90 protein-coding genes and 1 tRNA gene (1 of these 91 running past the window's edge) are annotated in these 115343 nt (G+C 75.1%); 54 read left to right on the top strand and 37 right to left on the bottom strand.

Annotation, left to right across the window (positions count from 1 at the left end):
- Positions 1 to 759, top strand: partial view of a serine hydrolase gene (locus ACFC1F_RS03690; protein ID WP_376155396.1) — the 3' portion only. 69 nt of this gene lie to the left of the window's left edge; the window shows 759 of its 828 coding nt (coding positions 70-828); the start codon falls outside the window, past its left edge; its stop codon occupies positions 757 to 759.
- Here ACFC1F_RS03690 and ACFC1F_RS03685 read toward each other — a convergent pair.
- The 7 genes from ACFC1F_RS03685 to ACFC1F_RS03655 all read right to left on the bottom strand — a co-directional run bounded on the left by ACFC1F_RS03685 (position 666) and on the right by ACFC1F_RS03655 (position 8510).
- Positions 666 to 1739 carry an aminotransferase class I/II-fold pyridoxal phosphate-dependent enzyme gene (locus tag ACFC1F_RS03685; protein ID WP_376155394.1) on the bottom strand — a complete coding sequence of 358 codons (1074 nt, stop codon included), beginning with the start codon at positions 1737 to 1739 and terminating at the stop codon, positions 666 to 668. The genes ACFC1F_RS03690 and ACFC1F_RS03685 overlap by 94 nt on opposite strands.
- A 119-nt stretch (positions 1740 to 1858) precedes the next feature.
- Entirely contained in the window at positions 1859 to 2992 is a 1134-nt protein-coding gene (locus ACFC1F_RS03680; RefSeq protein ID WP_376155393.1) for an FAD-dependent monooxygenase, read from the bottom strand.
- A 37-nt stretch (positions 2993 to 3029) separates the two neighbouring features.
- A complete protein-coding gene (locus ACFC1F_RS03675; protein ID WP_376155392.1) occupies positions 3030 to 3677 on the bottom strand; it encodes an ATP/GTP-binding protein in 648 nt (215 codons plus the stop codon).
- Positions 3678 to 3680: 3 nt separating this feature from the next.
- A complete protein-coding gene (locus ACFC1F_RS03670) occupies positions 3681 to 4103 on the bottom strand; it encodes a DUF742 domain-containing protein (protein WP_374105937.1) in 423 nt (140 codons plus the stop codon).
- Positions 4104 to 4110: 7 nt separating this feature from the next.
- The gene (locus tag ACFC1F_RS03665; RefSeq protein ID WP_376155390.1) at positions 4111 to 4542 is read right to left on the bottom strand and encodes a roadblock/LC7 domain-containing protein; all 432 of its coding nucleotides are present in this window, start codon (positions 4540 to 4542) and stop codon (positions 4111 to 4113) included.
- Complete coding sequence (locus tag ACFC1F_RS03660; RefSeq protein WP_376155414.1) at positions 4539 to 7430, bottom strand: nitrate- and nitrite sensing domain-containing protein; 2892 nt, start codon at positions 7428 to 7430, stop codon at positions 4539 to 4541. Before ACFC1F_RS03660 ends, ACFC1F_RS03665 begins: the two co-directional genes overlap by 4 nt.
- Before the next feature lie 384 nt (positions 7431 to 7814).
- Positions 7815 to 8510: a FadR/GntR family transcriptional regulator gene (locus ACFC1F_RS03655; RefSeq protein WP_376155413.1), complete on the bottom strand. Its 696-nt coding sequence runs from the start codon at positions 8508 to 8510 to the stop codon at positions 7815 to 7817.
- A gap of 256 nt (positions 8511 to 8766) precedes the next feature.
- Here ACFC1F_RS03655 and ACFC1F_RS03650 point away from each other — a divergent pair, with 256 nt between their 5' ends.
- The 3 genes from ACFC1F_RS03650 (at position 8767) to ACFC1F_RS03640 (ending at position 11166) form a co-directional block, all read left to right on the top strand.
- Positions 8767 to 10437: a 2-isopropylmalate synthase gene (locus ACFC1F_RS03650; RefSeq protein ID WP_376155412.1), complete on the top strand. Its 1671-nt coding sequence runs from the start codon at positions 8767 to 8769 to the stop codon at positions 10435 to 10437.
- On the top strand, positions 10434 to 10916 hold the full coding sequence (locus tag ACFC1F_RS03645) for a YbaK/EbsC family protein (RefSeq protein WP_376155388.1): 483 nt from the start codon (positions 10434 to 10436) through the stop codon (positions 10914 to 10916). Before ACFC1F_RS03650 ends, ACFC1F_RS03645 begins: the two co-directional genes overlap by 4 nt.
- Before the next feature lie 178 nt (positions 10917 to 11094).
- Positions 11095 to 11166, top strand: a tRNA-Glu gene (locus tag ACFC1F_RS03640).
- A gap of 164 nt (positions 11167 to 11330) precedes the next feature.
- On the opposite strand, the gene ACFC1F_RS03635 is transcribed toward ACFC1F_RS03640, so the two are convergent.
- Positions 11331 to 12734, bottom strand: coding sequence for an MFS transporter (locus ACFC1F_RS03635; protein ID WP_376155387.1), 1404 nt, complete (start codon positions 12732 to 12734; stop codon positions 11331 to 11333).
- Between the two features lie 105 nt (positions 12735 to 12839).
- Here ACFC1F_RS03635 and ACFC1F_RS03630 point away from each other — a divergent pair, with 105 nt between their 5' ends.
- Positions 12840 to 13463, top strand: a complete 624-nt coding sequence (locus ACFC1F_RS03630; protein WP_376155410.1) for a helix-turn-helix domain-containing protein — start codon at positions 12840 to 12842, stop codon at positions 13461 to 13463.
- A 94-nt stretch (positions 13464 to 13557) separates the two neighbouring features.
- Here ACFC1F_RS03630 and ACFC1F_RS03625 read toward each other — a convergent pair whose 3' ends face one another.
- Entirely contained in the window at positions 13558 to 14082 is a 525-nt protein-coding gene (locus ACFC1F_RS03625) for a GNAT family N-acetyltransferase (RefSeq protein ID WP_376155385.1), read from the bottom strand.
- A gap of 424 nt (positions 14083 to 14506) precedes the next feature.
- The gene (locus ACFC1F_RS03620) at positions 14507 to 15418 is read right to left on the bottom strand and encodes a ribosome-inactivating family protein (RefSeq protein ID WP_376155383.1); all 912 of its coding nucleotides are present in this window, start codon (positions 15416 to 15418) and stop codon (positions 14507 to 14509) included.
- Between the two features lie 311 nt (positions 15419 to 15729).
- Here ACFC1F_RS03620 and ACFC1F_RS03615 point away from each other — a divergent pair, with 311 nt between their 5' ends.
- Positions 15730 to 15924 carry a hypothetical protein gene (locus ACFC1F_RS03615; RefSeq protein WP_376155381.1) on the top strand — a complete coding sequence of 65 codons (195 nt, stop codon included), beginning with the start codon at positions 15730 to 15732 and terminating at the stop codon, positions 15922 to 15924.
- A 102-nt stretch (positions 15925 to 16026) separates the two neighbouring features.
- On the opposite strand, the gene ACFC1F_RS03610 is transcribed toward ACFC1F_RS03615, so the two are convergent.
- Positions 16027 to 17019, bottom strand: coding sequence for a DUF5937 family protein (locus tag ACFC1F_RS03610; protein ID WP_376155379.1), 993 nt, complete (start codon positions 17017 to 17019; stop codon positions 16027 to 16029).
- Between the two features lie 331 nt (positions 17020 to 17350).
- On the opposite strand from ACFC1F_RS03610, the gene ACFC1F_RS03605 reads away from it, so the two are divergent.
- A complete protein-coding gene (locus ACFC1F_RS03605) occupies positions 17351 to 18532 on the top strand; it encodes an MFS transporter (RefSeq protein WP_376155377.1) in 1182 nt (393 codons plus the stop codon).
- A 352-nt stretch (positions 18533 to 18884) separates the two neighbouring features.
- Complete coding sequence (locus tag ACFC1F_RS03600; protein WP_376155375.1) at positions 18885 to 19613, top strand: hypothetical protein; 729 nt, start codon at positions 18885 to 18887, stop codon at positions 19611 to 19613.
- A gap of 35 nt (positions 19614 to 19648) precedes the next feature.
- Here the strand turns inward: ACFC1F_RS03600 and ACFC1F_RS03595 are convergent, their stop codons facing one another.
- Positions 19649 to 20101, bottom strand: coding sequence for a protein phosphatase (locus ACFC1F_RS03595; protein WP_209409718.1), 453 nt, complete (start codon positions 20099 to 20101; stop codon positions 19649 to 19651).
- Between the two features lie 102 nt (positions 20102 to 20203).
- Here ACFC1F_RS03595 and ACFC1F_RS03590 point away from each other — a divergent pair, with 102 nt between their 5' ends.
- From ACFC1F_RS03590 to ACFC1F_RS03560, 7 genes are all read left to right on the top strand, one after another.
- Positions 20204 to 21682 (top strand): glycosyltransferase family 39 protein, encoded by a 1479-nt coding sequence (locus ACFC1F_RS03590; RefSeq protein WP_376155373.1) that lies wholly within the window; start codon positions 20204 to 20206, stop codon positions 21680 to 21682.
- A gap of 131 nt (positions 21683 to 21813) precedes the next feature.
- A complete protein-coding gene (locus tag ACFC1F_RS03585) occupies positions 21814 to 22389 on the top strand; it encodes an RICIN domain-containing protein (protein ID WP_376155371.1) in 576 nt (191 codons plus the stop codon).
- A 145-nt stretch (positions 22390 to 22534) separates the two neighbouring features.
- Positions 22535 to 23473 (top strand): ABC transporter ATP-binding protein, encoded by a 939-nt coding sequence (locus ACFC1F_RS03580; protein WP_245203976.1) that lies wholly within the window; start codon positions 22535 to 22537, stop codon positions 23471 to 23473.
- Positions 23470 to 24324 (top strand): ABC transporter permease, encoded by an 855-nt coding sequence (locus tag ACFC1F_RS03575; protein ID WP_376155369.1) that lies wholly within the window; start codon positions 23470 to 23472, stop codon positions 24322 to 24324. The genes ACFC1F_RS03580 and ACFC1F_RS03575 overlap by 4 nt, the downstream gene beginning before the upstream one ends.
- A gap of 142 nt (positions 24325 to 24466) precedes the next feature.
- Complete coding sequence (locus ACFC1F_RS03570) at positions 24467 to 25756, top strand: sensor histidine kinase (protein WP_376155409.1); 1290 nt, start codon at positions 24467 to 24469, stop codon at positions 25754 to 25756.
- Positions 25746 to 26432 carry a response regulator transcription factor gene (locus ACFC1F_RS03565; RefSeq protein ID WP_245203975.1) on the top strand — a complete coding sequence of 229 codons (687 nt, stop codon included), beginning with the start codon at positions 25746 to 25748 and terminating at the stop codon, positions 26430 to 26432. Before ACFC1F_RS03570 ends, ACFC1F_RS03565 begins: the two co-directional genes overlap by 11 nt.
- A 180-nt stretch (positions 26433 to 26612) precedes the next feature.
- Positions 26613 to 27428, top strand: a complete 816-nt coding sequence (locus tag ACFC1F_RS03560) for an SDR family NAD(P)-dependent oxidoreductase (RefSeq protein ID WP_376155366.1) — start codon at positions 26613 to 26615, stop codon at positions 27426 to 27428.
- On the opposite strand, the gene ACFC1F_RS03555 is transcribed toward ACFC1F_RS03560, so the two are convergent.
- Complete coding sequence (locus tag ACFC1F_RS03555; protein ID WP_376155364.1) at positions 27382 to 28329, bottom strand: NAD(P)-dependent oxidoreductase; 948 nt, start codon at positions 28327 to 28329, stop codon at positions 27382 to 27384. The two genes, ACFC1F_RS03560 and ACFC1F_RS03555, sit on opposite strands and share 47 nt — an antisense overlap.
- Before the next feature lie 41 nt (positions 28330 to 28370).
- On the opposite strand from ACFC1F_RS03555, the gene ACFC1F_RS03550 reads away from it, so the two are divergent.
- Positions 28371 to 28817 (top strand): MerR family transcriptional regulator, encoded by a 447-nt coding sequence (locus tag ACFC1F_RS03550; RefSeq protein ID WP_376155363.1) that lies wholly within the window; start codon positions 28371 to 28373, stop codon positions 28815 to 28817.
- On the opposite strand, the gene ACFC1F_RS03545 is transcribed toward ACFC1F_RS03550, so the two are convergent.
- The 4 genes from ACFC1F_RS03545 to ACFC1F_RS03530 are packed head-to-tail and all read right to left on the bottom strand — an operon-like array spanning position 28762 to position 32797.
- Positions 28762 to 29442: an ABC transporter ATP-binding protein gene (locus ACFC1F_RS03545; protein ID WP_376155362.1), complete on the bottom strand. Its 681-nt coding sequence runs from the start codon at positions 29440 to 29442 to the stop codon at positions 28762 to 28764. The two genes, ACFC1F_RS03550 and ACFC1F_RS03545, sit on opposite strands and share 56 nt — an antisense overlap.
- Entirely contained in the window at positions 29439 to 30203 is a 765-nt protein-coding gene (locus ACFC1F_RS03540; RefSeq protein WP_376155360.1) for an ABC transporter ATP-binding protein, read from the bottom strand. The genes ACFC1F_RS03545 and ACFC1F_RS03540 overlap by 4 nt, the downstream gene beginning before the upstream one ends.
- Positions 30200 to 32173 carry an ABC transporter permease gene (locus ACFC1F_RS03535; protein WP_376155359.1) on the bottom strand — a complete coding sequence of 658 codons (1974 nt, stop codon included), beginning with the start codon at positions 32171 to 32173 and terminating at the stop codon, positions 30200 to 30202. The genes ACFC1F_RS03540 and ACFC1F_RS03535 overlap by 4 nt, the downstream gene beginning before the upstream one ends.
- 15 nt (positions 32174 to 32188) lie before the next feature.
- On the bottom strand, positions 32189 to 32797 hold the full coding sequence (locus ACFC1F_RS03530) for a hypothetical protein (protein WP_376155408.1): 609 nt from the start codon (positions 32795 to 32797) through the stop codon (positions 32189 to 32191).
- 316 nt (positions 32798 to 33113) lie between these two features.
- On the opposite strand from ACFC1F_RS03530, the gene ACFC1F_RS03525 reads away from it, so the two are divergent.
- Entirely contained in the window at positions 33114 to 33728 is a 615-nt protein-coding gene (locus tag ACFC1F_RS03525) for a hypothetical protein (protein WP_376155357.1), read from the top strand.
- Positions 33719 to 35146, top strand: coding sequence for an ABC transporter substrate-binding protein (locus ACFC1F_RS03520; protein ID WP_376155356.1), 1428 nt, complete (start codon positions 33719 to 33721; stop codon positions 35144 to 35146). Before ACFC1F_RS03525 ends, ACFC1F_RS03520 begins: the two co-directional genes overlap by 10 nt.
- A 126-nt stretch (positions 35147 to 35272) precedes the next feature.
- Here the strand turns inward: ACFC1F_RS03520 and ACFC1F_RS03515 are convergent, their stop codons facing one another.
- From ACFC1F_RS03515 to ACFC1F_RS03500, 4 genes are all read right to left on the bottom strand, one after another.
- Positions 35273 to 36442 carry a PP2C family protein-serine/threonine phosphatase gene (locus tag ACFC1F_RS03515; RefSeq protein ID WP_376155355.1) on the bottom strand — a complete coding sequence of 390 codons (1170 nt, stop codon included), beginning with the start codon at positions 36440 to 36442 and terminating at the stop codon, positions 35273 to 35275.
- A gap of 111 nt (positions 36443 to 36553) precedes the next feature.
- Entirely contained in the window at positions 36554 to 36976 is a 423-nt protein-coding gene (locus ACFC1F_RS03510) for a MarR family winged helix-turn-helix transcriptional regulator (protein WP_376155354.1), read from the bottom strand.
- Positions 36977 to 37097: 121 nt separating this feature from the next.
- Positions 37098 to 38357 (bottom strand): M48 family metallopeptidase, encoded by a 1260-nt coding sequence (locus tag ACFC1F_RS03505; RefSeq protein WP_376155352.1) that lies wholly within the window; start codon positions 38355 to 38357, stop codon positions 37098 to 37100.
- Positions 38358 to 38410: 53 nt separating this feature from the next.
- Entirely contained in the window at positions 38411 to 39256 is an 846-nt protein-coding gene (locus tag ACFC1F_RS03500) for a universal stress protein (RefSeq protein WP_376155350.1), read from the bottom strand.
- A gap of 281 nt (positions 39257 to 39537) precedes the next feature.
- Here ACFC1F_RS03500 and ACFC1F_RS03495 point away from each other — a divergent pair, with 281 nt between their 5' ends.
- Complete coding sequence (locus tag ACFC1F_RS03495; protein ID WP_376155348.1) at positions 39538 to 40683, top strand: CapA family protein; 1146 nt, start codon at positions 39538 to 39540, stop codon at positions 40681 to 40683.
- Between the two features lie 301 nt (positions 40684 to 40984).
- Positions 40985 to 41380 carry a peptidoglycan-binding protein gene (locus tag ACFC1F_RS03490; protein WP_376155346.1) on the top strand — a complete coding sequence of 132 codons (396 nt, stop codon included), beginning with the start codon at positions 40985 to 40987 and terminating at the stop codon, positions 41378 to 41380.
- Positions 41381 to 41604: 224 nt separating this feature from the next.
- Here the strand turns inward: ACFC1F_RS03490 and ACFC1F_RS03485 are convergent, their stop codons facing one another.
- Positions 41605 to 42009: a hypothetical protein gene (locus tag ACFC1F_RS03485; protein ID WP_376155344.1), complete on the bottom strand. Its 405-nt coding sequence runs from the start codon at positions 42007 to 42009 to the stop codon at positions 41605 to 41607.
- A gap of 367 nt (positions 42010 to 42376) precedes the next feature.
- On the opposite strand from ACFC1F_RS03485, the gene ACFC1F_RS03480 reads away from it, so the two are divergent.
- The 9 genes from ACFC1F_RS03480 to ACFC1F_RS03440 all read left to right on the top strand — a co-directional run bounded on the left by ACFC1F_RS03480 (position 42377) and on the right by ACFC1F_RS03440 (position 52066).
- Positions 42377 to 42625: an acyl carrier protein gene (locus tag ACFC1F_RS03480; protein WP_148641959.1), complete on the top strand. Its 249-nt coding sequence runs from the start codon at positions 42377 to 42379 to the stop codon at positions 42623 to 42625.
- A gap of 4 nt (positions 42626 to 42629) precedes the next feature.
- On the top strand, positions 42630 to 43928 hold the full coding sequence (locus ACFC1F_RS03475) for a hypothetical protein (RefSeq protein ID WP_376155342.1): 1299 nt from the start codon (positions 42630 to 42632) through the stop codon (positions 43926 to 43928).
- Positions 43925 to 45214 carry an ATP-grasp domain-containing protein gene (locus ACFC1F_RS03470; protein WP_376155341.1) on the top strand — a complete coding sequence of 430 codons (1290 nt, stop codon included), beginning with the start codon at positions 43925 to 43927 and terminating at the stop codon, positions 45212 to 45214. Before ACFC1F_RS03475 ends, ACFC1F_RS03470 begins: the two co-directional genes overlap by 4 nt.
- A 79-nt stretch (positions 45215 to 45293) precedes the next feature.
- The gene (locus tag ACFC1F_RS03465; RefSeq protein WP_376155339.1) at positions 45294 to 46376 is read left to right on the top strand and encodes an aldo/keto reductase family protein; all 1083 of its coding nucleotides are present in this window, start codon (positions 45294 to 45296) and stop codon (positions 46374 to 46376) included.
- A gap of 379 nt (positions 46377 to 46755) precedes the next feature.
- A complete protein-coding gene (locus tag ACFC1F_RS03460; RefSeq protein WP_376155338.1) occupies positions 46756 to 47436 on the top strand; it encodes an LmbU family transcriptional regulator in 681 nt (226 codons plus the stop codon).
- A gap of 240 nt (positions 47437 to 47676) precedes the next feature.
- Positions 47677 to 48726, top strand: a complete 1050-nt coding sequence (locus tag ACFC1F_RS03455; protein ID WP_209409686.1) for a hypothetical protein — start codon at positions 47677 to 47679, stop codon at positions 48724 to 48726.
- A 30-nt stretch (positions 48727 to 48756) separates the two neighbouring features.
- Complete coding sequence (locus ACFC1F_RS03450) at positions 48757 to 50622, top strand: 1-deoxy-D-xylulose-5-phosphate synthase (protein WP_376155336.1); 1866 nt, start codon at positions 48757 to 48759, stop codon at positions 50620 to 50622.
- 69 nt (positions 50623 to 50691) lie between these two features.
- Positions 50692 to 51732, top strand: a complete 1041-nt coding sequence (locus tag ACFC1F_RS03445) for a zinc-dependent dehydrogenase (RefSeq protein ID WP_209409682.1) — start codon at positions 50692 to 50694, stop codon at positions 51730 to 51732.
- A 196-nt stretch (positions 51733 to 51928) separates the two neighbouring features.
- Positions 51929 to 52066 (top strand): hypothetical protein, encoded by a 138-nt coding sequence (locus tag ACFC1F_RS03440; RefSeq protein ID WP_153882763.1) that lies wholly within the window; start codon positions 51929 to 51931, stop codon positions 52064 to 52066.
- 12 nt (positions 52067 to 52078) lie between these two features.
- Here ACFC1F_RS03440 and ACFC1F_RS03435 read toward each other — a convergent pair whose 3' ends face one another.
- From ACFC1F_RS03435 to ACFC1F_RS03425, 3 genes are all read right to left on the bottom strand, one after another.
- Positions 52079 to 52777 carry a siderophore-interacting protein gene (locus ACFC1F_RS03435; protein WP_376155334.1) on the bottom strand — a complete coding sequence of 233 codons (699 nt, stop codon included), beginning with the start codon at positions 52775 to 52777 and terminating at the stop codon, positions 52079 to 52081.
- A gap of 66 nt (positions 52778 to 52843) precedes the next feature.
- Complete coding sequence (locus ACFC1F_RS03430) at positions 52844 to 53515, bottom strand: TetR/AcrR family transcriptional regulator (protein ID WP_376155332.1); 672 nt, start codon at positions 53513 to 53515, stop codon at positions 52844 to 52846.
- 4 nt (positions 53516 to 53519) lie between these two features.
- Complete coding sequence (locus tag ACFC1F_RS03425; RefSeq protein ID WP_376155330.1) at positions 53520 to 54788, bottom strand: MFS transporter; 1269 nt, start codon at positions 54786 to 54788, stop codon at positions 53520 to 53522.
- A gap of 370 nt (positions 54789 to 55158) precedes the next feature.
- On the opposite strand from ACFC1F_RS03425, the gene ACFC1F_RS03420 reads away from it, so the two are divergent.
- From ACFC1F_RS03420 to ACFC1F_RS03395, 6 genes are all read left to right on the top strand, one after another.
- Positions 55159 to 55938 (top strand): 2,3-dihydro-2,3-dihydroxybenzoate dehydrogenase, encoded by a 780-nt coding sequence (locus ACFC1F_RS03420; RefSeq protein ID WP_376155406.1) that lies wholly within the window; start codon positions 55159 to 55161, stop codon positions 55936 to 55938.
- A gap of 241 nt (positions 55939 to 56179) precedes the next feature.
- Positions 56180 to 57382, top strand: coding sequence for an isochorismate synthase DhbC (gene dhbC / locus ACFC1F_RS03415; protein ID WP_376155405.1), 1203 nt, complete (start codon positions 56180 to 56182; stop codon positions 57380 to 57382).
- A complete protein-coding gene (locus ACFC1F_RS03410; RefSeq protein ID WP_376155328.1) occupies positions 57379 to 59136 on the top strand; it encodes a (2,3-dihydroxybenzoyl)adenylate synthase in 1758 nt (585 codons plus the stop codon). Before dhbC ends, ACFC1F_RS03410 begins: the two co-directional genes overlap by 4 nt.
- 12 nt (positions 59137 to 59148) lie before the next feature.
- The gene (locus ACFC1F_RS03405) at positions 59149 to 59781 is read left to right on the top strand and encodes an isochorismatase family protein (protein ID WP_148641947.1); all 633 of its coding nucleotides are present in this window, start codon (positions 59149 to 59151) and stop codon (positions 59779 to 59781) included.
- A gap of 5 nt (positions 59782 to 59786) precedes the next feature.
- Positions 59787 to 60011, top strand: a complete 225-nt coding sequence (locus ACFC1F_RS03400; protein WP_148641946.1) for a phosphopantetheine-binding protein — start codon at positions 59787 to 59789, stop codon at positions 60009 to 60011.
- Positions 60011 to 60913, top strand: coding sequence for an AMP-binding protein (locus ACFC1F_RS03395; protein ID WP_376155326.1), 903 nt, complete (start codon positions 60011 to 60013; stop codon positions 60911 to 60913). The genes ACFC1F_RS03400 and ACFC1F_RS03395 overlap by 1 nt, the downstream gene beginning before the upstream one ends.
- Before the next feature lie 52 nt (positions 60914 to 60965).
- On the opposite strand, the gene ACFC1F_RS03390 is transcribed toward ACFC1F_RS03395, so the two are convergent.
- A complete protein-coding gene (locus ACFC1F_RS03390) occupies positions 60966 to 62234 on the bottom strand; it encodes a M20 family metallopeptidase (protein ID WP_376155324.1) in 1269 nt (422 codons plus the stop codon).
- 120 nt (positions 62235 to 62354) lie between these two features.
- Between ACFC1F_RS03390 and ACFC1F_RS03385 the strand changes: the two genes are divergently transcribed.
- From ACFC1F_RS03385 to ACFC1F_RS03370, 4 genes are all read left to right on the top strand, one after another.
- On the top strand, positions 62355 to 69719 hold the full coding sequence (locus tag ACFC1F_RS03385; protein WP_376155322.1) for an amino acid adenylation domain-containing protein: 7365 nt from the start codon (positions 62355 to 62357) through the stop codon (positions 69717 to 69719).
- Complete coding sequence (locus ACFC1F_RS03380; RefSeq protein WP_148641942.1) at positions 69712 to 69909, top strand: MbtH family protein; 198 nt, start codon at positions 69712 to 69714, stop codon at positions 69907 to 69909. The genes ACFC1F_RS03385 and ACFC1F_RS03380 overlap by 8 nt, the downstream gene beginning before the upstream one ends.
- Positions 69906 to 71342, top strand: coding sequence for a DHA2 family efflux MFS transporter permease subunit (locus ACFC1F_RS03375; protein WP_376155321.1), 1437 nt, complete (start codon positions 69906 to 69908; stop codon positions 71340 to 71342). The genes ACFC1F_RS03380 and ACFC1F_RS03375 overlap by 4 nt, the downstream gene beginning before the upstream one ends.
- A gap of 92 nt (positions 71343 to 71434) precedes the next feature.
- Positions 71435 to 72649: a hypothetical protein gene (locus tag ACFC1F_RS03370; RefSeq protein ID WP_376155319.1), complete on the top strand. Its 1215-nt coding sequence runs from the start codon at positions 71435 to 71437 to the stop codon at positions 72647 to 72649.
- A 101-nt stretch (positions 72650 to 72750) separates the two neighbouring features.
- On the opposite strand, the gene ACFC1F_RS03365 is transcribed toward ACFC1F_RS03370, so the two are convergent.
- From ACFC1F_RS03365 to fhuB, 4 genes are all read right to left on the bottom strand, one after another.
- Positions 72751 to 73707, bottom strand: a complete 957-nt coding sequence (locus tag ACFC1F_RS03365; protein ID WP_376155317.1) for a GNAT family N-acetyltransferase — start codon at positions 73705 to 73707, stop codon at positions 72751 to 72753.
- Between the two features lie 210 nt (positions 73708 to 73917).
- The gene (locus tag ACFC1F_RS03360) at positions 73918 to 74250 is read right to left on the bottom strand and encodes a hypothetical protein (RefSeq protein WP_209409640.1); all 333 of its coding nucleotides are present in this window, start codon (positions 74248 to 74250) and stop codon (positions 73918 to 73920) included.
- Between the two features lie 183 nt (positions 74251 to 74433).
- Positions 74434 to 75642 carry an enterochelin esterase gene (gene fes / locus ACFC1F_RS03355; RefSeq protein WP_376155316.1) on the bottom strand — a complete coding sequence of 403 codons (1209 nt, stop codon included), beginning with the start codon at positions 75640 to 75642 and terminating at the stop codon, positions 74434 to 74436.
- Positions 75643 to 75662: 20 nt separating this feature from the next.
- A complete protein-coding gene (gene fhuB / locus ACFC1F_RS03350) occupies positions 75663 to 77828 on the bottom strand; it encodes a Fe(3+)-hydroxamate ABC transporter permease FhuB (RefSeq protein WP_376155315.1) in 2166 nt (721 codons plus the stop codon).
- A gap of 254 nt (positions 77829 to 78082) precedes the next feature.
- Here fhuB and ACFC1F_RS03345 point away from each other — a divergent pair, with 254 nt between their 5' ends.
- From ACFC1F_RS03345 to ACFC1F_RS03335, 3 genes are all read left to right on the top strand, one after another.
- Entirely contained in the window at positions 78083 to 79138 is a 1056-nt protein-coding gene (locus ACFC1F_RS03345; RefSeq protein ID WP_376155314.1) for an ABC transporter substrate-binding protein, read from the top strand.
- Positions 79139 to 79289: 151 nt separating this feature from the next.
- Positions 79290 to 80144 (top strand): ABC transporter ATP-binding protein, encoded by an 855-nt coding sequence (locus ACFC1F_RS03340; RefSeq protein ID WP_376155312.1) that lies wholly within the window; start codon positions 79290 to 79292, stop codon positions 80142 to 80144.
- A gap of 153 nt (positions 80145 to 80297) precedes the next feature.
- Positions 80298 to 81437, top strand: coding sequence for a PQQ-dependent sugar dehydrogenase (locus ACFC1F_RS03335; protein ID WP_376155310.1), 1140 nt, complete (start codon positions 80298 to 80300; stop codon positions 81435 to 81437).
- A gap of 16 nt (positions 81438 to 81453) precedes the next feature.
- Here the strand turns inward: ACFC1F_RS03335 and ACFC1F_RS03330 are convergent, their stop codons facing one another.
- Positions 81454 to 85530: an AAA domain-containing protein gene (locus ACFC1F_RS03330; protein ID WP_376155308.1), complete on the bottom strand. Its 4077-nt coding sequence runs from the start codon at positions 85528 to 85530 to the stop codon at positions 81454 to 81456.
- A gap of 217 nt (positions 85531 to 85747) precedes the next feature.
- Here ACFC1F_RS03330 and ACFC1F_RS03325 point away from each other — a divergent pair, with 217 nt between their 5' ends.
- The 8 genes from ACFC1F_RS03325 to ACFC1F_RS03290 all read left to right on the top strand — a co-directional run bounded on the left by ACFC1F_RS03325 (position 85748) and on the right by ACFC1F_RS03290 (position 104120).
- Positions 85748 to 86608: a DUF4132 domain-containing protein gene (locus tag ACFC1F_RS03325; RefSeq protein WP_209409609.1), complete on the top strand. Its 861-nt coding sequence runs from the start codon at positions 85748 to 85750 to the stop codon at positions 86606 to 86608.
- Complete coding sequence (locus ACFC1F_RS03320) at positions 86605 to 91827, top strand: hypothetical protein (protein WP_376155306.1); 5223 nt, start codon at positions 86605 to 86607, stop codon at positions 91825 to 91827. The genes ACFC1F_RS03325 and ACFC1F_RS03320 overlap by 4 nt, the downstream gene beginning before the upstream one ends.
- Positions 91824 to 93026 carry an AAA family ATPase gene (locus tag ACFC1F_RS03315; protein ID WP_209409607.1) on the top strand — a complete coding sequence of 401 codons (1203 nt, stop codon included), beginning with the start codon at positions 91824 to 91826 and terminating at the stop codon, positions 93024 to 93026. The genes ACFC1F_RS03320 and ACFC1F_RS03315 overlap by 4 nt, the downstream gene beginning before the upstream one ends.
- A 4-nt stretch (positions 93027 to 93030) precedes the next feature.
- Positions 93031 to 96984 carry a DUF5682 family protein gene (locus ACFC1F_RS03310; protein ID WP_376155305.1) on the top strand — a complete coding sequence of 1318 codons (3954 nt, stop codon included), beginning with the start codon at positions 93031 to 93033 and terminating at the stop codon, positions 96982 to 96984.
- A complete protein-coding gene (locus tag ACFC1F_RS03305; RefSeq protein WP_376155303.1) occupies positions 96981 to 99062 on the top strand; it encodes a hypothetical protein in 2082 nt (693 codons plus the stop codon). Before ACFC1F_RS03310 ends, ACFC1F_RS03305 begins: the two co-directional genes overlap by 4 nt.
- 149 nt (positions 99063 to 99211) lie before the next feature.
- Positions 99212 to 99679, top strand: a complete 468-nt coding sequence (locus ACFC1F_RS03300) for a MarR family winged helix-turn-helix transcriptional regulator (protein ID WP_376155301.1) — start codon at positions 99212 to 99214, stop codon at positions 99677 to 99679.
- Between the two features lie 259 nt (positions 99680 to 99938).
- Positions 99939 to 101483, top strand: coding sequence for a lipase maturation factor family protein (locus ACFC1F_RS03295; RefSeq protein ID WP_376155404.1), 1545 nt, complete (start codon positions 99939 to 99941; stop codon positions 101481 to 101483).
- A 207-nt stretch (positions 101484 to 101690) separates the two neighbouring features.
- A complete protein-coding gene (locus ACFC1F_RS03290; RefSeq protein WP_376155299.1) occupies positions 101691 to 104120 on the top strand; it encodes a hypothetical protein in 2430 nt (809 codons plus the stop codon).
- 243 nt (positions 104121 to 104363) lie between these two features.
- Here ACFC1F_RS03290 and ACFC1F_RS03285 read toward each other — a convergent pair whose 3' ends face one another.
- From ACFC1F_RS03285 to ACFC1F_RS03275, 3 genes are all read right to left on the bottom strand, one after another.
- On the bottom strand, positions 104364 to 105086 hold the full coding sequence (locus ACFC1F_RS03285) for a hypothetical protein (protein ID WP_376155298.1): 723 nt from the start codon (positions 105084 to 105086) through the stop codon (positions 104364 to 104366).
- 168 nt (positions 105087 to 105254) lie between these two features.
- Entirely contained in the window at positions 105255 to 106277 is a 1023-nt protein-coding gene (locus ACFC1F_RS03280) for a transglycosylase SLT domain-containing protein (protein WP_376155296.1), read from the bottom strand.
- A gap of 108 nt (positions 106278 to 106385) precedes the next feature.
- Complete coding sequence (locus ACFC1F_RS03275) at positions 106386 to 107174, bottom strand: helical backbone metal receptor (RefSeq protein ID WP_376155294.1); 789 nt, start codon at positions 107172 to 107174, stop codon at positions 106386 to 106388.
- A 207-nt stretch (positions 107175 to 107381) separates the two neighbouring features.
- Between ACFC1F_RS03275 and ACFC1F_RS03270 the strand changes: the two genes are divergently transcribed.
- The 4 genes from ACFC1F_RS03270 to ACFC1F_RS03255 all read left to right on the top strand — a co-directional run bounded on the left by ACFC1F_RS03270 (position 107382) and on the right by ACFC1F_RS03255 (position 111075).
- Complete coding sequence (locus ACFC1F_RS03270) at positions 107382 to 107792, top strand: hypothetical protein (RefSeq protein ID WP_376155292.1); 411 nt, start codon at positions 107382 to 107384, stop codon at positions 107790 to 107792.
- Between the two features lie 221 nt (positions 107793 to 108013).
- Positions 108014 to 109102: an ABC transporter substrate-binding protein gene (locus ACFC1F_RS03265; protein ID WP_376155290.1), complete on the top strand. Its 1089-nt coding sequence runs from the start codon at positions 108014 to 108016 to the stop codon at positions 109100 to 109102.
- 111 nt (positions 109103 to 109213) lie between these two features.
- A complete protein-coding gene (locus ACFC1F_RS03260; RefSeq protein ID WP_376155402.1) occupies positions 109214 to 110257 on the top strand; it encodes a FecCD family ABC transporter permease in 1044 nt (347 codons plus the stop codon).
- Positions 110254 to 111075: an ABC transporter ATP-binding protein gene (locus ACFC1F_RS03255; protein ID WP_376155289.1), complete on the top strand. Its 822-nt coding sequence runs from the start codon at positions 110254 to 110256 to the stop codon at positions 111073 to 111075. The genes ACFC1F_RS03260 and ACFC1F_RS03255 overlap by 4 nt, the downstream gene beginning before the upstream one ends.
- Here ACFC1F_RS03255 and ACFC1F_RS03250 read toward each other — a convergent pair.
- The 3 genes from ACFC1F_RS03250 to ACFC1F_RS03240 all read right to left on the bottom strand — a co-directional run bounded on the left by ACFC1F_RS03250 (position 111060) and on the right by ACFC1F_RS03240 (position 115088).
- On the bottom strand, positions 111060 to 112217 hold the full coding sequence (locus tag ACFC1F_RS03250) for an L-tyrosine/L-tryptophan isonitrile synthase family protein (protein ID WP_376155287.1): 1158 nt from the start codon (positions 112215 to 112217) through the stop codon (positions 111060 to 111062). The two genes, ACFC1F_RS03255 and ACFC1F_RS03250, sit on opposite strands and share 16 nt — an antisense overlap.
- A 103-nt stretch (positions 112218 to 112320) precedes the next feature.
- Positions 112321 to 113658, bottom strand: coding sequence for a cytochrome P450 (locus ACFC1F_RS03245; RefSeq protein ID WP_376155286.1), 1338 nt, complete (start codon positions 113656 to 113658; stop codon positions 112321 to 112323).
- A 47-nt stretch (positions 113659 to 113705) separates the two neighbouring features.
- A complete protein-coding gene (locus ACFC1F_RS03240) occupies positions 113706 to 115088 on the bottom strand; it encodes an MFS transporter (RefSeq protein WP_376155284.1) in 1383 nt (460 codons plus the stop codon).
- Positions 115089 to 115343: the final 255 nt, after the last annotated feature.

Below are 115343 nucleotides of genomic sequence, written 5' to 3'. Positions count from 1 at the left end.
GACGCGGCGAGCACGATGAAGGTGGCCGTGCTCGCGGCGCTGTACCGGAGTGGGGCGGATCTCGACGCCGAGGTGCCGGTGGTCAACCGGTTCGAGTCGGTGGCGGGCGGGGAGTTCGCCAACGACCCCGGCTGGGACAGCGACCCGCAGCCCTGGGCGCTGCTCGGCGGCACGGCCCCGCTGCGCACCCTCGCCGAGCGGATGATCACGCACTCCTCCAACCTCGCGACCAACCTCTGCCTCGCGCGGGCCGGGCACGAGGCGGTGGCCGACGTCTGGCGGCGGGCGGGCGCGACCCGCAGCGCCAGCCCGCGCGGGATCGAGGACTACGCGGCGCGCGACGCGGGCGTGCACAATCGGGTGAGCGCCCGCGACCTGGTCCGTCTCCTCCAGTCCCTCGCGGACGAGCCGGAGCTGCTGGCCCTGCTGGAGCGCAACGCCTTCCGGGTGGACCTGGCGGCGGGGCTGCCGCCGGGCACCCGGATCGCCTTCAAGAACGGCTGGGTCCCCGGGGCGCGGCACAGCGTCGGCCTGGTGAGCCCCGAGGACTGCCCGCCGTACCTGCTGGCGGTCTGCTACACCGGCCCGCTGGCCTCGGGCGAGGACGAGGCGGACCCGGCGGCCCGGCTGCTGGCAAGGGTCTCGGCGGCGGTCTGGGAGCGCCGTCACGACATCGCGAGCGCCTCCAGCCCGTCCAGTGCGGCCTCGTTGAGCAGGTTGATGCGGACGAAGCCGGGGTGGCCGGGGAGTTCGAAGTAGCGGCCGTCCAGGGCGAGCAGGCGGTCGGCGGGGGCGCTGGGGCGGGCGAACAGGAAGTAGCCGGTCTCGATGGCGGCCTGGGCGGTCAATGCCGTGCCGGACGACAGGCGTCGGTGGTTGGCGCGGATGTGGCCGACCAACTGGTGGTTGCCCTCGGCGCGCATCAGGTCGGCGGCGCGGTGGGCGAAGAGGCGGTCGGCCACGGTGACGTCGCCGTGCAGGTTGAGGTGGAGTTCGGCGAGCGGTTCGCGGAGCGGCTCGGGGACCAGCAGGTGTGCGCAGCGGTAGCCGTGGATGGACAGGTACTTGGTGGGGCAGACCATCCGCACGGTGAGGCCGGAGGGCAGGGCGGCGGACTCCTCGCGCCGGCCGCCGTCCCAGCGCAGGTACTGGAAGGTGCCGTCCACGAACACGAGTGAGCCGGTGGCGAGTTGCCAGTCGGCGATGCGCTTCAGGACCTGGGCGGGGACACGCCGCCCGGTGTACCAGACGGGGTCGGTGAGCAGCAGGACGGTCCGCTCGTCGGGCAGGCCCGGCTCGAACCCGGCCTCGTGGGCGTGGTCCTCGGCGACGGCGACCGGGTCGATGCCGAACTGCCGGAAGAAGTAGGCGAACTTGTAGTAGAGGGGCGGGAGGTAGTGGACCCGGGTGTGGCCGGCCAGCCTGAGCCAGGTGCAGAAGGTGCCGATCAGGCTGCTGGAGCCGCCGGCCGGGACGACCTGGCCGGGCGAGCAGGGCTCGTCGTCGTAACTCTCGTGGAGCAGGGCGATCTTGGCACGCAGCGCATGGTCCTCGTCGATCGCCGAGTAGCGGGTGACGTCGCCGAGGCGGTAGGGCGGGGTGTGGGCGAGGTCGCCGAGGTAGTCGGCGACGTAGGGGTGGCCGCCGTTGTAGTCGGAGACGAAGAGGCGTCCGTCCGGCCGCCGGCGGGCCCGTTCCACGGCCTCGTGCAGATCGAGCATCCGGAACAGCGACGACATCCCGTACCCCTCAAGCCGGCCCCGCTACTTGTCGGACGGTCGTCAAGTCTGTCCGCCGCCCTGCGCGGGCACAAGCCCGCGCAGGGCCGTCGGAGTGACGGCGGAGCGGCGGTGCGGCGTCAGTACGGCTGGACCAGGACGTGCGCGGCGCCCGGGATGCCGACCTTCAGCAGCTCGTCCTCCTCCGGGGTGGTCGGGGTGCCGGTCTCCTGCTTGAGGACGGCGCGGGACAGCGCCTGCACCCACATCGCACGCGGCCGGCGGCGCTCCTCCCAGGCGGCCAGCGCGGTGGCGACGTCCTCGGCGTCGTCCAGCGACTTCGCGAGGACGAGCGCGTCCTCGACCGCCATCGCCGCGCCCTGGGCAAGGTGCGGGGTGGAGGCGTGCGCGGCGTCGCCGGCCAGCACCACCCGGCCGACGTGCCAGGGCTTCTCCACCGTGACCTGGGAGATCCGTGAGTAGACCACCGCGGACGGGTCGGCGACCTGCGCCAGCGCCTCGGCGATCGGGCCGCCGAAGCCGCCGAGCCGCTCGGCGAGCTGCTCGTGGGCGTGCTCCCGGTCCGGGCGGAAGTCCTCGGCCTCGGCGAACACCGAGCCCAGGTACATGAGTTCGTCGGTGATCGGAGTGAGCAGCGCCTTGGCCCTGAGGTTGCCGGCGGACATCACCACGCCCTGCACCTCGGGCAGGCGCGGCAGCGTGACCCGCCAGTTGGCGAAGCCGGTGTACTCGGGCGCGTACGTGTCGCCGTACAGCCGCCGGCGCAGCGGCGAGCCGATGCCGTCGAAGCCGACCACCAGGTCGTAGCGGCCGCTGTGACCGTCGGAGAGGGTGACGTCCACGCCCTCGCCGTCGTCGTCGAGTCCGGTGATCGTGGCGGAGAAGCGGAGCGACGCGCCGGCCTCGGTGGCGGCGGCGGAGAGCACCCCGGCCAGGGCGGGCCGCGGGATGCCGTTGTTGGAGGGCGCGTCGCCCATCCGGGGCTGCGGGATCCTCGCGAGGGTGGCGCCGGCCGGGTCGCAGATGGTCAGCACGTCCCACTCGAAGCCGGCGGCCAGGCAGGCGTCCAGCACGCCGATCTCGCGCATCACGTGGAGGGCGTTGGACGGCTGGATGATGCCGACGCCGAGCGCCTCCAGCCCGTCGCGCAGCTCGGCGACGTCGACCTGGTGGCCCCGCCGGGCGAGGGCGGTGGCCAGGGTCAGGCCGCCGATCCCGCCGCCGTGGACCAGGACGCGCAGGGGTGGGGTCATGACGGATCTCCAAACAGGGGGAGTGGGAGGACGGGGCTCAGCCGACGGGCGCGGGCGGGACGGCGGCGAGGTCCATCAGGTGGTCGACGAGGGCCAGCAGGAGGTCCCGTCCGTAGAAGCGGTCGCGCACGTCGCCGAGGAGCATCGGCACCTGCGGGTCGAGGTCCAGGGCGGCCCGGATCTCGTCCGGCGTGCGGGTGTTCCGGCCGTGGAAGCAGTTGATCGCGACCACGAACGGGATGCCCCGGCTCTCGAAGAAGTCGATCGAGGCGAAGCTGGTCTCCAGCCGGCGGGTGTCGGCGACGACGATCCCGCCGAGCGCGCCGTTCACCAGGTCGTTCCACATGAACCAGAAGCGTTCCTGGCCGGGCGTGCCGAACAGGTAGACCACCAGCTCGGGGCTGACGGTGATCCGGCCGAAGTCCAGGGCGACGGTGGTGGTGTCCTTGCTGTCGACGCCGGCGAGGTCGTCCACGCCGACGCTGGCGCGGGTGAGGTACTCCTCGGTGCGCAGCGGCGCGATCTCGCTGACCGAGCCGACCAGCGTGGTCTTGCCGACGCCGAAGCCGCCCGCGATGAGGATCTTCACGGCGGCGGGGGCGTCGGCCGCGCCGGTGGTGCCGGCCCTGTCGGCAGTGCCGGCGGTGTCGGGGGCGGAGGGGGGAAGGGGTGCGGTCGGTGCCATGGTTCAGAGTCTCCGGAGTCCTTCGCGTACGGCCGTGAGCAGACCGAGGTCCGCGCCCCCGCCGGCCCGGGCCACCGAGAGCGGGGCGCGGGCCAGCAGCAGGCCCTGGGAGACCAGGTCGCCCAGGAGGATCTTGGTGACCGAGACCGGCAGGTCCAGCGCGGCCGCCACCTCGGCGACGGCGGCCGGGCGCCGGCAGCGGTCCAGGATCGTCCGGTGCTCGGGCTGGAGCCCGCGCGAGCCGGCACGGGAGCCCCGGGCCAGGGCCGTGCGGGCCTCGTCCTCGACGGTGGTGAGCACCGTGATCAGGGTGAGGTCGTCGCGCTCGGGCGCGGTGCGGCCCCGGGTGATGGTGTACGGGCGCACCATCGAGTCCGAGCCGTCCTCCTCGTCCTCGTCGGGCAGCTCGCTCCAGTGCGGGGTCACCGGGGCATCAACCCCGGTTCCTGGCCGCGAAGGCGTCGAACTCGCTGCGGACCGGGGTGGTCAGTTTCTGGCCGACCTGCTGCACCAGGGTGTGCATGGCCACCGACATCACCTCGGCGTCCACCTCCTGGGAGGCGACCACGGCCAGGTGGGTGCCCTGGGCGGCGGCGATGACGAAAAGCCAGACCTCGGACAGCTCGACGATGACCTGGTGCACCGGGCCGCCGTCGAAGAGCTGGCCGACGCCGCGGGCCAGGCTCTGCTGGCCGGTGGCGACGGCGGCCAGGCGTTCGGCGTCGGCGCGCTCGATGGAGCGGGAGTGGCTGACGACCAGGCCGTCGTCGGAGAGCAGGACGGCGTTCCTGGTCCCGGGCACCGAGTCGACGAGTCCGTCGAGTAGCCAGTCCAGGTCCTGGTGGGTGGCGATCGTACGGTTCATGACTGCTCATCCGTCCTTGTGGTTCGGGGGTCCGCGGCGGGGGGTGCCCATGGGGAGGGGGCGGGCGCGGGGGTCGGGGGGCCGGCGGGTTCGGTGGGGCCGGTGGGGGGAACCGGGTGGGTTCCGTGGTCGGGGGTCCGGTCCGTGGTCCGGTCGGGGATGACGCCGGGCGTCCGATCGGGGGTCCGGTCGGTGGTCCGGTCGGGGAGGTGGTGCTCGCCGGAGTCGTGACCGCGGCCGTGGCCGCGCGCCGCGCGGGACTGCCGCTGGAAGGCGCCGATCGCCGCCCCCGAACGCCGTGCCGGGCGCTGGAACGGGCCGGCCGCGTCGGGCTGGCGCCCGGTGGAGGCGTCGCCGACCGGGGCGGGGCCGTCCGGGCCGGGCGTGTGCCCGGTCCGGGCCGGCGGGAGGCGCAGCTCGGCGGCCAGGCTGGCCTGGCGGATCCGCTGCGGCAGCGGCGGCTGCCCGCCGCCGGGCTCGCCGAGCGGCACCGAGGACGTGTACTCGCGCCGCTCCCGCCGCTCGGCCAGCCGGTAGTGGTCGGCCGGCCGGTACTGCTCGTCCGCGTACGGGGCCTCGGCGGGGGTCACCTTGGCGTACGCGATGTCCGGGTAGGCGGGGTTGTCGTACCCGGGGGCCGGGGCGGGCCCGGCCGGGGCGGACGCCGGGGTCCCGTCGGGCGGGGTGTCGTACGCGGGACGGTCGCCGTACCCGGCGGCGTACGCCGTGTCGCACGCCGGGCCGTCCGTCGGGGAGCCGTGCTCGACCGGCTGCGCGGACTCCGCCGGCTGCTCCAGCGGCTGGACGTACTCGACGTGCGCGAACGCCTCGACCGGCGCCGCCCCCGCAGCCGGCGGGACCAGCAGGATCTCCGGCGGCTCGGCGCCGGCCGGTCCGGGCGCCGCATCGCCGCCGTCCGCCTCCGGGGCGGGCGTCACGGCCGGCACCGTCGTGCGGGGGCGCCGGGTGAGCGGGATCGGCGTGGCCGGGGTCGCGTCCGGAAGGCCCGCGTCGCCGTCGATGACCAGCTCGGCGGGGACGAGCACGACGACCCGTGTCCCGCCGAAGGCCGACGGCCGGAACTCGATCCGCAGGCCGGTGCCGGCGGCCAGCCGGGACACCACGTGGAAGCCGAGGCGGATGTCGTCCGCCCGGGCCAGCACGTCCGTCCGGGGCGGACGGCTCATCAGCTCGTTGGCGGCGTCGTACTGGGCCGGGTCCATGCCGAGCCCGCGGTCCTCGATCTCGACCGCCAGCCCGCGGCCGACCATGGCGGCCCGCACCTCGACCGGTGTCGGCGGCTTGGAGAAGTTCGCCGCGTTCTCCATCAGCTCGGCGAGCACGTGTGCGACCGGGCCGACGGCGCGCTCGGAGAGCCACGGGTGGCCCTCGACGTCCAGCATGATCCGCCGGTAGTCCTGCACCTCGCCCTGGGCGGAGCGGAGCACGTCCAGCAGCGGGACGGGCTTGCGCCAGCGCCGCTGCGGCTGGCCGCCGGCCAGGATGACGAGGCTCTCCTCGTAGCGGCGCAGGCGGGCGGTGAGGTGGTCGAGGTCGAACAGGCCCTCCAGCACCTCCGGGTCCTCGTGCTTGCGCTCCAGCTCGTCCAGCTTCTTCAGCTGCCGGCCGATCAGCAGCTGGGTGCGGCGGGCGATGCGCTGGAGCAGCCGCTCGAAGCCGCGGTGCTGCTCGGCCTGCCGGACGGCGGTCGCCAGCGCGGACGCGCGGGCCATGTTGAGCGCCTGGCCGAGGCGGGCCAGTTCGTCGGTGCCGTTGCCGTGGTCGCCCGCGGTGACCGCCCGGGTCTCGGCCTCGACGTCGACCTGCTCGCCCTGGGCGAGGCGCTCGACGACCTCGGGCAGGGTGCGCTCCAGCTCCTGCGCCTGGGTGTGCAGTTCCTCGATCCGGCGGCGCAGCGAGCGGGTCAGCCGCCAGCTGGTGACGATCACCGCGACGACTGCGATCAGGCCGATCACGGTGGTCAGTGCGAAGCTGGTGAGCAGCGAGAGGAACGAGGCCTTGCCGACCTCGACGATGCCGCTGGTCCGGGTCTCGATGACCTTCACCAGCTGCGGGTTGAGCTGGTCGACGGCCTGCCGCCACTGGTCCTGGGCGGCCGGCAGCCTGACGGTGCCGCCGGTGTCCGCGGTGACGGGCCTGGTCAGCGACTGCTCGACGGCGGACTTGGCCTGCCACGCCGGGCTGTTCATCAGGTCGTGCCAGGCCGCGGCCTCGTCGGCCGGGACGTAGGGGACGACCTGGACGGTGAAGAGGTGGTCCTGGGCGCCGATGGCCTGTTGGACCTGCTGGAAGTCGCCGGTGGCGAGCTTCCCGGACGGCCAGCCGCGGGCCAGGATGGCGTCCTCCCGGGCCAGCATCTCCTTGGCCCAGAAGGCGTTCACCAGGGTCTTGGAGATCCAGGTGACCTCGCCGTTGTCCACGTGGCTCAGTGCGGTGAACAGCCGCAGGTCGACGGCGATCAGGTCGGTGTAGTAGCTGAACACGGCCTGCTGGTCGACGGCGCCGCGGTCGACGGCGGACCGCTGCTCGGCCAGTCTGCCCAGGGCCTGCCGTGCCTCGGCGACCGCGCTGCGCACCTCGGCGGGTGCGTTGCCGGCGGTCTCGCCGGAGAGTGCCTGGAACTGGCGCACGGCGTCGTCGGTGGCCTGGCGCTGACGGCGCAGTGCCTCGGTGACGCTGCCGGGCCGGGCGAGCGACTCGGCGCTGAGCCGGCGCTCCTCCTGGAGGTTGTAGTAGACGATGTTGGACGGCTGCCCGGCCTTCTGGGCCAGCAGGCCCTGGTCGGCCTGGCGGTTGAAGTCCGCGAAGGTCTGGCCGCTGGTGACCGCCCAGAGGACCGCGAGGGCGACACCGGGGACGACGGCCAGAACGAGCAGTGCCGTCCGCAGGGACAGGCGTGGCCGCCTGCGGGGGGTCTTCGGCGTCGGGGGCCGCCGATTCGCACGCGCGCGCAGAGCTGACTCCTAGGGGAAGGCGGTCGGCCTGGTGGGCCGGACCGTCCGGGCACGGGCTTTTGACGAGGCGATACTAGTCATACCGTGTAATAGGAGTGAAAACCCGTTCGCTCTCTGGACGGGATGCACACACAGCCTTAACACAATGTCATTCGCGGGTTCATGATTGGTGGGCGAAGGACCGTTGTCATACGGGATGACCTGCAATGACGCGTTATCAGGGCAGATGGGCGGCGGTCGGCAGGGCACCCCGGGGGCGTCCGGGGGGATCGTGTGAGAAGTGTGTGCCGGTGCTGCTCAGCCCGCGAGCAACCGCGCCCGGGTCGATTCCAGTTCGTCCGCCAGCACCTGCCCGGCGCCCTCCGCATCACCCCGGCGGACCGCCTCCACCAGCTCCGCGTGCGCCGCGTAGCCGTGCCCCGGGTCGCCCTTGCGCAGCTCCAGCAGGGCCACCAGCTCGACCAGGCGCTCCCTCAGGACCGGGACGAACTCCGCGAAGAGGTCGGACAGCACGGGGTTGCCGGCGGCCGCCACCACCGCACTGTGCAGCGCGATGTCGGCGTCCACGAAGACCGCGTCCGCCGCCCCGCCGGCCTCCCGGCGTGCGGTCAGCGCCCGGTCCAGCGCGGCCAGGTCGGCCTCGCCGCGCCGGACGGCGGCCAGCCGCGCGGCCTGCACCTCGACCATCGTCCGAACCTCGTACAGGTGCGCCAGCTCCGCCCTGCGCAGCCGTGCCGGCCAGTCCCCGCCCGGCCGGTCCGCCGTCACGAAGACGCCCGCGCCCTGGCGGCTGCGCACCATCCCGGCGCCGACCAGCGCGCGCAGCGCCTCCCGGACCGTCGACCGGCCGACGCCCAACTCCCGGGCCAGCGCCACCTCGCCCGGCAGTCTGCCGCCGACCGGCCACTGCCCGGCGGTGATCTGCTCCGCGATCCGCCGGGCGGCCTGGTCGACCAGGGGGGAGGGACGGAGGGGGCCGCCGAGCGAGGACATCGCGTTCACCTGACAGGTTGTCTGAGGAGTTGGTCGGCGGCTACCGTACCCGGCATGAAGCCGTGGAGTCTCCTTCTTGGTGGCCGCAGCGGGGTCTGACCGGACCGGCACCCCGCTGCGGGGCGCCGTGCTGCCGGTTCGTCCTCCGGTACCGACCTCGCGAAGGACCTTCACCGTGCGATTTCCCACGCTCCGCACCCCCGCCGGCCCCGTCCCGGCCGCCGCGCCCGCCTGGAACCCGCAGCGCGGCAGCGCCATGCCGCACCACCGCTACCGGCCCGCCCACGAGCGGGTCCACCTGCCTGCCGGAGAGCCGCGGGACTGGCCCTCGCGCCGGATCGAGCAGGCTCCGCTCTGGGTCCCCGTCGACCTGCGCGACGGCAACCAGGCGCTGGCCGAGCCGATGGACCCGGCGCGCAAGCAACGGATGTTCGACCTCTTCCTGGCCATGGGCTTCAAGGAGATCGAGGTCGGCTACCCCTCCGCCAGCCGCACCGACTTCGACTTCGTCCGCCGGCTGGCCACCACCCCCGGCGCCGTCCCCGAGGACGTCACCGTCGTCGTCTTCACCGCCGCCCGCGAGGACCTGATCGACCGCACCTTCGAATCCGTCGAAGGCCTGCCCAAGGTCGTCGTCCACCTCTACACCGCCACCGCCCCGGCCTGGCGCGACGTCGTCCTCGGCCGCGACCGGGACGAGGTCCGGGCCCTGGTCACCGCCGCCGCCGGGCACATGGCCCGGCGGGCCGGCGACCGCCCCGGCCTGCGCTTCGAGTTCTCGCCCGAGGTGTTCAACCTGACCGAGCCGGACTTCGTCCTGGACGTCTGCAACGGCGTCACCGCGCTCTGGGACGCGAGCCCCGACCGCCCGGTCATCCACAACCTGCCCGCCACCGTCGAGATCGCCACCCCCAACGTCTACGCCGACCAGATCGAGTACATGCACCGCCACCTCGCCCGGCGCGAGGCGGTGATCCTCTCCGTCCACCCGCACAACGACCGCGGCACCGGCGTCGCCTGCGCCGAACTCGCCGTCCTGGCCGGCGCCCAGCGGGTCGAGGGCTGCCTGTTCGGCAACGGCGAGCGGACCGGCAACGTCGACCTGGTGACGCTGGCCCTCAACCTGCACACCCAGGGCGTCGACCCGATGATCGACTTCTCCGACATCGACGAGATCCGCCGGACCGTCGAGCACTGCAACCGCCTCCCCGTCCACGAGCGCCACCCCTACGTCGGGGACCTCGTCCACACCGCCTTCTCCGGCACCCACCAGGACGCCATCAAGAAGGGGTTCGCCCACCACGCCAAGACGGCGGCCGACCTGGGCGTGCCGGCGGCGCAGGCGCCCTGGGCCGTCCCCTACCTGCCGATCGACCCGGCGGACCTGGGGCGCGACTACGAGGCCGTGATCCGGGTGAACAGCCAGTCCGGCAAGGGCGGCATCGCCTACCTGCTGCAGACCGGGCGCGGGCTCGACCTGCCGCGCCGCCTCCAGATCGAGTTCTCCCGGGTGGTGCAGGAGTCGGCCGACGACAGCGGGCGCGAGGTGACCGCCGACGAGCTGTACGTGCTGTTCCGCGCCACCTACCTGGACGCCGCGCTGCAGGTCGCGTGGCGCACCGGGGAGGAGGACGGCCGGCACTGGGCGGAGGTCGGCCCGCACCGGGGCGAGGGCAACGGCCCGCTGGACGCCGTCACCGCCGCCCTGCGCGCCGGCGGAACCGCCGTCGACATCCTCGGCTTCACCGAGCACGCCGTCCGCACCGGCCCCGACAGCGACGCCGTCGCGTACGTCGAGGCGCGGGTCGGGGGAGAGGTGGTCTGGGGCGTCGGGCGGGACTCCTCCGTCCTCACCGCCGGCGTACGGGCCGTGCTGAGCGCCGCCGGCCGCGCGACGGCGAACGGGCAGGAGAGGATGTCGGTATGACGCCCGCACTCCCCACCCGGAGCCAGGCCGTGGCCGACGCCCTCGCGGCGGCCGGCCTGCCCGGTGAGATCCGTGTCCTGCCCGACTCCGCCCGCACCGCCGCGGAGGCCGCCGCCGCGCTCGGCTGCGAGGTCGGCGCCATCGCCAACAGCCTGGTCTTCAGCTGCGACGACGCGCCCCTGCTGGTCATGACCAGCGGCGCCCACCGCGTCGACACGGCCCACCTGGCCCGGGAGCTGGGCACCGGCCCGATCACCCGCGCGTCCGCGGCCCAGGTCCGCGAGGCCACCGGCCAGGCCATCGGCGGCGTCGCCCCGGTCGGCCACCCGGCCCCGCTGCGCACCGTCGTGGACACGGCGCTGGCCGGGTACGAGCTGCTCTGGGCCGCGGCCGGACACCCGCACACCGTGGTGCCGATGACGTACGAGGAGCTGCTGAGGCTGACCGGCGGCACGCCGTCGGCGGTGGCGGCGGAGTGAGCGCGCGGCGCCCGCCCGGCCGGGTCCGGGCGGGCGCCGCCGCCTGAGGTGCGGGGCCGGTCCCGGGCCGGCAGCGGCCGCGGCGGCAGGGCCGATTTCACCTCCGGATCATCCGCTGATAAGTTCTTCCACGTCAGCAGGACGAGATCGCGAAAGTGATCGAGACCCGGGCTGTCAGGCGTCGGTGGTGCAGCGGTAGCACGCCCACTTTCAGTGGGAGGGGTTCGTTCAATTCGGGCCCGGCGCTCCAACTCGTAGGGGCGGAAGTCGTTTTCGACTTCCGCCCCTTTCGGTTTTCCCGGGGCGGTGGCGAGGCCGGTGCGGCGTGTGGCGTGTGGCGCGTGGCCGTGTGGCCGTGTGGTGCGGTCCGTGGGGGCGGCCGGCGTCCGGGGGCTACCGGCCGGCGTCCGGGGGCTACCGGCCGGCGGTCGGGCGGGGGCCCGGCCCTGAGGCCCGGGCCACCGCGAAGAGGAACAGTCCGCAGGCCGTCACGAGCAGCCAGCCGGGACGCGACGCGCCGGCGAGTCCGTCGGGGTCGACGCCGGCCACCAGCCCCCCGGCGACGGCGATGCCGACCGCCGAGCCGACCTGGCGCGCGGTCGAGGTGATGGCCCCGGCCACGCCGGCCCGGGACGGCGGCAGGCCGGCGACCGCGGTGTTGGTGATCGGCGCGTTGGCGAAGCCGAAGCCGACCCCGATCAGCAGGTAGGCGAGCAGGAGCAGCAGGACGCTGGTGTCCCGGCCGAGCTCCACCAGGCAGAGACCGCCGGCGGCGGTGAACCCGCCCGCCAGGAGGAGCGGACGTCGCGGTCCGAGACGCCCCACCAGGGCACCCGACCAGGGCGCGCACAGGGCGGCCCCGAGCGCCATCGGCAGAGTGGCCGCCCCGGTCGCCAGCGGCGTCCAGCCCCGGGCGTGCTGGAGGTAGAGCGTGTTGAGCAGCAGGCTCGTGTTCAGCGCGACGAACACGGCCACGGCGCCCAGGACGGCCGTGGCGAACGGCGCCCGCCGGAAGAGCCCGAGGTCCATCAGGGGATCGCTGCTGCGCCGCTCGACCCGGGCGAACCCGGCCGCCGCAGCCACGACCAGGGCGTAGCCGGCCAGCGCCAGGGGCGAGCTCCAGCCGATCCGCGGGCCCTCGATGAGGACGGCGACCGCGGCGCACAGAGCAAGGGTGAGGAGCAGCTGGCCGGGAAGGTCGAGCGGCCTGGCGCGCTGCCCGCGCGACTCCGGCACGAACACCGCGACCAGGACGAGGGCCCCGATCACGACCGGTGCGTTGATCCAGAACACCGATCGCCAGCCGAACGCCGCGATCAGCGCCCCGCCGGTGACCGGGCCCGCCGCCATGCTGAGCCCGAAGACCGAGGCCCAGACGCCGATCGCCCGGGCCCGCTCCTGCGGATCGGGCATCGCGTTGACCACGATCGCCAGGGCCACCGGGCTCAGCATCGAGGCCCCGACCCCCTGGGCGGCCCGCGCCGCGACGAGGAACCCCAGCGACGGGGCCACCGCGCAGGCGAGCGAGGAGAGGCCGAAGACGACCAGCCCGGTCCGGAACACGCGACGGCGTCCGAAGCGGTCCGCGAGGGCGCCGGAGGCGATCAGGAGACTGGCCAGGACCACGGTGTAGGAGTCCACGACCCACTCCAGGCTGCGGGTGTCCACGCCCAGGCCGCGTCCGATCTCGGGCAGACCGACGTTGACGATCGTGGTGTCCAGGCCCACGAGGAACATGCTCAGCGCGCAGACGGCCAGTACCGTCCACCGCCGGCGGGCGCTCAATGCGGGTTGAGCAGCCAGAATTGCTGTGGTCACGGGCCCACCTTCCGTTCGGCATCGCTTGCGGCCCCATGCTCGGACCGGGGACCGGTGCCGGCCCAGGGTCTTTGCGAAGACTGCAAAATGGTCCCCATGAACCGCATGGACCGGATGAACCCGGTGGGCGCCTCGCACGCCTCGCACGGCCCGGACGACGGGGTCGCGGAGATCCTCGAAAGCATCGGGCCGCGGCTGCGGGCCCTGCGGCGCGACCGCGGCCTCACCCTCGAAGCGCTCGCGGAGGAGAGCGGGATCTCCGTGAGCACGCTGTCGCGCCTGGAGTCCGGCAAACGGCGCCCGACACTCGACCTGCTCATCCCGCTCGCGCGGACCCACCGCGTCGCACTGGACCAGCTGGTGGCGGCGCCCGCCACCGGCGACCCGCGCGTCCACCTGAAGCCGCAGCGCAGGAAGCGCGGCAGTGTCCTGGTGCCGCTGACGCAGTACCCCGGCCGCGTCCAGGTCTTCAAGCAGGTGCTCGGGCACCGCGAACCGGAGCTGGTGACCCACGCCGGCTACGAATGGCTCTACGTGCTCGCCGGTGAACTCCGGCTCATCCTCGGCGAGCGCGAGGTCATCCTCCGTCCGGGCGAGGTGGCCGAGTTCGACACCGGCGAACCGCACTGGTTCGGCCCCGCCGGCGCGGACGCGGTGGAGATCCTGCACCTCTTCGGCCCCCACGGCGACCAGGCCGTCGTCCGCACCGGCCCGTCGGCGACGCCGTGATCCCGCGCCGTGACGGGCCCCATCGACGGGGCCGCAGCCGGGCGGCTGCGACCCCGTCATCAATGACGTGGCGTCAGGTCCACCACCTCCGCGCTTACATACCGAACGCCGCCGCCCAGCGGGCCGTGCCGGACGGCAGCGGGTCGCCCTCGTTCAGGCTGAGCGCCATCCACGCCTCGTCGGGCACGTCCATGGTGAGCTCCATGCCGTGCGCGGAGGCGCGGACGAAGCCGAACCGCGGGTAGTACGTCGGGTGCCCGAGCAGGAACACGAAGCGCTCACCCGCCGCGCGGGCGGCATCGAGCGCGGCGAGGACGGTGGCAGAGCCGGCGCCCGAACGCTGGTGGTCCGGGTGCACGGAGACCGGCCCCATGGCGAGAGCGGGGACGTCGCCGATGTACGCCCGGGAGAGGACGACATGGGCGACGGGCGTGCCGGCCGGGTCGGCGGCCTGCGTGGCGACGAAGGAGAGGCCGTCGATCCAGCCCTCGTCGGCGCGCAACGCGGCGAGGAGGTCGGCCTCGTGTGCCCGGCCGAAGGCGGCGAGGGTCAGGGCCTGGACGGTCGGGACGTCCGAGGGGGTCTCGGTACGGGTGAGCCAGGAAGAGGTCGAGGACATGGTGAACCCTTGGATGAAGGGCCCCGGCGCAACGCGGAAAGTACGGTCAGACCAGGGCCCGGGAGATGAGGACGGGCATCCGGGCGCTGCGCAGCACAGGCGCAGCGGTCATCACCGCGGCCACAATCTCACCTTCCCCGTCTCTCTCGGCATCCTGGTCAAGCACGGACGAGGCGACCGTAGCAGGGCGGGGGCTTCAACGCTCCTGATTTATTCGCCCGGATGCACCGGGGGCCGCTCGCCGGGTGGTGGACGGCCGAGGCGGAAGGTGGTGCGTCAGAGGGAGGCGGCGAACTCCACGAACGCCTGCGCCCAGCGGGCTTCCCGTGCGCGCCGCCGGCGACCACAACGGCAGGTGGGCGGCCACCCACAGGGGTGTGGCCGCCCACCTGCCGTTGGCGGTTCGTCATCCACGGGGAAGCGACTACCTGGGACGCGACCCGCTGTAGAGGTCCATGTAGGACACGTACTGCATCAGCTGCTGCAACGTGTAGAACGTACGGGCGAAGACCCCTTCGCCGACCGTGACGGGCGGGGTGCCGGCGTTGTTCATGACCCGGTACACCCAGTTCGAGAGCGTGTCCCAGTTCCTCTCCAGGTTGACGTTCTCCGTGCCGATCTGGGCGACGCCGTGGTCACGGATGTTGCCGCGGATGTTGTCGAAGATCCTTCCGAAGCGCGCCGCCTCCGAGGTGGCCTGGATCATCATGACGAGGGAGTCCGCCAGGACGGCGCGCCCGCTGCCGCTGTTCTGGAGCGCGGCGATCTGACGCACCTGCTGCAGGGCGTTGTCGAGCCGCGGCCCGTTGATCTGCTGGTTCTGCCGGCTGCCGCCGCCGGGCAGGCCGTTGTAGTTGCTGGTCCAGGGGAGGGTGCTCGCCTGGACCCCCAGCACCCGGTTGAAGCGCTCCCTCGGCGCGTCACCGTCGTTGAAGACCCAGTGCGTTCCCCCGACCTGGTAGAAGCCGGCCACGTAGAGGTTGTGCGGCCAGAAGTAGATCGCTCCGAGGTAGGCGCCGCCCCGGTTCAGGCTGATCTGGATGAGCTGGTCGTTGTCCGCCACGACGGTCTCGTCCAGGTCGGTCCTGAACCAGTCGTGGCTGCTGAGCGAGTGGAGCTGGGAGATCACGTCCCAATACCGCTGGTGCGCCGACGCACCGCCGCCGTTCAGGTCGCTGATGTCCCAGTTGATGGTGCTGAGGCGGTTGTTGGTGTCGGCGTGCGCCGAAGGCGGCGTCATACCCATGAGCCCGACCGCCAGGGCCAGGGCCACCAGTGCGCCGACCAGCCGCCGGCGCACTCGTACCAGTGCGCCGGATCCGTTCATTGTGAGCATGCGGGAGTTCCTCGATGGTGAGACGACGGGTCGTCAGCGCGCCGGCCCGGCCACTGGTTTCCGCACGTGGCGAGCATCCATGACGCGCTGTCGGCACGCTAATCGGCCGCACGATCCACTGATGTGCCGCCGGGGCCGTGGCTCTTGATCTGCAGCGCACTCCCCGCCCTGCCATCGCCGACCGGCCTGCCCGGTCCCACCACCGCGCAGGAAGTCGGCCGGGCGGGAAGGTGCGTATGCTGCTCGAAATCCGGTCCTGTCCTTCGGTCGGGAGGATCGCCGGCACCAACTGTGAGGCAGGGGTGGGAAACATGGTGGGACTGGTCCTGGTCGGCATCCTGGCGGCCGTCGTCGGCGGCTGCGTCTGCGTGGTCTGGGCGGACCGCGGCGGGCCCCGCTGGGCGCGTGTCGTGGCCCGGGTGACCGTCGGCGCGGGCAGGATGCTGCGGCGCTACCAGAAGCAGGAGAGCCGCAGCGTCGGCCGGTCCTCGGACGACGGCTTGTAGGCCCACTGTCCTTGGGTCCACGGCTCGCAGGTCCGCGGCTCGCAGGTCACGGCTCGCAGGTCACGGCTCGCAGGTCCGCGGCTCGGGGTCGCACCCTGCTCCTCAGTCCTCCCTCCCGCCCCGTTCGGCAGCCGTGAGCAGCACCTCGGCGGCCTCGGTGCGGGTGTACAGCACGTACCGGCCGGCGCGGTGGGCGTCGACCAGGCCGGCGGCGCGCAGGGCGGTCAGGTGCTGGGAGACGCCGCCCGGGGTGATGCCGGTGCGCCGGGCCAGGTCGGTGGTGGAGGCCGGGAGGTCGAGCTCGGCGAGCAGGTGCGCCCTGGTCCGGCCGAGCACCGCGGCGAGGGGCTGGGCCACCGCCGTGCGCCGTTCCCACAGGGTGGCGATGCCGCGCGGCGGGTACCGCAGGGTGGGCTGCCAGGCGGGGGCGGTGACGGAGAAGACGCGGGGCCAGGCGAACACCGACGGCACGAGCAGCAGGCCGTGCCCGCCGAGCCGCAGGGAGCCGCCGGGGGAGCGGTGCCGGATGCGCAGTGTTTCGCTGTCCCAGGCGACGGCCGGGTCGAGGTCGTTGAGCAGCCGGTCGGCGCCGCCCTCGGCCAGCAGCCTGGCCCGGTGGAGTACGTCGCCCTCCAGCAGCGAGCGCATCCGCGGCCAGTACGGCGCGAGCGCGATCTCCCAGAAGGCCTCGACGATTTCGGCGAGCTGCGCCAGGCCGCCGTGCGGGTCGGCGAGCAGTGCGTCGATCCGCGCGGACCGTGGCGCCCGCTTCCCGCCGAGGCCGGCGCGGACCCGTTCCGCCGGGGTCGCCCGGAGCGCGGCCAGCTCGACCGTCAGGTCGGACAGCGGAGTCGTCGGCGGGGGAGCGATGAAGATCGGGATCGCCCGGGGCGGGGCGGGGACGAGGTCGGCGAGCAGGCCCCAGTCCAGCCCGGCGGCGGCCAGTCGCGGGCGTACCTGGTCGCTCCACGGCCGGTACAGAGGGTGCGCGTCCGGGTTCCTGAGGATCCGGACGCTCGCCACGACCTCCCAGAGCGGGGACAGGGCGAACCTGGTCCGCGCCAGGTCGCGGGCGGTGAACTCCAACTCCAGCACGGCGCATCCCCGTCATTCGCTCGGCCTCTTGCTTTTAGCTCAGCCTAAATTCATGGTCCGGGTCCGGGGACGGCGCGAGGCTCGCCGCATGACCACGACTCACCCCGGTGCGACTCACCCCGACAAGGCACACCCCGGCGCGACTCACCCCGACAAGGCACACCCCGGTGCGACTCACCCCGACAAGGCACACCCCGGCACGACTCACCCCGACAAGGCACACCCCGGCACGACTCACCCCGGTGCGACCCGGCCGCCCGCGGCCCGGCCCGCGACCAGCCGTCCGCTTCTCCGCGATCCCGACTTCCGACTGCTGCTCGGTGCGACGGGGGTGAGCAGACTCGGCAGCGCGGTCGGCCAGCTCGCGCTCCCGCTGGTCGCCGTGCTGGCGCTGGACAGCTCGGCGGGGCAGGTCGGTCTGCTGTCGACGATGGGCACCCTGGCGTTCGTGCTGATCGGTCTGCCCGCCGGGGCCTGGGTCGACCGGCTGCGCAAGCGGCCCGTGATGGTGGCCGCCGACCTCGTCCGGGTGGTGCTGGTCGCCTCGGTGCCGGTCGCCTGGGCGTTCGGCGCACTCACCATCCAGCAGCTCTGCCTGGTCGCCCTGCTGACGGGTGCGGCCACCGTCTTCTTCGACGTCGCCGCGCTGAGTCATCTGCCGGACCTCGTCGGCCGGGACCACCTCGCCCGGGCCAACGCGTACCTGGTGACGGTCGACGCCGCGACCCAGGTCGGGGGCCGGGGCGCGGGCGGCTTCCTGGTGGCACTGGTCTCCGCGCCCCTCGCGCTCGCCGTCGACGCCGTCAGCTACCTCTGGTCGGCGGTCTGCCTGCTGCGCCTCCGCCGGCCGGAGCCGCAGCCGCAGCCGGCGCCCGAGGAGGCGGACCGCCGGCGGCTGGCCCGGGAGATCCGGGAGGGCCTGCGCTTCGTCTTCGGCCACCCCTCGCTGCGGGCCGTCGCCCTGGCGGGTGGCTGCACCAACCTGTCCATCCAGCTCTGCCAGACCGTGCTCCCCGTCCTGTTCGTCCGTGAGCTCCGGCTCCCCGACGCCGCGATCGGCCTGTTCTTCGCCGCCGGCGGGATCGGTGTCTTCCTCGGCTCGCTGTCGGCCCGCCACCTGGCCCGCCGCCTCGGCGCCGGGCGGGTGCTCTGGTCGATGGGTCTGGCGGTCGCACCGCTCGGTGTCGCGGTGGCGCTGGTCGACCGGGGCCCGGCGCTCTGGCTCGCCGCCGCCGGCTGGCTGGTCACCACCTTCAAGGTCGGCATCGACAACGTCCTCAAGGTCAGCTATCGCCAGAGCGTCACCCCCGACCGGCTGCTCGGCCGGATGAACGCCACGATGCGCTTCGTCCTCACCGGCTCCCTCGCGGCCGGGGCGGCACTGGCCGGCCTGCTCGGCGAGCTGTTCTCCACCCGTGCCGCCCTCTGGGCGGGCGCCGTGGGCCTCGCCCTCGTCTGGGTACCGGTCTACTTCTCGCCCCTGCGGACACTGCGCGAGCTGCCGGGCCTCTGAGCCGCGGCCGTCTGTGCCGGTGGCCTGCGCGCCGTCCTGCCGTTCTGACGCCCTGTTGCCCTGCGGCCCTGCGGCCCTGCGGCCCTGCGGCCCTGCGGCCCTGCGGCCCTGCGGTCCTGCGGTCCTGTCGCCCTGCACAGGAAGTCGGCCGGTCCGACTTTCTGTGCGGGGCGGGCTTCGCCCTTGTGCGGGTGCTGGTTTGCTTCTCGCCCTTGCGGGCGCTGCGCGTACTGCCGGGCCTGTGAGCTGCCGGCGGCTTGCGCGCCGACCTGCATGAGAGGTCGGCCGGTCCGACTTCCTGTGCGGGGCGGGTGCCGAGGTCCCCGCTCGGCGGTGTGCGTAGGCTTCCGACATGCCCGGTCTGCTGCCCTCGGTTCCCCGCCTTCCGGGGCCGTTCGTGCCCGCCGCTCCCAACGTCGCCACCCCGTTGGGCGTGCTGGAGTTCGGCGCGGTCGTCGACCGCCGGCCGGTGCCGCGGCAGCCGACCAGCGTCCACCGGCTGCCCGGCGGCGCCCTGATCCACCGCTGGGAGTGCGACTCCGTCGAACTGGAGCTGCTGCTCTGCCCGTTCGAGGCATCCGCCACCGACTTCACCGTCCCGGTCGACGCCTGCTGGGGCGCCGTCTGGCAGGTGTACGCGCGCACCGCGCTGCGCCGCGTCGAGCTCTCGGCGGCCTTCCGCGCCGTGCCGGCGGACGTGGAGAGCGGCTACGACGGCACGCAGGCCGTGGCCGCCGTCAGCCTGGAGAACGCCGGCACCGTCCTCACCCTGAGCGGCTCCGACGAGGAGGACATCTGTGCCCGTGCCGAGGCCGGCGACTCCGTGCCCCGCCGCTGGGCCGCCCACCTCGACGACGTCTACCGCCGCTCGCCCAGCCTCACCTGGGGCGTCGAGTACGTGGACGGCCACCGCGGCCTGACCTGGACCCTCCCGCCCTTCGAACCGGGCGAGCACGCCGTCCTGCACGCCGCCACGAGCTGGCGCACCCCGCAGCCCGACGACCCCGAGGACGACATGTCCACCTGGTGGGCCGCCATGGTCCAGCCGTCGTACCTCCTGGCCGCGGCGTCGGCCCGGTAGCCGCCCCCCGGGCCCGTCCGTGAAACGCGCGCCCGTTACCCGAACCGCCCCACGAACCGGCGCTGCCACGGCGTCTCCACCGCGTGCCGGTCGTAGTGCTCCCGGACGTACGCCACCGCCTCGCCGGCCGGCACACCGTCCAGGACCGCCAGGCAGGCGAGGGCCGTGCCCGTCCGGCCGCGGCCGCCGGCGCAGGCGAGCTCGACCCGTTCGGCGGTCGACCGCTCCCACGCCTCCCGCAGGGCCGCGGCGGCCTCGGTGCGGTCGGCGGGCAGCCTGAAGTCCGGCCAGCGGAGCCACCTGGTCTCCCAGGGGAAGGCCGCGGGCCGCCGGCCCAACAGGTAGAAGCCGACATCGGGCCCCGGGCCCGGCGGCACCGGCCGGAGCAGGCCGCGCCCCCGCACCAGCCGGCCGGAGGGGAGTCGCATCACTCCGGCGGCGGTCGGATCCCAGGGCGCCCCGGAGGCTCGGTCGACAGAGACGGTCATGGGGCGAGCCTACGACGCTGCGGCAGGCCCCTTCCTCCACGGCCGCACGGCTGCGACACTCGCCCCATGGGCGTTCGGGGGGATGCGCCGGAGCAACCGGCCATGGTCGTAAGGCCGTTCGCGGCCAAGCAGGTCACCGCGGTCGCCGCCGCGGTTGCCGCGCTGCTGCTCCTGCTCGCGGGCCGCTACGGATTCCACCGCGACGAGCTGTACTTCCTGACCGCCGGCGAGCACCTGGCCTGGGGCTATGTCGACCAGCCGCCGCTGACCCCGCTGCTCGGGCGGGCGTCGACGGCGGTGTTCGGCGACAGCCTGACCGGGCTACGGGTGGTCCCGGCGCTGATCTGCGCGGCGAGCATCGCCCTGATGGCACTGCTGGCACGGGAGTTGGGCGCCGGACGACAAGGTCAGCTGCTCGCCGCCTGCTGCGCGGCCTGCTCGGCGTTCGTCCTCGCCGTCGGTCATCTGCTGAACACCAGCACCTTCGACCTGCTCGCCTGGCTGGCCGTCTGCCTGCCGGCACTGCGCCTGCTGCGGACCGGCGACGGCCGCTGGTGGGTGGCGCTCGGCGCGGCCACCGGGGTCGCGCTGCTCAACAAGGACCTCGTCGTGCTGCTCGCCGTCGCCCTCGTCCCCGCCGTGCTCGCGGTCGGGCCCCGGCACGTGCTGCGGAGTCGGTGGCCGGTGGCCGGACTGGCGGTCGCGCTGGTCGTCGCGCTGCCGAACCTGTGGTGGCAGGCCGCGCACGGCTGGCCCGAGCTGACCGTGGCCGGTGGGATCAGCGACAGGGACGGGGCCGGCAACCGACTGATGTTCGTGCCGATGCAGATCCTCTACCTGTCCCCGGTCCTGGTGCCGGTCTGGGTGGCGGGGTTCCGGCGGCTGCTCCGGGACCGGGCCGTGCACTGGGCCAGGCCCTTCGCCGTCGCCTACCCGGTGATCTGCGTCGCGGTGATCGCCGTCGGAGGCAAGCCGTACTACGCGTTCCCGTTGCTGCTGGTGCTGGTCGCCGCGGGCTGCGAGCCGCTGGCGCAGCGGGTGGCGGCGCGGCCACGTCGTGGCCGGGTGCGGTTCGCGGCGTGGCTGGCGTTCGCGGCCGCGGTGAACGTCGTGATCACCCTGCCGGTGCTGCCGGCTCAGCTGGTCCCGGTGGTGAACGGGATCGACGCGGAGCAGGGCGAGCAGATCGGCTGGCCCGAACTGGCCGAGGCCGCCGCCGGAGGCTGGTCCGCGATTCCGGCCGACCGGAGGGGCCGGGCGGTGATCTTCACCTCGAACTACGGCGAGGCGGGCGCGCTGGCCCGGTACGGCCCGCGCCACGGACTGCCGGCCCCCTACTCCGGGCACATGAGCCTCGCCGACTGGGGCCCGCCGCCGGACACCTCCGACGGCCCGGTCCTGCTGCTCCACCCGGACGGGTCCGCGGGCGTGGAGCGGTACTTCACGGGCTGTCGGGTGGTCGCCCGCGTCGACAACGGCCACGGAGTGGCGAACCAGGAGCAGCACGCCCCCGTCCTGCTGTGCACCGGCACCACCAGGCCGTGGTCCGCCCTCTGGCCGGAGCTGCGGCACTACTCCTAGGGCCGGCCGGGGATCGGCCAAGTCGGCCGGGGGAATCGGACACTCCGTCACCCCCGGTCGGCCATGTCATGGCCAAGTCATTTGTGTGGATGGTGAACTGACGCCCCGATCCCTCACACAGCGGAGGAACGATGAAGCGATTCACGCGGGTGGCGGCCGTGGCAGCGGCGGTGCTGGCAGCCGTGGCGGTCAGTTCGGTTCCGGCCCAGGCCGCCAACCCCGGGGTGCTGTACAACCTGGCCTCAGGTTGGTGCGCCGACCTGCCCAACTACGGCGCGGAGTACAACACCAAGGTGTACGAGTACACGTGCGACGGGTCAAGCAACGACAATCAGCAGTGGAGTTTCGACTACGACGGCAATGTCTACCGCGGCATGTCGGCCTTCACGATCCGCAACATCAAGAGCGGCCAGTGCATGGACGTGCCGGACTACGGGGTGGTGGACCCGGGCACCCAGGTCGGGATGTACACCTGCTCCCCGGGCGGCGGGGACAACCAGGAGTGGGTCTTCCAGCCGTCCTCGGACTACTCCGGCTACGGGGTGCTGATGAACGTGAAGACCCTGATGGCCACCACTCCGACGCTGTGCCTGGACGTCGCCAACTGGGGCGGCGAGCGCAACGGCCTGCCGCTGACCGTCTACAACTGCTACGGAGCCGGTTGGGCTTACGGCGGCACCGACGACCACCTCTGGACGCTGTACTAGAAGCAACGCCGTTCGTCCTGACGATCGGCTGAGCGCGGCCGAGGGGAGCCCCGGCGCCCGTATCAACCGATCGGTTGATACGGGCGCCCCGGGTCGAGCGGATCGGCGGATGCCGCCCGTCCCGGCCGCTCGCGAAGCTGGACCCATGAAACCTTCCGGCAGTCCAGCGCCGCCCGCCTCGGGCCCCGTCATCGAGGTGACCGGCCTTCAGAAGTCCTACGCGGGGCGCCCGGTGGTCGACGGCGTCTCCTTCTCCGTCGCCGAGGGCGAGATCTTCGGTCTGCTCGGCCCCAACGGTGCCGGCAAGACCACCGTGGTCGAGTGCGTGGCCGGGCTGCGCGTTCCCGACGGCGGCACCGTGCGCGTGGCCGGGCTCGACCCGCGGGCCGACCGCGCGGCGACCACCCGGGTCCTCGGCGTCCAGCTCCAGGAGAGCGAGCTCCAGCCCAAGCTGACCGTCCGCGAGGCCCTGGAGCTGTACGCCGCCTGCTACCCCGACCCCGCCGACTGGCGGTCGCTGGCCGGGCGGCTGAACCTCACCTCCCGGCTGTCCACCCGGTTCGCGGACCTCAGCGGCGGGCAGAAGCAGCGGCTGTTCATCGCGCTGGCGCTGATCGGCCGGCCGCGCGTGGTCGTCCTGGACGAGCTGACCACCGGGCTCGACCCGCAGGCCCGGCGCGCCACCTGGGAGCTGGTCGAGTCGGTCCGGGAGGGCGGGGTCACCGTCCTGCTGGTCACCCACTTCATGGAGGAGGCGCAGCGCCTCTGCGACCGCATCGCCGTCGTCGACCGGGGGCGGATCGTCGCGCTGGACACCCCGGCCGGGCTGATCGGCCGCTCGGCCGGGGCCAGGGTCGTCTCCTTCCGGCCCTCGGTGCCGCCGGCCGAGGCCGACCTCGCCGCGCTGCCCGGGCTCGTCTCCGTCGTCTCCGAGGAGGGCCGGCTCACGCTGGCCGGGACCGACGAGACCGTCGACGCCGTCCTCACCCTGCTCGCCCGCAACCGCATCACCGCCCATGAACTGCGCGTCACCGACGCCACCCTGGAGGACGCGTTCATCGACCTGACCGGAGCCGAGTCATGACCGCCGCCCGCACGCCGTCCACGCCGTCAACGTCAACGTCCACGTCCGGGGCGGCCGGGTCGTCCGGGGCGTCCGCGCCGTCCGCGCCGTCCGCCCGGGCCGTCCGCCGGCGCGGTCCGGCCGCCGCGGTCCTCGCCGCCGAGGCGCGGCTCTTCCTGCGGGAGCCGGCCGGCGTCTTCTGGATCCTGGTGTTCCCCACCCTGCTGCTCGTGATCCTCGGTTCGATCCCCGCCTTCCGCGAGGTCAAGGAGTCGCTCGGCGGCATCAGGACGGTCGACGCCTACGGGCAGGTGTCCGTGCTCATCGCGCTGCTCACGGCCGCCGTGGCGGCCATGCCACCGGTGATCACCGGCTACCGGGAGCGCGGCATCCTGCGCCGGATGTCGACCACCCCGGTCCGCCCGGCCGCGCTGCTCGGCGCGCAGATCGTCCTGCACGGCGCCGCCGCGTTGGTGTCCGCCGCGCTGTCGCTGGCGGTGGGCCGGATCGTCTTCGACGTGGCGCTGCCGCGGCAGCCGCTCGGCTACCTGCTCGCCCTGGTGCTCGCCGCTCTCGGCGCGCTGGCCCTCGGCGCGGTGATCTCCGCGCTCTCCCGGACCTCGAAGATCGCCAACGGGGTCGGCACCGCGGTCTACTTCCCGATGATGTTCTGCGTGGGCACCTGGGTGCCGGTGCAGGCGATGCCGGACGCGCTCGCCCGGGTGGTCGGCTGGACGCCGTTCGGCGCCGCCGCCGAGGCGTTCGGCGAGGCGTCGGCGGGGTCCTGGCCGGGCTTCGGGCACCTGGGCGTGCTCGCGGTCTGGGTGGTGGCGCTGCTGGCGGCGGCCGCCCGCTGGTTCCGGTGGGAGTGACCCCGTGGTGATCGGCCTCGTGCAGACTGGGCGGGTGACCATTGCGTACGGGGGGGCCGGCGGGGACGCGGCCGACGGGGGCGGGCCCGGCGGGATCGCCGTCGGGGGCGGTGCGCCCGGCAGCGACCGGGGCGGGAGCGACGTGGCGCGGACGGGGGCCGAGAACGCCGCGAGGGCCGGCACCGCCGTCGAGCGGCGGTGGGCGGTGTTCCACCGCTGGGGATCGTTCGCCCTGCTCGGCGCCGGCCTGCTGTTCTCGGCGGCCACCTCCCGGCTGATCGGGATGGACGGGCCCCGGTGGGCGGCCGTCGGGGCGCTCGCCGCCGCGGCCGTCGTGCTGCAACTGTGGTGGCTCGCGGCGGCCCGCGACCGCCCCGGCCCGTCCGCCTACAGCGCCGCGTACTACGGGGTCCGCTGGGCACTGGCCTTCGCGCTGACCTGGCTGAACCCGTTCTTCGCCACCTATGCGACCGCCGGCTACTACGACGCGGAGCGGCTCCTGCCGCGGCGCCTGCGCTGGCCCGGCATGGTCGCCACCGCGGTGACCCTGGCGGGCTCCCAGTCCGGCGGGTTCCCGCCGCGCGGCACGACCGGGATGGTCGTCTTCGGCGGGCTGCTCACCGTGCACCTCGTGCTGCTGGTGGTGCTCAGCCGGGTCGCCGCCCAGGAGGCCGAACGGGCCCGCGCCCAGGCCACCGCCATCGAGGAGCTGGCCCGGGCCAACGCCGCGCTCCAGCAGGCGCTGGCGGAGAACGCCGCCCTGCACGCCCAACTGCTCGTCCAGGCGCGGGAGGCCGGGGTCGCCGACGAGCGCACCCGGATGGCGGCCGAGATCCACGACACGATCGCACAGGGGCTGGCCGGCATCGTCACCCAGCTCCAGGCCGGTGCCACCGCCCCCGACCCGGCCGCCGCCCGCGGCCACCTCGACCGGGCCGCCGACCTCGCCCGGCACAGCCTCGGTGAGGCCCGCCGCTCCGTCCGCAACCTCTCGCCGGCGGCGCTGGAGCACGACACGCTGCCGGGGGCGCTGCGCAAGACGGTCGCCGAGTGGCGCGAACGGACGGGGGTGCAGGCCGAGTTCACCGTCACCGGCACGGTGGAGGAGCTGCACGGCGAGATCGCCGCCACCCTGCTGCGGATCGGCCAGGAGGCGCTCGCCAACGCCGCCCGGCACGCGCAGGCGACCCGTCTCGGGCTCACCCTCTCCTTCATCGACGACGAGGTCGTCCTCGACGTGCGGGACGACGGCCGGGGCTTCGACCCGCTCGCCCTGCCCACCGCCTCCGCCCGCGCCGGCACCGGCGGCTTCGGCCTGTCCGGCATGCGGGCCCGGGCCGAGCGCATCGCCGGCTCGGTCACCATCGAGTCCGAACCCGGCTTCGGGACGGCGGTCTCGGCTCGCGTACCGTTGGTGCGCCATGAGCGATGACGTGATCACCCTGCTCCTCGTCGACGACCACCCCGTCGTGCGCGACGGCCTGCGCGGCATGTTCGCCGCCGACCCCGGGTTCCGCGTGCTGGGCGAGGCGTCGAGCGGCCCCGAGGCCGTGGCCCGGGTCGCCGCGCTCGACCCCGACGTCGTCCTGATGGACCTGCGGATGCCGGGCGGCGGCGGGGTCGAGGCCATCACCGCCCTCACGGACCGGGGTGCGCGGGCCCGCGTCCTCGTCCTCACCACGTACGACACGGACGCCGACACCCTCCCCGCCATCGAGGCCGGCGCCACCGGCTACCTGCTGAAGGACGCACCGCGCGACGAGCTGTTCACCGCGGTGCGCGCCGCGGCCGAGGGGCGCACCGTGCTCTCCCCGGCGGTCGCCTCCCGGCTGGTCGCCGCGGTGCGCACCCCGGCGGCCCGCGGCGGGGCGGCCCACGGGGAGGACGGCCCCCGCGGGGAGGGTCCGGAGGAGACGCCGCTGTCGACGCGCGAGCGCGAGGTGCTGGCCCTGGTGGCCAAGGGCACCTCGAACCGGGAGATCGCCCGGGTGCTGTTCATCAGCGAGGCGACCGTGAAGACCCACCTCACGCACATCTACGCCAAGCTGGGTGCGGCCGACCGGGCCGCCGCCGTGGCCCAGGCGTACGAGCGGCGCATCCTCGGGTAGGGCCCGTCCGTCGTGGCGCCACCGGCGCGCCCGTGCCGAACCGCCCTGCCGAACCGCCTTCGCCGACCCGTCTCTGCCGCACCGGGACCGCCACCGCGACCACCTCCGCCGCCACTTCCGCGGACCGGTGAACCGTTGCGCACCACGGTTTCTGACGGATGGTCGGTAGAGTCCGGTGCCATGACCGAGGTGAGCGGCGAACCGCGTGACGGATCCCCTGGCGACGGACTCCCGGGAGGCGGCCGGCTGGCCGGCAAGGTGTGCGTGGTGACGGGCGCGGCCAGCGGCATCGGCCGCGCGGTGGCCGAGCGCTTCGCCCGGGAGGGCGCGTCGGTCGTCGCCACCGACATCGACGCCGTCGGCCTGCGCCGGCTGGCGGAGCAACTCCCGCAGGCCGTCGTCACGGTGGTCGGCGACGTCTCCCGCGACGACGACGCCCGCCGGATGATCGCCGCCGCCGTCGACCGGCATGGTCGCCTCGACGTCCTGGTGGCCAACGCGGGCGTGCTGCCGCTGATGGAGATCACCGAGGCGAGCGCCGAGGAGTGGGACCAGGTGATGGCCGTCGACGGCCGCGGCATGTTCCTCACCTGCAAGTACGCGATCGAGGCGATGGCGGCCCCGCGGGGCCGGGGCGGCGCGATCGTCTGTGTCTCCTCCATCTCCGGCGAGGCCGGCCAGCGCGGCCAGGCCGTCTACGGGCCCGCCAAGTTCGTCGCCTCCGGCCTCACCAAGCACCTCGCCGTCGAGTGGGCCGACCGCGGCATCCGGGTCAACGCCGTCGCCCCCGGCACCATCACCACCGAGCGCGTGCGCCGCCTCCGGGACGAGCCGGGCGGTTCCGAGTACCTCGCGGCGATCGAGCGGCTCCACCCGATGGGCCGCCTCGGCGCGCCCGCCGAAGTGGCCGCCGCCGTCGTGTTCCTGGCATCCGACGACGCCTCCTTCGTCACCGGCGCCGTCCTCCCGGTCGACGGGGGCTACCTGGCGCAGTAGGCCGTCGGGCGCCCAGCACCTCGATCAGCACCGAGACGCCCTCCGGGCCGCGGCCCGCGGCGAGGGCCCGCTCGGTGACGGCGAGGGCGGCGTCCAGGACGGCGGTGTCCAGGCCGCGGGCGCGGGCGGTGCCCGCGACGTGGGCGAGGCCGGCCGCGGCGGAGGTGACGCTGCTGAGGTCGCCGGGGTGGTGGCCCTCGTCGGCGCGGCGGGCCCAGTCGTCGATGAGGGCCGGCAGGATGCGCGGCAACCCGTGGGCGTACGGGGCGAGTTCGGCGGCAGCGATGCCCTCGGCGCGGGCCAGGGCGAGGGCGTGCAGGTAGCCGTGCGCGGTGGTCCAGAAGAAGTCCAGCAGCGCCGCGTCGTACGCCGCCGCCCGGCCGGGGTCGGCGCCCAGGTGGGTGACGGTGCCGGCGAGAGCGGCCAGCGCGGGCCGGTGCACGTGGAACGGCTCCTCCTCGCCGGAGCAGACGATCACGCCGCCCGGCTGCCCGATGGTCGGGGTGGGGGTGAGGATCGCGGCGTTGAGCAGCCGGACGCCTTGTCCGGCGGCCCGGGCGGCGGTCTCCCGGGCCTGTCCGGGGGCGACGGAGGTGGTGTTGACCACGGTCCGGCCCCGCAGGGCCTCGCCGGCGGCGTCGAGGACGGCCCGGGCGGCGTCGTGGTCGCGGACGCAGAGCAGCGTGAGAGGGCTCGCGCTCGCGGCCCCGGCGGCGCTCACGGCGGCTTCGGCGCCCCCGGCGAGCAGGTCGGCGTCCCGGCCGGGGGTGCGGTTCCAGACGGTGACCGGATGGCCGGCCGTGAGCAGCGCGGAGGCCAGCGCGCGGCCCATCGGGCCGAGGCCGAGCACGGTAACGGGGGTGCGGGAAGGGCTGGTTGCGGAAGATCGGAAGTCTGTCACGGCGGTTAAGCTAGACCTTCACGTCGACGTGAGGGTCAAGCGTGGGAACGGGCGCCGAGGGGGCCGTGGTGCGGATCGGGGAACTGGCCGGGCGGACCGGGGTGAGCACCCGTGCGCTGCGCTACTACGAGGAGCAGGGCCTGCTCAGCCCCGAACGCCGCCCCAGCGGCTACCGCGAGTACGGCGAGCACGACGTCCGCACCGTCCACGGCATCCGCACCCTGCTCGCAGCGGGCCTCAGCAGCACGGTGATCGCCGGGATCCTGCCCGGCCTGCCCGCCCCCGGCGAGCGCCGCCCCGGCCCGACCTGCCCCGAACTCCTCGCCGGCCTCGCCGCCGAGGACGCCCGGATCGCCGGGACCATCAGCGAACTCGAGTCCGCACGCCGCCTGTTGGGCGACATCATGGCCGCCGCGGCGCCGGGCGAACTGATCACCACGCCCCGGCCGGACGCCCCCTCAGCTCGGAAGGCTCCCCGGAGAAGCTGACCTCGCCCCGGTGCAGCACGTGGACGACCGCCGCCCCGGCCAGGCTGCGGGGGAGCGACTGCGCGGTCAGCACGACCGTCCGGTCCCCGGCGGCGGCCGTGCCGAGCAGGTGGGCGTGGAGCCGGGCCGTGACGGCGGGCGCGAGGCCCCGGTCCGGCTCGTCGAGCAGGAGCAGGCGCGGGCGTGCGGTCAGCGCCCGGGCGACGGCGACCAGTTGCCGCTGGCCGCCGGAGAGCGTCCCGGCCGGGCGGGGCAGCAGGGCGGACAGCTCGGGCAGGAGCGCGAGCACCTCGTCCGCCCCGGAGGGGTCGGAGCCGCCGAGCCCGAGGTGCTCGGCCACCGTCAGCGAGGCGAACACCGCCCGCTCCGCCGGCACCAGTGCCAGCCCGAGCCGGACCCGCCGGTGCGCGTCGAGCGCGGTGACGTCCCGCCCCTGCCAGAGCACCCGCCCGGCGGTGAGGCGGACCACCCCGGCGAGCGCGTGCAACGCGCTGGTGCGGCCGGAGCCGTTGCGGCCGAGCAGGACGGTGACCGCGCCGGCCGGGAAGGCGAGGTCCACCCCGTGCAGCGCCTCCAGCGGCCCGTACCGGACGCGGGCCGAGCGCAGGGCGGCTTCGACGCTCACGGGCCGGCCCCCGTCGGTGCCGCCGCCCCGCCCCACAACCGCTCCACCCGGGCGTCGGCGAGTACGGCGCGGGCCGGACCGCACGTCACCACCCGGCCGCCGGCCATCGCGTACACGGTGTCGGCCAGCTCCCCGACCAGGTCCGGGTCGTGCTCGACCAGCAGCAGCGCCATGCCCCGGCCGGCCAGGCCGCGCAGGACGGAGACCAGCCGGGCGGTCTGCGCCGCGTCCAGACCGGCCGACGGCTCGTCCAGGAGCAGCACGCGCGGGTCGCCGGCCAGGGCGCGGGCCAGCTCCACCAGGCGCAGCACCCCGGTCGGCTGGTCGCCGGCCGGCTGCGCCGCGACGCTCCCGAGCCCGAACAGGGCGAGGGCCCGCGCCGTCGCCCCGTCCACCGTGCGCGGGTCCGGCCGGCGGCCGCGCCGCTGCTCGGCGCCGATCCGGACGTTGTCCGCGACCGGGAGGGTCGGGAAGACGGCGATCTGCTGGAACGTCCGGGCCAGCCCGAGCCGGACCCGGGCGTACGCGGGCAGCCGGGTGACGTCACGGCCGCCGAGCAGCACCCGGCCGGCGTCCGGGCGGACCGTCCCGGCCAGGCAGTCGAAGAGCGTGCTCTTGCCGGCACCGTTCGGTCCGATCAGTGCGGTGATCCGCCCCGGCGGCGCGGCCAGGTCCACCCCGGCCACCGCCTCGATCCCGCCGTACCGGCGGACCACGCCCCGCGCGGTCAGCCGGGCCCGGCCGGCGTCCGTACGGTTCACGGCCGGGCCTCCCCCGGGGCGTCGCCGCGCCGGGCGGCGATCAGGGCGCGGAGCCGTCGGCCCGCCGGGGTGAGCCGGGCGGGCGGCAGCGCCGCGGCGGCCTCCGCCGGGCGGCGGCGCGGCAGACGGGCCGCCATGCCCGCGAGGCCACCCGGCAGGCGGCCGATCGCCGCCGCGAGGACGCCGACCGCGACCGCCGACACCCCCGCCACCGTGCCCGAGTCCAGGCCGATCAGCAGGGCGGCGGCGAGCACCGCCCCGAGCGCGCTGTCCGCGCCGGCCACCACCACGGCCGCGAACCACAGCAGCCCGAGCACCGGGTCGAACGAGGCCGCGTCGAAGGCCCGCCCGGCCAGGCCCATCAGCGCGCCGCCGAGCGCGGCCAGCGCCGCCCCGGCCACGAAGGCGAACAGCTTCAGCCCGGGCACGTCCACCCCCGCCGCCACCGCGCCCTGCTCGTGGTCGCGCATCGCGGTCAGGGCCCGGCCCAGCCGCCCCCGGTGCAGTGCGTGCACCACCACCAGGCCCAGCCCGAGCAGCAGCAGTTCGGCGAGGTAGAAGGCCCGGTCGCCGGCCAGGAAGGCGGGCCGGTCGAGAGTCAGCCCGGTGGTCGCGTACGGCTGCTGGAAGACGAAGCGGCTCATCGCCGTCCCGACCGCGAAGGTGACGAGGGCGAGCGCCAACCCGCGCCGCCGGATCGCCGGCCAGCCGGTGAGCAGACCGAGCGGCGCGGTCGCCAGGACCGCGAGCAGCAGCGCGGGCGCGGCGGGCAGCGGCGGCACGCCCGGGATCCGTCCGGACATCAGCAGCGCCGTCCCCAGCGCGCCGAGCCCCGCGTACCCGGCCTGGCCGAGCGAGATCTGCCCGCCGTACCCGGTCACCACCACGATGGACAGCAGGACCAGGGCCAGCGCGGGCACCAGCAGCGCGCTGCGCAGGTCGTTGCCGCGGAAGCCGAGCGGCAGCAGGAGCAGCACCAGGCAGGCCGCCCGGGCCGCCCGCCCCCCGCCGGCCGGCCCGGGCGCGGTGAGCGGGGCACGGTCGGGCTGCCCGCCCGTGATCCGGGGGCCGGCCAGCAGTGCGGCGGCCAGCAGCGCCACCACGAACAGGTTGGCCTGCACCGCCTGCACCAGCGGCAGCAGCTGGCCGGGCGGGCGCAGCCGGGTCATCTCGGCCTGCGCGATCCCGAGGCCGAGGCCGGTCGCCACCGCCACCGGGATGGACCGCAGCCGGGCGGCCACCGCGACCGCCATCGTCTCCATCACCAGCAGCGGCAGCCCGTACGGGTCGAGCAGCAGGTAGGGCGCCAGCGCGACACCGACCAGGCCGGCGGTGAACGAGCCGAACGCCCAGCCGGCCGCCGAGACCCGGTCGGCGTCCACCCCGGCCAGCCGGGCGAGCCGGCGGTCGTCGACGACCGCGCGCAGCTGGAGGCCGAACCGGGTGAAGCGGGTGGTCGCGGCCACCGTCACGGAGAGCACCAGGATGGCGGCGAGCTGCGCCACGGTGTCCGGCCGCAGGGTGTGTCCGCCGGGCAGCACGATCGGAGCACCGCCGAACGGGGACGGCGCGCCGCTCAGCGGGGCGGCGCCCCAGAGCAGCACCACCACCCCGATGAGCAGGACGAAGACGCCGACCCCGGCGACCACGGTCTCGGCCGTCCCGGCGCCGCGCCGCTGCAACGGCCGGTACACCAGGGCGTCCAGCACCACCCCGAGGGCGGGCGCGACCAGCAGCAGGCAGCACGCGACGGCCGGCCAGACCGGCCAGTGCCGCACCACGACGAGGTCGCGCAGCAGGTAGGCGACGAGCATGGCCTGCGCGCCCTGGGCGAGGTTGAGCACGCCGGTGGCGCGGTGGCAGACGACCAGGCCGATGCCGCTCAGGGCGGCGGCGCAGCCGACGGTCAGTCCGGCGAGCGCGAGGTCGACGGTGAGGCCGAGGGAGTCGGGGGTGAGGACGTCCGGCACGGGGACCTCCGCCGCTCAGCCGGCCGGTGGGGCGGCGTCGCCCGGGCCGGCGGGGCCGGCGGGGCCCTCGGGCGGGTCGGCCCCGCCGGGCGGCCCGGGTTCGCAGAGCCGGCAGGGGGCGAGCCCGCGCGCCCGGACGGCGGCGGCGTCCACCGGTACGGCCCGGGGTTTGCCGGTCACCAGCGGGCAGTGCGGCCGGTGGTAGAGGGTGCCCTCGGGGACGGCCAGCGTGACGCCGGCGGTCTCCGCGTCGCCCGCGGCGTCAGCGTCGCCCGCGTCGCCCGTGTCGTCGGCGTCGCCTGCGTCGCTCGCGGCGCCCGTGCCGTCGGCGTCGTCACCGGGGGAGTTGTCGCCGGGGGAGCCGTCGCCGGGCCCGTCGTCGGGCTCGACCAGCAGGGCGTAGAGCCGCTCGACCCGCAGGTGCGTCAGGTCGGCGGAGCGGTCGGACGGCCCCGGGGAGCGGCCGGAGGAGCGCAGGGCGACCAGGACGACGCCCGCCACGATCAGCGCCGCGCCCGGGATGGTGGACGAGGCCAGGTAGGGGATCTGCTGCTCGGCGAACTGCTCGCCGGACACCCCGTACCAACCCAGCACGCAGAGGGCGGCCCCCGCGGCCGCGATGATCCAGCCGGTCCACTCGCGCCACTCGCTCCACCCGCGCGCGCCGCGGACCGTCCGCACCGCCCGCGCGGCGGGGCGCCGCGGGCCGGCGGCGGGAGGGCCGCCCGCCCCCTGAGCGGCGGTACGGGAGCTTTCGCCCCCGGATTGCGATTCGTCCATGGATCCGCCTTGATGGTGTCACTTGCGACATTTCCAGGATCGGCCTGGAACAGCATCCGGACATCGGCGGAGCGGGCCGCGCGGCGCATCCGGGCGGCGCGGCCGACGCGGTCGGGGCTTCGGCGCCGACGACGTGACCGCCGCAGTCGAGAGGAACACCATGCACGTGAGGCAGAGCGGCACCCGCGACACCCGCGGCACGCGTCGGGGCGGCGGCCCGGTCCTGCGGTCGGCGAGCGCGCTGCTCGCGTTGCTGCTGGTGGGCACGGTGGCCGCGTGCAGCAGCAGCAAGTCCACCTCGACGGCCTCGGGGTCGGCATCCGTGTCCGCCTCGGCGTCGGCCAGTGCCAGTGCCAGTGCGAGCGCCAGCGCCAGTGCCAGCGCGAGCCCCGGCGGGACCGCGCCCGCCGACCCGGCGACCGCGAAGAACCAGGTCACCGCGAACTGGGAGAAGTTCTTCGACCCCAGCACCCCGATCCCGGAGAAGGCCAGTCTGCTCCAGAACGGTGACGTGCTGCTCCCCGCCCTCCAGGGCTTCTCCCAGGACCCGCGGGTCGGCCAGGTGAAGGCCAGGGTGACCGACGTGGCGTTCACCTCGCCGACCGATGCCACCGTCACCTACGAGCTCTCGCTCCAGGGCACCGTGGTCGAGCCGAGTGCCACCGGCCAGGCCGTGCTGGAGAACGGCACCTGGAAGGTCTCCCGCTCGACCCTGTGCGGCCTGCTCACCCAGGCGGGCGCGGGCAGCGGAACCCCGATCCCCGGATGCAGCTGACGGCGCCGCCCTCCCGCCGGGCCGCCGGCGGACCCGTCCGCCGACGGCCCGCGCGCCGCGCCCGCGTCCGTGTCCGCGCCCTGGCGCTGTCGCTCGTGCCGCTGCTCGTGCTGCTGCCCGTCGCCGCCTGCGGGACCCGGCTTCCGGACAGCGCGTTCGGCCCCCGCCCCACCCCGGGCGGGGGCGGTACGACGGGCGGCAATCCGGCCTCCGACACCGGTGTCACCGCCACCGAGATCCGGGTCGGCATCGTCACCTCGCTGACCAGCCCGGTCGGCAGCGAGGTGTTCAGCGGCCCCCGCTACGGCGCGCTGGCCTTCTTCCAGGCCCTGAACGACCGCGGCGGCCTGCACGGGCGCACCGTCAAGCCGGTCACCTGCGACGACGGCGGCAGCGGCATCGGCAACCAGGACTGCGTGCACCGGCTGATCGACCAGTCGCACGTCTTCGCCTTCGTCTCCGGCAGCGTGCTGGACTACGCGGGCGCCCCGTACGTGAGCGGGAAGGCCGTGCCGGACGTCGGCGGCCAGCCGATCGGCACGGCGTACGACCGCTGGCCGCACCTCTACGAGATCTACGGCAACAGCGCCCCGCGCGACGGGAACGCCGTCGGCTGGAACGGGACGCTCTACCAGACCACCGAGGTGTACCGGTTCTTCAAGGAGCGGCTGGGCGCACGCAGCGCCGCGGTGGTCGCCTACAACCAGGCCGACTCGGCCCGCTACGCCGCCCAGCTGAGGGAGGGCCTGGAGGCGGAGGGCTACCGGGTCCTGACGCAGACGGTCGACTTCGCGCTGCCGAACTTCCAGGCGGTCGCCGCCGCCGTCCGCGCCGACGGCTCGCAGCTGCTGTTCGACGCCATGGACACCCGCGGCAACGCGGCCCTGTGCCAGGCGCTGGACGAGGCGGGGGTGGAGGTCGAGGCGAAGGTGACCAACGTCCAGAACTGGTCCGAGACCGTCCGCACCGACTACCAGTCGTCACCCGGTTGCCGCAACGTGCTCTGGGCGACCTCGTCCAGCCTCAACTACGAGGACGTGGACCACCCGGCGGTGGCGGACTTCCGCGCCGCGATGGCCCGGTACTACCCCGACCGCGCGCCGCTGCTCTCGGCCTGGGAGCTGGAGGGCTGGGCGGGTGCGCAGTGGCTCACCGACGCGATGGACTCCTGCGGCGCGGAGCTCACGCGGGCCTGCGTCGGGGGCTTCATGAACCGTGCCGAGCCCTACGACGCGCACGGCCTGATCCTGCCCGCCTCCTTCGTGCCGCAGCCGCCGCCGTCGGGCCTGACCCGTGCCTGTCTGAACGCGGCCCGCTGGCAGGACGCGGCGGAGGGGGGAAGGGGCGGCTGGGTCACCCAGGTGGCGTCCATGACCACCAACTGCTTCGACGTGCCGCAGCTGCCGTACCGGCCGTGACCCCGGCCGCGTGACCCAGCCCGTGACCCCGCCCGTGACCCCGGTGACGCCGTCCGGGTGACGCCGTCCGGGCGTGACCCGCCCGGGGCGGCGCCCGCCCCGGGGCCGCGCTCGGGCGGGGTGTGCTCAGGCGAGCCGCTCCACCACGACGATCGCCGCGTCGTCGTCCAGCCGGCCGCCGACGTGGGCGAGCAGGTCGCGGCGCAGGTGGCCCAGCAGGGCGGTCGGACGGTCGTCCCGCCAGGCGGTGACGCGCTCGGTGAGCGGGTAGAAGCGCCGCTCGGCGTCGCGGGCCTCGATCACGCCGTCGGTGTAGATCAGCAGCCGGTCGCCGGGGACGAACGGGAACACCTCCACCTCGTACGCGGTCGGGGCCAGCTCGCCGAGACCGAGCGGGGGAGCGGGGTGGCGGGCGCCGAGCGTGGTGATGCCGTCGGCGTGCAGCAGCAGCGGGGGCGGGTGGCCGCAGTCGATCAGCCGCAGGACGGAGCCGTCGTCCGGGATGTCCAGGATCACGGCGGTGATGAACGACTCGCTGCTGTCGTCCGTGGCCGGCCCGTCCCCCTCCGGGCCCGGGACGGCGCCCGCCACCGCCCGGCGCAGCCGGTTCTGCTCGCCGAGCTGGGCGAGGTCCCAGCAGACGCTGCCGTCCAGGTAGGTGGCGAGTTCCGGCAGCTCGGCGTGGAGGTGGGCGGCCGCCCGGAACGCACCGAGCAGCAGGGCGGCGTCGCCGAGCGAGGAGAGGCCCTTGCCCCGGACGTCGCCGACCAGCAGGCGGGTGCCGGTCGCGGTGCGGGCCGCGGCGTAGAGGTCCCCGCCGACCTGCGCCTCGGCCTCGGCGGCCAGGTAGACGGAGGCGAGGTGGAGCGGCCCGATCCGGTCCGGCAGCGGGCGCAGCAGGACGCGCTGGGCCGCCTCGGAGACCGAGCGGACCTGGGCCAGCTCCCGTTCGTGCCGGTCGCGCAGCACCCGCAGGCCGACGATCAGCGCCGAGACGGCGACCTGCGCGCCGAGCTGGGTCTCGTGGTTGGCGGTGTAGAGGCCGTCGCGCTGGATCCCGATGAAGGTCAGCGCGGCGAGTGCGAGCAGGGCGATGACCGTGGTGGCCCGGGCGCCCGCGAAGGAGGCGGTGAGCGCGGGGGCGACGATCAGCAGCGGGCCCAGGTGGATGTCGGGCGGGGCGAGGATGTCCACGACGGTGATCGCCAGGATCAGCGCGAGCGCCAGCACCGTCAGAGCGCGGCGGCCGGGCCGCCACGACCGGCGGCCGTCACCGGGACGCTGCCGAAGTGGCACCTCTCCTCTGTACACCGTCCGGGCTGTGCACCGCACGTCGGCGGGCCGCCGTCCGGGGCGTGGTCCGGGTCAGCCGGTGCCCGGCGCCGGCGCGCCCGGGTGCGCCGGCGCTCAGTCCTGGGCGCCGTAGCGGGCGAGGTAGTCGGCGAACCGCGCGACGTCCTCGTCCGACCAGTCGGTGAAGCGGGCGGTGAAGGAGGCCCGGCGCTGCTCGTTGGCCTCGCGCAGCAGGGTGAGGCCGGCCGCGGTGGCGCGCAGGATCTGGCCGCGCTGGTCGTCCGGGTCGGCCTCGCGGCGGAGCAGGCCGAGCTTCTCCAGCGCGGTGACCTGGCGGCTCACGGTGGACTTGTCCAGCATGAAGTGCATCGCGACGTCGGCGGCCCGGCAGCCGCCGCGCTCGTTGATCAGGTCGAGGATGCTGTAGGTGACCAGGGAGAGGTCCGGGTGCAGCTGGCTGGCCTTGTGCCGGGCGCGCCGGGCGAAGGCGGTCAGCTCGCGCTGGATGGTGTCGATCGACGTATCGCGGCCGGGCACGGCGGACCTACCTCCTCGGGAGAATTTGTTGCACTATACAACGATTTTGGCTCCTTGCGTGCCCTGGCCGGCCGTGTCGCCCGGCTGCGTCGCCCGGCCGTGGGCCGGTCGGACGTGCCGGTCAGCCGGTCCGGGTCCCGTCGGGCGCCGAGGCCTGCCAGGCGCGGGCGGCCGCGATCCGGCGGGTCGCGCTCGGGTGAGTGGCGAACAGTAGCTCAAGCGCCCGCGGCGGGTCGACGTCGGAGACGTTGACCAAAGCCAGTCTGCGCTGCATCGCGACGAACTGCTCGGCGTCCGAGGTGAGTTCGAGCGCGTGCCGGTCCGCCCGGGCCTCGATCCGGCGGCTCGTCGCGCACTGCACCGGGCCCGACAGTGCGCCCAGCAGCGAAGCGCAGGCCGCCAGCAGCGGCAGGGCGCGCGGATCGGCGACGTCCGCCACCCCGGCCGCCGACAGCAGCGGGCCCCAGCCCGTCAGCAGGCCGAGCAGGGCGACCACCACGGCCGCCCCCAGCGCGCCCAGCAGCGTGCCGGTCAGCACGTCCCGGTGCTTGACGTGCCCCAGCTCGTGCGCCACCACCAGCTCCACCTCGCGGGGCTCCGCGGTCGACAGCAGCGTGTCGTAGGCGACGATCCGACGGGTCGCGCCCAGCCCGGACACGTACGCGTTCAGCGCCGTCGTCCGTCGCGACGCGTCCGCCACCAGGACGTCCCGCACCCGGACACCGTCCTGGTCGGCGAGCGCCAGCAGCGCGCTGCGCAGCGGGCCGGGCGGCATCGGCGTGAAGCGGTTGAACACCGGCTCCACCAGCAGCGGGTAGAGGAACGAGAGCGCCGCCGTGAGCAGCGCCGCGGCGCCCGCCGCCGGCAGCCACCAGTGGTCCGGCGACCACGCGGTGAGCGCGAACAGCCCGAGGGCGACGGGGAGGGCCAGTACCAGGGTGAGCGCCAGCCCGCGCAGCGCGTCCACCGCCCAGCCGACCCAGCCCTGGGTCACCAGCCCGTACCGGGCGCGCGCCGAGCGGACGCCCGCGCCGAACGGCAGCTGCACCGCCTGCCCGAGCACCACCAGCGCGGCCGCTCCGGCCAGCACCTCCGCCGTCCGCGAGCCGCCGAACCAGCCGCCCACCGCGGTCACCAGCCCCGCCCCGGCGGGCGTCAGCCCGAGCGCGAGCGCCAGCGCCAGGCCGGCCAGCCGCCCGCCGAGCGCCCACGGCACCTGCGCACGGCGCAGCGCGCGGCCGCGGGCGCGCTCGGCGGGGGTGAAGTCGGAGGCGGGGCCGGGTGTGGGTCCGGGCCCGGAAGCTGGGCCGGGGCTGGGGGTGCCGTGCGGTTCGCGGGAGGGTGCTGGGGTGCCCGGGGCCGGGCCGGCAGAGTCGGTCATCTGCGTGTCTGTCATCCGTCTTCTGGCGTCCGTCGTCCGTCCTTCGAATTCTGTCAGCCGCCGGCCCGCTCCGCCGGGCCCGTGGCGGAACGGGTGCCGGCGCGGAGCAACTGGTGGCCCAGGTCGACCAGGGCCCGGCCGACCGCGAAGTCGTCGCCGACCGCCGGCGCCGGGTCGTCGACCGGGTTGCGCCGGGCCAGCGCGTCGCTGTGCAGCACACTGCCGTCGGCGTCGAGCACGGCGTGCACCCGGGTGGTGTCCCCGTCCTCGACCACGTGCAGGCTCAGCTGCCAGTCCTTGGTGCGGACCGTCGCCTCCCCGCGGCCCTCCCCGCGGCCCTCCCCGCGGCTCTCCCCGCGGCTCTCCCCGCCGCTCTCCACGGTGGCCACGGCCCGGGCCGTGTGCGGCGGCGCGGACGCCGTGCCGTCCGCGCGGACGATCACCACCGGACAGACTCCGTGCACGGCGCAGCGGGCGCTCACCGAGCCGAGCAGCGTCCGGGTGAAGGAGCCGCGCCCCCGGCTGCCGAGCACCAGCAGGTCCGCCCCCTCGGCGGCCCCCAGCAGCACCTCGGCCGCGTGCCCGAGCACCAGGCTCTCCCGGATCTCCACCGGCCGGTCGCGGCCCACCACCTCGTTCACCTCGGCGGTGAGCGTGCGGAGCGCCGACCGCTCGAAGCCGCCGTCCGTCATCGGCGCGAACCAGCCGTACAGCGACGGGTACTCCCAGGCGGCCACGGCGTGCACGTGGGCACCGGTCAGCCCCGCCTGCCCGACCGCCCAGCGCAGCGCCGCCTTCGAGGGCGCCGAGCCGTCGATCCCGACCACGATCCGCCCGTGGGTGGAGCCGTCCGGGGCGGCGCCCGCCGTGGTGCCCGGTGTGATCCCTGCGCCCTCCATCACCCACCGCCTCACGGTCCCGGGGCCCCGCACGCGCGGACGGCCGCCGTACCCTCCACGCTGCGCGCCGCAGGGCCGGACGCGCCAGGGACGGGACGGCCGCATCGGGGAGGGCGATTGGGCCGGGTGGTCCTGCGACGGTCCGGCCTGCGGCGGTCCGGCCCGCGCGTCCGGTCCGGGGGGCTCGCCGTTCGACGAACAAGGTGTGGAGGCAGGGCGAAGGACGCGCGGGGGAGTGGCGTAGGCTGACCGCTCTTGAATCGACCCCGGGGGGATCTCACATGCGCCGTGTCGCGGCCGCCGTCGCACTGCTGCTCGGGCTGATACCCGTGGCCGCCTGCGGACCGGACGACCCGGCGCCGGCCAAGGCCACGCCCGCCGCCGACGCGGCCGGGCCGACGGCCGACGGTTCCGCTGCCGCGAGCGGCACTGCGGCGCCGGCCCCGTCCGGCAGCGCCGCCGCGCCCCGGCCCGACGGCAGCATTACGGTGGCCTTTGCCGGCGACGTCCACTTCGAGGGCCGGACGGAGGCCCGGCTCGCCGTGAAGGCGCCCGAGCAGGCGCTCGGCCCGATCTCCAGGGCCCTCTCCGACGCGGACCTCGCCGTCCTCAACCTGGAGACCGCGATCACCGACCGCGGCGCCCCCGAGTCGAAGACCTACACCTTCCGCACCTCGCCCAAGGCGCTCACCGCGCTCAAGGACTCCGGCGTCGACGTCGTCTCGATGGCCAACAACCACGCCGTCGACTTCGGCCCGGACGGCCTCGCCGACACCCTCGCCGCCAAGGACGCCTCGCCGATCCCGGTCGTCGGCGTCGGGCACAACGCCAAGGAGGCGTACGCCCCGTACGTCACCACCGTCCGCGGCGTGAAGGTCGCGGTGGTCGCCGCCAGCCAGGTCGAGGACATCACCAACCAGAAGTGGCGGGCCGGTGCCAACAAGCCGGGCATCGCCTCGGCGCTGGACGCCCCCGCGCTGGTCAAGGCGGTGGAGGCGGCGAAGCAGCAGGCGCCCGTCGTCATCGTCTACCTGCACTGGGGCGACGAGGGCAAGGCCTGTCCGACCGGCCCCCAGAGCGCCATCGCCAAGAAGCTCGCGGCGGCCGGTGCCACCGCGGTGGTCGGCACGCACGCGCACACCATGCTCGGCTCGGGCATGCTCGGCAACACCTACGTCGGGTACGGCTTCGGCAACTTCCTCTGGTACGGCACGTCCAACTACGCGTTCTCCAACGAGACCGGCGTCACGACGCTGACCCTCACCTCGGCCGGCAAGGTCACCGGCGAGGTGTTCACCCCGGCCACCGTCGACGGCCAGGGCGTGCCCGTTCCGCAGAGCGGGGCCGCCGCGGAGGCGGCGCTCAAGCGGAGGGACGGCCTCCGCGGTTGTACCGGCCTGGCACCCGCCCCCGGGCCCGCTCGCTGAGTTCGTCGGTACCCGTTCCTCCTCGGCCGGCGGGCGAGTGGATCGGCAGGTGGGCAGGCAGGCGCGGCCTCGGCAGGCCGATTCGTCCTCACGTGTCTCCACCAAAGGTTGAGACGCCCTGTCAATGCCCAGGTCACAGCGGTGAGACGGACCCACGAGGGGGTTGGGACGGGCACGCGCCTCGCATGTCCGGTTCCGAAGATCACTTCGCTGGATACGCTGCGTCGGCGGCACCGGGGAGCGCCCCGTCCGGCCGTTCGTCAGCGACTCGCCCTGTACCGAACCCTCGGAGGTTCCGACCATGAAGATCAAGTCCCGCACGGTCCGCGCCCTCGGCGCAGTGGGCCTGGCCTGCGCCGTCGTCGGCACTGTCGGCGGTGGCACCGCCCAGGCCGCGAAGGGCGCCCCGTACATCCGGTACGGCGCCCAGGGCGAGGCCGTCAAGTGCGTCCAGCGTGCGGTCAAGTGGGCCGGGATGGGGACGGTCGGCGAACTGGTCACCATCGACGGCGTCTGGGGCCCGCGTACCGAGGACGCCGTCGAGGAGTTCCAGCAGCGTTCCGGGCTGAGCGCCGACGGAGTGGTCGGGCCGCAGACCGGTCAGCGGATGTGGCACGTCATCGACATGGAGAGCGAGGGATTCGATCGCTGCTTCACCCTTCTCCCCACCGTGATGTCCTTCCCCGACCCCAGCTGATCCCCGGCTCATGCCGGCTCATGCCGGCCGACCCGGCCGCGGCCGGGTCGGCGTCGGTCGACGTGCGACAGGGGGAGTTCTGCGCTGCGCCACGGTGTCGCCGAGCCCCGCCGCCCGGCCCGGTCACCCGTGCGGTGGCCGGGCCGTAGGGGTTCCACCGGCGGGACGGCCCTTGTGGTCCCCGGTCGTCCTGCTTCCGACCGGGGCCGCCGCGGAGGCGGCGCTCAAGCGGAGGGACGGCCTCCGCGGTTGTACCGGCCTGGCACCCGCCCCCGGGCCCGCTCGCTGAGTTCGTCCAGGTCCCGGGTGGTGATCGCCTCCGCCACGGGGATGCCGCCCCGGCCCGCCAGCGCGAGCCGCTCCCGCACCTCGCGCGGCGTCCGCGGCCGCCATCCGGGGCCGTAGCAGCACCGCGAGTGGAACGTCACCCCGGCGGCGAGCACGGCGGTCAGCGCCCGCCAGCCGGCGTCGTCCCGGCGCTTCGGGACCGCGAGGTCCTGCCCCGCGTCGATCAGCCGCCCGCGGCAGCGCGGGCAGCGGTCGTGCCCCGGCGCGGCCCGTCGCTTCACCGAGACGCGGCAGGGCAGGCAGACGAAGTGCCTGGCGGTGGTCTGAGGGCGGATGCACACGGCCCCACGATAGGGACCTGACGGCCCGTCGTCAGGTGGATTTCCCGGTGCGCGGAAGGCCGCGGGCGACCGGAGGACGGACCTCGGGCGCCACGCTAGCAGAGACCCCGGGCCGGGGCCCGCCTCCGGGCCCCGGCGGGGCAGGGGGCCCCGGCGGGTGTCCCGCCGGCGGGACGGACCCGGCCAACGGTGGGCCGGACCGCCGAGGTTGAGCAGGTCACGGGGCCGGAGAGGGGCGGGGGCGGCGGCCGACGATCTCTTGCCGCGGTACGGGCGGTGGCTGAGAGTATTCGTCGCCGAAGGATCATTCCCCGACGGCCGGCGCCTGCCCGCCCGTCGGCAGCCCAGGACGAGAAAGGCCCCGCCGATGGACCACCAATGGATCCGCACCCTGTTCAGCGGTCTGTTGCCGGAGGAGACCGTCGCCCTGGTCTGCGACCGGTACGACGAGTACCAGGACGCCCCGTTGACGCAGCTCGGGCTCGAATCCATGGCCGTGATGGGGCTGGTGGTCCGGATGGAGACGGACTTCGGCAAGGAGATCGACTACGAGGCCTTCCAGCTGTCGGACGTGTCGACGCTGGCAAGGATCAAGGCATTCCTGGGAGTTGAGTGACCCGATGGAGACGCTGAGGACCACCATCAAGGCGGCCGTCGGACAGCCGGCGGTGCGTGACACGCTCACCACACAGCTGCGCTTCTACTTCCCCCAGGTCACCGCGGTCGAGTTCGGCACCGACGAGCTGACGGTCGTCTCGCAGGACGCCCTGCCCCTGGAGAAGCTGGAGCGCTCCGTCGGGCAGATCCTGGAGCGCTTCAAGGCGATCCCCCGCGGCGTGCGGACGAGGACCCTGCTCGACTCCGGGGACCCGGCGTCGGTCGAGGCCTGGCTCGCCGACCGCCCGGCCCGGTTCCCCACCGAGGTCCTGGCAGGTGCCGCGGCCGCCCTCTCCGAGGAGCTGCGCCGCGTGGCGCGGCGGCCGGGCCGCGGGGCGGTCACCGGCCGTGCTGCACAGCTGCGTCCGGGTGTCAACGTGTACGGGCACGAGAGCGCCGCGCTGCTGGCAGCGCTCGACCGGTTCGCCAACCGCTGCATCGCCCAGGCGTACGACGCGGAGGAGCTGCTGATCCCCTCGATGATCCCGAGCTCGGTCGTGGACCGGTCGGGGTACTTCGAGACCGGCTGCCAGCACCTGAGCTTCGTGGCGCCGGTGAGCAACGACCCCGACCTGTTCGAGGAGTTCCTGCCGTACTGGCGCGGGGCGGCCGAGAAGGGCGAGCGGGGCACGGACCGGCAGGTGCTCGACTACCTGAAGGCCCCGCGCGACCTCCTCAACCCCGCGGCCTGCCTGCACTGTTACCAGCTCCTGGAGGACCAGGTCTTCGCCGAGGACGAGGCCCTCGTGATGACGGTGGGCGGCTCGATCTTCCGCGACGAGTCCGGCAACCTGAACAACCAGGAGCGGCTGTACGAGTTCCGGATGCGCGAGGGCGTCGTGGTCGGCGGTGCCGAGCCGGTGGCCCGGATGCACGGCGAACTGCTGGACCTGATGGCCGTGACCGCGCTCCTGCTGGGCCTGGACTTCTCGCTGGAGACGGCCTCGGACATGTTCTTCAGCGACGGCGCCGGCGCGCAGCTGTTCGCCCAGCTCGTCTCCGACAGCAAGATCGAGCTGGCCGTGCGCTCGCACACCCTCGGCCGCAAGGTCGCCAGCGCCTCGCTCAACAAGCACGGCAGCCACTTCTCCGACGCCTTCCGGATCCGCGACGAGCGCGGGCTGGCCGCCTCCACCCTGTGCGTCGGCTTCGGCATCGACCGGCTGGCCTTCCTGCTCACCGAGCACGGGGACACCGGACTGTCCGAGCTCGCCGACCGCGTCGACGCGAACGCCGGGCGGATCACGGGGGCGCGGTCGTGAACCGCACCTTCGTCTGCGTGGAGACGACCGACTACTTCACCCGGGCGATGGAGCGGGTGGCCGCGGACGAGGGCGACCGGCTGCTGTTCGTCTCCGCCCGTGCCGAGCCGTCGGCCGGCGTCCCCTCGCTCCGGCTCGACGTGCGCGACGACCCGCAGCGGGTGGCGGCGGACATCGCGGCGGCCTGCGAGGGCCGCCCGGCCGTCGCCGCCTTCACCAACCAGGAGCCGTACGTCATCGCGACGGCTGCGGTGGCCGGGGCCCTCGGCGTGGGCCGGAACCCGGTCGCGTCGGCCGGCGCGGCCCGCGACAAGGCGCGGATGAAGGAGATCTGGCAGGCGGCCGGGGTCAGCACGCCCCGCGGCACCCACTTCACCTCGCGCGCCGGGCTGGACCTCGCGCAGGTCGTGTACCCCGCGATCGTCAAGCCCACCCACGGGTTCGCCAGCTGCGGCGTCCGGCGGGTCGAGTCCGAGACCGAACTGCTGGAGCAGGTCCGCAAGATCGCCCTGCTCAACGCCACCACCATGGCGCAGGACGGCGTCCCGGCCGCCGGGTTCCTCGTCGAGCAGTGCCTCGAAGGGCGCGAGTACTCCGTCGACACCGTCTGGTTCGACGGCCGGCCGGCCGCGGACTTCCTGCTGGCCAACAACTCCGAGCAGGTCTCGTCCGGGCAGTACTTCCCGGACCGGCTGTACGCGCTGGAGCCGTCGATGCCGGAGGAGCTGCGCCGGGCCGTCATCGACCTGACGCACGACGCCGTCCGCGCCCTCGGCATCTCCCACGGCCCCACGCACACCGAGGTCCGGTTCCACGACGGGACGCCCTACGTGCTGGAGACGGCGGCCCGGCCGGGCGCCGGCGGGATCTTCTACGACCTCGCGCACCGGGCCCGCGGAGCGGACCTCATGCGGGCGATGTACCTCAGCCTGGTCTGCGACGGCCGGGAGGAGTTCGACCGCCGGACCGGACCGGCGCTGCGCCGGCCGCAGGCCGCGGGCCCGGAGGCCGACACCCACGGGGACACCACCTACTTCTGGTTCAACGTGCCCCACCGGGGTTCGGGGATCATCCGCGCGATCGAGGGACTCGACGAACTGCGCGAGCGCGACGAGGTCCTCCTCTGCGTCTGCTTCAAGGAGCCGGGACACCACCTCCACCCGGACGGTGACCTGATCTCCGACTACTTCTGCAACATCATGGGGCGCCACCGCGAGGTACCGGGCGGCCCGAGCCTGACGGAGCTCCTGAAGAGCTTCGAGGAATCGATAGAGATCGTCTACTGAGCCGCCCGCCCCGCTCCGCCCCCGTTCCTCCGGGGCGGGGCGCAGCGGTGGAACGCCCATCGGTCAGCTAGGAATCGGCATGGAATACCGTCAACTCGGCCGGAGCGGCCTGAAGGTCAGCGAGATCGCCTACGGAAACTGGCTCACCCACGGGTCGCAGATCGAGGAGGACGGCGCGCGCAAGTGCATCTCCGCGGCCCTGGACGAGGGGATCACCACCTTCGACACGGCCGACGTCTACGCCCTCACCAAGGCCGAAGAGGTCCTGGGGAAGGCGCTGGCCGGCGTGCGGCGCGAGTCCGTCGAGGTCTGCACCAAGGTGTACTGGCCCACCGGGCCGGGCGCCAACGACCGCGGGCTCTCCCGCAAGCACATCATCGAATCGGCGAACGCCTCGCTGCGCCGCCTGGGGACCGACTACATCGACCTCTACCAGGCGCACCGCTACGACCACGACGTCCCCCTGGCCGAGACGCTGCGCGCGTTCGACGACCTCGTGCGGCAGGGCAAGGTCCTGTACATCGGGGTCTCGGAGTGGCGGGCCGAGGAGATCGCCGAGGCCATGAAGATCGCCGAGGACCTCGGGCTGGACCGGATCGTCTCCAACCAGCCGCAGTACAACATGATCTGGCGGGTGATCGAGACCGAGGTCGTCCCGATGAGCCGGCAGCACGGCATCGGCCAGATGGTCTTCTCGCCCATCGCGCAGGGTGCGCTGACCGGCAAGTACCTGCCGGGGGCGGCCCCGCCGGCCGGGTCGCGGGCCACCGACGAGCACGGCTCCAACTTCATCAGGTACTTCCTGGCCGACGAGATCCTGGGGAAGATCCAGCGCCTCAAGCCGGTCGCGCAGGAGGCCGGCCTGACGCTCGCCCAGCTCGCCGTCGCCTGGACGCTGCAGAACCCGGCGGTCTCCGCCGCCATCGTCGGGGCGTCGCGCCCCGACCAGGTCAGGGAGAACGCCGCGGCGTCCGGGGTCCGCCTGGACGAGGAGACGATGCGCCGGATCGACGACGTCCTGGCCGGCGAGATCATCACCGACCCGGCGTACACGCCCGCTTCCAGCACCTACAGCACGGTCGCGGCGCGGGCCGGCCTGGCGCAGCCGTACGACCAGTCCGCCGGCACCTACAGCACGGCGGCCACCGCGGGTGCGGCGTGAGCGGGCGGGGGAGACGGCCGTGACCGACCGGCCGAAGGCCCTGCGCGTCCCGGCTTGATTCACCACCGAAAAGGTTCGTCCGCGCTGCGAGCGGCGTGATTCGGACATAGCCGCCGTTTTTCACCGGGCCGGCCCCCGAAGCCTTGAAGTCTTGACCCCCTGGGGTTGTCCTGTCATGATCAAGATGTCATTACGGGGAACGCAATTCAAACTTCAGGTGAACAACAGATGATTACGGGGGAAACAGTGATCATGGTGCCTGCAACAGCCTGACATTTCTCCGTCGTCCGCGGGCCGTGCGCGTCCCTGACTTCGCCGGCCGACTTCGCGCGGACGCCCATCGCCCTGCACATCGCGGGTTCTGCTGCGAGGAGAAAGCATGACAGTCGCTGTTGCCGCAGCTGCTGACGTGACAAAGTCACAGAAACAAATGATGGAATTCGGTCCGGCTGCCGAGGCCGGTGCCATCTCTATTCCGCGGACCGGTCTCGACCTGCCGAACCGGCTTCCGTACGAAAAATGGGTCCTCATGGGGCGCCTTTTGTCGACGGTACACGCGTCGTCCGCGTGGTGTCTAGGAGACTGGCTCCTGCACGGCGAGACGGCCTACAACGGCCGTTATCGCGAAGCGATCGAGAACTGTTCGCTGAATTACCAGACGCTGCGGAACTACGCCTGGGTCGCCCGGCGGTTCCCGCTGTCCCGCCGGCGGGACGCGCTCAGCTTCGGCCACCACGCGGAGGTTGCCTCGCTGGCCGATCCGGAGCAGGATTACTGGCTGCGCAAGGCGGAGGACCACGGGTGGTCGCGCAATCGCCTGCGCGCCGAGGTGCGGGCCAGTCTCAACGAGCGCGCGGAGGCGGCGGACACGACCGCGGACGGCGCCGACGGCGGGCCGGACGGCGCTCAGGGGGAGGCCGGCCGGGGCGGCGGGATCGACCTGCAACTGGAGATCACCGCCGATCGCGTCAAGCTCTGGCGGGCCGCGGCCGAACAGGCCAGCCTCAGCGTTTCCGACTGGGCCCTCCGCGCGCTCGACGAAGCGGCCCGGACGGCCTGACCGGCGGCGTTCCCGCCCTCGTGCACACCCTTCCCGGAATTCCGGCCGAAAACACCGGCCGATAATGCCCTGCCGGAATGCCCTGCCGGAATGCCGGACCGGAATCGCGGGCGGGACCTCCGCTGCCCGCGGCCGGTCCTCCCGGCGTTGCCGCCGGATTCCGTCCGGTGTGCCGTCCGCTGTTCTTTTTCCCTTCTGACCACCCCGGTGAATCCGCCGACCCACAGTGAAGGAGTGACGGTGACCGAGACGAACGATCTCGCGATGACAGCCTCGGAGCAGGCCCGCCGGGAGGTGCAGCTCGACCGGTCCCAGTACTACGTGTGCCACGAGCGGCACGTCTTCCACCGCTACAACATCCTGCGCGACTCGCCCGCGTTCCCCCTGCTCTTCATGGACCGCTGCTACGACTGGCAGTTCGAGGTCACCGGCGACGTGCCGATCATCAGCCGCTACAACGGCTTCATGGAGCTGGTCTGCCGGGACTCCTGGAGCGAGCGCGACGTCCCCGTGGAGCAGCTGGGCAAGGAGATCCGGTCCGCCGTCGCGGCCGGCTCGCACGTGGCCCTGCTGGTGTCCCTGGTCCACACCGACGGCACGCCGTACCTCACCGAGTGGCTCGTGGTGGACATCGACGACGAGGACACCGTCTACTACACGAAGACCAGTCCGGACCCGAACTTCCGGGCCGACCGCAAGCCCGTGCCGTTCGCCAAGCTCACCGAGAGCCTCGCGTACACCGAGGACGGCCTGGTCCCGGTCACCGAGATCCGGCCCTCGGCCGTCATCGACCGACTGGTCGGCCTCGCCCCGCTGGACGCGTTCCGCGCGGTGTTCGCCGAGTTCGGACTGCGGCTCTACGACGGGCGGCTCAGCCGGTACGTCACCCCGGTGGTCGTCGGCGTGGACGGGATCGACCGGCTCATCGCCGACTGGGAGCGCCGGGCCGACGCGATCCTCGCCGAGGGCGCCGTGCTCTTCAACGACCAGTCCCGCCTGAACAAGCACATCCAGAACCGGTTCCAGCCGGTCCAGCACTACCTGCACTACCTGCTCGGCGAGCCGACGATCACCGCCGCCCTCGGCGAGGAGCTGTGCGGTGAGGTCCGGGAACAGATCGGCCGGATGGACGCCGCGCTCGCCGACATCCTGAAGTTCAGCAGCCTGCTGGTGCAAATGCCCCGCAAGCAGAACTTCGACCTCTACCTCAAGTATCTGCGCCGACTGCGCGACACCGTCGCGGACTACCAGCAGACGAATGTCCGGATTCAGCTGACGCTGCTGAAATAGCGGTGTCTTTTCTCGTGAAAGGATTTCCTCGTGGCTGCGCCTGGCGGCAAGGGCAACGACAGTGGACTCGTTGCCGGATCCGATAACGAAATCGATCTCACCGGCCTCACCCCGGAGGCGGTCCGTGCTCTGGACACGGAGGGATGCGAGCGCCTCGCCGCCCGCATCCGGAGCTTCCTGATCACGGAGGTCAACCGGACCGGCGGGCACCTCGGGGGGAACCTCGGGGTGGTCGAACTGACCATCGCCCTGCACCGGGTGTTCCGCTCCCCGGACGATCCGATCATCTTCGACATCGGCCACCAGGCCTACACCCACAAGATCCTGACGGGGCGTGCGGCCGGGTTCGCCGACTTCCGGCAGCGCACCGGGATGTCCGGCTTCCCGTCCCGCGAGGAGTCCCCGCACGACACGATGGAGAACAGCCACTCCTCCACCGGGCCGGCCTGGGGGCTGGGCATCACCCTGGCCCGCGGGACCAGGTCGGTGGTCGTGATCGGCGACGGCGCGCTGACCGGCGGCGTGGCGTACGAGGCCATCAACGCCATCGGCGTGCGCCGGCAGCCCGTGGTCATCGTCTACAACGACAACGGCAGGTCCTACGCGAGGACCATGAGCCGGCTGACCCTCGGCGAGCCGTGCGACGCCGAGACGGGCGGTCCGGACGACCAGCGCAACGTCGAACTCTTCTTCACCGCCCTCGGGTTCAGCTACATCGGCGCGGTCGACGGCCACGACTTCGGCAAGCTGGAGGCGGCGCTCGCCGACGCGGCCGGGACCGACGGGCCGGTCGTGGTGCACGTGCGCACCCAGAAGGGGCTCGGCTGGTCCGAGGCCGAGAACGACGACGTCATGCGGCTGCACCAGGTCGGCGGGACGGGCGGCGCCGCAGCCGTGCCGGCGGCCGGGGACGCCGCCCGGCTGCCGCTCGGCAGCCGGTCCTGGGGCGACGTGCTCGGCGGCACCCTGTGCGAACTCGCCGAGCAGGACCCCCGCGTCCACGTGATCACGGCGGCGATGCCGGACAGCCTGGGCCTGCTGGAGTTCCAGCGCCGCTTCCCCGAGCGGTACCACGACGTGGGGATCTGCGAGCAGCTGGCGGTCGGCCTCGCGGCCGGGCTCGCCAGCCAGGGCTGCCGGCCCGTCTTCCCGGTGTTCGCCACCTTCCTCACCCGCGCCATCGACCAGGTCGTCAACGACGTCGCGCTGCACGGGCTCCCGGTCACCTTCGTGGTCGACCGGGGCGGGGTCACCGGCGGCGACGGCGCCTCCTCGCACGGCATCTACGACGTCGGCCTGCTCCGCACCGTCCCCGGCCTGGAGATCTACGCACCCACCAGCGGAGCCCAGTTGAGCGACCTGCTCCGCTCCGCCGTGGCCCGGGACAGCGGCCCGACGGTCGTCCGGTACGCGAAGTGGAAGCCCCTGGAGGACGAGCCCGACGGCGCCCGCACCAGCGCCCTGCTGCGCCGCCGCGGCAGCGACCTCTGCCTGCTGGCGCACGGTGCGATGGTGCAGACGGCGATGTCCGCGGCGAGCGTGCTGGAGCGCGAGCACGGCGTCTCGTCCACGGTGTGGGAGGTCGTCCGGCTGCGGCCGGCCGTCACCGAGGTGTTCGCCGACGCGACGGGACACCGGGCGGTCATCACGGTCGAGGACCTGATGGCGGGCACCGGCCTTTACGCGGACCTCCTCACCCACCTCGCGGACGCGCGGAACACCGGCGGCGGGACGCCCGCCACGGCCGAGATCGCGCTGCCGCCCGCCTTCCTCCCGATCGGCCCCCGCGACGAGGTCCTCGTCGAGTTCGGCGTCAGCACGGCCGCGGTGGTGGAGCGGGCCGAGGGCCTGCTCGGCCTCGGGGCGATGGCCGGCGCCGCACCGGGCACGAGCTGACCCGCGTCCCACCGCACACTCCCCGCCTCCGGGCACCTCGGACCGACCCCCTACGAGAAAGTCAGCGAAGTGAAGGTTGCGCGTTTCTACGCTCCCGAGAAGATCCTGATCGAGGACTCGCCCGAGCCCACGCCCGGTCCGGGCGAGGTGAAGCTCAGGGTCCGCAACACCTCGCTGTGCGGCACCGATCTGAAGATCTACCGGTACGGGAACCACCGGATCGACCCGCCGCGGGTGCTCGGTCACGAGATCGCCGGTGAGGTGGTGGAGCTGGGCTCCGGCGTCGAGGGCTGGGCCGTGGGCGACCGCGTCCAGGTGATCGGCGCGATCCCGTGCGGGCACTGCCACGAGTGCCGGCGCGGGCGGATGACGGTCTGCCCGAACTTCGAGGCGATGGGCTACCACTACGACGGCGGGTTCGCCGAGTACATGGTCGTCCCGGAGAAGGTCGTCGGCGTGGGCGGGGTGCACCGCATCCCGGACGGCGTGAGCTTCGCCGAGGCGTCCGTCGCGGAGCCGCTCGCGTGCGTCCTGAACGGCCAGGAGCTGATCGGGGTCGGCGCCGGGGACGACGTGGTGATCGTGGGCTCGGGGCCGATCGGCTGCCTGCACGCCCGGCTCGCCCGCGCCCGGGGCGCCTCCCGGGTGTTCCTGGTCGAGCTCAACCGCGAGCGGCTGGCCCGGGCGGCCGAACTGGTCCAGCCGGACGGGGTGATCTGCGCCGCGGACACGGACGTCGCCGAGGAGGTGTTCCGGCTCACCGACGGGCTCGGCGCCGATGTCGTGATCACGGCCTCGGCCTCCGTCCCGGCCCAGGAGGAGGCGATCCGGTACGCCGCGCGACGGGGCAGGATCAGCCTCTTCGGCGGACTGCCCCAGGGTGCTCCGATGACTGCGGTCGACGCCAACCTGGTGCACTACCGCGAGCTGATGATCATGGGCGCCAACTCCTCCAGCCCCGAGCAGAACGCCCGCGCGCTGGAGCTGATCGCCGACGGCACCGTCCGGGTGGACGACCTGATCACGCACACGTTCCCCCTGGACGGGTTCGCCGACGCCCTGGCGATCCTGGAGCGCGGGGCGGGGCTCAAGGTGACGATCGCGCCCTGACGCAGGGCCGCGTGCGCGTGCCGGCCGGGGGCCTGAGTGCCCCCGGCCGGCTTCGTGCATGCTGCCACGGTCACCGAAGGTGTGATGGAGTGTCAGGAGCGTTGCCGGCGCCGACCGTTCCCCCCGGGGCGGTTGCGCCTTTTGTGCTGTTCGAGCCGTTTTGAGCCCGGTCCGGGCTGGAGGGGAGTGGGTCGGCATGGTGTGGAACCGGATCCAGATATTCTTCGCCGTCACCGTACGGTCGCTGCTGTCGGTGCTGGTGTCGGCTGTTGATCTGCTCATCGCCTGCGTGCGGGGGATGAGGCGGATGGCCCGGCCGGCCGTGCGACGGTGACCGGGCCACGGATCAGCCCTTGTGGTCGGCCTCGCCGTGCTTCCAGTAGCCCTTGGCGTGGACGCGGTCGCGGGGGAGGGCCCAGTCGGTGAGCAGGTGGCGCCGGACGGTCGCGACGGCGCCGGACTCCCCGGCGAGCCAGGCGGTGGTGCCGGGCGCAACGTCGGTGGCGAGGAGCGTCTCGGTGAGGCGGTGCCCCTTGGGGTGGGCCGGAGCACGGGGGAGCCAGGCCGTGGTGAGCCCGGTGCGCGCCGGCAGCGGCAGGGTGTCCGCCGGGCCGGCGATCTCGAAGTAGGCGGACACCTCCACGCCGGCCGGGAGCCCCTCCAGGACGGTGAGCGCGGCGGGCAGGGCGCTCTCGTCGGCGGCGAGCAGGACGTGCGCGGCGCCGTCGAAGGAGGGGCACCGCCCGCGCGGGCCGGCGAGGCGGGCCCGGTCGCCGGGGCGGGCGGCGGCGGCCCAGCGGGCGAGCGGCCCGTTGCCGTGCAGGACGAGGTCGATGTCGACCTCGTAGGCGGCGGGGCGGTGGTGGCGGATGGTGTAGGCCCGGGACGGTCCCGAGGGAATGGCCAACTTGACCCACTGGGTGGGGTGTTCGATCTCCAGCCCGGACAGGCCGGGGCCGGTGAAGGTGATCCTGGTGAGGGTGGAGGTCAGCGGGGCGACCGCGGTGACCTCGACGTCGTGGGCGGGCCGGGGGCGTTTGAACATGGTGACTCCTTGGCGGGCCCGGAGGTGGACACGGGCCTGACGGCGGGGAGTTGAGCGGGAAGGGGGTCAGCGCGGGAGGTGCTGGTCGAGCAGCGCGTCGACGAAGGCGGTGTCGAGCGGGCGGCGCAGCACCAGGGCGCGGTGGTAGAGCGGTGCGAGGAGCGCGTCGAGGAGCACGGCCGCCTCGTCCTCGGAGCAGCCGAGTGCGGCGCGGGTCTGCGCGACGTCGCGGGAGCGGAGCCCGTCCAGGAACCCGGTGTGCAGCAACTCCGCCGTACGGGCGTCGAGTTGGGCGTGCCCCAGGAGGGCCTGGAGGACGAGGCCGGCCGGTGCCTCGCCGAGGAAGACGGCGAAGCCGTGGACGTAGGCGCGCACCTGCGCGGGACCGGACCGGCCGGCGGGGCCGTCGGCTGCGGCTTCGGGCCAGGCCAGAGCGGTCTCGGCGTCGAGGACCAGGTTGTCGAAGAGGATGTCGACCTTCGACTTCCACCAGCGGTAGATCGTCTGCTTGGCGACGCCGGCCGCTGCGGCGATGCCCTCGATGGTGAGGCCTTCGAAGCCGTGCTCCACCAGGAGGTCGTCGGCGGCGTTGAGCACGGCCAGGCGCGCGGCCTCGCTCCGGCGGCTGCTGCTCGCGCTGCTGCTGCCGGTGGCGGTGCGGGGCTGGGCGGCGATGGTGCGGAGGTCCTCACGGGCGGGCCGCTGCGGGAGCCGGCCGGTGGCGTTGGTCGGGTTCATCCTCTCATGCCCCCTCCGTGCGGGCCGTCGACGGGAGCGGGGCCGGCGACCGCCGGACCAGCCCGGCCGCGACGGCCACGGCCAGGACCGCGACCAGCGCGCTGAACGTGACGCCCGCCGTGCGCAGGCCGGCGACCTGGATGAGGACGCCGACGCCGACCACCGGCACCGAGAGCATCCCGTACAGCACCGCGAAGAAGGTGGAGACCGCCTCGCCGCGCTGCTGCGGGGCGACCCCGGTGTTGATGGCTCCGAGCCCGGTGCCGACGGCGGTACCGGTGGCGAGGCCGTTGACGCAGGCGCCGAGCAGCAGCGGCGGCAGTGACTCGGTGAGCAGTGCGGTGGCGATCAGGGCGGCGGCCAGGACGAGCCCGGCGCAGGCGGCGGGCAGCGCACGCTGCTTGGGCAGGACCCGGGCGAGCAGCTGGCCGACGGCGGTGGCGGCGAAGGCCAGGCAGACCACCAGGCCGGTGAGCGCGTGGTGACGGAGCCCCAGGACGTTGGCCAGGAACAGGCCGCTGACCGCGGTCAGCACGCCGAGCACGGCGAACCCGGACCCGCCGGCGAGGGCGGCGCGCAGGAAGGCGGGGCGGATCCCGGCCGGGACGCGCAGCGGCTGGAACCGCGGGCGGAAGCGGGCGGCGCTCCGGGAGTGGTCGCCGGAGCCCGTCGGCGCGGCCCCGGGGGCGGCTCCCGGTGCGATGGCGGGAACGACGAGGAGCCCGGCCAGCGCCAGGGCGGTGAGGGCGAGCATCACCGTCCAGGGCAGGCGCAGCGGCGAGCCGGCCCACTCGGCGAGGGCGCCGGAGAGCAGTGTGCCGCCGGCCAGGCCGCCCATGTTGGCGGCGAGCGCGAGGGTCTGGGCGCGCAGTCGGCGCTCGGGCGGGGCGAGGTCGAGCAGGGCGGCGGTGGCGGCGCCGGTGATCAGGGCCGCGGCGAGGCCGGAGACCACCCGGGCGGCGAGCAGCCAGGGCAGCGAGTCCGCGACCTCGAAGAGGTCGGCGGCGGCCGCGGCGAGCAGCAGGGCGGCGGCGATGACGGGCCGGCGGCCGATCGCGTCGGAGAGCCGGCCGAGGGTCAGCAGACCGGCGACGACGCCGCCGGCGTAGACGGCGAAGATCACCGTGACCATGAACGGCGAGAAGCCGAAGGCCTGTTGGTAGAGCGGGTAGAGCGGGGTCGGGACGGTGGTGCCGGCCATGGTGACCCAGAAGGCGAGTGCGACCGCGGCGCGGGCGAGTGGGCCGGCCGGGGATGGACGGGTGGTGGGCACGGGGCTCCTCGGGGATTCATCGGGGCTTCTCGGGGACGTCGCGGCGCTGCGGCTCGGGGGCTCCGGGGCCGTGGCCCGGGAACGGCCGCTCGGGGCGCGCTGAACGTCACGGAGAAGGCTGACTGTCACGGTGAAAGTGGACGCAACGGTGCGTCTCGGTTGGACGGTAACACTAGACGCAACGTTGCGTCCAGGTTGCTCGGCCGGCGCCTTCGGCTCCGAGGGTGCTCGCGTTTCCGTCAGTTGACGGTCCCGCAGGATCCACGCCCTCTCGGCGCACCCGAACAATTGTGTTAGGTTAGGCTTGCCTAATGTTGCTGGTCGGAGGGGATTTCCTGTGCTTCAGTCCGAACTGGTCGGTACCACTGCGATGGTCACCGGCGCCGGGCAGGGCATCGGCGCGGCCGTGACGCGCGCGCTCGTCGCCGCGGGCGCCGTCGTCGCGGCGGTCGACCGCAATCCGGGCCCGCTCGCCGCGCTCGCCGAGGAGTTCGCCGCGGAGCCGGCGGGCGGGGATCCGGCCGCCGGCGGCGTCCGCCCGTACGTGCTGGACGTCACCGACGCGGCCGCCGTCGAGTCCGCCGTCGACCTGGTGGAGCGTCAACTCGGTCCGCTGGCCGTCCTGGTGAACGTGGCCGGGATCCTGCGCACCTCGCCCGCGGTCGAACTGACCGACGAGGACTGGGCGGCGACCTTCGCGGTCAACACCACCGGGGTCTTCCACACCTGCCGGGCGGTGGGCCGGCGGATGGCGGAGCGCGGCACGGGGGCCGTCGTCACCGTCGGGTCCAACGCGGCCGGCGTGCCCCGGGCCGGCATGGCCGCCTACGCGGCGTCCAAGGCGGCCGCCACCATGTTCACCCGCTGTCTCGGCCTGGAGCTCGCCCGGTCCGGGGTGCGCTGCAACATCGTCTCGCCCGGGTCCACCGACACCGAGATGCAGCGCGCGCTCTGGGGCGGCGACGCCGAGGCCGCCGAACGGCGGGTCGTCGACGGCGACCCGGCCGGCTGGCGGGTGGGCATCCCGCTCGGGCGGATCGCCCAACCGGCCGACATCGCCGAGGCGGTGGCCTTCCTGGTCTCCGACCGGGCGCGGCACATCACCATGCACGACCTGTACGTGGACGGCGGCGCCACCCTGCGCGCCTGAGCGCGTCGGCCCGACCCGACACGACCCGACCCGACCCGACACGTCGGACTCGACCCGACACGTCCGACCCGACACGTCCGAACCGCGCGTCCGACCCCGCACGTCCGAACCGCGCGCCCCGACCTCACGGGCCCGGCCCGACGCGCCCCCGGGCCCGTCGGAGCCACGGACACCCCCGAACCACACCCCCCGCCGGCCGGCGCCACGAGCAGCGCCCGGCGGCCACTCGCAGACTGGGAGAATCCAGGTGACCACGGTGCACCACGCCCCCGCCGGGACGGACCACACCGTCATCGGCGCGGCCAGCGGGCTGCTGGGCCAGTACCGGGCCGCGCCCGACGAGGCGTTCTTCGCCTCGCCGACCCGCACGCTGCTCGCCGACGGCGTCCACGCCCGGGTGCCGCAGGACGCGCGCCCGCTGCCGGTCCGGGTCGCCGAGACACTCGACCGGGCCCGCCGCGACGGGGTCGAACACCCGCTGGTGGTGGGCGCGGTGGCGTTCGACCACGACGCCCGCGCCGAACTGGCCGTGCCCGCCCGGGTCCGCCGGTGCGGCGCGCTGCGCGACGACCCGCTGGTCGCCCTGCCCGCCCCGGCCGCCGACCGGGTCGAGTGGCTGGTCCGCCCGGTGCCCGAGCCCGAGGCGTACGGCGCCGGCGTCGCGGAGGCCGTCCGCCGGCTCAGGGCGGGCGAGTTGAGCAAGGTCGTCCTCGCCCGCACCCTGGAGCTGAGCGCCGGACGCCCGCTCGACCTGCCGGCGATCCTCCAGCGCCTGGCCCGCCGGGACCCGGGCGGTTACACCTTCGCCGTCCCGGCCGGAGGCGGCCGCACCCTGATTGGCGCCAGCCCCGAGCTGCTGCTCTCCCGCCGCGGCACCGCCGTGCTGGCCAACCCGCTGGCGGGCTCCGTCCCGCGCAGCGCCGACCTCGGCGAGGACGTCCGCCGGGCCGCCGCACTGCTGGAGTCCCCGAAGGACCTGCACGAGCACGCCGTCGTCGTGGACGCCATCCGTGCGGCCCTGGCGCCGTACTGCCGGACGCTCGACGTGCCGGAGCGGCCCACCCTCGTCCGGACCGCGGCGATGTGGCACCTGGCCACCACCATCACCGCCGAGCTGGCCGACCCGGCCGTCTCCGCGCTGGAACTCGCCGCCGCCCTGCACCCGACCCCGGCCGTCTGCGGCACGCCGACGCCCTTGGCGCGGCAGGCGATCGGGGAGATCGAGCCGTTCGACCGCGGCCTCTACGCCGGCATGGTCGGCTGGGGCGACGCGGACGGCGACGGCGAATGGGTGGTGACCCTGCGCTGCGCCGAGGCGGACGAGCGGACGCTGCGGGTCTACGCGGGCGCGGGCGTGGTCGCCGAGTCCCGTCCGGAGGCCGAACTGGCCGAGACCAGTGCCAAGTTCCGTACCTTCCTGGACGCCGCGGGGGTGCCGCGATGAGCCGCCCGCAGGACAGCGTGGACGAGGTGCTGGCCGGATTCACGCCCTACCCGGCCGAGTTCGCCGAGCGCTACCGCGCCGCCGGGTACTGGCGCGGCGAGACCTTCGGCCGGATGCTGCGCGAGCGCGCCGCGGCCCACGGCGAGCGCATCGCGATCGTCGACCCCGGCGGCGCGGGCCCGGAGGGCACCCGGCGCTGGACGTACGCCGAACTCGACCGCCGGGCCGACCGGATGGCCGCCGGCCTGCTCGCCCGCGGCATCGGCCGGGGCGACCGCGTGGTGGTCCAGCTCCCCAACGTGGCCGAGTTCTTCGAGGTGGTCTTCGGCCTCTTCCGGATCGGCGCGCTGCCGGTCTTCGCCCTGCCCGCCCACCGCTACACCGAGGTCGGCCACTTCTGCTCCTTCACCGGCGCGGCCGGCTACGTCGTCCCGGCGGTCGAGGGGGGCTTCGACTACCGTGAACTGGCCGGCCGCGTACGGGCGGAGAACCCGTCGCTGCGGCTGGTCCTGGTGGCCGGCGAGGACGCGGGCGAGCACGTCCGGCTGGCCGACGTGCCGGTCGACGGCGCCCTTCCGGAGACCGGCCCGGAGCCGGGGGACGTCGCGTTCCTCCAGCTGTCCGGTGGCAGCACCGGCGTGCCGAAGCTGATCCCGCGCACCCACGACGACTACATCTACTCGCTGCGCGGTTCGGTCGGGATCTGCGGCCAGGACGAGCGGAGCGTCTACCTCTGCGTCCTGCCCGCCGCGCACAACTTCCCGCTCAGCTCACCGGGTTCGCTCGGCGCGCTGTACGCGGGCGGCCGGGTGGTGCTCTGCCCGCAGCCCGGCCCCGAGACGGCGTTCCCGCTGATCGAGCGCGAGGGCGTGACCATCACCGGTCTGGTGCCGCCGCTGGCGCTGCTCTGGCTGGAGGCCGCCGAGCGGCGGCGGGCGGCGGGCGGGGACCCGGGGCTGGCGAGCCTGGAGGTGCTGCTGGTCGGCGGCGCGAAGTTCAGCGAGGAGGCCGCCCGGAGGGTGCGCCCGGTGCTGGGCTGCACGCTCCAGCAGGTGTTCGGGATGGCCGAGGGACTGGTCAACTACACCCGGCTGGACGACCCGGAGGAGGTGATCGTCACCACCCAGGGCCGGCCGATCTCCCCGGACGACGAGGTCCGGGTGGTCGACGACCAGGACGGCGACCTGCCCGACGGCACCACCGGCCATCTGCTCACCCGAGGCCCGTACACCATCCGCGGGTACTGGAACGCTCCCGGGCACAACGCCGACTCGTTCACCGCGGACGGCTTCTACCGCACCGGCGACCTCGTCCGGCGGACCCCCACCGGCCACCTGGTGGTCGAGGGGCGGGCCAAGGACCAGATCAACCGGGGCGGCGAGAAGGTCGCCGCGGAGGAGATCGAGAACCACCTGCTCGCCCACCCGGCCGTGCACGACGCGGCCGTCGTGTCGATGCCCGACCCGTACCTCGGCGAGCGCACCTGCGCCTACGTGGTGCTGCGCGACGAGGCCCGCCAGGCCCCGCCGAAGTCGGTCGAGTTGAAGCGCTTCGTGCGTGGGCGCGGCCTGGCCGACTACAAGGTGCCGGACCGGGTCGAGTTCGTCGACGCCTTTCCCGCCACCGGGATCGGCAAGGTGAGCAAGAAGGACCTGCGCGCCGCCATAGCGGCCGGTCTCGCCGCCGCGGCCGCCCCGGCCGCCGGGTCCGCGCCGTCCGTCCCGTCCGTCCCGCCCATCCCCTCCCAGAGCTAAGGAAGCACCGTCGTGGGCCTGCCCCGCATCCCCTCCTATCCCATGCCCTCCGCCGGTGAACTCCCCGCCAACCGGGTTTCCTGGACGGTCGACCCGTCGCGCGCCGTCCTGCTGGTGCACGACCTGCAGAACCACTTCATGGACGCCTTCGACACCGGCGCGGCCCCGGTCACCGAACTCTTCGAGAACGTCGGCCGGCTGCGCAAGGAGGCCGGGCGGCTCGGCATCCCGGTCGTCTACTCGGCGCAGCCCGGCGGCCAGAGCCCCGAACAGCGCGGCCTCCAGCAGGACTTCTGGGGCCCGGGCATCCCGGACGACCCGCGCGCGGAGGCGATCGCCGACGCGGTCGCCCCGGGTGAGGGCGACACCGTGCTCACCAAGTGGAAGTACAGCGCCTTCGTCCGCACCGGGCTCGCCGAGCTGCTGCGCGCGCAGGGCCGCGACCAGCTGGTGATCACCGGCGTGTACGCGCACATCGGGGTGCAGGCCACCGCCTGCGACGCGTGGATGCGTGACGTCCAGGCCTTCGTGGTGGCCGACGCGGTCGCCGACTTCGGCCCGGACGAGCACCGCGCCGCCCTCGCCTGGGTGGCCGGCCGCTGCGGCCTGGTCACCACCACCGACGCCGTACTGGAAGGGAATTGACGGGCATGGCATTCACTGTGGAGCGCATCCGGGCCGAGGTCGCCGACCTGCTCGGCGAGGACCCGGCGGACATCCCGCTGGACGAGAACCTGGCCGACTGGGGCCTGGACTCGGTGCGGCTGATGGCGCTGGCCGAGCGGTGGCGGTCGGAGGGCGCGGACGTCGCCTTCCTGCAGCTCGCCGAGCGGCCGGCCGTCGAGGCCTGGGCCGAACTGCTGGGCGCGTCCTGATGGACCCGGCCGACGTCCTGACGGGGCCGGCCGACGCCCCGGCGCTGTGGCCGGACACCCGGAACCACTGGCCGGACCCCCGGAACCACTGGCCGGACGCCCCGGAACGCCGGCCCGACGCCCCGCCGGGGCCGGGCGGGGAGGCGGGCCGGCGGGCGAAGCGGCCGCCGACCACGGTGATCGGCCCGGTCGAGGCGCAGGCCGCCCGGACACCCGGTGCGCCCGCGCTGGTGCTGCCGGACGGTTCGGTGGTGTCCTACGGCGACCTGAACGCCGCCGCCAACCGGCTGTCACGGCACCTGGCGGGCCTCGGCGCCCGCCCCGGTACGGTCGTCGGCCTGGCGCTCACCCGCCCGGCCGAGGTCGTGCCGGCGCTGCTGGCGGTGGCCAAGTCCGGTGCGGCGTACCTGCCGCTGGACGCGGACGATGCGCCGGGCCGGAGGGCCTGGCTGCTGGCCGACGCCCGCCCGGTCTGCGTCCTGGGGGAGGGCGTGCCCGGCGCCGTCCGGCCCCAGGAGGGCGAGCTGGCCGCGGAGTTGGTCACCGACCCGCCCCGCGCACTGACCCCGCAGCACCCGCTCTGGCTGGCCTACGGCCCGGGCGGCCGCCCGGCGGGCGTCCCGGTGGCGCACGCCGAGGTGGACCGCCGGGTGCGCGCGCTGCAGGCCGCGTACGGGCTGGGGCCGGGCGACCGGATGCTGCAACTGGGGCTGCCGCTCTGGGAGTTCATCTGGCCGCTGCGGACCGGTGCGGCCCTGGTGCTGACCGACCCGGACCGGCCCGCCGAGGTCGGCGAGGTGGTCCGGGAGCTGGGCGTCACCGCACTGCGGGCGGCCCCGGCGGTGATCGGCGGCCTGCTGCCGGACCCGGGGCCGGTACACCTGACGCCGGGGGTGCTCTGACGCCGGGGCCCGGTCGACACCGGGGGGGGCGGGGCGGCCGGGCCCCGGCCCGTCACGCGCCGCGCCGCCCGGCGGCGAAGTCCGCCGCCGTCCACGCCATCGCGACCGCGCCGTCCAGGACGGCGCGGTCCGCCTCGGGCGAGACGGCGGCCTCGGCGAACGCCGCCTCGTGCGGGGCGCAGGCGCCGCCGGTGATGTCCAGCACCGGGTGGATGGCGGGCAGCACGTGCGAGACGTTGCCCATGTCCGTGCAGGCGAACGGTCCGCTCTCGACCGGTTGCGGCCGGCCGAGCGCGGCGGCGTTGGCCCGCCAGAGCGCGAGCAGTGCGGCGTCGCCGCGGAAGTCCAGGTAGTCCGGCTCGGGCCGGCCCAGCTCGACCTCGCAGCCGGTGGCCAGCGCGCCCGCCCGGAAGCAGGCCTCGACCCGTTCGCGCAGCTCCGCGAGGTCCTCGGCGGCCGAGGTGCGGATCTCGTACTCGGCGGTCGCGGTGTCCGGGATCAGGTTGGGCGCCGTGCCGGCGGCGGTGGTGATCCCGTGCACCCGCCAGTGCGGCGGCAGTTGCTGGCGCAGCAGCCCGAGCGCGACCTGCGCGACGGTCAGCGCGTCGGCGGCGTTGCGCCCGTCGTGCGGGTTCAGGCTGGGGTGGGCGGCGCGGCCGGAGTAGCGGACCGAGAGGGTGCCGAGCGCGAAGGAGCGGAAGTCGGCGACCTCGACCGGGCAGGGGTGGACCATCATCGCCGCGTCCACGCCCGCGAAGGCGCCGGCGTCGAGCAGCAGCGCCTTTCCGGCGCCGCGCTCCTCGGCGGGCGCGCCGATCACCCGGACGGTGAGTCCGAGCCGGTCGGCGTACGGGGCGAGCCCGAGTGCGGCGCCCAGGCCGGCGGCGGCGATCAGGTTGTGGCCGCAGGCGTGGCCGAGCCCGGGGAGGGCGTCGTACTCGCAGACGACGGCGACGGTGACCGGTCCGGTCCCGAGCGTCGCGGTGAACGCGGTCTCCAGGCCGTGGGCGGGCGCGGTGACCGCGTACCCGTGGCCGCGCAGCAGCTCGGCGCACCAGGCGGCCGCGCGGTGTTCCCCGAACGCGGTCTCGGGGTGGGCGTGGATGCGGCGGCTGAGCGCGAGCAGCTCGTCCCGGTGGGCGAGGACGCGGTCGCGGACCGCGGCCTTGAGGTGCTCCGCGGCGCCGGGGTGCTCCGCGGCCTTGAGGTGCTCCGCGGCGCCGGGGTGCTCCGCGGCGCCGGGGTGCTCCGCGGCGCCGGGGTGCTCCGCGGCCTTGAGGTGCTCCACGCCCGCCTCGGGGCTCGCGTTCAGGGGGGACATCGGCGCCTCCGGGGCGTCAGGGCCCGCAGCTCTGCGGGCTGTTGACCAGACGATATGTAGATAGCTTAGGCTAACCTAAGTAGGCGTTCCGTTCGCCGGACCCGAGGAGCTCTCAGAACCATGCGTCGCCACCAGGCCGCGTCCGTCCCCGCCGCCGTCCCCGCCGACGACGTGCCGCTGCTCGCCACCCAGGCGGCGATCTGGTACGCCCAGGCGCTCGACCCCGGCAGCCCGGTCTACAACACCGGCGACGCCGTCGAGATCACCGGCCCGCTCGACACCGACCTCTTCGAGGGCGCCCTGCGGCAGGCCCTCGACGAGGCCGAGGCCCTCACCGCCGTCGTCACCACCGGCGAGGACGGCGCCCCGCGCCAGCGCCTGCACCCCGGCCGCCCCTGGCCGCTGCACCGGCTCGACCTGCGCGCCGCCGCGGACCCGGACGCCGAGGCCGAGGCCTGGATGCGCGCCGACCTCGCCCGCCCGGTCGACCTCGCCGAGGGCCCGCTCTTCACCCAGGCCCTGATCCGGCTCGCCGACGACCGCCACTGGTGGTACCAGCGCGTCCACCACCTCGCCGTCGACGCCTACGCGCTCACCCTGATCGGCGGGCGGGTCGCCGAGCTGTACACGGCGTACGCCGACGGCGAGCAGCCCGCCGGCCGCACCTTCGCCACCCCGGCCGAGGTCGCCGCCGAGGAGGCCGCCTACCGTGCGGGCGCCGACCACGCGGCCGACCGCGAGTTCTGGCGCGAGCGGCTCGCCGGGGCCCAGGCCCCCGCCACCCTGCCCGGCGCCCCGTCCACCGCCGCCGGACCCACCCGCGAGAGCACCTCGCTGCCCGCCGGGACGCTCGCGAGGTTCGAGCGCGCCGCCGGCGCCGCCCGTGCCACCTGGGCCGAGCTGGTCATCGCCGCCACCGCCGGCTACCTGCACCGCCTCGCCGGCACCGAGGACGTCGTCCTCGGCCTGCCGCTCGCCAACCGCCGCGGCCCGGCCGCCCTGCGCACCCCGGTCGCCACCGCCAACGTGCTGCCGCTGCGCCTCGCCGTCCGCCCGTGGGACACCGCCGCCGAACTGCTGCGCCGCGTCGTCCTGGAGGTCCGCGCCGTCCGCCGCCACCAGCGCTACCCGCTGGAGGAACTCCGCCGCGACCTCGCGCTCACCGGCGGGCGGAGCGCCCTGTTCGGCCCGATGGTCAACATCAAGGCCTTCGAACGCGACCTCGACCTGGCCGGACTGCCCGGCACCGTCCGCAACCTCGCCGCCGGCCCGGTCGACGACCTCGCCCTCGCCGTCTCGCCCGGCCCCGACGGCGCCCTGCGCATCGGCCTGGAGGCCCACCCGGACCGCCAGGACGCCCACTCGCTCGCCGCACACCGCGACGGTCTGCTCCGCTACCTCGACGGCCTCGCCGACCTGCTGCTCACCGACCCGCAGACGCCGATCGCCCGGATCGACCTGCTCGGCGCCGACGCGGTGCACCGCGCCACCGCCGGACGCGACGAGCCCGCCGTCACCGCAACCCTGCCCGCCCTCTTCGCCGCACAGGCCGCCCGGACGCCCGGCGCCGTCGCCCTGCGCAGCGGCGGAACCACCCTGACCTTCGCCGGGCTGGACGCCGCGAGCAACCGCCTCGCGCAGCACCTGGCCGCGCTCGGCGTCCACGACGGGACGCCCGTCGCGCTCGCCCTGCCGCGCAGCGCCGACACCGTGACCGCCATGCTCGCGGTGCTCAAGGCCGGCGGCGCCTGCCTCTCGCTCGACCTCGCCCACCCCCGGCAGCGGATCGCCGACATCCTGGACGACACCCGGCCGGTCTGCGCCGTCGGCACCGCCGAGGCCCTCGCCGCCCTGCCCGGAGCCGGGACGCGGCCCGCGGTCGTGCTGGACGACCCGGCCGTGCGCGAGGCGATCGCCGCACTGCCGGGGGAGCGGGCCCTCCCCGAGCCGGACCCCGGCCGGACCGCCTACCTGCTGCACACCTCCGGCTCCACCGGCCGCCCCAAGGGCGTCGTGGTCACCCACGCCTCGCTCGCCAACCTGCACGCCGGCCACGGCGAGGACCACATCGCCCCCGCCGTCCGCCGCACCGGCCGCGAGCGGCTGCGCGTCGCCCACAGCGCGTCCTTCGCCTTCGACGCCTCCTGGGACCCGGTGCTCTGGATGGTCCACGGCCACGAACTGCACCTGCTCGACGACGACACCTACCGCGACCCGGCCGCCCTCGCCGGCTACGTCGACCGGGAGCGGATCGACTACCTCGACGTCACCCCCTCCTACCTCGAAGTCCTCCTCGCCGAAGGGCTGCTGGACGAGGACAGGCACCGCCCCGCACTGGTCGTGGTCGGCGGCGAGGCCACCCCGGACGCGCTCTGGCAGCGCCTCACCGCCGTCGAGGGCCTCACCCCGCTCAACCTCTACGGCCCCACCGAGACCACCGTCGACGCCTACTCCTGGACCCCCGGCCCGGACGGCGCCCCCGTCGGCCGGGTGGTCCGCGGCTCCCGCGCCTACGTCCTCGACGGCTCGCTGCGCCCCGCCCCCGACGGCGTGGCCGGCGAACTGTACGTGGCCGGCGCCTGCCTGGCCCGCGGCTACCTCGGCCGCCCCGACCTCACCGCCGAGCGCTTCCTCGCCGACCCGTTCGGCCCGCCCGGAGGCCGGATGTACCGCACCGGCGACCTCGCCCGCCGCCGCGCCGACGGCACCCTGGAGTTCCTCGGCCGCGCCGACGACCAGGTGAAGATCCGCGGCTTCCGGATCGAGCCCGGCGAGATCGCCGCCGTCCTCGGCCAGCTCCCCTCCGTGGCCCAGTCCGTGGTGATCGCCCGGCCGGGACCGCACGGCCGGCGGCTGCTCGGCTACGCCGTCCCCGCGCCCGGCGCCGTCCTCGACCCGGACGCCCTGCGTGCCGCGCTCGCCGAGCGGCTGCCGGCGCACATGGTGCCCGCCGCCGTCCTCGTCCTGGACGAACTGCCGCGCACCGGCAACGACAAGCTCGACCACCGCGCCCTGCCCGAGCCGGCCGCCGGCGCGGCGCCCGGGGGTGACGCCGCCGCGACCCCCCAGGAGGAGGTCGTCTGCGGGCTGTTCGCGGCCGTCCTCGGCCTGCCCGAGGCCCCCGGCCGGTCCGCCTCCTTCTTCGACCTCGGCGGCCACTCCCTGCTGGCCGGCCGCCTCGCCGCCCGGCTCCGCGACACCCTCGGTGCCGCCGTCGGGTTCGCCGACGTCTTCCGCCGCCCCACCCCGGCCGCGCTCGCCGCCCTGCTGCGCGAGCGCTCGGCCCCCGAACCGCGCCCGGCCCTGCTGCCCGCCCCGCGCACCGAGCGGCTGCCGCTCTCGCCGGCCCAGCGCGGCCTCTGGTTCCTCCACCGGCTCGAAGGCCCCAGCCCCACCTACAACATCCCGCTGGCCCTCACCCTCACCGGACCGCTCGACCGCGACGCCCTCGCACACGCCGTCACCGACCTGGCCGCCCGGCACGAGATCCTGCGCGCCGTCCACCGCGAGGACGCCGACGGCGAGCCGTACCAGCAGGTGCCGCCGCCCGCCGCGGTGCCACTCCACGACGGGGGCCGGCTGGACGACGGGGAACCGCTGGCCCGGGCCGTCCGGTACGCGTTCGACCTCGCCGCCGAACCGCCCCTGCGGGCAACGCTGTTCACCGGGAAGGACGGCAGCCACACGCTGCTCCTGCTGCTCCACCACATCGCCGGCGACGGCGCCTCCACCACCCCGCTGGCCCGCGACCTGGCCGCCGCGTACTCCGCGCGCCTGGCCGGCCGCGCCCCCGAACTGCCGGTGCCGGAACTCCAGTTCGCCGACCACGTGGCCTGGCAGCGGCAGCTGCTCGGCACCGCCGGGGCGCCCAGCCCGCTCGCCGTCCGGCAGCTCGACCACTGGCGCAAGACCCTGGCCGGCCTGCCCGACCAGCTCGACCTGCCCACCGACCGCCCGCGCCCGGCCGTCGCCGGGCACCGGGGCGCCACCGTCCCGTTCGCCCTCGGCGCCGACGCCCACGCCGCCCTGGCCGCGCTCGCCCGCACCACCGGCACCAGCGTCTTCATGGCCGTCCAGGCCGGCCTCGCCGCGCTGCTCACCCGGCACGGCTGCGGCACCGACATCCCCGTCGGCACCCCCGTCGCCGGCCGGGACTCCGACGAAACCGCCTCCCTGGTCGGCTACTTCGTCAACTCGGTGGTCCTGCGCACCGACACCTCCGGCGACCCCGGCTTCCGCGAGCTGCTCGGCCGCGTCCGCACCGCCGTCCTCGGCGCCCACGACAACGCCGACCTGCCCTTCGACCGGCTGGTCGAGGAGCTCAACCCGCCGCGCTCGCTCGCCCGGCACCCGCTGTTCCAGGTCATGCTCGCCTGGCAGAGCGTCCCCGACGAGGAGTTCGCGCTCGGCGGCGGGCTCACCGCCCGGATCGCCGCCGTGCCGTCCGGCACCGCCAAGTTCGACCTCACCCTCAACGCGGGCGAACTGCGGGAAGGGGGCATCGCGGGCTTCCTGGAGTACCGCACCGACCTGTTCGACGCGGCCACTGTCGAGGCCCTCGCCGCGCGGCTCGCCCGGCTGCTCACCGCCGCCGCCACCGAGCCCGACACGCCGATCGGCCGGCTCCCGCTCATCAGTGCGCAGGAGCGCCACCGCGCCCTCGTCGAGTGGAACGGCGCCCCGGCCGCGGCCTCCGCCGCACCCGGCGCGGCTACGGAGGGCCCGGCCGTGGCGGGTCGCGCCCCCGCGACCGCGGCCCCCGGCGCCACGCTGCCCGAGCTGTTCGAGGCCGCGGCCCTCGCCAACCCCTCGTCGACGGCCGTGAGCTGCGACGGCGCCACCCTCGACTACGCCGGCCTCGCCGCCCGCGCCGACCGGCTGGCCCGCCTGCTGGCCGCCCGCGGAATCGGCCCCGGCACCATCGTCGCGCTCGCCCTGCCGCGCTCGCTCGAACTGGTCGTCGCGCTGCTCGCCGTCGCCAAGTCCGGCGCCGCCTACCTGCCGCTCGACCCGGACTACCCGGCCGACCGGCTCGCCTACATGCTGGCCGACGCAGCGCCCGCCGCACTGCTCACCGACACCGCCACCGCGCCCCGGCTGCCCGCCCACCAGGTGCCGCTGCTCCTGGTCGACGGACCGGAGGCGGCCGACCACCCCGCCACCCCGTTGGCCCAGCACGAACGCACCCGCCCGCTGCGCGCGGACGACGTCGCGTACGTCATCTACACCTCCGGCTCCACCGGCCGGCCCAAGGGCGTCCCCGTCACCCACCACAACGTGGTCCGCCTGTTCAGCGCCACCGACCACTGGTTCGGCTTCGGCGCGGACGACGTCTGGACGCTCTTCCACTCCTACGCCTTCGACTTCTCGGTCTGGGAGCTCTGGGGCGCCCTGCTGCACGGCGGCCGCCTGGTCGTCGTCCCGCACCTGGTCAGTCGCGACCCGGCGGCCTTCCTCGACCTGCTCGCCCGCGAGCGGGTCACCGTCCTCAACCAGACCCCGTCCGCCTTCTACCAGCTCAGCGCCGCCGACCGGGAACGCCCCGGCAGCGAACTCGCCCTGCGGTACGTGGTGTTCGGCGGCGAGGCGCTCGAACTGGGCCGCCTCGACGACTGGTACGAGCGGCACGCCGAGGACGCGCCCACCCTGGTCAACATGTACGGGATCACCGAGACCACCGTGCACGTCTCCCACATCGCCCTCGACCGGGCGAGCGCCGCCGCGGGCGCCGGCAGCACCATCGGCGTCAACATCCCCGACCTGCGGGTCTACGTCCTCGACCAGCACCTGGAGCCCGTACCGCCCGGCGTCACGGGCGAGATGTACGTGGCCGGCGCCGGCCTCGCCCGCGGCTACCTCGGGCGCCCCGCCCTCAGCGCCGAGCGCTTCGTCGCCGACCCCCACGCCGGACTGTTCGGCGAGAGCGGCACCCGGATGTACCGCTCCGGTGACCTCGCCCGCCGCCGCGCCGACGGCGTCCTGGAGTACTTCGGCCGCGCCGACCAGCAGGTCAAGATCCGCGGATTCCGGATCGAACTCGGCGAGGTCGAGGCCGTCCTGGCCGCCCACCCGGACGTCGCCGACGCCGCCGTGATCGTCCGCGAGGACGTGCCCGGCGACAAGCGGCTGGTCGGCTACGCGGTGCCGGCGCCGTCCACGGCCGACCTCACCGCCGAGCAACTGCGCGCCCACACCGCCGCCGGCCTGCCCGTCCACATGGTCCCGTCCGCCGTCGTCCTGCTGGAGAAGCTCCCGCTCACCGCCAACGGCAAGCTCGACCGCCGCGCCCTGCCCGTCCCCGACGCCCCGGCCACCGGTGGCGGCCGGCCCCCGGCGAACCCCCGCGAGCAGCAGCTCTGCGAACTCTTCGCCGAAGTGCTCGGCCTGCCGGAGGTCGGAGTCGAGGACGACTTCTTCGCCCTCGGCGGGCACTCGCTGCTCGTCGTCCGCCTCGCCGGCCGGATCCGCGCCGTCCTCGGCCTGGAGGTCGGCATCGGCACGCTCTTCCAGGCGCCGACCGTGGCCGCACTGGACGCCGCGCTCTCCGCCGGCGCCCCGGGCGCCGACGCGCTCGACGTCCTGCTGCCGCTGCGCCCGGCCGCCCCCGGCCGGCAGGCCCCGCTGTTCGCCGTCCACCCCGCCGGCGGCCTCAGCTGGTGCTACACCGGACTGATTCGTCACCTCCCGGCCGACGTGCCGATCTACGGCCTCCAGGCCCAGGGCGTCGGCGCCGCCACGGCCGTCGAGCCGCTGCCGCGCACCCTGGAGGAGCTGGCCGCCCACTACGTGGGCCGGCTCCGCGAGGTCCAGCCGCAGGGCCCCTACCGCCTGCTCGGCTGGTCCACCGGCGGCATCATCGCCCACGCGATGGCCGTCCGCCTCCAGGAACTCGGCTGCGCCGTCGAGCTGTTGGCCGTCCTCGACGCCTACCCGGCGGAGGGGTTCCGCGACCTGCCGGTGCCCGACCAGGCGGAGGCCCTCGAAGCCCTGCTCACCATGGGCGGCTACGGTCCGGCGGACCTCGACGGCCGGCCGCTCGAACTCACCCACGTCACCGCACTGTTGCGCCGCGAGGGCAGCCCGCTGGCCGGCCTGGACGACGACACGGTCGAGGCGCTCAACCGGATCTACCTCAACACCAACCACCTGGTCCGCGGGTACGACCACCGCCGCTTCGACGGCGACGTGCTCTTCTTCCGGGCGACCGTCGACACCATCGACGAGACCCTGGTCCCCGAACTCTGGGCCCCCTACGTCGCCGGGCGGATCCACAACACCGACGTCGCCTGCTCCCACAAGGACATGACCCTGCCCGCCCCCGTCGAGCACATCGCGGGCGTGATCGCCGACCACCTCGCGGAGCTCTCGCGTGCCGCGGGCCCCGAGCGCCCTGAAGCCCCTTCGAACCCCGGCCGCCCCGACGACCCCGACGACCCCGCACACCCCGACGACCCCGCACACCTGGAGAACGCCACCCATGAGTGACGCCCCCGCCAACCCCTTCGACGGTGACGGCGAGTTCCTCGCCCTCGTCAACGACCAGGGCCAGCACTCCCTCTGGCCGTCCTTCGCCGCCGTACCGGACGGCTGGACCGTCGCCCACGGGCCGTGCGCCCGCGCCGTCGCACTGGACTGGATCACCGCCAACTGGACCGACCTGTGCCCGGTCCGGTGACCTCCACGGACGCGAACGCGCCCGTCGGCGCCGAGGCACCCGCGGCGCGCCCCCTGTTCGCGGGGCGCGTCGCGGTGGTCCTCGTCTACACGGCCGCGATGTGCATGAACGGCCTGGACTCGACCATCGTCAACCCGGCGCTCTTCACCATCGCCGAGGACTTCGGCCGGCCGGTCTCCGCGGCCAACGCGGTGGAGACCGCCTTCCTGGTCGGCCTCGCCGTCGGCCTCCCGGTGGCGGGCTGGCTGGGCGACCGGTTCGGGGTGAAGCGGGTCTTCCTCGGCTCGCTGGCCGCGTTCACGCTCGCCTCGGCCCTGTGCGCCGCCGCACCCGGCCTCGGCACGCTCGCCGCCGCCCGGGCCGTGCAGGGCGTGGCCGGAGGACTGCTCACCCCCGTCGGCATGACGCTGCTCTTCCGCGCCTTCGCGCCGCACGAGCGCGCCGGGCTCGGCAAGGTGCTGATCGTGCCGACCGCGCTGATGCCCGCCCTCGGGCCGCCGCTCGGCGGGTTCCTCACCGAACACCTCTCCTGGCACTGGCTGTTCCTGGTCAACGTGCCGATCGGGGTGGCGGCGGTGCTGACCGGCCTGGCCGGGCTGCGCGACGAGGGCGCGGAGACCGCCGGCCGGTTCGACACCGCGGGCTTCCTGCTCGCCACCCCCGGCCTCGGACTGCTCACCTACGCACTCGGCTTCGGCCCGGCGCACGGCTGGTCCTCCCCGGCGGTGGCGGCCGGCGGAGTGCTCGGCGTGCTGCTGCTCGGCCTCGCGGTCCGGCACCAACTGCGCGCCGACGAGCCGCTGGTGGACCTCCGGCTGCTGGCCGACCGGACCTTCGCAGCCGCCACCTGGCTCGCCCTGCTGACCTCCGCCGGGCTGATGGGCGCCCTGTTCGTCTTCCCGCTGCTCCACCAGGCCGCCCTCGGCGCCTCGGCGCTGGACGCCGGGCTGAGCGTCTTCCCGGAGGCGCTCGGCCTGATGGCCGCCTCCCAGGTGGTCGACCGGCTGCTGCCGCGGATCGGCCCACGCGGCCTCGCCGTTCCCGCGCTGCTCCTCGCCGCGCTGGTGCTGGCCGCGCTGGCCGTCCCGGGCGTCGGCGAGAACGCGTGGGCGGTGAGGGCGTTGATGTTCGGCGTCGGCCTGATCCTCGGTACCGCCGTGCTCACCCTGCAGATCGCCGGCTTCGCCGACGTGCCGCCGCCGGCGATGGGGCGGGCGATGGGCCTGTTCACCATCGTGCGCACCCTCGGCGGGGCCCTGGGCATCGCCGCCACCGCCGCCCTGATCGGCGCCCTCGCCGAGGACGGCACGCACACCGCCGAGCCCGGCCCCTTCCGCGCCGCGCTGCTCGTCACGGCGGGCGCGGTCGCCGCCGCCGCCCTGGTCGCGGCCCGCCTGCCGAAGGGGGTTCCGGCGCCACCGGCCATGAACTGATCGGTGCCGCACGATAGTTCGGACCGGAATCACCGGCATCCAGGGCCGTCGGGGTACTCACCCGGCGGCCCTCGGGGCAGTACAGTCCCCGTATGCGAAGCATCGAGACGCTTCTCACGGGGAACGGACAGGCCGACATCGCCGGGCTGCGCGAGGTCGACGCGGACGAACTCGCGCGGTACGTCGTGGACCGCGGGCACCCCTGGTGGCACCGCAGAGCGTGCGCGGTCGCGCTGGCCGGGCGGGTGCCGCAGCGGTGGGTGGCGGAGCTGCTCGCCCGCGTCGAGGACACCGGTGACGTGGCCGGGGTCCGCACCGCGCTCCTGGACCTCCTCGCCGACCGGGCGGAACTCCTGCCCTGGCTGTGGCACGAGGACCGGCGCCGCGACCGCTCGTTCGGCATGCCCGAGGCGATCCTCAAGGCCCGCGGAAGACTCGGGGACCTCACGGCCACGGAGGAGCTGGCCACCCTCGCGGCCAGCCCCTGGCCGCGCTGGCGGGAGGTCGGCGAAGCCGGGCTGGACGCGTTGACCGCCCGGTACGGGGCCGCGGTGGTCATGGCGGGCCTCGGCGACGGCCGGCCCGAGGACCGCGTCTTCCGGGTCCGCATGCGGCACCGCGCCGGCGAGGACGTGACCGATGCGCTCGCGGACCCGGACCGGGCGGTCGCGTACCTCGCCCAGTCGCTGCTGACCGACGCCGACCGGTTGCGCGGCCACCTCGGCGGGGCGCCGACGACCGAGGCCAAGCTCTGGGCGGCCTACGCCCTGCACCGCCTCACCGGCGACGCCGCCGAGACCCGGGCGGTCCACGAGTCGCTGGGGCGCCCCCGGGTCGAGGTCGCCGGCCTGGACGACGAACTCCGCCGGGCGATCGTGCACGAGTACGGGCACGGCTGTGAGCGGCAGAGCGATCCACGGTGGCGGATCGAGGCCCTCTGTACCGAGCCCCCGGTCCGCCTCGGACCGGACGGGCAGGACGAGCGGCTCCGGCGGGCAACGGCCGCGCTGACCGCGGCGGGCCTCGCACCGGAACCCCCGGTCCCGGCCGGCCGGCAAAGCCACCAGGGGAACGGCACCTACCACGTGATCGACTGCGCCGACGGAGAGCTGTTCATCAGCACCCTCGGACGGTTCGCCACCGGCGACGGCGACGACTGCGCGGCCCGCCGGGCCCTCGAACCGGCCGGCTTCCGCTGGATCGACGAGGCCACCGGCTCGATCCGGGTCACCGGCCTCTTCGTCTACTACTTCGGCAGGCGCGAGCCCCTCACCGTCGAGACCCTGCTGTTCCACTGGCAGGACTAGGACGGGCCGTCGGCCGTGCCGGCCCGTGGCCGTCTGTCACGCCGGCCCGGCTCCCCGGTCGCGTCGACCCGGGTCGGCGCGGGCCGATGACCGGTCACATGTCAGGATCCCGGCAGGTCCTTCACCAGGCGGTGGTGGCCGGTCTCCCAGCGGTAGCCGAGGGCCGTGTTGACGGCGATCATCGGGAGGTTGCCGGCCTCGACCTCGGTGCGCGCGGTCCGCACGCCGTGGGCGGCGAGACGGTGGGCGGCGTGCAGTTTCAGCGCCCGCGCCAGTCCGCGGGACCGCCAGGGGCGCAGGACGCCGGTGTAGTCGACGTGGCAGGTGAGCTGGTCGTCGGTGGCACGGACGGCGTTGACGCCGACGATGCGCCCCGCGAACTCGGCGGTGAACACCCAGTCCGGGCGGCACCCGTCGCCGGCCACCACCTCGGCGTACCAACGGTCGAAGTCGGGCAGTGCGTCGACGAACCCCGGGTTGTCGTCGAGCGTCTCGCGGTAGAGCTGGTACAGCTGGAGGGCCGGCCGGGGGGCCGAGGTGGCCGCGAGCGTGCCGAAGCGGATTCCCGGTGGCGGTGCGGCGGGCGGCAGCGCGCCCAGCCGGGCCGAGGCGCTGCGGACGTGTGCGTCGATCCGGTGGCCGCGGGCGACCAGGAGACGGAGGAGGTCCGCCCTGTCGTCGGGCAGTTCCCCGAGCAGCCGGCGCGCACCCGCACCGCGGGCCCACTGCTCCAGTGCGTCCGCCAGGGGCAGGAGGCGCGCGGTCGCCAGGCCGGCCGAGCCGACGACCAGCGAGGCCACATCGCCGGGCGGCGTCCACGGCGCCCGCCAGGCGGTGGCGAAGGCGAGGAGCTCCCCGTCGGCCCCGGGGGTCACCAGCCGGATCCGCCCGTAGCCGGTGAGCAGCCCGTCGGACGTGCTGAAGAGGCTGCCGGAGGGGGGTAGCCGGGCGTCCTGGGCGCGGAGTTCCTCGGCTGTGACCGGCCGCGCCCCGGTGGCGGACAGCAGCCCGGCCAGCGGCGGGTAGTCGGTGGAGGGTTGGAACGGACGGTAAGTCACAATGTGACATTGTACTAAGCTTCGTCGTGATCCCGCACGGGAACGGGGGATCCCGGGCGGGTGGCTTTCTGCGGGTGGCTTCCTGTGGGTGGCCCTGGGTGGCCCTGGGGTGGTTTCGTGCGGGCGGCCCCGGGGGTCCCGGGCAGGCGCCCCCCGGGGGTTCTCGGGGGTGCGCCGACGCCGGTGGGCCCGGACCCGCCGTCACGGGCCTCAGGGGAGGTCGATCCGCTCGGTCCTGTTCGCCCCGATCACCTCGATCCCCCTGGTCCCGAGGATGCCGTCGAGCGGCAGGGAGACGGTGTACGGCGCGGTGGCGGGCAGTCCGACGCCGTGCAGCGAGCCGACGACCTCGATGCCCCAGTAGTCCGGTCGCTGGATGTAGACCAGCGGTGACAGGCGGACCGTCATGTTCAGGTAGGGCATGACCCCGTTGACGACGAGGATGAAGGTGCCGGGGACGATCCCCGGGACGGCCTTCGCCTCGTCGAAGTCGATGATGCGCACGGACTCCGGCGCCGGCCGATCCGTGTAGTTCTCCGCCACGATCAGTCCTTTCGTCGCTGTGACGTCACCCGTCACCTCGTCGACGCAGGCTAGCTGACGATCGCCCACGAACCGTGTGTCCAACACGCCCGTGCCCGTTGGTGTGGTGGGGCCGGGGCGGTGGGGCCGGGGCGGCGCGGTGGGGCCGGGCCCGGGCCCAGGGCGTCGCGCCGGCCCCGGCCCTCACTCCCTTGCGGCCGTCTGCCGGCCGGTCCGGTCCCCGCCCCGGGGCGCACCCAGCAGGTGGGACAGGCCGTCCGCCAGGCCGCCGCGCCAACAGGCGTAGTCGTGGCCGCCGTTGAACTCGCGGTACTCGACGTCGTAGCCGCGCGCGACCAGCACGTCCCGCAGGTGGCGGTTCTGCGGGAGCAGCATCCACTCCTGGAGTCCGACCTCCAGGTAGAACCGCGCCGCCCGCCGTTCCCCGGTCGCGAACTGGCGGGTCAGCCATTCGCTCCCGGCGTCGAACTCCGTCCCGTCAGGCCACCAGAACGAGCCCGACTGCGACAGTGCGCCGCCGAACCGCTCCGGCCGCCGGAACGCGGCGAACGCGGCCGTCAGCCCGCCGGCGCTCTGGCCGGCGACGACCGTGCGGTCGGGCGTGAGCGCCGTGCCGTACCCGGCGGCGGCCCAGGGCAGCAGCCGGTCGGCGAGGAAGTCCACGAAGCCGGGGTTGCAGCTCAGGTCGTCCGGGCGGCCCGGGCCCATGGTGTGGACGAGCAGGGCGACGGCCGGCGGGACCGCCCCGTCCGCCACGAGGTTGTCGAGGGTGTCGCCGACGGACAGCACCTCGCCCCACATCTCCCCGTCCAGCAGGACGAGCACCGGGTACGGTCCGCCGTCCGCGCGGTGCCCGGCGGGAAGGAGGACGTCCACCCGTCGGCCGTCGACCTCCGCCGCCACCGTCCGTCCGCGCGGTACGCCGTCGCGTCGCTCGGCGTACGGCTGCGCCGGGGCGTCGGGAAGCGCGAGGACGGAGGACGGGTGCCGGCCGTCGCGGGCGGGCAGTCGCGGGCCGTGGGCGAGCGGGTCGGGCCGGGCGCCGTCCAGGACCCGGAGCCAGTCGGCGCGCGCCGTGCCGGGGACGGTCCCGTGGACGGGGTACAGCTGGTACGAGGCCCGGTGGTCGGCGCGCAGCCGGTAGGTGAGCGACCAGCCTCCGGGTCGACGCTCCATCAAGTGCGGGGTGAGGTTGCCCGCGTGCCGGTCCTTGTCGGTCACGGTGTGCACTAGTGCGAGCACGCCGTCGCACGGGTCGTCCGGGTCGTCCCGGTGGACGAAGGTGACCAGCCGGTGGGCCGGGTCGTCCGGGTCGGGCTCGACCAGCGGCGCACCCTCCGCTGCCACCCGGTCCCAGAACCCGTCCTGGGACGGGCCGAGTTCACTCTGCATGTCGATGACTCCTCGAATATCTAGGCGGGGTTGCCCTTGCGGCCGAGCAGGACCCAGAGCAAGAAGGGGCCGCCGAGGACGGTGGTGACGATGCCGACCGGGATCTCGACGCCGCCGATCAGCACCCGGCCGAGCGTGTCGGCGAGCACCACCAGCACCGCCCCGGCCAGCGCCGATCCGAGCACCGGCACCCGCGCGGGCCCGGCGAGGCGGCCGGCGATCACCGGGGCGGCGAGCGCCACGAAACCGACCGGTCCGCAGACCCCGACGGCGAGCCCGGCCAGCGCGACGGCCAGCAGCAGGCAGGCGAGGCGGACCCTGGCCGGGTCGACGCCCAGCGAGGACGCCACGTTGTCGTCGAACCGCAGCACCGCCAGCCGGCGGGCGACGACCAGCGCCAACGGCACCAGCACCGCGAGCCCGATCAGCACCGGCGTGGCCACCGCGTAGTCGCGCCCGTTGAGCGAGCCGGAGGTCCAGACGAACAGCGAGCCCGCCGAGTTGAGCGAGCGGCGGGCCATCGCCACCTGGATGAGCGCCGAGGCGAGCGCCGACATGGCCAGGCCGACGACCAGGACCCGGTACCCGCGTGCGCCGAGGCCGCCGGAGACGAGCGTGACCACCAGGACCGCCGCCAGCGCGCCGAGCGGCCCGGCCCACCAGGCGCCGAACGTGCCCGAGGCGGTGACGGAGAACAGGACGGCGGCCGTGGCACCGTCGTTGACGCCGAGCAGTTCGGGAGTGGCGAGCCGGTTGCGGGCGAGCGTCTGGGTGAGGCAGCCGGCCAGGCCGAGCGCGGCGCCGGCGGCCAGGCCCGCGACGATCCGGCCGAGGCGGAACTTCTGCACCAGCAGCACGTCGAGCCGGTCGCCGTAGCCGAAGACGGCCTGGAAGGTGCGGCCCAGGCCGAGTTCGCTCTGCCCGGCGTGCGCGGAGACCACCACGGCGGCGAGCAGGGCGGCGGCCAGGCCGAGCGCGGCCAGTGCGGACCGGCGGGGGAGCAGCAGGGAGAGCGCGCCGCGCCGCAGGACCAGGTCGGGCCCGGGGGTCCTGGCCTCCCCGTGCGCGGAGGAGGACCCGGTCGGCTCGGTGTCGGTCATGCCGAGCGCGGCCATCGTCCGGGAGCGGACGATGGCGATCAGCGTGGGTGCGCCGACCAGGGCGACGATGACCGAGACCGGTGCCTCGAATGGCCGGGCCACCACCCGGGCGAGGACGTCCGCGCCGGTCAGCACCGCCGCGCCGACCAGGCCGGCGAGCAGGGTGAGCCGCCCGACCCTGGGGCCGGCGACCGCGCGGGCGAGGAAGCCGGCCAGCAGGCCGAGGAAGGAGATCGGGCCGGCCAGTGCCACCGCCGAGGCGGTGAGCAGGGTGACGGCCGTGGCGACCGCCGCCCGCGTCGCGCCGGGGCGGTGGCCGAGGCCGCGGGCCAGGTCGTCGCCGAGCGCCAGTGCGGCGAGCGGGCGGGTGGTGAACGCGGCGACCAGGAAGCCCGCGCCGAGCACGGGGGCGAGCTGGCGCAGCGTGGTCCAGCCCTCGACCCCGGCCAGCGAGCCGAGCACCCAGACCCGGTACCGGTCGTACGCCTCGGGGGAGTTGACGATCAGAACGCCGGTGAGGCCGCCGAAGGTGGCGCCGACGGCCGAACCGCCGAGCACCAGCCGCATCGGCGAACCGCCGCCCCGGCTGCCGGCGATCAGCAGGACGAGGGCGCTGGCGAGCACGGCGCCGCCGAAGGCGAAGGCGAGGTAGCCGTAGGAGGTCTGCACGCCGAGCACGGCGATGCCGACGACCACGCCGAGCGAGGCCCCCGCGTTGACCCCGAGCAGGCCCGTCTCGGCGAGCGGGTTGCGGGTGACGCACTGGAGTTGGGCCCCGGCCACCCCGAGCGCGGCACCGACCAGGAGGGCGGTGAGGGTGCGGGGCAGGCGCAGGTCGCCCACGACCAGGGCGAGCCGGCCGTCGCTGCGGGCGCCGCCGCGGTCGAGCAGGTAGTCGAGCACCCGGGTCGGCCCGATCTCGCCGGCGCCGACGGACAGCGAGAGCGCGGTGAGCGCGAGCAGGGCCGCGACGATGCCGCCGACGGTGAGCCAGGTGGTGCGGCGGACCGGTGCGGGCGGCGGCGGGACCTCGGCGGCGGGGCCGGTGCGGGCCTGCTCGGAGGCACCCACTTGCGACAATGTCATAAGGTAAGGCTAACCTAATGGTCATTGCGGCTCGATGGCCGCCCGGGCCCGTGCTGTACCACCGTGGCCCGGGCCCGCCGTCCGCAACGGCCCTCAGTCACACCCGTTTTCACCGTCGCACCCGTTTCACCGTCACACCGTTCAACCGTCACGCCCGTCTTCACCGTCACGCCCGTTTCATCGCTCGTCCCGACCGACCGCTTTGACGGCCCCGCCCCTACCGCCGTCTGCAACACCGCTGCCCGGAGGCACACATGTCGACCGCCCAGAGCCCGCTCCATCTCGCCCGCCACCGGGCGGTCCAGGCGCTGGCCGCCACCGGCGCGGCCGCGCTCCTGCTCACCGGCTGCGGCTCGTCCGGCTCCTCCGACAAGGGCTCCGCCGACAAGGGCTCCGCCGACAAGGGCGGGGCGTCCGCCTCCGGCGCCCCCGCCGCGGACGCGGCCGGCGGCGGCAGCGGCGGCAAGCGGACCGTCAAGGACGCCACCGGCAAGGCCGTTGAGATCCCCGCCGAGCCCAAGCGGATCGTCACCCTCACCCAGGAGGACCTGGACGCGGTGCTCGCCCTCGGCGTCAAGCCGGTCGGCATCACCAACGGCCAGGGCCTCAACGAGCCGCCCGCCTACCTCAAGGACAAGGTCCAGGGCGTCCCGGTCGTCGGCAACCTGCTCCAGCCCGTCATGGACAAGGTGATCGCCGCCAAGCCCGACCTGATCCTGGCCGGGGACATGCAGGACGAGCAGATGCTCAAGCAGCTGCGCGAGATCACCCCGGCGACGCTGGTCACCATGGCCCCGACCGACGAATGGAAGCTCTCCTTCCGCGGCATCGGGAACGCCGTCAACAAGCTGGACCAGGCCAACAAGGTCATCGCCGACTACGACGCCAAGGCCGCCAAGGCCGGCGGCGAGCTGGGAGCGAACAAGGGCGCCGCCGTCTCCATCGTCCGCTGGAACCCGACCGGGCCGAGCTGGATGGAGAAGAAGCAGTTCGCCAGCGGTGTCGCCCTCGACATGGGCCTGACCCGCCCGAAGACCCAGGACAAGGACGGCAACGCGCACACCCCGGCGCTCAGCCTGGAGAAGATCAACGAGATCGACGGCGACTGGCTGTTCCTCTCCACCCTCACCGACGACGGCAAGGCGGCGCTGAAGGACGTCCAGTCGAAGCCCGCCTACCAGGAGCTGGGCGCGGTGAAGAACAGCCACACCGTCACCGTGGACGGCTCGGTCTGGTCCACCCGTGGCGGTCCGCTCGCCGCCGACGTGGTCATCGGTGACATCGGCAAGGCGCTCGGCGCCAAGTCCTGAGGCGGGGGACACCCGGGGTAGGGCGCCCGGCCTGCGGTGTCCGTCGCAGGGGTCCCGTCTGCGCCGTCCCGGAACCCGCCGTCCCGGAACCCGCGGTCCCGGAACCCGCCGTCCCGGCAACCGATGTCCGATCCAACCGAAGGAGCGCTCCATGGAGTTGACGGTCGAGGGCCTCACGGCCGGCTACGGCCCCGGGCGTCCGGTGCTGAGCGGCGTCGACCTCACCCTTCCCGCCGGGCGGGTGGTGGCGATCGTCGGCCCGAACGGCTGCGGCAAGTCCACCCTGCTGCGGTCCGTCGCCCGGCTCCACCGGCCCGACGCCGGGCGGGTGCTGGTCGGCGGGGAGGACGTCTGGCGGCTGCGCCCCCGGCAGGCCGCGCACCGGGTGGCGCTGCTCCCGCAGAGCCCGCAGGCGCCCGAGGCGGTCACCGTGGCCGGGCTCGTCCGCTACGGACGCCACCCGCACCAGGGCCTCTTCCGCCAGTGGTCGGCGGACGACGAGCGGCTCACCGCCGAGGCGCTGCGGGCCACCGGGGTCGACGCGTTCGCCGACCGCAGGCTGGACCGCCTCTCCGGCGGCCAGCGCCAACGCTGCTGGTTGGCCATGGTGTTGGCGCAGGACACGCCCGTCGTCCTGCTGGACGAGCCCACCAGTGCGCTCGACCTCGGGCACGCGGTCGAGGTGCTGGAGCTGGTCCGCACGGTCGCGGCGGGCGGGCGCACCGTCGTCATGGTGCTGCACGACCTCGCGGCGGCGGCCCGGTACGCGGACATCGTCGTCGCGCTGCGCGACGGCAAGGTGGTGGCCTGCGGGGCGCCGCGCGAGGTGGTGGACGCGCCGTTGGTGCGGGCGCTGTACGACATCGACAGCGACGTGCTGGCGGCACCCGGGGACGGCGCGCCCGTGATCGTGCCGCGGGCGGGAACGCGGACCGGTGCGGCTACGGGTGCGGGTGCGGGGGCCGGCGTGGGGCCGGCGCAGGGGGTGCGGGCGGCCGCGGGCTGAACGGCCACGGGCCGTCCGCCGTGCCGTCGCCCGCCGTGCCGTCGCCCGCTGTGCCGCCGTCCGCCGCCCGGCGGGTTGCGGTCCGGGCGGCGGGTGCGTGTGGTCTGCTGGGGGCGCCGCATCCGCACCCGCCGCGCTCCGGGAGGCCCACCGGTGTTCCGTCGTTCCGCCGCCGTGTCGCTCGCCCTGCTGCTCGGGCCGGTCGCGGCCGTGAGCTGTTCCTCCGCCACCGGCCCCACGGGGGCGCCCTCGAACCTCGCCACCTCCGCCTCCTCACCGCTCCCCGCCGGGTCGGCCTCCGCCTCGGCCCCGGTGGTCCGGGCGACCGTCACCGACGGGCTGCAGTCGCCGTGGGGCCTGGTGGTGCTGCCCGACGGGGACCTCCTCGTCTCCGAGCGGGACAGCGGGCGGATCTTCCGCGTCTCCGCGAAGGACGGCACCCGGACGGAGGCCGGCACCGTGCCCGGCGTGGTGGCGGGCGGCGAGGGCGGCCTGCTCGGCCTCGCCCTGTCACCCGGCTACCCCGCCGACCACCTGGTCTACGCCTACCTCAGCACCGACGCCGACAACCGCATCGTCCGCTTCCCGTACGACCCCGCCCAACCCGCCACCCGGCAACTGGGCGACCCGGCCGTTTTGTTGACGGGCATTCCGCGCGGCCCCCGGCACAACGGCGGCCGGATCGCGTTCGGCCCGGACGGCCTGCTCTACGCGGGCACCGGCGACAGCAGCAATCCCGCTCTCGCCCAGGACAAGGGCTCGCTGGGCGGCAAGATCCTCCGGCTGGCCCCCGACGGCACCCCGGCCCCCGGCAATCCCTTTCCCGGCTCGCCCGTCTACTCCTACGGCCACCGCAACGTCCAGGGGCTCGCCTGGGACCCCCAGGGCCGGCTCTGGGCGTCCGAGTTCGGCCAGGACAACTGGGACGAGCTGAACCTGATCCGGCCCGGCGCCAACTACGGCTGGCCCGTGGTGGAGGGCATCGGCAACCGCCCCGAGTTCACCGACCCGGTCGTCCAGTGGCGCCCCTCGGAGGCGTCGCCGAGCGGCATCGCCTACGCCGACGGAGCCGTCTGGGTGGCCGCCCTGCGCGGCACCCGGCTGTGGCGCGTCCCGCTCGACGGCGACCGCCTCGCCGCCGCGCCGCAGGAGTTCCTCACCGGCGCCTACGGCCGCCTGCGCACCGTCGTCGCGGACCGGGACGGCACCCTGCTGCTGGTCACCAGCAACACCGACGGCGCCGGCGACCCCCACCCGGGCGACGACCGCATCCTGCGCCTCTCGTTGCCGTAGTGGCGCAGGCCGCGGGTCACCGGTCCCGGCGGTGGTCGAAGACCTCCAACTCTTCGGCCAGGACGTCGAAGTGGAGCTCCGGAGCCCAGAGCCGGCGCTCGCCCACCACGTAGAGGCGGCGCTTGGCGCGGCTGGCGGCGACGTTCAGCAGGTTCGGGGTCTCGGCGGCCCAGTGGCGGGCGCCCGGCGAACCGCCGCCGAGGACGAGGATCACCGCGTCCGCCTCCTTGCCCTGGGCCTTGTGGACGGTGGCGCACCGCTCCTCCAGGAGGTCCCTGGTCCAGCCCTCGCGACCGCCGCAGATCCGCTTGCACTCCTTGACCAGCTCCCGGAACGGTGCGATGACGCGCAGCCGTTCGATGCCCACGCCGTGCAGTTCGAGCTGGTTGAGGACGAATTCGAAGGCCCGCCCGTCGCGCGGGCTCCAGGCGGCGCCGGCCCTGCGTTCCGGGTCCTCGGTGTCGAACCAGCGGCTGGGCAGGAGCCCCGGGTGCTCCTCGTCGGGGAACGGCTTCGACGCGGTGCCGTAGACCATCAGGCCGTCGTAGGCGACCCGGTTGCTGACGGTGAACATGGGCTCCTCGCAGCGGCGGTGGACGCGCAGGGGCGAGCCCACCCACACCTGCTCGTCGTCGGCGTCACCGGTGGGGGCGGGCAGGTAGGTTCCCCAGCGGTTGACCCGGTCGGCGACCGCCTGCGCCGAGGTGCCGGACGGCAGCCACTCCTCGTGGACGCCGTACGCCTCCAGCAGCCGCCGTTGGAGGGCCGTCGGCATCGTGATCACGGGCGTGAGTTGCAGCGGGTCCCCGACCAGGACCGCCCGGCGCGCCCGCCACAGCGCGCCCACGGCGGCCTGCGGTGCGGCCTGTCCGGCCTCGTCGACCAGCACCCAGCCGATCGACTCGCGGTCGAGCCGGGCGAACATGCTGCCGATCGACGAGAAGGTCGAGGAGATCACCGGGACCACCAGGAACAGGGTCTGCCATGCCTGTTGGACCTGCTCGTCGGGGACGGGGCCGCTGGTGCCGGCCATCAGTTCCATCAGTACCTGGAGGTTGCCGCGCACCTTCTTCGCGGACCCGGCGACGAGTGCGCGGTGCAGGTCCAGGGCGCGCAGGAACAGGTCGCTGCGGGCGGTGGCCCAGGCCTCGTCGGTCCAGGGGGAGCCGAGTTCCTGCTCCTGGTCGGGGAGTTCGGCCCAGTCCCGGGGGAGGGACGGCAGTTCCAGGGCGGCCGCGTCGAGCCGCTCCCGGCCCTCGCGCAGCCCGGCAACGGCGGCTTCGAGCTCTCCGGCCGCCCTCTGTGCCTCGCGTCGGGCGTGCACCGACCCGGCTCGGGCCCGGGTCTCCTCGGCCTCGGCGCGGCGCTCGCGGTCCTGGGCGGCCGCCAGGCGGCCCTCCCCGGCCGCGGCCTCGGCGGCGATCCGTGCCCGGGCGTCCACTGCGAGCACCTCGGCCCGCACGGAGCGCCCCACGGTGGCGAGTTGGTCGTCGAGGCCGGCCCGGCCGGTGTCCAGCAGGTGCAGGATCTCGGCCTGGGACCGGCCCCGTTGCTCCTCGGCGGCGCGCCGGTCGGCCGAGGTCTGCAACAGGCGGCGCAGTCCGCCGCGCAGGCCGCCTTCGACATCGGCCGGGGTGTCGTGCCGGGTGGCCAGGGCCTCCACGTACCGGCGCTGTTGTTCCGCGACCTCGCGCTCCGCGGCGAGGTCCGCCCGGGCGGCGGCCAGGTCGAGGCCGGCCTGGCGGAGCCGCTCGTCGGCGGACCGGCGGGCCGTGGTGGCGGTGGCGGTGGCGAGCGTGGCCGCCGCGGTGGCCTGTTCGGCCTCGCGCAGCCGGTCCCCGGCCTCGGCGTCGCGCGCCCGGGCGGCCCGCACCGCGGACCGCAGGTGCTGGATGCGCTGCTCCGCTGCGGATGATTCGACGGTGTCCAACAGTTCGGCGAGAGCGAGGCGTTGGGTGCGCAGGCGCTCCACCTCGGCCTGCGCGGCGCGGAACGCCGCCACGGCCTCCGGCCAGGACGGCACCGGCTCGGCGGGGCCCGCGGGAGCGGCGGCGCCTGCGGGAGCGGCGGCGGCGGCGCCGGTCCGGCTCCGGGTGCGCGGTGGAGTCGGGGGGATCCAGCCGCTGAGGACGGCCTGCATCCCGCGAAGCGGCGGCAGCCCCAGGGGAGTCCGGGCGGCGTTCTCCTCGGGGGGCAGCCGGCCCCACCAGAACCGGTCGACGAACTCCTTGCGGTTGGTCTTGTTGCCGAGCACGGCGGCGATCAGTCCCCACGCCGGGGCGCCCTTGAGCAGGGCCGAGGCGAGGTCGGCGAAGTGGCCCTCGTCCGGGTGCCAGTGCTCGGCGAGGGCGCCGAGGCCGGGCAGTTCGGCGGTGATGTTCTCGACCGCGCCGTTGTTGGAGGAGGTGACCACGATCTCGAAGCCGGTCAGCCGGGGGTCGAGTGCGGCGACGTAGCGCGCATGGACGCCCTGGCGGTCCTTTCCGTACCACGGGCGCCCGGTGAACGCCTGCTCCGGCCGGTCGAACTCGGCCATCAGGGCGGCCCGTTCGACCACGAGGGCGGCGACGAGGTCCCGCAGCATGGTGGTCTTGCCGGTGCCCGGCGGCCCGTTGACGGAGAACAGGCCGCCGGTCGTTCCCTCGCGGGCCCGGAGCAGCCGGTTGACGGCGAACTGCTGGCTGAGCGCCAGCGGGTGGCGGGCCTCGGCCGGCCAGCGTCCGGCCGGGGTCAGCGCGGGACGGACGCCGGCGAGGACGGCGGCGCGGTCCTCGCGGACGTCGGTGCGGTGGGCCGGGTCGAGCTCCTCACCGGCGCTCAGGTAGGTGGTCAGGGCCGGGCCGAAGCCCTTGTCGGCGGCGGCGCGGACCCTGGCCAGGTCGGGCGGGAGCAGGCTGTTGAGGAAGAGCTGGCCGACGGTCGCGGATGCCCGGGCGTCCTTGGGGCGGCGCACCAGGCGGCTCCTGATCCGGATGGTGGCCGGGTCCAGGAGGTGCTGGACGCCGCACAGGTCGGCGATCTGGGCGGTCAGTGCGACCAGGTCCGCGAAGGAGACCGGCCGGGGGCCGTCGTCCTCCCCCGCGCCCGGGGCCGGCAGCTCGTCGTCCACCGCGACCGCGGCCGGAACTCCGCCGCCACCGGACCGGGCCGTGGTGGCGCTGCCGCCGCCCGGCGCCGTTCCGGCACCCGCGCCGCCGGCGCCCGCCGGGGCTCCCGCGTCCGCCTGCGAGGTCCCGCCGGTGCGGTCGCGGGCGGCCCGGCGTGCCTCGACCCAGTCGGCCGTCCGCCGGACCAGCGGCTCCACCGCGCCCTGGGCGGCCGCGCCCGCGACCTCGCCGAACAGGGCGGCGAGCGCGCCGACCGCCGCGCCGCCGAGGATCTCGGCGACGAGCCGCTGCCAACCGCCCCCGGAGCGACCGCCGTTCGGGTCGGCGCCGGGCCGGGTGGCCCGGTCGCCGGCGGGCCGGCCGGAGTCCCGGAGCGTCGCGTCGGGCGGCCCGGGTCGCCGGGACTCCGCCCAGGCGACGTGCGGGATCGGTGTCGCGGTGAGCTCCCGGACGGCCAGCCCGAACGCCTCGTCCAGGTCCTCGAAGCCGTCCAGCCAGCCGTCGGCCGACGGCCCGGGGTCGAAGAGCCGCCCGGCCGCCCAGGCGCAGGCGGACACCACCGGGGTGTCCTCGACCAGGCGGCCGTGCTCGTCCAGGACCAGCGCGTACATCGCGCTCTGCCCGTTCAGCACCAGCTCCCGGGCCGGCACGCCCGGGTCCGGGTCGGTGCCGTTCGGCAGCGCCGCGATCATCGCCTGGCGCAGCCGCTCCAGCTCGAACACCCCGCCGTAGACCTCGTGGCGCCACATCTTGCCGCGCGGGGCGAGCCGGGCCGCCGTCACCGGGTGGCCGGGCGCCCAGGGCAGCAGCGGGCGCGGCTCCCCGGGGACCGGGGTCAGGTCGCACAGCGCCTCGTCGGCACCGCCGGACCGGCCGGTGCGCCGGCGGCGGGGGGCGGGGATCGGCGGCGGGCTGAACAGCTCCACCGCCCGCCAGCACTCCAGCAGCGCCTCCTGGCGCCGGGTCTCCGCCCGTCCGGTCCCCACCGTTTCCCCCGTGCCGACCAGGCGGCCCGGAGCCGCTTCGTGTGCCGATCAGATTCCGGGCGAATCTACCGGATCGGGGCCGGAACTTCCCATCGTTCACCCGTTCGATGGGTTTGGAATCGAGCCTGCCCGGAGGCGGTCCCCCCGGCCGACGCGTTGTCAGTGTGTCCCGTTACGTTCCTCGCATCACTGACCAGCAGCTGGGAGGAGAGCGGCCGTGGCGTGGGTGGAAGCGGGAACGGGCGGCTACCAAGTCGCGCTCGACGAGGAGGGCAAGGTGGTCTGCCGCAACGCGGCCGGCCGCCTGTTGAAGTCCGTCCCGTCGAAGCTGAACGACGATCCGGTGGTCACCGGGCTCAGGCAGCTCACCGAGTGGCTGGCCGGGCACCGGCGGCGCTGCTTGGACGACGCCGAGCGGTGGATGGTGCGCTCGCTGCCGGTGCCCGCCGCCGTGGTCACCGCGGTCTGGGCCGACGAGGCCTGGCAGGAGGTCCTGCGCGACCTGGTGGTCACCGGCGCGGACGGTTCGGTCGCCGGGTTCCTGCGCGGGGCCGACGCCGAACGCGGGCTGGGCCTGGTCGACCTCGACGGGGACACCGTGCGCCTCACCGACGCCGAGATCCGGATACCCCACCCGGTCCTGCTGGACGACCTGGACGAGCTGCGCGAGTTCGCCGTCGAACTCGGCGTCGCCCAGCAGGTCCAGCAGCTGTACCGGGAGGTGTGGCACCGCCCGGCCGGCGCCGACGCGCCCGGCACCGAGGTCACGACCTACGCGGGCGGCCGCTACAAGGAGCTGCGCGAGCTGCTCGGCCGCTGCGCCCGGCTCGGCTACCGGGTGCGCGGCGGCCACGCCGTCCTGCCGGTCGTCGAGGGCGGCGTCGCCCTGGAGGCCCGCGTCTGGGTCGGCGACTACTACGAGTACGACGAGTGCGAGACCGGCGCACTCAGCTGGACGGGCCAGGGCGGCAAGGTCCTGCCGCTCGCCCAGGTCGGGCCGGTCGCCTGGTCCGAGGGGATGCGGATGGCCGCCGCGCTGCACGCCGGCCGCACGATCGAAGGGGAGGAAGCCGCATGACCACCAGCGCCACCGACACCGGCCGCATCGAGAGCGGCGGCACCGGTACGACCGGACAGCGCGAGCGTCTGCTGGACGCCGGGGCGGTGCTCCCGGCCGGCACCCTGCCCGGCGCCGGACGGCCCGACAGCCCCGCCGACGTGCTCACCGCCCGCAGCTACGCCCACCCCGCGCTCGACGGGCGGCGGATCGTCCGGCTGGTGCCCGGCGCGCTCGGCCCCGCCGAGGACCTGGCGGTCGAGTTCCTCGGCCTCAGGCCCGCAGAGGAGCCCGCGGAGGTCGGCCAGGTCCGCCAGGAGGCGCTGGGCTTCCCCGCCTGGGCGCTGGTCCACGACCCGGCCAACGGGCACCACGCGCTCGCCCTGGTCAAGGAGATGGAGCGGCTCGCCCGGCAGGCCAGGTCCAAGCCCGGGCACGCCAAGGACGGCTTCGAGGCGCTCGCCGTGCGCCTCGGCCGCGCCGTGCCGCACTTCCTGCCCACCTACTGCGAGGAGGTCGGCCGGATCTTCCTCGAACAGGGCAACCAGACCTACGCCGGCACCTTCTTCGGCAAGGCCCGCGAGGCCGAGCGCACCCACAGCCTCACCGTGGACGAGGAGCGGCTGCGCGCCGTCTTCCTGGAGTTCGCGCTGGCCGGCGCGCTCACCGTCAAGTCGCTGCGCCAGTACGTCAAGGAGCTGAGCACCCGGCTCGACCCGCTCACCGCCTGGCAGCGGTTCCGCCAGCTCTGCACCGAACGCTCGGCAGCCGGCATGGCCCCCTACGCGGGCGTCGCCGAGGACGCCCGCGCCCTGATCCGGGCCGCCGGGCTGGACCGCACCGAGCACGAGCGGGCGCTCCTCGCCGAGCTGCTCGCCTCACCCGCCGTCAACCGGGCGCCCGGCGCGTTCTGGAAGTCCTGGCACGGCGCCGTCATCGACCTGGGCCGCAGCGACGAGGCGGTCCGCGCCCGCCTGCTGGAGATCCTGCCCGACCCGGCCGGCACCTCCGACCGCAACGCCCAGGACGCCTCCTGGCTCGCCGTCCTCGCCGAGAGCGGCGCCGAGCAGCTGCTCACCGGGCCGCGCACCGCGCCCGCGGAGGGCGCCGGGGCCGCGGAGGGTGCCGGGCCCACCGATCCCGCCGACTGGCTGCGGAGCTGGTGCAACCACGTCGGCCGGGGCTGGAACAACGACAGCCCCGGATCCGAGACCATCGCCCTCGCCGGCCGGATGGCCGGCCGGCTGCGCGCCGACGGCGTCCCGGTCGACCTGCTGGCCGGAGTGCGGCGCAGCACCGTCCAGCTCGGCGTGCTCGACCTGCTGCTCGCCGAAGGCGTCCCGGTCGCCGACCCCGCCGACGGCCTCTCCCTCGACCTCTCCGCCTGGGTCGCCCGGTCCGACCCCGACGGCCGCACGCTCGCCGCGCTCGCCGCCGACCCGCGGTTCCGGCCCGCGCTGCGCGCCGCCGTCCCCGGCGCCTGGGACGCCGCCGTGGCCCGGCAGGTGCCCGCCCTCCCGGTGCTGCGCGAGCTGTTCGTCGAGTGGTCCGACGCGCGCGCCGACGAACTCCTGGCCACCCGCGGCCTGGCGAGCGCAGCCGACCTGCTGCGCGTCCTGCGGACCAGCCGCACGGCCATCCGCAGCGAGAACCCGGCCACCGCCGAGCGGATCGCCGGGCTCGACGTCACCGGCCTGCTCGCCCGCACCCTGCGGGCCGGCATCCTCGACGAACTCGGCTGGCCCGCCCTCGAAGAGGCGCTCCGCAGGCTCGGCGTCGAGTCGGGCACGGCACCCGGCGGCCCGGCCGGCCGGCAGCTCCCCGAGGGCCTGTACACCGAGGACGCCTGGCCGCACCTGATCCTGGCCCGCAAGGACCAGGTCGTGGTGACCGGCCCGCAGGGCATCGTGCTGGAGCACACCCTGCGCATCCCCGACAAGCTGGAGCGGTGGCAGCGGCCCCGGCTCCGCTACGTCGACGGCGAGCTGCTCGTCGCCTGGTACCGGGAAGGCAAGCAGCACGCCTACTGGTCCGGTCGCCCGGCCGAGACCTTCGTCCTCGGCGGCGAGACCGTCGTCCGCTACTACGGCGGCAACGACGAGCCCGGCGTCCCGTCCCTCCCGCTGCCCGGCGGCGGGCGGACCACCGGAGAGCGCCCCCTGCACGCCGGGGACACCCGGATGCCCGCCGAGCACCCGGTGACCGGCGACGGCACCGGCCACTGGACGGTCCGCCACGGCCGGGGCGGCGGCCACCTCACCGAGCTTGACCCGGCCACCGGCACCCTCGGCCGCGCCGCCGAGCCGCCGCGGATCGCCGCCACCGCGGCGGCCGGCCGGCTCGACGTGCAGCGCACCCGGCTGCTGCCGATGCAGCCCGGGCTGGAGGCCACCCCGCTCGGCACCGACGGTGCCGCGCTCGGCAGCTGGGTCCGGGTCGACGGAGGCCGCGTCACCACCGGTACCGCCGACGGCACCACCCTCGTCCTGGCCGGTGACGGCACCCACGCCCGGCGCTTCCCGGTCGGCCGGCTCGCCCTGCCCGGCGGCGCCCGCCCGCTGGTCGTCGAGGAGCGCGGCGGCGGCCTGGCCCTCGCCCTGCCCGACGCCGCCGGCGCCCACACCGACACCGACCCGGCGGCCGGAACCCACGTGGCCGGAACCCCGGCGGGCGGAACCGCCGGAGGCACCGTCACCACGGCCGACACGGACACCACCGCCGACCTGAGCGTCTGCCGTCCGGGCGGGCTGGCCGCCGCCGGCACCGCGTACGTCCCGCCGCTCGTCCACTGGCACGCCCTGCGGCCGCGCGACGAGGAGGGCTCGCGCGTCCTGCGCGCCGTCACCGACCAGCAGGCCGCCCGGCTGATCGACGCCGCCTGGCCGGTGGACGTCGAGCCGGTGCCCGCCGACGAGCAGCGCTGGCTCACCGTCCAGGGCACCCGCCGCCTGCTCGCCAACGGCAAGAAGTCCCGCAGCAGGGTGCCCGTCACCGCGGTCGGCGAGGCGCTGCCCGGCGTCTCCCACCCGCTGCTGCGCGCCGGCGTCGCCGGGCTCGCCCGGGCCGCCGCCGACCTGCTCGACCGGGTCGCCCGGTTCCTCCCGCAGCCCGAGGCCGAGGCGCGCCCCAAGGCCGACGCCGCCCGGCGGAGCGCCGCGTACCAGCCCGAGCACGGCCGTGACCACGAGCTGCGCCAGGCCGTCGGCGTCCTGCTCCCCGACCTCGGCGGCTTCGGCCCGTCCTGGGGGAGCGACGGCGGGTGGCTGGCCCTCAACAACCTGCGCACCGTCACCGCCGTCCTCGCCGCCCCGCCCGCGGTGCCCGAGGGCGGGGAGGGCTGGTCCACCCCGCTCCAGGTCCGGCTGCTCGGAGACGACAACCACCACGGCTGGCTCCACCTGCTCGGCCGGCTCGGCACCCTCGCCTACGCCGCCGCGGCCCCGCTCACCGGGAGCGCCGAGCGGTCTTCCCTCGTGGTGCTGCTCGACGAGTTGACGAAGGGCCTGCTCGCCGACCGCGGTGCCACCCTGCGCGAGATCACCCTCAGCGAGCCGCTCGACGAGGCGGGCCGGGAGCACCGGCACAAGAAGCGCGCCGGGCAGGTGCTGCGGCACGGCGACCGCACCGTCGTCGTCCTGGGCTGCCGCCACCACCACGGCGACCGGGTGCACTGGCTCGCCGTCGACCACGACCCGAGTGGCGCGTTCGGCCCCGTCGCCCACTTCACCACCGTCGAGGAGCGCAACACCGAGGAGCGGATCAGCGCCGCGTGGCTGGCCGGGTTCCGGCGGGTCCTGGCCCTGCGCGGCGCCACCACCCGGGAGCCGGAGCACGCCGCCGACTTCGCGGCACGGACCGGCATCGGCACCACCCGCGCCACCCTGCTGCTCAGCCCCACCGGCACCCTCTTCCACTGGTACGGCAACGTGCTGCCGGCCGACCGGCTCAAGGAGTACGGCCTCAGGAACACCGAGGCCAAGGCCGCCCGCGACTGGCTCCGCGACCGGGACCGGACCTCCCTCGCCGACGTCTGGGCCGCGCTGCTGCCCGCCGACCCGGAGAGCCTCTGGACCGAGGGCCCCGACACCGCCGCCGGCGCGGCCCGCTGGACGGAGCTGTTCGGCACGCTCGTCACGCTGCCCGAGGACGCCCAGGCCACCGTCAGCGGCGCCGACATCGGCCACATCGAGGCGGTGCTCAACCCCGCCCGGACGCCCTGGCTCAGCCGCACCACCGGCTACCGGGTGCGCGCCGACGAGGACGGCGGCGCGGTCCGCCTGCGCGCCGACGACCCCGCCGCCGTGCCCGGCGGCAACACGCTCGCCGGGACGGTCGACGCCCTCCGCTGGCTGGCCTACCACCTGCCCGCCGACAGCCCGCTGCGCCCGCTGCTGCCGCAGGCCGTCGCCGCACTGCGGGCCCGCCTGGCCGACCCCGGCCTGCTGCTGGACCACGACCTCCATCTGACCTTCAAGGACCAGAAGCTGGCCGCCGTCCTGCGCTCCCGGTACGGCCTGCCGGCCGAGGGCGGCGCCGACGCCGACGGCCTGGTCCGCTGCGGTGAGGCACTCGTCCTCGCCCCCGGCGGCGGCGAGGACGAGCACGTCTGGCTGCGCCCGGCCGGGCTCACCGGCGCCGACGACCCCCTGCTGGAGCTGCTCGGCGGGCTCTCCGCCAGCTACTGGTTCGCCGGCGAGCGGCGCGCGCTGGAAGCGGTCCTGAGCGGCGAGCTGGAGCGGCTGGTGTCGCTGCCGGAGGCCGGGCCCGAGGGCGGTGCGCCGACCGGCTGGGCGCAGGACCCGCAGCTCAGCGTGCCCGACCTGGTCGCCGAGGCCGCCAAGGCGCACGGCCTCGGCGAGGACGCCGCCGCGCTCTACCTCCAGCTGCTCGCGCTGCCCGACCCGACCGACCGCAACGTCGCCCGCTGGACCGGCTGGAAGCCCGCCCGGCTGAAGCGGGCCCGTGCCGAACTCGCGGCCACCGGCCTGGTGCTGGAGGCCAAGCGGGCCCGGGCCGGCCGCAGTCTCTTCCTGCCCGGCGGCTGGCAGGAGGCCAAGGCCCCCGGCCTGCCCGCCGAGACCTGGAAGGCCGGTCTGTACGAACTGCCCACCCACCACACCGTCCTGCCGCACCTGTCCGTCCCGGAGCTGTTCGCCCGGGCCTGGCAGCGGATCGGCGACGGGGACACCCCCGGCTACGAAGAGCTCCGGACCAGCAAGCGCAGGAAGGCCCGCCGATGAGCACCACCGAGACCGTGAACACCCACCCCCCGGCCGCCGGGCCCCCTCCCGCCCGGACGGCGAAGGCCGGGACGCCGACCCCGACGCGGCAGAGCGTCCCGGCGGAGGAGAAGTACGCCGCCGAGCTGGAGTTCCTGGCCGCGCACGACTCCGGCCCCCGCCCGCCGGGCTGGCGGCTCACCCCGCGCGCCGTCGTCACCTTCGTGATGGGCAGCGACGGCGAGAAGCTCAAGGCCGGGCGGAAGAGCCTCGCCGTCGAGCAGAAGTTCGTCGGTGAGCGGGCGCTGGTCGAGCGCTGCGTCGTCACCCTCGCCGGCGAGCGCGGCCTGCTGCTCGTCGGCGAGCCCGGCACCGCCAAGTCGATGCTCTCCGAGCTGCTCGCCGCAGCCGTCTGCGGCACCAGCGCGCTCACCGTCCAGGGCACCGCCGGCACCACCGAGGACCAGCTCAAGTACGGGTGGAACTACGCCCTGCTCCTCGCCAAGGGCCCCAGCAGGGAGGCGCTGGTGCCCTCGCCGGTGCTCACCGCGATGACCACCGGCGCCGTCGCCCGGGTCGAGGAGGTCACCCGCTGCCTGCCGGAGGTCCAGGACGCCCTGGTGTCGCTGCTCTCCGAACGGCGCATCGCCGTCCCGGAGCTGGCCGGCACCCCGGACGGCCAGCTGCACGCCGCGGCCGGCTTCACCCTGATCGCCACCGCCAACCTGCGGGACAAGGGCGTCAGCGAGATGTCGGCGGCCCTCAAACGGCGGTTCAACTTCGAGACGGTCGGCCCGATCGGCAGCCTCGCCGCCGAGGTCGAGCTGGTCCGCCGCCAGTCCACCGCCGCCGTCGCCCGCGCCGGAGCGCCGTACGCGGTGGACGACGCGGTGCTGGAGGCACTCGTCACCGCCTTCCGCGACCTGCGCACCGGCCGCTCCACCGAGGGGTGGGACGTCGAGCGCCCGTCCACCGTGATGAGCACCGCCGAGGCCGTCTCGGTGGCCACCGCCCTCGGCGTTTCCGCGGCCTACCTGCCCGACGGCGGCGACCTGCTCGGGCGGCTGCCCGGCCAGCTGATCGGCGTCGTCCGCAAGGACGACCCGTCGGACGCCGCCCGCCTGCTGGGCTACTGGGACGGCCCGGTCCGCCGCCGTGCGGAGCAGGGCGCCGGCACCTGGCGCACCCTGTGGGACCTCCGCCCGGCACTGGAGGCGTGAGGCGATGACGACGAGCAGCGTGGTCCACGCCCACGGCGCGGACGCCGACGACCCCCGCCGGGTGCCGGCCGACCCGCGGGGGGTGGTGGAGTCGGAGGCGGCCCGGTTGGCCGCCTCGGGCACCGCCACGCCCGGGCCGTACCTGATCGGGGTCCGGCACCACGCCCCCTCGCTCAGCGCGGTCGTGCCCGCGCTGCTCGACGCCGCCCGCCCCGAGGTGGTGCTGGTGGAACTGCCCGCCGAGTTCCAGCCGTGGCTCGGCTGGCTGGCGGACGAGTCCACCGAGGCACCGGTCGCCCTCGCCGCCGCCCCCGGCGGGGCCGGGTGCGGCGCGGCGGAGCCCGCGGGTGACGGTGCGTCCGGGCTCGCCTTCTACCCGTTCGCCGACTTCTCCCCGGAGCTGGCCGCGCTGCGGTGGGCCCGGCGCAACGGCGTGGAGGCGCTCGCCTGCGACCTGCCGCTCGCCCACCGGGGCCAGGGCCGTTCCGCCCACGCCGACGGCCCGGCCGACGCGCCGGGGGAGGGCGGCCACCCCGGGGTCGCCGACGCGCTGCGTCACCGGCTCACCGGCCGCGACGACGACGAGGACCTCTGGGACCGCCTGGTCGAGACCGCGGCCCCCGGCTCCACCCCGGAGGCCGTCCGGCGCGCCGCACTGCTGGTCGGCTGGGCCATGCGCCACGACGCCGCCGCCCGCACCGGCATCGACCGGTACGACCTGCGGCGCGAGGAGTGGATGCGGGCGCGCATCCGGGCCGCGGCGGCAGGCGGGCGGCGGGTCGCCGCCGTGGTCGGCGCCTTCCACGCACCCGCGCTGCTCGATCCGCCGACCGACCCACAGCCAGATCCGCGGGACGGTGTGAAAGCCGACCCGCAGGCCAACTCACAGTCCGACCCGCAGGACGGTGCGGCGGCCGAGGCGCGGCCGGTGCCCGACGGCGGCCACGTCGTCTCGCTGATCCCCTACACCTACCCCCTGCTCGACGCCCGCTCCGGCTACCCGGCCGGCATCCGCGATCCCGAGTGGCAGCACACCGTCCTCGCCGCCGGCGGTGACCCGGAGCACCTCGCCGAGGCGCTCGTCCGCACCGCCGTCCGGATCTGCGAGGCCCTGCGCACCCAGGACCACCCCTCCGGCCCCGCCGACGCCCGCGAGATCGTCCGCCTCGCCGGCGACCTCGCCCGCCTGCGCGGCCTCGCCGCCCCCGGCCGCGGCGAACTGGTCGAGGCCGTGCAGACCGTCCTCGCCCAGGGCGAACCGCTCGGCCGGGGCCGCGCCGTCGCCCGCGCCCTGGAGAGCGTCCTGGTCGGCACCCGCACCGGTCGCGCCGCCCCCGGCGCTCCGCGCAGCGGCCTGGCGCCCGCCGTCGAGGCCCTCCTCGCCCGGCTCGGCCTCCCCGGCCCCGCCGACACCGCCGAGGCCGGACCGCGCGAACTCCGCCTCGACCCGCTGCGCTCGGCCCTCGACCGCCGTCGCGAGCTGCTCCTCCACCGCCTCACCGCCTGCGCCGTCCCGTACGCCGAGCCGGTCGCCACCACCGGCGCCGGAGGCACCGAGACCATGGGCACCCGCTGGCGCGTGCAGTGGACCCCGGCCACCGCGGCGATGCTCACCGTCGCCGGCACCCGCGGGGTGACCCCGGCCCAGGCGGCCGAAGGCGCCCTGCGGGAACGCCTGCGCCGCGAACAGCAGGGCGACGGTCCGACCGCCCGCGAGGTCCTCACCGGCCTCGCCGAAGCCGCCGCCTGCGGCCTCCCCGCCCTCGCCGGCACCCGCCTCGGCCAGCTCACCACCGTCCTCCCCGAGACCGCCGCCCTCCCCGAACTCCTCGACGCCCTCGCCCTCCTCGACCGCCTCACCGCGGGCCACGTCCCCGGTCTCGCCCCGGATCCGTCCGGCCCGGCCGACGCGGCCGATGCCGCGGCGGCCGAGGCGGTCGGCGCACCCGGGCCGGCGCCCGTTCCTCCGGTGGGCGTTCGCCGGGCCGGGGCCTCCGCCTCCCCGTCGCCGGCCGGTCCGGTCGAGGGGGCCGCGCCCTCAGCCGACCTGAACCCGGTGTCCGCCGAAGCACTGGCGGCCGCAGGGGAGCTGCTGACCACCGCCGCGGTGCGTCAGCTGGAGGGCCTGGGCGGGTCGGACGATCCGGCGGACGCCCGTGCTCTGGTGGAGCTCGCGCGCCGGGCCGACCGCTCGGGCGGGGTCCGGCTCGGCCGGACGCTGGCCGAACTCGCCGACGGGGGGAGCCCGTTGATCCGTGGTGCGGCGGGGGCGGTACGGGTGCTGCTCGGCCAGGACGCTCCGACGGCGTTCGGGGGCCGGGCCGCCTCGTGGGTCGACGGTGCCACCGGCCCCGAAAGCCGGTTCGCTCTCGGGCGCGCGCTGGTCGGGCTGCTGACGGCGGCCGAGGGGCTCTTCGACACCGCGCCCGAGGTGCTCGAACCGGTGCTGGAGCGGGTCACCACGTTGCCGGACACCGGCTTCCTGGACCGGCTGCCCGCGTTGCGCGGTGGCTTCGACACCCTCAGCCCGGCCGCCCGTGACCGGCTGCTGGTCCTGGTCGAGGAGCGGCTCGGCACCCGCCTGCACGCCCTGCCCGACGCCGTTGCGCCCGCGCTGCTCGCCGGCTGGGCCCGCGCCGACCTCGCGGCCCGCGCCGCCCTGGGCCGGCGCGGCCTCCTCCCGGAGGCGTTCGCCGCGACGCCGGACCGCCCGGCTCCGGCCGCCACCCCTGCCGACACCGCCACCCCCGACACCCCCGATACCCACGACACCGACACCCCCACCACCCCCACCGCCTCTGCCCGGACCGACGCACCCGCCCAGCTGCTCGCCCCCGCCGAGCGGTGGCGGTTGCTGCTCGGGCGGCCGGGGAACGGCGGCCTCGCCGGACGGTCCGCCCGGCTCGCCACCGCGCTCGACGAGTTGTACGGCACCGGCCGCGGGGAGGGTTCCGGGCCGGGGCTGGAGGGCCGGGGCGGTGCGGGCGGCAACCGGGGCGGCCGGGAGGCGCCGTATCCGGGCGTACGGGAGTGGGGCGAGGAGTTGGCCGCGCTGTTCGGGCCGGGAATCCGGGAGGAGGTGCTGGCCGCGGCCGCGGCGCAGGGCCGGACGGACGCGCTGGAGGCGATCGACCCGGATGCCGTCCGCCCCTCCGTCGAGTTGCTCCGTACCGTGCTCGAACACGCCGGCGGGCTGCCCGAGGCGCGGATCGCCGGACTGCGCCCGCTGGTGCGACGGCTGGTGGACGAGCTCACCCGAGAGCTGGCGACGAGGCTGCGCCCGGCGCTGACCGGGATCAGCGTCCCGAGGCCCAGCCGCCGGCCGGGCGGCGGGCTGGACCTGGACCGGACGATCCGGGCCAACCTCGCCACCGCCCGCCCCGCACGACCGGGGGACGAGCACGGCGGGACGGTGATCGTCCCCGAGCGGCCCGTCTTCCGGACCAGGGCCCGCAAGGCGGCGGACTGGCGGCTGATCCTGGTCGTGGACGTCTCCGGGTCGATGGAGTCGTCCACCGTGTGGGCCGCGCTGACCGCCTCGATCCTGGCCGGGGTGCCCGCGCTCAGCACCCACTTCGTCGCGTTCTCCACCGAGGTCGTCGACCTGACCGAGCGGGTGGACGATCCGCTGAGCCTGCTCCTGGAGGTCCGCATCGGCGGCGGCACGAACATCGCGAGCGGGCTGAAGTACGCGCGTGAGCTGGTGACGGTGCCGTCCCGGACGCTGGTCGCGGTGATCAGCGACTTCGAGGAGGGCGGCCCGGTCGGCGGGCTGCTCGCACAGACCCGGGCGCTGGTCGACTCGGGCTGCCGGCTGCTCGGCTGCGCCGCGCTCGACGACACGGGGACGGCGCGGTACTCGAAGGCGGTCGCGAGCCAACTGGTCGCGGCCGGGATGCCGGTGGCGGCGCTCAGCCCGCTCGAACTGGCCCGCTGGGTGGGGGAGAAGATCCGATGACGGCATCGATGGAAGCGGACACGACGTGGCCGGCGGTGCGGCCGGAGGTGGTCGCCGAGGTGGTCGGCGGGCTGTCGGCGCGCCTGCAGAAGCGGTTGGACGGTGCGGCCGCCAAGCTGGCCGCGCGGCCGGTGGAGCGCTCCGGCGACGACTGGCGGGTCGCGGTGGACGAGGAGGCGGAGCTGGTCCTGCACGCGCCGGGCGGAGTGGTCGTCGACCAGGCCGGCGTCCGCTGCGGCTGCCTGCTCGCGCCCGCCTGCGTGCACCGCGCGGCAGCGGTCACCGTCTGCCGGCTCGCGGAGGACGAACAGGAGCCCGTGCCCCCGGCGGACGCCACGGCAGGGGCCGCACCGGAGGGCGTCACGACAGCGGCCGCACCGGCGGAGGCGGGCGGCGAACAGCCTCCGGCCGCCGCCCCCGGGCCGGACGCACCGCTCACCCCGGCCGAGTCGGCCGCCCTCCGGCACCTGCACCGGGCCGCCGCCGCCGTCCTCGCCGCCGGCGTCGGCGGGGCGGGGGCGGTGGTCCAGGCGGAGCTGCTCCGCGCGGGGCACCGGGCCCGGCTCGCGGGGCTCCACCGGCCGTCGGCGGCGGCGGTGGCCGTGGTGACCAGGATCCGCGCGGCACGCTCGGGCGAGCCGGACCACCGGCTCGCCGACCTGGTCGCGGCCGTGCGCGAGCTGCTCGAACTGACCACGGCCCTGGTGAACGGCCACGGCGGCACCGCCGACCTGCGCGGCACCGCCCGGCAGACGTACGCGGAGGCGGGCGGCCTGCGGTTGTACGGGCTGTTCTCCGAGCCGGTGCTGACGGCCACCCACGCGGGAGTGCTCACCTGGGCGGTGGACGCCACCGGGCGGCTGAGCACGATCGCGGAGGTCATGCCGCACGCCGATGCCACGGCCGCGGCCCCGCAGGCCGTCGGCGCCGGCGGCCGGGCGGTCCGGCTGGGCGACGCGCTGCTCAGCCATCGTGAGTTCAGCCGTGCCGGGCTGGTCGTCCAGGGGGCGACCAGGTCCGCCAACGGGCGGCTCGGCGCGGGGGCCTCCGTGAAGGCCGTCCGCGCGGCGGGTGCCGCGTGGACGGCGGAGCCGGCGGCCGGCCTCTGGGCGGAGCCGGCAGCCACGCAGGTGGAGCGTGCCCTGTCGGCGGCGACGGTGCCGTACGAGAGCCGGCCGGCCGGGAGCGACCTGCTCTTCCTGGACGTCACGCTGCTCGGCGCCGCACCGCACGGCGCGGCCGGTCCGGTGCGGCTGCTCGCCGACTGCGACGGCCTGGTGGTCGCGCTGCGCGCGGCGCACGACCACCCCGGCCTGGCGTTCCGGGGCAATCTGGCGCTGCTCGTGACCGCGCCGGGCCTGCGGCTGCGGGTGATCGGCCGACTGGAACGGGCCGCCCGCCCCGAACTGCGCCTGCTCGCGGTGGCCCCGGCCCCGGTGGCTCCGGCCCCGCTCGCCCCGGCCCCGGACGGGCCGGGACAGGCGGGGCTGCACGAACAGGTGGGCCTCCCGTCGCTGGCCCTTCCCGCCGACCGGGCGGGTCGGGTCAACCTGGGCCTGGAGCGGCTGCAGACCGCCGACATCTCCCTCCCCGAACGCCTCGCCGGGCCGTTCCCGCAGCCCCTCCCGGGGCCCGTCCCCGAGCGCCTTCACGACCCGACCGACCCCGTCGACCCGGTCGGCCCCATGGCCCCGGCCGGCCCGGCCGTCTCGGTCCGGGCTTCGGACGGCTCCGACGCACCCGACGTCCCCGTCCACCTGCTCACCCGCCGGGTCGAGCAGGCCGTGACCGGCGGGCGGCCGGCGCTCGCCCTCGGCACGGGGAAGGCCGGGACGCTGGACGCGGACGGGGCACGGCTGCGGGCGGCGGGACTCGCGACGGGGGCGCTGCTGCTGGGCGGGCTGTGCGCTGCGGCGGGGGACCAGCCGCGGGACGTGTTCGGCCGGGTGGTGGCGGACGATCACGAGGCGTTCACCACTGCGTGGCTGGCGGCGGCCTGCTACGGCGAGGAGCTGGCCTCGGCGCTCTGCGCGGGCGGCTGGGCGCGGCAGGGGGAGGAGGTCACATCCGCCCCATAAGGAAAAGTACTTGTACAGGCAGGTAAACCGCGCCGAATGGCATACTTGGTGGACGGGAGACGTTCGACCGGTCGTCATACCATCGGCCCGGATCGGACACGGTACCGGCGCCGACACCAGTGACGGGACCGGGAAGAGAAGGGCGAGCCATGGGTATCCACGACGATGCCGCCGAGATCCGCGCCCGCGGGTGGCGTACGCTCGCCGCGCTGCACGGACTCATCGACACGGCGCTGGAGAAGGCGTTGCAGGCCGAGCACCAGCTCTCGGTGGTCGAGTTCACGGTGCTGGACGCCCTCTCCCGGCAGGACGGCTGGCACATGCGGATGCAGCAACTGGCCCGTGCGGCAGCGCTGAGCAGCAGCGCGACCACCCGCCTGGTGACCAGGCTGGAGGACCGCGGCCTGCTCAGCCGCTTCCTCTGCGCGGACGACCGGCGCGGCATCTACACCGAGCTGACCCCGGAGGGACGCCAACTGCTCCAGGCCGCACGCCCGGTGCACGACGCCACCCTGGAGGCGACGCTGGCGAAGGCCACCGGGATTCCGGAGCTGGCCCCGCTCGTGAACGCCCTGGACGAGCTGGAGCTCACCCCCACCGCCCCGACCAGCGCCTGACCCCGGTCCCACTGCCTGACCCCGGCCTCACCGCCCGATCCCGGCCGCATGACCCCGGCGCCGAACCGTTCGGACCGCCGGGGTCGGCCGGTGCCGGATGCCGCCTGGCGCCCGAGGCCGCCCGGCGCCCGAGGTCGCCGCCTTCCGCCCGCCGTTGGCTCGCGCCGGGAACGGGAAGGAGTGCCGCCCGGGTGAACCGCCCCCGCCGCACACCCGGGCGGACGCCCGGCGGCCCGGGCCGGTGGTAGGCATGGGCCGCATGGACTGGTTCGCCGCCCCCGAGTACTGGCTGAGCAGGCTGCTCGTGCAACGGCTGCTGGCCGCCGTCTACCTCACCGGATTCCTCGCCGCCGCCGCCCAGTTCAGAGCGCTGATCGGTGCCGACGGGATGCTTCCCGTGCCCCGCTACACCGCCCGGGTGTCGTTCCGCCAGGCCCCCGGCCTCTTCCACCTCCACTACAGCGACCGTTTCTTCGCCGCCGTCGCGTGGACCGGCGCCGCGGTCTCCGCCGGCCTGGTCGCCGGGCTGGGCGACGCCGTACCGCTCTGGGCCTCGGTACTCCTCTGGGCACTGCTCTGGGTGCTCTACCTCTCGATCGTCAACGTCGGCCAGACCTGGTACTCCTTCGGCTGGGAGTCCCTGCTGCTGGAGGCGGGCTTCCTGGCCGCCTTCCTCGGAAACGACGCCGCCGCCCCGCCCGTCCTGGTGTTGTGGCTGATGCGCTGGCTCGTCTTCCGGGTCGAGTTCGGCGCCGGACTGATCAAACTGCGCGGCGACAGCTGCTGGCGCGACCTGACCTGCCTGCGCTACCACCACGAGACCCAGCCCATGCCCGGTCCGCTCAGCTGGTTCTTCCACCACCTGCCCGCGCCGCTGCACCGGGTCGAGGCGGCGGCCAACCACTTCACCCAACTCATCGTCCCGGTGGGCCTCTTCCTCCCGCAGCCGGTCGCCACCTATGCCGCCTGCGTGATCGTGGCCACCCAGCTCTGGCTGGTCGCCTCCGGCAACTTCGCCTGGCTCAACTGGCTCACCATCACGCTCGCCCTCGCCGCCGTCGACCCCGCCCGGCTCGGCCTGCCCGTTCACCCGCGTACGTACGGCGGCACCCCCGGCTGGTTCGAGGCCGTGGTGATCGCGATGGCCGTCGTCGTCGCCGTCCTCAGCTACTGGCCGGTACGGAACCTGGTCTCGCGCCGGCAGGTGATGAACCGCTCCTTCAACCGCCTCCACCTCGTCAACACCTACGGCGCCTTCGGCAGCGTCAACCGCATCCGCCAGGAGGTCGTCGTCGAGGGCACCGACGAGCCGACCGTCACCCGGCACACCGTCTGGCGCGAGTACGACTTCAAGGGCAAGCCCGGCGACGTGAGCCGCCTCCCGCGCCAGTACGCCCCCTACCACCTGCGCCTGGACTGGCTGATGTGGTTCGCCGGCATCTCGCCCGCCTACGCCCGGCCCTGGTTCCTGCCGTTCGTCGCGCGGCTGCTCACCAACGACCCGGCCACCCTGCGGCTGCTGCGCCACAACCCCTTCCCCGACGCCCCGCCGACCCACGTCCGGGCGACCCTCCACCATTACCGGTTCACCGATTGGCGCGAACTGCGCGAAACCGGAGCCTGGTGGCACCGGACGCCGCTGCACGAGTACCTCGCGCCGGTCACCCTCGACACCCTCGCCCGATCCGGCTACCGGCCGCCGCTCGGTCGGCGTACCCGGAGCGTGCCGGTGGAGGGCCTGCGCCGTCGGCCCGGTCACCCGCCCGGCCCAGCCCCGCACCACCCGCCCGGACCTCCCGGGTAGCGGCCAGGCGGGCGGTGTGGCACGCGACACCGGTCCGTCGAGCGGTGGGTGCGTGCAAGGCTCGAACGGGCACCCGTATTCTTGGCCTCCACAACCGGTAGGCCGACCGCGCACCCCCAGCCCCACCCGCCGGGGCCTCCGTGCGCACCCGGTCCGCCGTCCCCCTCGCCGCCCGCCCCGCCGCAGTCGCCCAGAACCGGACCTCACATGACAGTGCTTCACTCGCGCAACGCCGACGCGGCCGACGCCGCCGATGCCAAGGCCGTCGACGCCGCCACCGTGGCCGACGCCGACGCCAACGACGCCAAGGACGCCACGGACCTGGAGCAGACCCGCAGCCAGGCGGCGGACACCGACCTCCGCGAGGAGCTCGGCCGCTACGCCGAACTCGGCGCCTTCACCCTCACCGCCGAGACCCACGCCTGGTACGCGGCTGTCGACACCGTCGCCACTCCCGAGGACGCCCGCGCCGCCTCCACCGTCCTCGCCGAGCTGCGCGGTCGCGACCTCCAGCAGACCTGGGAGGCCGTCGCCGCACTCGCCGCCGACGCCAAGCTCGGCGAGCCCGGTACCGTCGCCGTCGCCGCCCTGTTCGCCGAGACGCTCCAGCGCGTCCACCAGACCTCGTCCACCCTGACCGGTGCCGCCTACGAGGCCGACCTCGACGCGCTCGTCGCCGCCACCGCGGACCGCGCCTGGCGCCGTGAGCGCGGCATCAAGCTCTCCTTCTTCAAGGGTCGTGCACTGCGCAAGCAGGCCGCTGCGCTGGCCGCCGACGGCCGCAAGGCGCGCCCCGAGGAACTCCACGAGGCACTCGCCTCCGCAAAGATCGAGCGTCGCGCCTGGGCCCTCCTCGCCCCGTCCGGCGCCCTGCCCGTCCCGCCGGCCGACGGCGCCCTGGCCGAGCGCACCGCCGCCGCCTTCGAGGCCATCGGCACCGGCCTGCGCGACCTCGCCCGCCTGCTGCCCGAGCGTGACCTCGACGCGCTGCCGTTCGGCGAGCTCATCGACCTGGTCGAGCGCCTGGCCGCCGACGAGGGCACCCTCTACCGCATTCCCACCATCCGCTCCCTGCGCACCTCCCTGGAGGAGGCCGGCCTCGGCGACCTGCTCGCCGAGCTCGCCGCCGCCCGCGCCGACCGCCGCGCCGCCGAGGCCGCCTTCAACGCCCGTCAGGCCCTGGCGGGCGGGCAGCGGGACGGCCTGACGGAGCGGGAGGACGCCGCCGAGGCGCTGGCCGAGGTGGAGGTCGAGGTCGAGGTCGCCGGGCCGGAGGCCGTCGAGGTGGCCGAGGCCGACGTCGAGGTCGTCGAGGTGGCCGAGGACGAGCAGCCCACGGCCGAGGAATCCGTCGAAATCCAGCCCGTCGTCACCCTGCCGGCGCCGTCCCCCGCGGCGGACGACCTGGTCGACATCATCCCGGTGAAGGCCGCGGTGGAGGTCGAGCACGCGGAGGAGACCGAGGTCGAGGCCGAACCCCTGGCCGAGGCCGAGTCGGTCGTAGCCGAGGTCGAGGCCGAGGCCGCCGTGGAGGTCGAGCCGGAGGTCGCGGAGCCGGTTGCTGTCGAGGTGCTGGCCGAGGAGACCGAAGCTGAGGCTGCTGCCGAGGTGTCGGAGCCGGTCGCCGAGGTCGAGCCCGCTGTCGAGGTTGAGGCCGAGCCCGTTGCCGAGGTCGAGCTCGTTGCCGAGGTCGAGTCGGCTGTGACCGAGGTGTCGGAGCCGGAGGTTGTGGAGCCGGTCGCCGAGGTCGAGCCCGTCGTTGAGGCCGAGCCCGTTGCCGAGGTCGAGGTCGTCGTTGAGGCCGAGGTCGAGGCCGAGGCTGCCATGGAGGTCGAGCCGGAGGTTGCGGAGCCGGTTGCCGAGGTGGAGGTCACTGAGCCGGAAGCGGTTGTTGAGGCCGAGCCCGTTGCCGAGGTCGAGCTCGTTGCCGAGGTCGAGGCCGAGGCTGCCATGGAGGTCGAGCCGGAGGTTGTGGAGCCGGTTGCCGAGGTCGAGCCCGTCGCCGAGGTCGAGGCAGTGGCCGAGGCCACTGAGCCGGACACGGCAGTTGAGGCCGAGGCCGAGGCCGAGCTCGTCGTGGAGGCAGAGCCCGTCGCCGAAGCGGAGCCGGTTGCCGCTGAGGTGGTGGTCGAGGAGACCGAAGCTGAGGCCGCTGCCGAGGAGCCCGAGCCCGAGGCCGTGGTCGAGCCCGAGGTTGAGGCCGCTGCCGAGGAGCCCGAGCCCGAGGTTGAGGCCGTGGCTGAGGTCGAGCCGGTTGTGACTGAGGTGCCGGAGCCGGAGGTCGTGGAGCCGGTCGCCGAGGTCGAGCCGGTTGCCGAGGCCGAGGTGGAGCCCGTGGCCGAGGTCGAGCCGGTCGTGGCCGAGCTGCCCGAGCTGCCCGAGCCGGAGGCTGTGGAGCCGGTCGTCGAGCCGGAGGTCCCCGCCCGGGCCGAGAAGCCCGACTTCACGCCGGGCCGTCCTGTCACGGCCTACTCCGCCGACGAACTGCTCGCCGTGGTGCGGTGGGTGGACGGCGACGGTGTGGTTCGCAGCGAGGAGGAGCTGCTGCGGGCCGCGATGAAGGAGCTGGGCTTCGCCCGGCTCGGCCCGCGCATCAAGGAGGCGCTGGGCGCCGCCGTCACGGCCGCGCGCGCCTGACGCCGACCCAGCTCTGTCTGCCTCTGACTCCTGACTGCCTCCGACCGGCTCTGACCGGAGCGGCGGCAGGATCGCCGGTATCGCCCGCCGGATCGGTCAGGCGCCACAGCCGCAGGGCTGAAGGGTGACGGAAGGCGGCACCACCGAATTCGTACGGTGGTGCCGCCTTCCTGCGTGTCCGGGAATCCGTGCAGGCTGAGCGGGGCGACGCGGGGCGGCGCGGCACCTCCGTGCTCCTCGGAGTCAGAAGTCCGGGCGGACTCGGAGCGCCGCCAGGGCGGAGGGTGCTCGGTCGGGTCGCAACGACCAGCCGGGCAGTCCGCCCCAGGCAATGGAGAGGCGAAGGTACTCGACCAGGGTGATGCCCGGACGGCCTTCGACTCCCCGGATGACCGGGTCGGCCGTCGCCTCCGCGAGGAGGATGTCGTGGGTCGAGCCGCTGATGTTGGCCTTGTGCAGCTCGTCCGGGGCGAACTCGAACAGGAATCCGGCTTCCTCCGACCCGGGACGGTCCCGCAGCGGCTCACGGTGCCCGTCCCAGCAGTAGCGCAGGTGCTCGACGTCCGGCGGATCCGGGTACAGACCCGCGACGTCGTACTGGTCCCCCTCCGCCCAGGTCAGGTCCACCGCGGGGCAGTCCCCGGCGAGCACCACCCTGCCGATGTGGCGAAGACAGGCGTCGAGGGCGAAGGGCAGGGCGCCGACCTCCCCGGCCAGTGCGTCCAGTTCGACGTGGTCGGCCGGCGTCGGCGGCTTGAGCGCGTCCAGTCCCGCGATCGGGACCAGGCCGAGTTCCGTCACTGCATCGCCGAGGCGGCCGACATCACGGTGGACCCTGCGCATCGTCTCCGCTGCGACGGTCGCGCAGTCCTCGGACAGGGCATCGGGAACCGGCCCGAGGCGGCGCATGTCCGCCCACACGGCCTCGTGGTCACCAGCGGCATATCGCTGTGCGAAGGAGGTCATCCGGGGAGGCTGCCGGACGCGTGACCTGCGCTGCAAGCAGTCCCGTCGGCTCGCCGGTGCCGGGCCTCCGCCCGGCGCCGGCGTCAAGCGCCGTCGGACCCGGGGCGGCGGCGGGGTTGCCCCGGGGGCGCCCCGGGGCCCTTCGGCGGACCGGGGGAGCGTTCCCGCTCAGCCCGCCTTGTTCCAGGGCGCGCTGGACATCAGCGCCTTGACGCTGGCGACGTAGCCGGGGTTGGGGATGGCCAGGCTGCCGGTGGTGGTGCCGGTGGCCGGGTCGGTGACCGTGTTGTAGTGCACGTTGCCCGCGCCCGCGTTGTAGGCGGAGACGACCAGGTCGAGCAGCGGCGTCTTGCCGGTGGCCGGGTCGGGGGAGAGGTCGTACTTCCCGCCGAAGGAGGAGTCGCCGTAGTAGGCGACCAGCCAGTTGAGCAGCTGGGTGCCGAGCTGGACGTTGCCGGGAAGCGTCTTCGGGTCGGAGGTCGTCCCGAACTTGCTGTTCATCCAGCTCACCGTGGCGGGCATGATCTGCATGGTGCCGATGCCGCCGTCACAGGCGAGGATGCCGGACTGCCAGCCGCTCTCCTGCCAGGCGATCGCCTTGACCAGGTTGACCGGCAGGGGCGGGAGCTTGTCGGTGCCGCCGCTGCTGAGGTTGAGCGTGCGGGTCTGGCCGGCGGCGGCGGTCAGCGCGGTGGCGACGGCCTCCTTGGGCTCGTCGGGCTGCGGCTTGCTCGGCGTGCAGCCGCTCTGGAGCGGCGGGACGTGCGGGGTGGCGGGCGCGGGCGGCGGCGGGGGCGCGACCGGCCCGGGCTTGGGGGTCGGCGCGGGCGCCGCGACCGCCACCGGAGCGGGGGCCGGTGCGGCCTTCGGGGCGGGGTCGGCGGGCTTGGCGGTGGTGGGTTTGGCGCTGCTCGCCGAGGCGGTCGGGCTCGGCTTGGCGGTCTTGCCGGTAGTCGCACTCGGCGAGGCGCTCGCGCTCGGGGAGGCGGTGGCACTCGTCGTCGCGCTGGGCGAGGTGGTGGCCGTCGGCGCGGTGGTCGGCGGGGCGTCCGTGACGGTGGCCGCCGCAGGTGCCGGCGGTCCCCCGGCGGTGTCGTCCGCCTTCTTGCTGCCGCAGCCCGTCAGCAGTGCCGTGGACACGGCCGCCGCCGACACCAGGACCAGCGCCTGCCGGGAAGCACGCACCTTCATGTTGTTCCGCCCCCCTGTGTCACCGGCCGTCCCGGCGAGAGGGCGACATCCTACGACGGTCGGATCATCGCCCTGACCGGTGGGCCTGCCATGGGTCCGGCGCGAAACTCACCGCCGTTCGTGCCCGTGCGCCGACGCCCGTGCCAGCTGCTCCGCCAGGAGTCCCGGCGCCTCCACCAAGGACGGTCCGTACCAGGTCAGATGGCGCCCGCTGACCAGCGCGGCCGGGACACCGGGGAACGCCTCGGGGCCGTCGTTCGCGGTGAAGCGGTACGGCTCGTCCGGAAGGACCACCAGGTCGGCTTCCGCGGCGAGCAGTTCGGGCAGCGGGACGGCGGGGTACCGCTCGGGGTGGCCGGCGTGGATCAGGTCGACGCCGAGGCGCCCGAGCAGGTCGCCGGCGAACGTGTCGCGGCCGAGCACCATCCAGGGGCGGCGCCAGATCGGCACGACGGCGCGGAGGCGGTCGGCGCCGGGCAGTGGCCGGACGTCGGCCCAGGAGGCTTCGGCGGCGTCGAGCCACGCCGGGCGGGGCAGGCCGCAGCCCGCCGTCAGGAGGCGGTGCAGCGAGGAGAACGCCTGGTCCAGCGTGCGGATGTCGGTGACCCAGACGGCCAGGCCGGCGGCCCGCAGCGCGTCGAGGTCGGGCCGGCGGTTCTCCTCGTCGTTGGCGATGACCAGGTCGGGGGCGAGCGCGGCGATCCGGTGGACGTCCGGGTTCTTGGTACCGCCGATCCGCTCCACGACCAGGTCGGCGGGGTGCGAGCACCAGTCGGTGGCGCCCACCAGCAGCCCCGGGGCGGTGACGGCGACGGCCTCGGTCAGCGAGGGGACCAGCGACACCACCCGCCTCACCGGCCCCGGTCCGAGCGGCACGGGCCGCCCGAGGTCGTCCACGGGGGGACCGGAGGGATCGCGGGGCGGGAGAACGGTCTGCGGCACCCGCCCACCGTAAGGCCTGCCCACCCCCTCGCCGCCCCCGCCCGGCACCGGGCGCCGAATCCCGCCTCCCGTCTCCCGTCTCCAGGCCCCCGCCTCCCGTCTCCCGCCCCCTCCTCCCGGCCCATGGAGTGCCCGCGGCCGGTGGTGGACTACCGTCGGCCCATGGACGACGCCGAGCCGATGACCTTCCCGCCGCAGCCGGTCCGGGGCGTACGTGCGGTGTACGCCCGTCAGGCCGGCTGCCCCTGCGACCTCGCCGACGTCACGGTGGACTTCGAGCCCTGGGAGGAAGGCTTCGTCCTGGAGGTCGCGCGCGACGCCACCGTGGTCGGCAGCCCCACGCCGGGTGAACTGGCCGGGTACCACGCGGCCCTGGCCGCCGGTATGCAGGAGGAACTGGCCGGGCGGACGGCCGCGGGCCGGGTGGCGGTGGCCGTCGTCGTGCACCGCACCGTCGTGCACGACGTCGACTCGCGCGACCGGTCGTTCCACGCCGCCGGACGCATCGCGGTACGCACGGCCCTCGCCCGGCTGGACGGCCCGCCGCCCCGACCCCGGCGCCGCCCCGCCTGACGCGGGTACGTCGGCCCCGGCCCTGCCCCCGCCTCGCCTGGCCCTGCCACCGCCTCGCCCGGCCCTGCCGCCGCCCCGGCCGGCGCCGCCGGGCGCGCCCGGCCCTGCCCGCCGATCCGAACGATCCTCAAGTCCCGGGAACCGGGCGGGGGTGGCGGCCGACTACCTGGTCCGGGTTCGTAGGACGGGCCCGAGCACGACCATTGACCAGGAGAGTTCTCATGCGCCCTCGCGTGTTCTGCGGTATCGCGGCCGCTGTTGCCCTGTTCGCCACGGCGTGTGGGAGCGGCGGTGGAGGGAGCACGGACGGAAGCGGCGGCGGTGGCGGGCAGACCGCCGCCGCCGGCGCGTTCCCGGTGAAGGTGGCCGACTGCGCGGGCAAGGAGACCACCGTCAAGCAGGCGCCGAAGAAGATCGTCACCAGCAACGCCGCCGGCCTGGAGATGCTGCTCCAGCTCGGTGCCGGGGACCGCGTGGTCGGCACGGGGTTCCCGCCGGGCAAGGGCAGCCTGCCGGCGTCGATCGCCGAACAGGGCACCAAGGTGCCGGTGCTGGGCGAGATGGGGATCGCCAAGGAGAAGCTGCTCGGCTCCGGCGCCGATCTCTACGTGGACGCCTTCGGGTCGATGCCGATGATGGGCGGCGCGGGCGCCGGGCCGAGCGAGGAGGAGTTCACGGCGGCGGGCATCCAGCACGTCTACCTCCTCTCCACCGCCTGCTCCGGCACGCCCAAGGCGGCCAAGGGGCCGCGCACCGACCTCGCCGAGGTCGAGAACGACCTGCGCCGCCTCGGCGCGGTCACCGGCACGGGCGCCAGGGCCGAGGAGCTGGTCACCGGGATGGAGCGGACGGTGGGCGAGGTGCGCACCGCGACCGCCGGTGTCCCCGCCGACCAGCGGCCCGGCTACTTCTTCTTCGACTTCGACGCCGGCACCAAGCAGCCGGTCGCCGTCTGCGGCCGGCAGGTCGCCAACGCGGTGATCACCCTGGCCGGCGCGCGCAACGTGTTCGCGGACTGCGACGCCGACTTCAAGCCGGTCTCCTGGGAGGACGTCGTCGCGAAGAACCCGGACTGGATCCAGCTCGCCGTCCGCACCCGCGGCACCGAGGAGGAGACCCGCAAGGCCTTCGACGAGGCCGAGGCGTTCCTGAAGGGCTTCCCCGCGACCCAGGGCCTGAAGGCCGTCAAGGACGGCAGGTTCCTGCGGATCGGGTCCGAGGTCACCACCATCGGCGGGGTCCGCAACGCCGACACCGTCCGGCAGATCGCCGCCACCGTGCACCCGGACCTCGTCAAGAACGGCCGGTAGGCCGTGACACCGGCAGGCACCGGCGCCACCAACACCGCCCCCACCAACACAGGCGCCACCACCACCGGCGCCGGCACCGTTACCACCACCGGGCGGCCCCGGACGCGCACCATGCGCACCATGCGCGCCGGGCCGCTCGCGGCCGTGCTCACCCTCGCCCTGGTCGCCGCGCTGACCGCCGCCGTCTCCCTGGGGTCGGTGGACATCCCCCCGGGCGAGGTCTGGTCGGTGATCGGCCACCGGCTCACCGGCAGCGCACCCGAGCCCGGCACCCGGGACCTCATCGTCTGGCAGCTGCGCGTCCCGCGCGCCCTGCTGGCGGCGACGGTCGGGGCCGGGCTCGGCCTCGTCGGCACCGCCGTCCAGGCACTCGTCCGCAATCCGCTCGCCGACCCCTACCTGCTCGGGATCTCCTCCGGCGCCTCGCTGGGCGCCGTGGCCGTGATCGTCCTCGGCAGCGGGCTCGGCCTGGAGATGGCCTTCGGCGGCGCCGTCGGGCTGACCATCTCGCTGGCCGCCTTCCTCGGCGCACTCGCCGCCTTCTCCCTGGTCTGGCTGCTGGCCCGGCGCGGTGGCGGCTTCTCCCCGCTGCGTCTGGTCCTGGCCGGCATCGGCATCGGCCAGTTCCTCACCGGCTTCACCAGCTACCTCGTCCTGCAGACCAGCGACGAACAGCAGACCAGGGGCGTGCTGTTCTGGCTGATGGGCAGCCTCAGTGGTGCGGTCTGGGGCCAACTGGCCGTCCCCGCCGCCGCCGTGGCCCTCGGGCTGGGCCTGCTCCAGGCCCGCGCCCGGGGGCTCAACGCGCTCCTGATGGGCGACGAGACGGCGGCCGGACTCGGCGTCGACGTCACCCGGCTGCGCCGCGAGATCTTCGTCGTCACCAGCGTGCTGACCGGCGTCCTGGTCGCCGTCTCCGGCGCGATCGGCTTCGTCGGCCTGATGGTGCCGCACGTCTGCCGGCTGCTGGCCGGCGGTGACCACCGCCGGCTGCTGCCGCTCTCCGCCCTGACCGGGGCGGTGCTGCTGGTGGTGGTCGACACCATCGCCCGCACCGCGCTGGACACCCAGGAACTGCCGATCGGCGTGGTCACCGCCCTGCTCGGCGCGCCCACCCTGCTCTACCTGCTGGACCGACGACTGGAGCGGAATTGAGGATCGCGGTCGAGGACCTGAGCGTCACCCTGTCCGGGCGGACGGTGGTGGCCGGCGTCCACCTGGTCGCCAAGGAGGGCGAGATCGCCGGGCTGGTCGGGCCGAACGGCAGCGGCAAGTCCAGCCTGCTGCGCACCGTCTACCGGCACCTGCGGCCGAGCGCCGGGCGCGTCCTGCTGGCCGGCCGCGAGCTGGCCGGACTGACCCCCGCGCAGTCCGCCCGGCACATCGCCGCCCTGCCCCAGGAGCGCGGCGAGGACTTCGAGTTGACCGTCCGGGAGGTGGTGGCGATGGGCCGCACCCCGTACAAGCGGGCGTTCGCGGCGGACGACGCCGAGGACCACCGGATCGTCGCCGGGGCGCTGGAGCGCGTGGGCATGACGGACGAGGGCGACCGCCGGTTCGCCCAGCTCTCCGGAGGTGAACGCCAACGCGTCCTGCTGGCACGGGCATTGGCCCAGCAGCCGGACGTCCTGGTGCTGGACGAGCCGACGAACCACCTGGACGTCCGGCACCAGGTCGAGCTCCTCGCACTGTTGCGGGAGCAGCGCCGCACCACGCTGGTCGCACTGCACGACCTCAATGCGGCGGCCTCGGTCTGCGACCGGCTGCACGTGCTGCACCACGGCACCCTGGTCGCGTCCGGGGCGCCGCGGGACGTGCTGACCGCCGACCTGCTCGCCGAGGTGTTCGGTGTGCGGGCGGCGGTGGTCGAACACCCGCTCACCGGTGACCCGTTGATCGCCTTCGACCACCGCACGCCCGCGTCCGCGCCGTCACTTCCGGACGGGCTGATGGAGCCTCAGGAGGTCTCGTAGTGGCTGGGGCGGCCGCCCAGCTCGACCAGGCGGCCGACCCGGGCGGCCTCCTCGCTGCGCATCAACTCCCAGCGGCCGTCCGGACGGTGGAGCACCGAGGAGTGCCAGGGCGTCATCCAGGCGTCGGCGGCCTCCAGCAGTCGGATACCGAACTTCAGGACGCCCGCCTTCTGCGGGTGGATCGAGAGCCGGAAGGACCGCGGGTGCTGTTCGGCGATCAGGTCCCCCCAGGCCCGGCTGCGCTGGATGACGCCGTAGGCGCGCCGGCGGCACTCGCGCTGGAGCGCGGACCGGCTGCCCTCGAAGCCGATGGTGTCCTCGGTGAGGAAACGGGTGATGCCGCGGTAGAGCTTGAGGGTCTCCTCGTCGGTCATCACCTGCTCGCGGAGCTCCTCCCGGGTGGGCGCGTACCGGTCGTGCACCCGGGCGCGCTTCTCGTCGAAGGGCAGGTCGCCGAGGACGGCGCGCAGGTCGTAGGTGGCGAGGTGGGTCAGGCCCTCGCGCTCGATCATCGCGGTCAGCTCGTCGGAGTACTGGTCGATGTGGTCGTCGGGGACGTGGATCAGGTCGCCGAAGATGTGCCCGTCGGAGCAGATCAGGATCTGTGCGCCGGGTTCGTAGAGCTTGCCGATCTCCTCGCAGAGACCGTTGAGGAAGGTGAGCGAGAGCCGCTCGCCCTCGTCGGGCAGGTGGCTCAGCACCTTGGCGGGGTTGGGCGACTTGCAGGGGAAGCCCGGCAGGGTGAACAGGACCGGGTCGCCGGTGGTGAGGAAATCCGCCAACTGCTCCAGCTGGAGCGGGAAGTCGGCGGGCGTCGCGTGCACCTCGGGGTCGGAGGCGCGGCGGTGCGGCAGCAGCAGGCCGAGGATCTCCGCGGAGATCCGGGCGACCTCCCGCGGGTCCGTCACGGCGCCGGCTGGCACGGACGCCGGTGCGGCGGCGGACGGGGCGGGAACGGCCTGGGCAGGAACGGACCGGGCAGGGGCGGCCGGCGCGGCGGCGGAGGGTGCAGCGCCGGAGGGTGTGGCGCCGGACGGAGCAGCGGCGGCCGGCGCGGCGGGCCGGCCGGCCGCGCCCTGGTCGGCCGTGGCCGGTGCGTCGGCGGTCTGGGAGTCGGTGGAAACGGTGCCGGCGGGCGGCATGGTGATCCTCCACGGAACGGTGGACGGGCTTCGGGGCAGGCGTAGCCACGCCCCGGCACTGGTCGCCGGGACGCTGAGGGGGTGCCGGAAGTGGTCGGGCGGGTCAGGCCCGCTTGTCGTAGGCGACCGGCAGGCGGTTCACCCCCCGGGCGAGGACGGCGGGCACCCAGGCGAGCGATTCGAGGTCCTCGCCGGGCGCGGCGGACGGGCGCAGCCCGGGCAGCCTGGTGAGCAGGGTGCCGAGGGCGACCTGGAGTTCGACCCGGGCCAGGGCGGCGCCGGGGCAGTAGTGGATGCCGTGCCCGAAGGCCAGGTGGGCGTTGGGGGTGCGGTCGAAGTCCAGGACGTCGGCGTCCGGGAACTGCTCGTCGTCGCGGTTGGCCGCGCAGAGCGAGACGATCACGGAGTCCCCGGCCGGGACGGTCGTGCCGTGCAGGTCACCGTCCTCGGCGAGGAAGCGCCAGGTGGTGAGCTCGAACGCCGAGTCGTGGCGCAGCAGTTCCTCCACCGCCCGGGCGAGCAGGCCCGGGTCGACGGCGATGCCCTCGCGCAGCCGGGCGAGTTGGTCGGGGCGGCGCAGCAGGGTGACCAGCATGGTGGTGATCTGGTTGGTCACCGGCTCCTGGCCGGCCACCAGCAGCTGGAACACCATCGAGTCGAGCTCCTCGGGGCTCAACTCGCCCGCGTCGCGGGCGGCGACGAGCCGGCCGAGCAGGTCGACGTCGGACCCGGCCGGGTCGTGGTGTGCGCGCTTGTGGGCGACCACGTCGGCGATGTACGCCTGGAGGCCGCGCAGCCGGCCCTCGTAGGCCGGCCGGCCCGGGTCCAGCGGACCGACCGGCTGGACGACCTTGCCCCAGTCGCGGTCGAAGCGGACGGCCAGCTCCTGCGGCAGGCCTATCGCCTCGGCGAGCACCCGGAACGGGAAGTGGGCCGCGAAGCCCGCCACCAGGTCGGCGCCGCCGGTTTCCGGCAGGTCGTCGACCAGGGCGTCGGCCAGCTCCTGGAGGCGCGGGCGCAGGCTCTCCGCCCGGCGCGGGGCGAACGCGTCCAGTACCAGCCGGCGCATCCGGGTGTGCTCCGGCGGGTCCTGGTGCAGCAGGTGGACCTGGAGCTGCGAGTGCTGCGGCTCCGGCATGATCGAGGCGAGCCTGCGCCAACCCGCGTTGCCCAGGCGGTGGTTCTTGCCGAGCCGGGGGTCGTTGAGGGTCTCGTGCGCGGCCTTGTAGCCGGTGACCAGCCAGGCGGCGATCCCGCTCGGGAACCGCACCCGGTGGATCGGGCCGGCCTCGCGCATCCGCCGGTAGAGCGGATAGGGGTCGCGCTTGTACTCCGGTCCGTACAGCGGTACCGGGTCGGGGAGTTCGTCGTACCCGAACGGGCAGCGCGGCGCGTCGTCGGCCGGCCCTCCCGCGGTCGGATCGTGGACGGTGTCGGTCATGCGAAGGTTCCTCCGGTCGGTGGTCCGTGGTGCGCGCGGTCGGGGCGTCAGGTGCCCGCGCGGTCGGTGCGGTGGTGCAGGGAGAGGAGGGCCACGGCCAGGACGGCGGCCAGCGTGGCGAGGACGAGCCCGGCGCGGACGCCCGTCGTGGCGCCGTGGCCGGACAGGGAGGCCGCGGTGGCGAGGGCGGGTCCGAGGGCGAAGCCGAGACTGCGGGCCAGCTGGACGGCCGATCCGGCGGTGGCCAGCTGTTGCGGCCTGGCGGCGGTCATCACCAGGGCCTGGACCGGGCCGCCGTTGAGGCCCATGCCGGTCCCGGCGAGCGCGAGCCGCCAGGAGATGTCGAGCGGCGACCAGCCGGTGTCGATCGGGACGAGCAGCAGCATGCCGACGGCGGTGACGGTCGCACCCGTCAGCGCGGTCGGCCGGGCGCCCCAGCGGTCGGCCAGCCGCCCGCCGAAACGGCCGGCCAGGACCATGCCGAGCGGGAACGCCAGCATGGTCAGGGCCGTGGTGGTGGCGCTGATGCCGTCGTCCCGGCGCAGGTGCTGGGCGAGCAGGTAGTGGGTGGCGGCGAACCCGGCGGCCAGCGACAGCACCGAGCCGTTGACGGCGGCGGTGCCGGACTCGCGCAGCACGGCGGCGACCGGCCGGCCGCCGGGGCGGCGCAGCCAGAGGACGACCAACGGCGCGGCGGGCAGGGCGAGCAGCAGCCAGGCCGGCGCGTCGGGCGCGAGGGTGAGTCCGAGCAGGACGGCGGCCACGGCGGAGCCGATCAGGGCGGCGTCGCCGAGCGAACCCCGGTCGGGAAGCCGCAGCCTGCCGCCGTGCGGGGCGTTGCGGTGGGCGATCACCAGCGCGGCCAGGCAGATCGGCAGCTTGACCAGGAAGACCGCCCGCCAGCCGACGTGGTCGAGCAGCAGGCCGCCGACCACCGGTCCGGCGACGGCGCCGAGCGGGCCGAGCGTGGCGGGCACGCTCATTGCCCGTCCGCGCAGCTCCGGCCGGACGGCGGTGGCCGCGAGCACGGGCATCAGCACGAACAGCACCGCGCCGAACGTGCCCTGCGCCAGCCGGGCGGCCACCAGCCAACTCGCCCACGGGGCGACGGAGGCGAGCACGCTGCAGAGCGCGAAGCCGGTGACCGCCAGCAGGAGGGCGGAGCGGGCGCCGACCTGGTCGAGCCAGCGCCCGGCGGGCAGCAGCAGGGCGACCAGGGGGAGCTGGTAGCCCAGTACGGCCCACTGCGCGGTGGTGGGGGAGACGTGCAGGCCGTCCGCGATGTCGGTGAGGGCGAGGTTGACCACGTTCATGTCGAGCATCGCCACGAACGAGAGCAGCCCGGCGGCCACCACCAGGCTCCACCGGTCCTCGGGTGCCGCCTGGTCCCTGGTCAGCCCACCCGTGGCCAGCGGCTGTTGCGCCGACATGGTGCTCCTCCGATTCCCCGCGCTGTTCCGGACACCGCCTCGGCGGCGGCGTCCGGTACAGCAGTCGGAGGCGGCGGGGCTCCAGTTCCGAACACTTGAAGGAATCTTCCGGCCTGGCCGGATTTCCGCGGCTCCGGCTGATCCCGGGCGAGCCCGGCCAATCCCGGGGGGTGGGCGCCCGGCGCGGGTGGGCCACCACCCGGCCCGGCCCGGCCCCCCCCCTAGCGGGCGGCGCCGCCCAAACCAGCCCATCGA

This window comes from Kitasatospora sp. NPDC056181 (assembly GCF_042266225.1).
In the GTDB taxonomy this organism is placed as follows: Bacteria; Actinomycetota; Actinomycetes; order Streptomycetales; family Streptomycetaceae; genus Kitasatospora.
Note: the sequence above shows the minus strand (reverse complement) of the source record. Positions and strands in the feature narration are given on the sequence as shown.

Coding starts and splice junctions, on each gene's coding strand:
- ACFC1F_RS03465 (WP_376155339.1), top strand. CDS start 45,294: ATGGAATACCGTCAACTCGGCCGGAGCGGCCTGAAGGTCAGCGAGATC.
- ACFC1F_RS03270 (WP_376155292.1), top strand. CDS start 107,382: ATGGACGACGCCGAGCCGATGACCTTCCCGCCGCAGCCGGTCCGGGGC.
- ACFC1F_RS03310 (WP_376155305.1), top strand. CDS start 93,031: ATGACGACGAGCAGCGTGGTCCACGCCCACGGCGCGGACGCCGACGAC.
- ACFC1F_RS03285 (WP_376155298.1), bottom strand. CDS start 105,086: ATGACCTCCTTCGCACAGCGATATGCCGCTGGTGACCACGAGGCCGTG.
- ACFC1F_RS03630 (WP_376155410.1), top strand. CDS start 12,840: ATGGACCGGATGAACCCGGTGGGCGCCTCGCACGCCTCGCACGGCCCG.
- ACFC1F_RS03395 (WP_376155326.1), top strand. CDS start 60,011: ATGGACCCGGCCGACGTCCTGACGGGGCCGGCCGACGCCCCGGCGCTG.
- ACFC1F_RS03620 (WP_376155383.1), bottom strand. CDS start 15,418: ATGCTCACAATGAACGGATCCGGCGCACTGGTACGAGTGCGCCGGCGG.
- ACFC1F_RS03560 (WP_376155366.1), top strand. CDS start 26,613: ATGACCGAGGTGAGCGGCGAACCGCGTGACGGATCCCCTGGCGACGGA.
- ACFC1F_RS03345 (WP_376155314.1), top strand. CDS start 78,083: ATGTCGACCGCCCAGAGCCCGCTCCATCTCGCCCGCCACCGGGCGGTC.
- ACFC1F_RS03305 (WP_376155303.1), top strand. CDS start 96,981: ATGACGGCATCGATGGAAGCGGACACGACGTGGCCGGCGGTGCGGCCG.
- ACFC1F_RS03380 (WP_148641942.1), top strand. CDS start 69,712: ATGAGTGACGCCCCCGCCAACCCCTTCGACGGTGACGGCGAGTTCCTC.
- ACFC1F_RS03390 (WP_376155324.1), bottom strand. CDS start 62,234: ATGTCCCCCCTGAACGCGAGCCCCGAGGCGGGCGTGGAGCACCTCAAG.
- ACFC1F_RS03410 (WP_376155328.1), top strand. CDS start 57,379: ATGAGCCGCCCGCAGGACAGCGTGGACGAGGTGCTGGCCGGATTCACG.
- ACFC1F_RS03420 (WP_376155406.1), top strand. CDS start 55,159: ATGGTCACCGGCGCCGGGCAGGGCATCGGCGCGGCCGTGACGCGCGCG.
- ACFC1F_RS03245 (WP_376155286.1), bottom strand. CDS start 113,658: ATGACCGACACCGTCCACGATCCGACCGCGGGAGGGCCGGCCGACGAC.
- ACFC1F_RS03265 (WP_376155290.1), top strand. CDS start 108,014: ATGCGCCCTCGCGTGTTCTGCGGTATCGCGGCCGCTGTTGCCCTGTTC.
- ACFC1F_RS03475 (WP_376155342.1), top strand. CDS start 42,630: ATGGAGACGCTGAGGACCACCATCAAGGCGGCCGTCGGACAGCCGGCG.
- ACFC1F_RS03495 (WP_376155348.1), top strand. CDS start 39,538: ATGCGCCGTGTCGCGGCCGCCGTCGCACTGCTGCTCGGGCTGATACCC.
- ACFC1F_RS03625 (WP_376155385.1), bottom strand. CDS start 14,082: ATGTCCTCGACCTCTTCCTGGCTCACCCGTACCGAGACCCCCTCGGAC.
- ACFC1F_RS03505 (WP_376155352.1), bottom strand. CDS start 38,357: ATGACCGACTCTGCCGGCCCGGCCCCGGGCACCCCAGCACCCTCCCGC.
- ACFC1F_RS03650 (WP_376155412.1), top strand. CDS start 8,767: ATGCCGCACCACCGCTACCGGCCCGCCCACGAGCGGGTCCACCTGCCT.
- ACFC1F_RS03675 (WP_376155392.1), bottom strand. CDS start 3,677: ATGGCACCGACCGCACCCCTTCCCCCCTCCGCCCCCGACACCGCCGGC.
- ACFC1F_RS03260 (WP_376155402.1), top strand. CDS start 109,214: ATGCGCACCATGCGCGCCGGGCCGCTCGCGGCCGTGCTCACCCTCGCC.
- ACFC1F_RS03430 (WP_376155332.1), bottom strand. CDS start 53,515: ATGAACCCGACCAACGCCACCGGCCGGCTCCCGCAGCGGCCCGCCCGT.
- ACFC1F_RS03520 (WP_376155356.1), top strand. CDS start 33,719: ATGCAGCTGACGGCGCCGCCCTCCCGCCGGGCCGCCGGCGGACCCGTC.
- ACFC1F_RS03300 (WP_376155301.1), top strand. CDS start 99,212: ATGGGTATCCACGACGATGCCGCCGAGATCCGCGCCCGCGGGTGGCGT.
- ACFC1F_RS03565 (WP_245203975.1), top strand. CDS start 25,746: ATGAGCGATGACGTGATCACCCTGCTCCTCGTCGACGACCACCCCGTC.
- ACFC1F_RS03240 (WP_376155284.1), bottom strand. CDS start 115,088: ATGTCGGCGCAACAGCCGCTGGCCACGGGTGGGCTGACCAGGGACCAG.
- ACFC1F_RS03290 (WP_376155299.1), top strand. CDS start 101,691: ATGACAGTGCTTCACTCGCGCAACGCCGACGCGGCCGACGCCGCCGAT.
- ACFC1F_RS03295 (WP_376155404.1), top strand. CDS start 99,939: ATGGACTGGTTCGCCGCCCCCGAGTACTGGCTGAGCAGGCTGCTCGTG.
- ACFC1F_RS03600 (WP_376155375.1), top strand. CDS start 18,885: ATGCCCGGTCTGCTGCCCTCGGTTCCCCGCCTTCCGGGGCCGTTCGTG.
- ACFC1F_RS03250 (WP_376155287.1), bottom strand. CDS start 112,217: ATGCCGCCCGCCGGCACCGTTTCCACCGACTCCCAGACCGCCGACGCA.
- ACFC1F_RS03665 (WP_376155390.1), bottom strand. CDS start 4,542: ATGAACCGTACGATCGCCACCCACCAGGACCTGGACTGGCTACTCGAC.
- fes (WP_376155316.1), bottom strand. CDS start 75,642: ATGCAGAGTGAACTCGGCCCGTCCCAGGACGGGTTCTGGGACCGGGTG.
- ACFC1F_RS03480 (WP_148641959.1), top strand. CDS start 42,377: ATGGACCACCAATGGATCCGCACCCTGTTCAGCGGTCTGTTGCCGGAG.
- ACFC1F_RS03590 (WP_376155373.1), top strand. CDS start 20,204: ATGGTCGTAAGGCCGTTCGCGGCCAAGCAGGTCACCGCGGTCGCCGCC.
- ACFC1F_RS03370 (WP_376155319.1), top strand. CDS start 71,435: ATGCGAAGCATCGAGACGCTTCTCACGGGGAACGGACAGGCCGACATC.
- ACFC1F_RS03680 (WP_376155393.1), bottom strand. CDS start 2,992: ATGACCCCACCCCTGCGCGTCCTGGTCCACGGCGGCGGGATCGGCGGC.
- ACFC1F_RS03280 (WP_376155296.1), bottom strand. CDS start 106,277: ATGAAGGTGCGTGCTTCCCGGCAGGCGCTGGTCCTGGTGTCGGCGGCG.
- ACFC1F_RS03440 (WP_153882763.1), top strand. CDS start 51,929: ATGGTGTGGAACCGGATCCAGATATTCTTCGCCGTCACCGTACGGTCG.
- ACFC1F_RS03500 (WP_376155350.1), bottom strand. CDS start 39,256: ATGGAGGGCGCAGGGATCACACCGGGCACCACGGCGGGCGCCGCCCCG.
- ACFC1F_RS03385 (WP_376155322.1), top strand. CDS start 62,355: ATGCGTCGCCACCAGGCCGCGTCCGTCCCCGCCGCCGTCCCCGCCGAC.
- ACFC1F_RS03490 (WP_376155346.1), top strand. CDS start 40,985: ATGAAGATCAAGTCCCGCACGGTCCGCGCCCTCGGCGCAGTGGGCCTG.
- ACFC1F_RS03685 (WP_376155394.1), bottom strand. CDS start 1,739: ATGTCGTCGCTGTTCCGGATGCTCGATCTGCACGAGGCCGTGGAACGG.
- ACFC1F_RS03435 (WP_376155334.1), bottom strand. CDS start 52,777: ATGTTCAAACGCCCCCGGCCCGCCCACGACGTCGAGGTCACCGCGGTC.
- ACFC1F_RS03575 (WP_376155369.1), top strand. CDS start 23,470: ATGACCGCCGCCCGCACGCCGTCCACGCCGTCAACGTCAACGTCCACG.
- fhuB (WP_376155315.1), bottom strand. CDS start 77,828: ATGACATTGTCGCAAGTGGGTGCCTCCGAGCAGGCCCGCACCGGCCCC.
- ACFC1F_RS03400 (WP_148641946.1), top strand. CDS start 59,787: ATGGCATTCACTGTGGAGCGCATCCGGGCCGAGGTCGCCGACCTGCTC.
- ACFC1F_RS03585 (WP_376155371.1), top strand. CDS start 21,814: ATGAAGCGATTCACGCGGGTGGCGGCCGTGGCAGCGGCGGTGCTGGCA.
- ACFC1F_RS03615 (WP_376155381.1), top strand. CDS start 15,730: ATGGTGGGACTGGTCCTGGTCGGCATCCTGGCGGCCGTCGTCGGCGGC.
- ACFC1F_RS03315 (WP_209409607.1), top strand. CDS start 91,824: ATGAGCACCACCGAGACCGTGAACACCCACCCCCCGGCCGCCGGGCCC.
- ACFC1F_RS03580 (WP_245203976.1), top strand. CDS start 22,535: ATGAAACCTTCCGGCAGTCCAGCGCCGCCCGCCTCGGGCCCCGTCATC.
- ACFC1F_RS03595 (WP_209409718.1), bottom strand. CDS start 20,101: ATGACCGTCTCTGTCGACCGAGCCTCCGGGGCGCCCTGGGATCCGACC.
- ACFC1F_RS03655 (WP_376155413.1), bottom strand. CDS start 8,510: ATGTCCTCGCTCGGCGGCCCCCTCCGTCCCTCCCCCCTGGTCGACCAG.
- ACFC1F_RS03460 (WP_376155338.1), top strand. CDS start 46,756: ATGACAGTCGCTGTTGCCGCAGCTGCTGACGTGACAAAGTCACAGAAA.
- ACFC1F_RS03645 (WP_376155388.1), top strand. CDS start 10,434: ATGACGCCCGCACTCCCCACCCGGAGCCAGGCCGTGGCCGACGCCCTC.
- ACFC1F_RS03320 (WP_376155306.1), top strand. CDS start 86,605: ATGACCACCAGCGCCACCGACACCGGCCGCATCGAGAGCGGCGGCACC.
- ACFC1F_RS03525 (WP_376155357.1), top strand. CDS start 33,114: ATGCACGTGAGGCAGAGCGGCACCCGCGACACCCGCGGCACGCGTCGG.
- ACFC1F_RS03340 (WP_376155312.1), top strand. CDS start 79,290: ATGGAGTTGACGGTCGAGGGCCTCACGGCCGGCTACGGCCCCGGGCGT.